This is a genomic window from Streptomyces iconiensis, from assembly GCF_028657195.3.
Taxonomy (GTDB): domain Bacteria; phylum Actinomycetota; class Actinomycetes; order Streptomycetales; family Streptomycetaceae; genus Streptomyces; species Streptomyces iconiensis.
In genome coordinates, this window is the sequence record NZ_JANCPR020000009.1 from 115,343 (window position 1) to 230,685 (window position 115,343).

Genomic DNA, 115,343 nt, shown 5'->3' on the forward strand with positions numbered 1-115,343 from the left:
AGCTGTTTCCGGGCGGGCGGGTGCCTTCCCGAAGAGCGGGAAGGGTAACGCTGCTTCATGTGTGTGGGCCACCGATTCATCTCCTCGTAACACTCCGCCGTTCATCGTCACGGCTGTGAAACACCTCACGGCATCGCTGGAAACCGGGCTTCGGAAACCTGTCGTGCATACCGCCCGCAGAACCCAGCCCGCACGGCTCGTGACTTCGAGGAGACGTTCACATTGAACGGCGCGGATACCGCTTTCGTCCTGATCAGCGCGTTCCTGGTCATGCTGATGACTCCTGGCCTCGCCTTCTTCTACGGCGGCATGGTCCGGGTGAAGAGCGCGCTCAACATGCTGATGATGTCCTTCATCTCGTTGGGGATCGTCAGCGTCCTGTGGGTCCTCTACGGATACTCACTCGCCTTCGGCCCCGATACGGGCGGAGTGATCGGAAACCTCGACTTCGTCGGCCTTCAGGGAATCTCTCCCGAATCCCTGACCGAGAAGGGCGGAATTCCGGTGATGGTCTTCGTCCTGTTCCAGATGATGTTCGCGATCCTTACGCCCGCACTGATGAGCGGTGCGCTCGCCGACCGTGTGAAGTTCAGTGCCTGGGCCGTTTTCCTCACGCTGTGGGTGACCCTTGTCTACTTCCCCGTGGCGCACTGGGTGTGGGCCGAGGGTGGCTGGCTCTACGAGCTTGAGGTCATCGACTTCGCCGGTGGCACCGCCGTCCACATCAACGCCGGGATCGGCGCCCTCGCGGCCGTCCTCGTCGTCGGAAAGCGCATCGGCTTCACGAAGGACCCGATGCGTCCGCACAGCCTGCCGCTCGTCGTGCTGGGGGCGGCGCTGCTGTGGTTCGGATGGTTCGGGTTCAACGCCGGGTCGGCGCTGGCCGCCGACGGCAGCTCCGCGACCATGGCGCTCAACACGCAGGTCGCCACCGGCGCCGCCGTCCTCGGCTGGCTCGTGCACGAGCGGATCCGGCACGGCGCCTTCACCACCCTCGGGGCCGCCTCGGGTGCCATCGCGGGGCTCGTCGCCATCACCCCCGCCGGCGCCGATGTGAACGCCATGGGAGCCCTCGCCATCGGCGTGGTCGCCGGGGGCGTGTGCTCGTGGGCGGTCAGCCTCAAGTTCAAGCTGGGCTACGACGATTCGCTGGACGTCGTCGGTGTCCATCTCGTCGGCGGTGTCATCGGCACCCTGCTGGTCGGTTTCCTCGCCGTGGACGGTGTGGGCGGCCTGGAACAGTTCGGCAAGCAGGCCGTCGGAGCCTTCTCGGTGATGGCGTTCTCCTTCGTCGTCTCCTGGATCCTCGCCAAGCTGGTGCAGGCCACGATCGGCTTCCGTGCCGGTGCGGACGAGGAGACGGCCGGTGTCGACCAGGCGTTCCACGCGGAGACCGCGTACGACCTCACCGCGGGCGGCGGCTCCTCGGTACGCACCCGGGGCGAGACGCCCGTACCCGGTGCGGCACCGACGGCTCCGGGCGCGAAGCGGCACGAGACGTACGCCGGGGCGGCGACCACCGGAACGAACGCCGAGGTGCACGCCGGGGCTGAGGACGGAACGAACGGCGGAACGAACGACGAGACGAACGACGGGGCGGAAGCCAGGGTGGACGCATGAAGCTCATCACAGCGGTCATCAAGCCGCACCGGCTGGACGAGGTGAAGGAGGCGCTGCGCGCCTTCGGAGTGCAGGGCATGACCGTCACAGAGGCCAGCGGATACGGGCGCCAGCGCGGCCACACCGAGGTCTACAGAGGCGCGGAGTACACCGTCGACCTCGTACCCAAGGTCCGTATCGAGGTGCTGGTCGAGGACGTCGACGCCGAACAGCTGACCGACGTCGTGGTCAAGGCGGCGCGAACCGGGAAGATCGGTGACGGCAAGGTGTGGATGGTGCCCGTCGAGACCGCGGTCAGGGTCCGCACAGGGGACCGGGGCCCCGACGCGCTGTGAGCGGCATGGGGCCAGGTGGCTACGCGGCGGCCCGGCTGCGCCTTCTCCAGGAGGAGACGCAGGCCGGGCCGGAGCGCCGCCGGGCGCTGGCCGAACTGACGGACGGATGGCTGGCCGCGCTCTTCGGCCAGGACGTTCCCCGGGGCGTCGCGCTGGTGGCCGTCGGCGGCTACGGACGCGGCGAACTCTCTCCACGCAGCGACCTCGACCTGCTCCTCCTCCACGACGGCCGCGCCCCGGCGCGGGAGATCGCCGCCGTCGCCGACCGCCTCTGGTACCCGGTCTGGGATCTCGGCCTCGCACTCGACCACTCCGTCCGTACGTTCACCGAGGCCGGCGAGGCCGCGGAGCAGGACCTCAAGGTGCAGCTAGGGCTGCTGGAGGCCCGGCACATCGCGGGCGACGCGGCGCTCACAGCCGGCCTTCGGACGGGGGCGCTCGCGCAGTGGCGCGCGCAGGCGCCCGCACGGCTGCCCGAACTCCACGAGATGGCCGGTGAACGGGCGCGCAGACACGGTGAGTTGAGGTTCCTGCTGGAGCCCGACCTGAAGGAGGCACGTGGTGGCCTGCGCGAGGCCACGGCGCTGCGTGCCGTCGCCGCTTCCTGGCTCGCGGACGCGCCGCGCGAGGGGCTGGAGGAGGCCCGCGCGACCCTGCTCGACGTACGGGACGCGCTGCACCTTGCCACCGGGCGCGCGACCGACAGGCTCTCGCTCCAGGACCAGGACCAGGTCGCCGCGGGCCTCGGCCTGCCGGACGCCGACGCCCTGCTCCGCACGGTGTACGAGGCGGCGGGCACCCTCGCCTACGCGAGCGAGGTCACCTGGCGTGAGGTCGACCGGGTGCTGCGTGCCCGGTCCGGCAGCGCGCGCGGGGGCCGCCGCGGGGTGCGCGGCATGCTGGGCGGCGCTCGCGGGGGAGCCTCGCGCGGTGGCGTCGGTGGCGTCGGTGGCGTCGGTGGCGTCGGTGGCGTCGCGGGCAGCGGGGGTCGGGGTGGCCGCGGTGGCCGGGGTGCGGCCGTCGCGGGGGACAGGGCGCCGCTCGCCGAGGGCGTCGTCGAACACGAGGGCGAGGCGGCGCTGGCCCTGCATGCCCGTCCCGCACACGATCCCGTACTGCCGCTGCGTGCGGCTGCCGCCGCCGCGCAGGCCGGGCTGCCCCTCGCCCTTCCCGCCGTACGGAAGATGGCGCGCTCGGTGCCGGAGATGCCGGTGCCGTGGCCACCGGAGGCGCGCGAGGAGTTCGTGACCCTGCTCGGCGCGGGAGAGGCGACCGTGCCCGTGTGGGAGGCGCTGGAGGCGAATGGCCTGGTCACACGGCTGCTGCCCGACTGGGAACGGGTCCGGTGCAGGCCGCAGCGCAACGCCGTGCACCGCTACACCGTCGACCGCCACCTGGTGGAGACCGCCGTACGGGCCTCGGCGCTCACCCGGCGGGTGCACAGGCCCGACCTGCTTCTGGTCGGGGCGCTGCTGCACGACATCGGAAAGGGCGGGCCCGGCGACCATTCGCTCGCGGGGGAGACCATCGCCCGCGACGTGGCGGCCCGTATCGGCTTCGACAGTGCGGACACCGACGTGCTCGGCACGCTGGTGCGCCACCATCTGCTGCTCGTCGAGACGGCGACCCGGCGCGACCTGGACGACCCCGCCACCATCCAGTCCGTGGCCGAAGCGGTCGGCGGGGCGGGCGCCCTCGAACTGCTGCACGCGCTGACCGAGGCCGACGCGCTCGCCACGGGTCCCGCTGTCTGGTCGGCCTGGCGCGCGGGTCTGGTGGGCGACCTGGTGAAGCGGGTCGGCGCCGTGCTCGCGGGCGAACCGGTCGAGCACAGGACCGCCGAGCCGGACGAGATGACCGCCGAGGGCGAACGGCTCGCCATGGAAGCGCTCCGCACAGGCGGCCCCGTACTGGCGCTGCGCACACGCGCGGATCTCACTGGGGACGGCGCGCGGCCGGGCACGCAGACCGGAAACATGCACCAAGGGGCGGCCGGAAACCCGGAGGAGCCGTCCATGGGGGAGCCGGTCGGTGTCGAGCTGCTAGTAGCACTCAACGACCGGCCCGGGGTGCTCCCCGCCGTCGCCGGAGTGCTCGCGCTCCACAGGCTGACCGTGCGCGCAGCCGACCTGCGGCTGGCCGAGCTGCCGCGCGGTGTGAACGAGGGGCCCACCGGGCGGGTGCTGCTGCTGACCTGGCGGGTGGCAGCCGAGTACGGCGCACTCCCGGAGGCGGCCCGGCTGCGGGCCGATCTCGTACGGGTGCTCGACGGTGCGCTCGACATCGCGGCCAAGCTGGCCGAGCGCGAGGCCGCACATCGCGGCGCCCGCCGCCGCGGGGCGCAGGCACCGCCGCCGAGAGCCACCGTCGCACCTGAAGGCTCGCGGTACGCCACCGTCATCGAGGTGCGCGCCCAGGACGCCCCAGGTCTCCTCCACCGCATCGGGCACGCCCTGGAACGCGCGGGAGCGCGGGTGCGCAGCGCGCATGTGAGCACCCTGGGCGCGAACGCGGTGGACGCCTTCTACGTCACGGACGCGCGGGGCGCCCGCCTGCCGGACGGCGAGGCGGTACGCCTCGCGGAGCGGCTGGAGGCCGAGCTGCGCTGAGGGCCGTACGGATTACGGCGGGCGAGGAAGTGCCACTGGCGGAGGCGGCTACCCTTGGCAGAGATTGACTCCGCCACCGACCCGAGGACCGACGAGCGCTGTGTTCGATACCCTTTCCGACCGTCTGAGTGCGACGTTCAAAAACCTCCGTGGCAAAGGGCGCCTCAGCGAGGCGGACATCGATGCCACCGCGCGCGAGATCCGTATCGCCCTGCTTGAGGCAGACGTCGCACTGCCAGTAGTCCGTGCCTTCATCAAGCAGGTCAAGGAACGTGCTCTGGGAGCCGAGGTCTCCCAGGCGCTGAATCCTGCCCAGCAGGTCATCAAGATCGTCAACGAGGAACTGGTCGGCATCCTCGGCGGGGAGACCCGCCGGCTGCGGTTCGCCAAGACGCCTCCGACCGTCATCATGCTCGCGGGCCTCCAGGGCGCGGGCAAGACCACCCTGGCCGGCAAGCTCGGCCGCTGGCTCCAGCAGCAGGGGCACACCCCCATGCTGGTCGCGGCCGACCTCCAGCGCCCCAACGCGGTCAACCAGCTCCAGGTCGTCGCCGAGCGCGCGGGTGTCACGGTCTTCGCTCCCGAACCGGGCAACGGAGTCGGCGACCCGATCAAGGTCGCCAAGGATTCGATCACCTACGCGCGTGACAAGCAGCACGACGTGGTCATCGTCGACACGGCTGGCCGTCTCGGCATCGACCAGGAGCTGATGCAGCAGGCGGCGGACATCCGCGACGCGGTCAGCCCCGACGAGGTGCTGTTCGTCGTCGACGCCATGATCGGCCAGGACGCGGTCACGACGGCCGAGGCGTTCCAGGACGGCGTGGGCTTCGACGGTGTCGTGCTCTCCAAGCTCGACGGCGACGCACGCGGCGGTGCGGCCCTCTCGGTCGCGAAGGTCACCGGCAAGCAGATCATGTTCGCGTCGAACGGCGAGAAGCTGGACGACTTCGACGCGTTCCACCCCGACCGGATGGCCTCCCGCATCCTCGGCATGGGCGACATGCTCACGCTGATCGAGAAGGCGGAGCAGACCTTCAGTCAGCAAGAGGCCGAGAAGATGGCGGCCAAGCTCCAGAAGGGACCCAAGGAGTTCACGCTCGACGACTTCCTGGCCCAGATGGAGCAGGTCCGCAAGATGGGCTCCATCTCCAAGCTGCTCGGCATGATGCCGGGCATGGGCCAGATGAAGGACCAGATCAACAATCTGGACGAGCGCGAGGTCGACCGCACCGCCGCCATCATCAAGTCCATGACCCCCGCCGAGCGGGCCGAGCCGACGATCATCAACGGCTCGCGTCGTGCCCGTATCGCGCGGGGTTCCGGTGTGGACGTCAGCGCGGTCAAGGGCCTGGTGGAGCGCTTCTTCGACGCGCGCAAGATGATGTCCAAGATGGCCCAGGGCGGCGGCATGCCCGGGATGCCGGGTATGCCCGGCATGCCTGGCGCCGGCGGTGGCAAGAAGAAGGGCAAGCAGCAGAAGAAGGTCAAGGGCAAGCGCCAGTCGGGCAACCCGATGAAGCGCAAGCAGGAGGAAGAGGCCGCTGCGACCCGTAAGTCCGAGGGCGGCGCGTTCGGGATCCCCGGACCGGGCCAGGACGCGGGCGACTTCGAACTCCCGCAGGAGTTCAAGGACATGCTGCCCCCGAAGTGAACCCGCCGCCGCGGAGGCGGATGATGTCGTGCATGCGCGTATACATCCGCCCTCCGCGGCCAGCGGACGAACGTCCCTACAGCGAGGCCGTCGTGCGCTCGACGGACCATCTCAGCCCGTGGAACCCGGTGGAGCCCGACGGCTTCCCCGACCTGCTGCGCCGCCAGGGACCCGCGCTCCGTACGTTCATGATCTTCAACGAGGAGGACGACGGGCTGGTCGGCCGCGTCAACGTCGCCAACATCGTGAGGGCCCGGTTCCGCAACGGCGCACTCGGCTACGACAGTTACGTGCCCTACGCGGGGACAGGGCGGATGTCCGAGGGGCTGCGGCTGGTCGTTGACCGCTGCTTCAGAAGCGGCCCCGACGGACTCGGGCTGCACCGCCTGGAGATCAACGTCCAGCCCGAGAACGAGCGCTCGCTGGCCATGGCCAAGCGCCTCGGATTCCGGCACGAGGGCTTCTCGCCCCGGATGCTCTTCATCAACAACGCCTGGCGCGACCACGAACGCTTCGCCCTCACCGTCGAGGAGTGGCCCGGGATCTGACCGCGTCCGGCGCGCGTGCCGGCCGGCGCCCGCGGAGGTCTACGCCCGCGCGACGACGTACCGGAACAGGTTCGGCATCCACACCGTGCCATCGGCCAGCAGATACGGGTGCAGCGCCTCCACCAGCTCTTTGAGCACCTGTTCCTCGTCCGTCGCCCGTACGGCCTCGTCGTACAGACCGGTCGAGAGCAGCCCGCGTACGGCGCTCTCCATCCCGGCGTAGCCGAACGGGCACGCCACTCTGCCTGACCCCTCCAGCCGCAGCCCGCAGCGGACGGCCAGCTCCTCCAGGTCGTCACGGCCGCACCACCCTGGGTGCCTCCCAGCGGGTTCCGCGAGCCGTGTGGCCACCCGCAGCGCGGGCGCTGCGGCGCACCGTTCCACCGGGCCCCAGCCGGTCAGCACCACTGGTGTGCCGCGCGGCAGCGCCGCCGTCACCAGGGAGAGTTCACCGGCTGTGGGCAGTGTGCCGAACGCGGTCACCAGCGTCGGGGGAGCGTCCGCTGTCACCGCCTCGCGGGGAGAGCCCTCGCACAGCCGCGCGGTCCAGGGGCACGCGCCGTCCTCGGGGCTCCCGGGGCCCGTCCGCAGGCGTTCAGCGGCCAGTTCCAGCAGGGCCCCGTCCCCGTCCACACCGCACACATCGGCGCCGCGCTGGGCCGCGAGCAGCAGCGCGAGCCCCGAACCGCAGCCGAGCCCGAGCACCCGCGATCCGGGTCCCGTCTCCAGCCGTTCGTACACCGCTTCGCAGAGCGGAGCCAGCATCCGTTCCTGGATCTCGGCCCAGTCGCGCGCCCGTACCGCGCCCTCGGCGGCAGGGAGCACTGTCCGGTGCTGGTGGTGTACGAGCGCGGGTGTCATCGCAACGCCCCAATCCGAAGATCCGTCGCAGTTGTCTGGGTCCCCCATGGGTGCATGCCCCCGTATCGCCAGGGAACTGCGCATCTGCCCGGGAGTCCAGAGGGTGCGCCCTGATGTCTTCCACGCCCCCCTTGTGCGCCCTGCCCGCGGTGTGCCCCGTCCGGACACGAACCCAGGCGCGGCGGTCGTAGCATGCCCGGCATGGCGAAAGCACCCGTCCTCACCCCCAGGGCCGAGGACTTCCCGCGTTGGTATCAGGAGCTGGTCAACAAGGCAGAGCTGGCAGAGAACGGCCCGGTGCGCGGCACCATGGTGATCCGGCCGTACGGGTACGCCATCTGGGAGCGGATGCAGTCGGGCATGGATGTCCGCATCAAGGAGACAGGTGCCCAGAACGCCTACTTCCCCCTCCTGATCCCGCAGTCCTACATGACGAAGGAGGCGGAGCACGTAGAGGGCTTCTCTCCGGAACTGGCCGTCGTCACCCACGGCGGCGGCAAGGAGCTGGAAGAGCCCGCCGTCGTACGGCCCACCTCTGAGACGATCATCAACGACTACTTCTCCAAGTGGGTCCAGAGCTACCGGGACCTGCCGCTGCTGATCAACCAGTGGGCGAACGTGGTCCGTTGGGAGATGCGCCCCAGACTCTTCCTGCGTACCTCGGAGTTCCTCTGGCAGGAGGGCCACACCGCGCATGCCACCCATGAGGACGCACGGAACTTCGCGGCCCGTATTCACCACCATGTGTACGCCGACTTCATGACCGAGGTCCTCGGCATCGACGTGCTGCCCGGCCGCAAGACCGCGCGTGAGCGCTTCGCCGGGGCGCTGAACACGCTCACGCTGGAAGCCATGATGGGTGATGGCAAGGCACTCCAGATGGGCACCAGCCACGAGCTGGGCCAGAACTTCGCCCGTGCCTTCGGCACCCGCTACCTCTCCCGCGAAGGCACCCGCGAATACGTCTGGCAGACCTCCTGGGGCAGCACGACCCGCATGGTCGGCGCCATGGTCATGGCGCACGGCGACGACGACGGCCTCCGGGTGCCGCCCCGCCTCGCCCCCGTACAGGTCGTCGTTCTCGCGGTGAAGGGCGAGGAGCCCGTGCTCGCGAAGGTCCATGAGACCGCCGCGGGCTTGCGCGCGGCGGGACTGCGCGTGCAGGTGGACGACAGGACGGACACCGCCTTCGGCCGCCGCGCGGTCGACTGGGAACTCAAGGGCGTGCCCGTGCGGATCGAGATCGGCCCCCGCGATCTGGAGGACGGGGGAACCGCGACGATGGTCCGGCGCGTTCCGGGAAGCAGGGAACAGGTGCGGACCGACGTGCTCGCCGGCCTGCTGCCCGGACTGCTGGAGGAGGACCAGGCGCTCCTGCTGCGGCAGTCCAGGGAGCGGCGTGAGGGGAACACGACGGACGTGCGTACGATCGGGGAAGCCACGGAAGCAGCGGTGGCCGGAGGGTGGGCCCGTATCCCGTGGTCCGCTCTGGGACCGGAGGGCGAGGACAAACTCGCCGAGCGGTCCGTAACGGTGCGCTGTCTGGTCGCCGAGGACGGATCGGTTCCGGAGACGGACGACGCACCTGGGAACGTGGCCGTTGTGGCGCGTGCCTACTGAGCTGCTCCCATGAGGAGTCGCGAGGGAAGCGGACACAGCAGAGGCACACGCCAAGTGGCGTGCCCGCGCTGAGTTGCGCGGTGTCTGTACGCCGTACTACAGCAGCGGGCCGACCCGGTGATACGTCCCGGCTTGGGCCTGGTGCGAGGCTTCTCCTCAGATCGGCGCACCCGCCCTCGTCCAGACCCATCAGCGTTAACTGACTGGTACGTGCAAATTATTTGGGATGCCCCGGAATCGGAACACCGGGGCACTCCTGCTCGTTGGGAACGACGTGAGCACGACACCACCAGTTCTCGCCGCCGAACTGGCAGCCGCCTGGGCCGACATTCAACGGCACCACTCCGAGCTGCCGGACCTGGCCGCGCCCGAATCGCTGATCGGAGAGTCGTCGTCCGCATGCGGCGCCGGCCTCTCCTTCGAAAGGCTGCTCCATGAGGCAGTCCACGGCATCGCCGCAGCACGCGGTGTCCGGGACACCTCCCGAGCCGGCCGCTATCACAACCGTCGCTTCCTGGCGATCGCCGAGGAGCTGGGTCTGGATCACCCGGAGGAGCCGCATCCCAGCAGTGGCTTCTCCCTCGTGGTCCTCACCCCCGAGACCAGACGGCGCTATCGCCCCACCATCGAGCGCCTTCAGCGCGCGCTGAAGGCGTACAGCGTCGCGACCGAGACCGATACAGGCCGCAGTTTCCGTGGGCCTGCCGCGCGGCACGGCTCCTCCGGGGGCGGCGTCCGCGTCAAGGCGGTCTGCGACTGCGGGCGGAACGTCCGGGTCGTCCCGTCGGTGCTGGCCCAGGCCCCCATCATGTGCGGGGCCTGCGGAAAGCAGTTCCGTATCCCGGTGGAGTCGCAGGCCGGGCCCGCCTCGGTGCCCGAGCCGGTGGCGGTGGTCGGCTGACGCACAGGCGCGGCACGGGACGCGGGCCCCGACGGGGCACGCGTCCTGGGGTCCGGCCGAGCCAGGAGCGGGGGCGGGTTTCAGCCGAACCTCCTGGGTGTGGCATCATGGTCGGCTGTACTCGACAGCCGCACAGGACCCCTCTCTCCTCCGGCTGACGCGTCCATTCGGACACACCGGCACCACAACCCCACGTGGAAGTCCGTCGTGTCCACCCACGTCAAGACCAGGAGACACCACTCCAGTGGCAGTCAAGATCAAGCTGAAGCGTCTGGGCAAGATCCGCGCGCCTCACTACCGCATCATCGTCGCCGACTCCCGTACCCGCCGTGACGGCCGGGCCATCGAAGAGGTCGGCCTGTACCACCCGGTGCAGAACCCCTCGCGCATCGAGGTCAACTCGGAGCGTGTGCAGTACTGGCTCAGCGTCGGTGCGCAGCCGACCGAGCCCGTCGCGGCCATCCTCAAGGTCACCGGCGACTGGCAGCAGTTCAAGGGCCTGCCGGCCCCGGAGCCGATGAAGGTCGCCGAGCCGAAGACCGACAAGAAGGTCCTCTTCGAGGCTGCGGCCAAGGAGTCGGGCAGCGAGCCCAAGGGCGAGGCCATCACTCCCAAGGCGAAGAAGGCCGACAAGAAGGCGGACGAGGCCGACAAGGCTGATTCGTCGGCGTCCGCCACCGAGTCGACCGAGGCCTGAGGATGCTCGAGGAGGCCCTCGAGCACCTGGTGAAGGGCATTGTCGACCACCCCGACGAGGTGCAGATCGCCTCGCGCAATCTGCGCCGTGGAAGCGTGCTGGAGGTCCGGGTACACCCCGAGGACCTCGGCAAGGTGATCGGCCGTAACGGCCGCACCGCGCGCGCTCTCCGCACCGTCGTGGGTGCACTCGGCGGACGAGGGGTTCGCGTCGATCTCGTCGACGTGGACCAGGTCCGCTGAACCGCAGCATGCAGCACCGGCACGGGCCGGGGACGGCGACACAGCCGCCCCCGGCCCGTTGTCACGGGCAGGCACAGACCGAGCACGGAGAAGCACAGTGCAGCTAGTCGTCGCGCGCATCGGCCGCGCCCATGGGATCAAGGGCGAGGTCACGGTGGAGGTCAGGACGGACGAGCCCGAACTGCGGCTCGGACCTGGCGCCGTCCTCGCCACGGAGCCCGCCTCGGTGGGCCCCCTCACCATCCAGCACGGCCGCGTGCACAGCGGAAGGCTGTTGCTGCACTTCGAGGGCGTGAGCGACCGTACGGGCGCCGAGGCGCTGCGCAATACACTCCTCATCGCCGAGGTGGACCCGGAGGACCGCCCCGAGGACCCCGAGGAGTTCTACGACCACCAGCTCGCCGACCTCGATGTGGTCACGCGGGACGGCACGTTCGTGGGACGTATCGAGAGCGTCGCGCACCTGCCGTCGCAGGACCTGCTCATCGTGCGCCGCGAGGACGGCGGCGAGGTACTGGTGCCGTTCGTGAACGAGATCGTTCCCGAGATCGACCTGGAGGAGCAGCGAGCCGTCATCGACCCGCCGCCCGGGCTGCTCGGCGAGGCGGGCGGCGCCGAAGAGGCGGGTCCCCCGGAGGACAGCGAGACATGAGGCTCGATGTCGTCACGATCTTCCCCGAGTACCTGGAGCCCCTGAACGTCTCCCTGGTCGGCAAGGCACGCGCGCGCGGCGTGCTCGACGTACGGGTGCACGATCTGCGCTCCTGGACCCACGACAGGCACCACACCGTCGACGACACCCCCTACGGCGGCGGCCCCGGCATGGTGATGAAGCCCGAGCCGTGGGGCGAGGCACTGGACGAGATCCTGGGCGGGGCCGACGGGGCTGCCGAGAGCGGGGAACAGCCCGTGATCGTCGTCCCCACCCCGAGCGGAAAGCCCTTCACCCAGGAACTCGCCGTCGAACTCGCGGCGCGGCCCTGGCTGGTGTTCACGCCGGCGCGCTACGAGGGCATCGACCGCCGCGTCATCGAGGAGTACGCGGGCCGTGTCGAGGTGCGCGAAGTCTCCATCGGCGACTATGTGCTGGCCGGGGGAGAAGCGCCCGTGCTGGTCATGGTCGAGGCCATCGCCCGGCTGCTGCCAGGCGTGCTCGGCAACGCCGAGTCACACCGTGACGACTCCTTCGCCCCGGGAGCCATGGCGGACCTCCTGGAGGGCCCCGTCTACACCAAGCCCCCCGAGTGGCGTGGTCGCGGCATCCCCGAGGTGCTGCTCAGCGGCCATCACGGCAAGATCGCCCGCTGGCGCAGGGACGAGGCGTTCGCGCGCACGGCGGCCAACCGACCCGATCTCCTGGAGCGCTGCGACCCCGCGGCGCTCGACAAGTACGACCGCGCGACCCTGCAAGCCCTGGGCTGGTGGCAGGGAACGGACGGCCGATTTTGGCCGAGCGGGCAGACCGTGGAAGAATAGGCCGCTGCCTCACGTCCGGCGCGCGACCCTGCCACAGGGGGACCAACGCCCGCACGGAGTGGCGGCTCCCCATTCAGCATCACGATCATTCCGCTGATGACCTGTGGCATCAGCGAGGAAAGCAGACGGACATGTCTCATCTTCTCGACAGCGTCGACGCCGCTTCGCTGCGCACCGACGTACCGGCCTTCCGCCCCGGTGACACGGTCAACGTCCATGTGCGCGTCATCGAGGGCAACCGCTCGCGTGTGCAGCAGTTCAAGGGTGTGTGCATCCGCCGCCAGGGCGCCGGCGTCCGCGAGACCTTCACGGTCCGCAAGGTCAGCTTCAGCGTCGGCGTCGAGCGCACCTTCCCGGTGCACACCCCGATCGTCGAGAAGATCGAGGTCGTGTCCCGCGGTGACGTCCGCCGCGCCAAGCTGTACTACCTCCGTGACCTGCGCGGCAAGGCCGCCAAGATCAAGGAGAAGCGCGACAACTGATCTCGCGTCCTCGGTGTCCTCACGGCCGGTTAGGCTTCGGCTCGATGGACACCGACGCACAGTTGAACGAACCGGAGCGCGACCGTTCTTCCGGCCCCGAAGGGGGCAAGAAGAACTGGTCGCGCTCCGTTCGTTTCGGGGCCTGGGTGCTGGTACCGCTGGGGGTCCTCTTGCTGACCAGCGCCTTCGTGATGCAGCCTTTCCTGATCCCGAGTTCCTCGATGGAGCCGACGCTGCGGGTCGGTGACCGGGTGCTGGTGAACAAGCTGGCCTACCGGTTCGGCAACCATCCGGAGCGTGGGGACGTTGTGGTGTTTGACGGTACGGACTCCTTCGCGGGAGAGGCGGGCTCCGAGGGGAGCCCGGTGACCACTCTGCTGCGTAAGGCCGGAGCTTCGGTCGGCCTGGTCCGGCCCGCCGAGACCGACTACGTGAAGCGTGTGATCGGTGTCGGCGGGGACCTGGTGAGCTGCTGCGACAAGCGGGGGAGGATCGAGGTGAACGGTGAGCCGGTGGACGAGCGCTACCTCCACCCCGGAGACGCACCCTCGGTCGTCCCCTTCGAGACAAGGGTGCCGGAGGGGCGGCTGTGGGTGATGGGCGACCACCGCTCCCGGTCCAGCGACTCCCGTGACCATCTCGGTGAGCCCGGCGGCGGCACGGTGCCCGTTGAGCGCGTGATCGGGCGGGCCGAGTGGATCGGCTGGCCCGTCGGCCGCCTGGGTTCGGTGCGCGGAGGCGCGACCGCCGGCGGCGGTCATGGCTGATCGTCACGGCCCGTACCACGGCGGGGACGGAACCCCCGAGCCGCCGCGCCCCCGCCCCCGCAGCAGGTACGCGTACGGCGTTCCCAACGAGGCGGACGACTACTACGACGACGAAAACGGCGTCCAGGACCCTCCGGGAGACCCGAACGGGCACCACGTCCGGAACGGCCGCCCCGGTCCGTACGGCCCGGGCCTACGGCCCGGACAGGGGCCGCCGGTACCCGGACCGGCGCCCGGACCAGGACCAGCACCTGGACCGGCGCCAGGGCCGGGACCCGGCGGCCACGGGTACGGTGGTGAGGCGCCGCCCGCGGGCCGGATGCCCCCGGGCCCTCCCCCCGCCAACGGACATGCACCGTCGGGCGATTCGGCGTACTACGGGCGCTACGAATACACCGAGCCCTTCGACTACTCCGGCCTCCCCCCGAACGCCGCCCAACCGGGACCGCACACGGCCCCGCATCCGGGTCAGTGGCCGGATGCCACGCGCGAGACCATGGCGCTGCGCGGCCCTTTCGACGGACCACGGGTGCAGGAGCCCCCTCCTTCCTTTCCGGAGGAGAGCGGGCCCCTCCCGGACGACGACGAGAGTGACGAGGCCCGGCGCGCGCTGCGCCGCCCAGGGCAGGGGAGGGCCGACCGCAGACGCGCGGCCAAGCGCATCAAGCGCCGCAGGCGGCTTTCGGCGACCAAGGAGATACCGATCCTCATCGGGGTCGCGCTGTTGATCGCTCTCGTGCTGAAGACGTTCCTGGTCCAGGCGTTCGTCATTCCCTCGGGGTCGATGGAGCAGACGATCAAGATCGGTGACCGTGTGCTCGTCGACAAGCTCACTCCCTGGTTCGGCTCGAAACCGGAGCGTGGGGACGTGGTCGTTTTCCGGGATCCGGGGGGCTGGCTCGAACATGAGAAGGCCAAGAAGAAGGACGATCCGATCGGGATCAAACAGGGCAAGGAGTTCCTGACCTTCATCGGGCTTCTTCCCTCGGACGACGAACAGGACTTGATCAAACGCGTCGTCGGTGTCGGCGGTGACACGGTGCGCTGTTGCGACAAGCAGGACCGCATCACGGTGAACGGCACCCCTCTGGACGAGCCGTATCTCCATCCGGGCAACAAGCCCTCGTCGATCAAGTTCAAAGTGACGGTGCCCGTGGGACGCGTCTTCGTGATGGGCGACCACCGGTCCAACTCAGCAGATTCCCGGTACCACTTGAAGGAACCGGACAAGGGGATGATTCCGGAGGATTTGGTCCTGGGGAAAGCGGTTGTCATCGCCTGGCCGTTCGACCACTGGCGACGGCTTGAGGAACCGGAGACATATGCTTCGGTACCTGACGCGCGTGGCGCAACGGCCGCGTCGTCCGCGGCCGGTGACAATCGAGTCGTGCAACTCCCGTTCTCTGCGGAACTCCCGCTCGTTATGGGAGTGGTGGGCCTGTACCGGCTCTCGGACAGGCGGCAGAGCGGTGTGAGGAGTGGATGTGGGGGACTTGGCGGTCGGCGCACGGTCTGGTTCCGGCGATCCGGAAGACAAGAGGCCCGGAGAACGGGGCAGGACGGGCGACGGAGAACCACCGGCCGTGGAGAGAGACAGTGACAGCGTGACCCCCGAAGGCAACGGTTCGGGCCCTGGAGGCCCGCGGGACGGACAGGAAGGGCCGGGAGACATCCCCCAAGGACGTTCAGGAAACAGCAAGAAGCAGCGTGCGTTCTGGAAAGAACTGCCGATGCTCATCGGTATCGCGCTCGTTCTCGCGCTGGTCATCAAGACCTTCCTGGTGCAGGCGTTCTCCATCCCCTCCGACTCGATGCAGGACACGCTCCAGCGCGGAGACCGCGTGCTGGTGGACAAGCTCACGCCGTGGTTCGGTTCGACCCCGGACCGGGGCGAGGTCATCGTGTTCCACGACCCGGGCGGCTGGCTGCCCGAGGCGACGGTCGAGGAGAACTTCGTTCAGAAGGGCCTCAGTTTCATCGGGCTGATGCCGTCGGCCAACGAGAAGGACCTCATCAAGCGGGTCATCGCGGTCGGCGGCGACACGGTGGAGTGCAAGGAGGGCGGCAAGGTCCGGGTCAACGGCTCGACGCTGAACGAGAACTCCTACCTCTTCCCCGGCAACACCCCTTGTGACGACAAGCCGTTCGGGCCCGTCAAGGTGCCCAAGGGCAAGCTGTGGGTGATGGGCGACCACCGCCAGGACTCCCTCGACTCCCGTTACCACCAGAACCAGCCCGGCGGGGGCTTCGTACCGGAGAACCAGGTCGTCGGCCGCGCGATCGTCAAGGCGTGGCCCATCAACCGCTGGGACACGCTCCCCATTCCCGACACCTACGACCAGCGGTCGCTCCAGGCGGCAGCGGTCACCGCACCGGCAGCGCTGGGCGTCGCGGGAGCGCTGCCGCTCGTGCTGTGGCGGCGCAGGCGACTGATCAACAAGGCGCCGCCCAAGGGCTGACGCCCTGACGTACCCCCGGGTAGGGTGCGCGCAGATCTTCGAGGCTGCGGCGGACCGGGAGTGCGGAAGTGGGCGAGGCACGACGTACCGACGAGGGCCGCGGCCGTCTGGGCAACATATTGTCCGGGCTCGCCGTGGCCCTCGGCTGTGTGCTGTTCCTGGGGGGCTTCGGCTGGGGCGCCGTCCTCTACCAGCCGTACACCGTGCCCACCGACTCGATGCACCCCACCGTCAAATCCGGGGACCGTGTGCTGGCCGAGCGCGTGGACGGCGGCTCCGTGCGGCGCGGCGACGTCGTGGTCTTCCAGGACTCGGTGTGGGGCCAGGTGCCCATGGTCAAACGGGTGGTCGGAGTCGGCGGGGACAAGGTCGCCTGCTGCGACAGCGCCGGGAAGCTCACGGTCAACGGGAAGCCCGTCGACGAGCCCTACCTGCGCTCGCACGGCGACGACTCCCAGAGCGGTTTCGAACGTACGGATGTCCCCCGGGGCAAGCTCTTCCTGCTCGGTGACAACAGGCTGGAGTCGCTGGACTCCCGGACCCACCTGGAGGACGCGGGACGGGGAGCCGTACCGCGCGGTGCCGTGAAGGCCCGTGTCGACGCCGTTGCCTGGCCCATGGGGGACCTCGGGATGCTGCCTGAGGCGGCGGGATTCGCCGCCATGCCCGGGGGCACCTCACCTTCGGGACCACTGCCTCTGCTGGTCACCGCGATCGTGGCGGGTGCGGCTCTGGTGCTCGGAGGGGCCGCGTACGGGCCGATCGCGCGGCGGATGTCATCTTCGGCACGTGGCGGCCCGGGGTGACGCACAATGGGGGGACGCACGGCTGAAGGGGAACATGCCATGAGCGCCGAGGACCTCGAAAAGTACGAGACCGAGATGGAGCTGAAGCTCTACAGGGAGTACAGGGATGTCGTCGGACTGTTCAAGTACGTGATCGAGACCGACCGGCGCTTCTATCTCACGAACGACTACGAGATGCAGGTGCACTCCGTCCAGGGAGAGGTCTTCTTCGAGGTGTCGATGGCGGATGCGTGGGTGTGGGACATGTACAGACCAGCCCGCTTCGTGAAGCAGGTACGGGTCCTCACCTTCAAGGACGTGAACATCGAAGAGCTGAACAAGAGCGAACTCGATCTGCCCGAGGACTCCGGCTTCAAGGGCTGACCCCCGTTCCCTCTCCGCCCGTACGCTTCGGGCGGTCCCTTCGCCACCTCTGACGTGCGATGTCACTCGCAGGGGTGGCGAAGTTATGCACAGACGCCGGGTCGTCCACAGAAAACGACCAAGATCCCTCAGCCGCTTCCGCCCCCGTCACAGTCGGTGTCCGGAGGTGGTGGCGATGAGCGCCAGGAACGTACGGAACGCGGCGGGAAGCCGGAGCGGGCCCGGGAAGGCGAAGAGGCGGCGGAGCGCGACGGCAAGCGCGGGGAGGGACCGAGACGGGGCCCGCGAGGGCAGTGGGACCGCGAACGTGAACGGCGGCGGGGCCAGGAAGGCGGAGGGCAACGGAAGCCGGGCCGCTGAGCGGGATGGGCACCGGCGCACGGTGAGCGCGGGAAGTGCTCGCGGCGCGCTCGGCCGGTACGGCGAGGACCTCGCGGAGCGGAGGCTGCGGGAGGCCGGCATGGTGGTGCTGGAGCGCAACTGGAGGTGCTCCGAGGGTGAGATCGACCTGATCGCGCGGGACAGGGAAGCGCTGGTCATCTGCGAGGTCAAGACCCGCAGGGCCATCCCCTTCCAGCACCCCATGGAGGCGCTCTCCCCCGCCAAGACCGCCCGGTTGCGGCGCCTCGCGGCGCGCTGGCTGAGCGAGTGCTGGGTACCCCGCAACGGCCGCCTGCCGCACGGCGGCGTCCGCATCGACCTGGTCGGCGTCGTGCTGCCGGGAAGGGGTGCGCCGGTGGTGCACCACGTGCGGGGGGTGGGCTGATGGCATTCGCCCGTACCTGCGCCGTGGCGCTTGTGGGAGTCGAAGGCGTGCTGGTCGAGGTCCAGGCCGATCTGGAGCCCGGCGTCGCCGCCTTCACCCTCGTAGGACTGCCCGACAAGAGCCTGACCGAGAGTCGCGACCGGGTCCGCGCCGCCATCGTCAACTCTGGCGTGGCCTGGCCGCAGAAGAAGCTCACCGTCGGCCTCAGCCCCGCCGCGGTACCGAAAGGGGGCAGCGGTTTCGATGTGGCCGTAGCCTGCGCCGTTCTCGCGGCGGCAGAGCGCATCGACCCCCGGGGCATCGCCGGGCTGATGATGGTCGGCGAGCTGGGCCTGGACGGCCGCGTACTGCCTGTGCGGGGTGTTCTGCCGGCGGTGCTGGCGGCGGCCGAGGCGGGATACCGGCAGGTGGTGGTGCCCGAACAGACGGTCGCCGAGGCGTCCTTGGTGCCCGATGTGTCCGTTGTCGGGGTACGCAGCCTGCGGCAGCTCATCGCCGTGCTCGGTGACGAGCCCGTTCCCGAGGAGCCGGGCCAGCTGGACGAGGGCCTGCCGGACGTCTCGCTGGCCGCGCTCGCCGGACTGCCGGCCGCCGCTCCCGGGCTGACCGGCGTCCTGGGGGAGGAGCGCCCCGTCGACCTCGCCGACGTGGTGGGCCAGGGACGTGCCCGCCGGGCGCTGGAGATCGCGGCTGCCGGGCGGCACCACATCTACTTCAAGGGCCCACCGGGTGCGGGCAAGACGATGCTGGCCGAACGCCTTCCCGGCCTGCTGCCGCCGCTCACCCGCAGAGAGTCACTCGAAGTGACGGCCGTGCACTCCGTGGCGGGCGCGCTGCCACCGGGGCAACCTCTCGTCAGCAGGCCGCCTTACTGCGCTCCCCACCACTCGGCCACCATGGCCGCCCTGGTCGGTGGCGGCTCGGGGTTCCCCAGGCCCGGTGCGGTGTCGCTGGCTCACAACGGGGTGCTGTTCCTGGACGAGGCCGCCGAATGCGGGCCTCGAGTCCTCGACGCCATGCGGCAGCCGCTGGAGTCCGGGTACGTCATCGTGGCGCGGGCCGCGGGGATGATGCGGATGCCGGCGCGCTTTCTGCTGGCCCTCGCGGCGAACCCCTGCCCGTGCGGCCGGCACGGGATCCCCGGCGGGGAGTGCGAGTGCCGCCCCGCCTCCGTCAGGCGCTACCGCGCACGCCTGTCCGGCCCTCTCCTCGACCGCGTCGATCTGCGCATCTCCGTCGAACCGCTGGCGCGTTCCGAGCTGGGAGCCGGCACCGGCGGGGCCGAGCCCACGGCCATTGTGGCCGCCAGGGTGCTGGAGGCCCGGGAGCGGGCAGCGGCGCGCTATGAGGGAACGCCGTGGAAGACGAACAGCGAGGTGCCGGGGCACGAGCTGCGCACCCGTCACCCCGTGGTGCCCGGCGCGCTGGGGGAGGCCGAAGGGGACCTGGAACGCGGCATGCTCACCGCGCGGGGCCTGGACCGCGTGCTGCGCGTGGCGTGGACGGTGGCCGATCTGGCACGGCACGAGAGGCCCACCCGCGCGGACGTCAACTTCGCGCTCGAACTGCGCACGGGAATCCGGCGCGGCGCCCTTCTCCAGGGAGGCTCCGCATGACGGGGAGGGCCGGCAGGCGGGGCGGGGGAAGCGAGCCGGCGGCTGGCGGGGGAGGGCCCGTTTCGGGCGAGCGTGCTTCCGAGGAACGCGTCCCGATCGAGCGCAGCGAGGAGGAGCGCACTGCGGGTAAGCGAACGGCGGGGGATCGGACCGGGGGTGAGCGCACCGCGGGTGACCGTGTCGCGAGGGCCGCGCTGACCCGGATCGCGGAACCCGGCGACGAACTCGTGGGGAGCTGGCTCGCGGCCTACGGCGCCGAGGAGGTGGTCGCCGCACTCAGCGGCGACGGCCCGCCACTGGACGGCGCGAGTGAGCGCCGCTGGGCCGGACTGCGGCTACGGGCCGAAGGCGCGCGGGGCGAGAAGGACCTGGCCGCCATCGCCTCGCTCGGAGGCCGCTTCATCTGCCCCGGAGAGACGGAGTGGCCGCACCAGCTCGACGACCTGGGAGTGGCCAGACCCTTCGGACTATGGGTGCGGGGCACACCCTCGCTGCGCTTCTGGGCGCTGCGTTCCGTCGCGGTGGTCGGCTCGCGGGCCTGTACGGAGTACGGCGCTCACTGTGCCTCGGTGCTGGCGTCCGGGCTGGCCGAGCGCGGCTGGAGCGTGGTCTCGGGGGCCGCCTATGGCATCGACGGCGCGGCGCACCGTGGCGCGATGGCGGTGCGGGGGCCGACCATCGGTGTGCTGGCCTGTGGGGTCGACATGACGTATCCGGCGGGGCACGGGGAGCTGATCCGGCTCCTCGCCGAACGCGGCTTGCTGGTCGCCGAGTTGCCGCCGGGCGACCATCCGACGAGGAGCAGGTTCGTGCTCCGCAACCGCGTGATCGCGGCGCTCTCACGGGGCACGGTCGTCATCGAGGCGGCGCTGCGCAGCGGTGCGCTGGTCACGGCGCGGCGTGCGCTGCTGCTGGGCCGTCACCTCATGGGTGTGCCGGGGCCCGTCACCTCCGGGCTTTCGGCGGGGGTGCACGAACTGCTGCGCGGAGAAGGGACGGTGATCACCGATGCGGCTGAGGTGATCGAACTGGTCGGCCTGATGGGCGAGCTGGCGCCCGAACGCCGGGGCCCCGCGGTGCCGCGCGACACGTTGAACCCCACCGCGGCGCGCGTGCTGGACGCGATGCCCGGACACGGAACCACCGAGCCCGCGCGGCTCGCGCGCGCCGCCGGAGTACCCGCGGGACTCACCCTCGCGCGGCTCCATGAGCTGCGGGCTCTCGGATTTGTCGAACGAAGCGGCGATCACTGGTACTTGGTCCGGACACGGAATGGGCACTCCATCGGGTGATGAGGCGGTCCTTGACCTGGGGCTATCGGGTGAAAGGCTGAGCCGCGTGCGCCCGCGCGACCCCGCGCCGCCCCACGAGGCGCCGGACTCCCGCCCTGCGCGTGGCCACCCGCACCGCGCAGGAAGGCGGCCCCAGCGGACCGGACGAAAGGAGTACCTCCGCGTACGCGCGAACCGACACCTTGTCGCACACAGCGACGCCTCGGTCACGTTACGCTCACACCATCTCTCAATGAGACGCACGACTCCGCACACCAACAGACCACCACCATCCAGCAGAACGGCTCAAGGGACGCATGCCTCAGCACATCTCCGGGCCCGACCGCACCGCTACCGCGGCCACCGCCGCGGCACCGACCGTCGTCGACGACGACGTGCCCAGGGCCGTGCCCGGCACGCTGGATGAGCTCTGGCGTTCGTACAAGGCCACGGGTGACAGCAGGCTTCGGGAGCAACTGATCCTGCACTACTCGCCGCTGGTCAAATATGTCGCGGGCCGGGTGAGCGTGGGCCTGCCCGCCAACGTTGAGCAGGCCGACTTCGTCTCCTCCGGGGTCTTCGGACTCATCGACGCGATCGAGAAGTTCGACCCCGAGCGCTCGATCAAGTTCGAGACCTACGCCATCACCCGTATCCGGGGCGCGATGATCGACGAACTCCGGGCCCTGGACTGGATCCCGCGCTCCGTACGCCAGAAGGCGCGCGCCGTGGAACGCGCCTACGCCACGTTGGAGGCCAAGCTCCGCCGCAGCCCCTCCGAGGCGGAGGTCGCCTCGGAGATGGACATCCCCGTCGAGGAACTGCACGGCGTTTTCAGCCAGTTGTCGCTCGCCAACGTGGTCGCACTCGAAGAGCTGCTGCACGTCGGCGGCGACGGTGGCGACCGGCTCAGCCTGATGGACACGCTGGAGGACACGGCTGCCGACAACCCGGTGGAGGTCGCCGAGGACCGCGAACTGCGCCGGTTGCTGGCACGCGCCATCAACACGCTTCCCGACAGGGAGAAGACCGTCGTCACCCTCTACTACTACGAGGGCCTGACACTCGCCGAGATCGGACAGGTGCTGGGCGTCACCGAGAGCCGGGTCAGCCAGATCCACACCAAGTCCGTCCTCCAACTGCGGGCCAAGCTCGCCGACGCCGGCCACTGAGCCGCCACGCTCTCTTCCGCCGGGTCATCGCGGGGCCGCTCCCGGACCTTTGCGGGGCCTGCCCGTGTGAGGTTCGACCGTACGTCCGTAAGCTAGAAGCGTGCCCAGGATTCGAGCGGCCTCCGTGGCCGAGCACCGGACCATGCAGCGCGCTGCCCTGCTCGACGCGGCAAGGTCGCTGCTGTCGGAAGGCGGTACGGAGGCCCTGACCTTCCCCGCCCTCGCGCAGCACACGGGCCTTGCGCGCTCCTCCGTCTACGAGTACTTCCGCTCGCGAGCCGCGGTCGTCGAGGAGCTGTGTGCCGTCGACTTCCCCGTCTGGGCGGCCGAGGTCGAGTCCGCCATGGCGGACGCCGGGACGCCCGAGGGCAAGGTCGAAGCGTATGTGCGCAGGCAGCTTGCCCTGGTCGGCGACCGGCGGCACCGCGCCGTCGTCGCGATCTCCGCCGGCGAGCTGGACGCCGGAGCAAGGGAGCGTATCCGCGCAGCGCACGGCGGCCTGATCGCGATGGTCGTCGAAGCGCTCTCCGATCTGGGGCACGAGCAGCCCCGGCTCGCCGCGATGCTGCTGCAGGGCGTCGTGGACGCGAGCGTCCGCCGTATCGAACTGGGCGCGGCGGAGGATCCCTCGCAGATCGCGGAAGCGGCCGTGTCCATGGCCCTCCATGGAGTCCGGGGCGGCTGATCGCCCTGCCCCATCCCCCCGGCACCGCGCCGGCCCTCCTGTGTGCCGGGGACCGCAGGGTGAACGCCGACAGTCCGGGGTCATGGCGTTGCGGGTGTTCAGGCGCCCGTGTGTCCATAGGGCAACCGGGATCAGGGCCAGGGCCACGAGGGTGCTCCAGTCCCACGAGGTGAGGCTGGGACCCGGGCTGTCCGGAGCGCTGAGCCTCGCGGTTGGCCGAGGCGGGGTGCCGGGGCTTCCCTCCCCGCCGGGTCTCTTCCCGCCGGGCTCGTCTTCGCTGGGTCCGTCCTCGCCGGGTCCGTCTCCGCTGGGCAGCGGGATCCCGAACACCGGGAGCAGGCGGGTGTGACCGTCGCCGAGCAGACCGGGCGGCAGCAGGGAGAGCGGGTCAAGGTAGCGGTCGCGGCGCAGCAGCCCCCAGTGGAGGCAGCTCTCGGGACAGTGCGGGCCGCGGTCGAGTGTGCCGATCCGCTCGCCCGCCCGGACGCGGTCGCCCACGTGGGCGGTCGGCCGTACGGGCTCGTAGGTCGTGCGCAGCGGCGGCTTTCCCGTACCGGCCAGCTCGATGGACACCACCCCTCTTCCCGCGACCTTCCCGGCGAAGGACACCCGTCCTGGAGCCGCGGCCCGCACCGGCTGTCCCGGCCTTGCCGCGAGATCCACACCCCGGTGGCCGGCGGCCCAGGGTGAGGGTGGCGGGTCCCAGGGGCGTGCCACGGCCGGGCGGCGTGCGCCCTGTGCGCCCGCGACGGGCCAGGCCCGGGCGCCGCCGCGGTCACGGCCCGAAGTGGCGGAGTCCCCCGGTGGGACCCCGCCGGCTCCCGCACCCGGGGGCGTGGGACGGAAACCGGATGCGGGAGCGCTTGTGGGGGAGACGGTGGCGGCCGGCGGCGTTGTTCCGCGCGCGAGCGGCCATTCCGGCGCTGGCGCCGGTACGTGGAGGAGTGCCGGTGCGACGGCGAGCGCCGCCCCGTACGCCAGTGCCGCCTCGGAGCACATGAGCGCCATGGCACACGCGAGTGCCCTCCATGACGGCCCCGTGGCCTGCCGTTTCCCGCCGGTGTTCCGGTTCATGGCACGACGGTGACGCACATTCCAGGCCGATAGGGATCATGCTCTTGTTCTGTGGGTAACTGCTGAGTTGTGGATAAAGCCGTCACCCGTGAGAGGGGACGACCAGGACTGGGGCCCGGTCCCGCGTGGTGCGCTCCGCACCCGCCGGGCGCGGGTGCCTTTCCGGGTCCCGTACACTTCTGTTGCGGCCCGGGTGACCGGGTCGACTTCGCACGTCCCGCCACCCTCACCCGGTGGCCGCGCATCTCGGTCCCAGGAACGGTCCGCCAGTCGGCGTTCCAGGGCGGCGCGTCAGGGACGTCAGGCAAGCGGAGGCCGATCCGGCCTTCGCTGATGACAACCGAGTAACTCAAGGAGAACGGCTATGGCCGTCGTCACGATGCGGGAGCTGCTGGAAAGCGGCGTCCACTTCGGGCACCAGACCCGCCGCTGGAACCCGAAGATGAAGCGCTTCATCTTCACCGAGCGCAACGGCATTTACATCATCGACCTGCTCCAGTCGCTGTCGTACATCGACCGCGCCTACGAGTTCGTCAAGGAGACCGTCGCGCACGGCGGCTCCATCATGTTCGTCGGCACCAAGAAGCAGGCCCAGGAGGCCATTGCCGAGCAGGCCACTCGCGTGGGCATGCCCTACGTGAACCAGCGCTGGCTCGGCGGCATGCTGACCAACTTCTCGACCGTCTACAAGCGGCTCCAGCGCCTCAAGGAGCTTGAGCAGATCGACTTCGACGATGTGGCCGCCTCCGGCCTCACCAAGAAGGAGCTGCTCGTCCTCTCCCGCGAGAAGGCCAAGCTGGAGAAGACCCTCGGCGGTATCCGCGAGATGCAGAAGGTGCCCAGCGCCGTCTGGATCGTGGACACCAAGAAGGAGCACATCGCCGTCGGTGAGGCGCGCAAGCTCAACATCCCGGTGGTCGCGATCCTCGACACCAACTGCGACCCCGACGAGGTCGACTACAAGATCCCGGGTAACGACGACGCGATCCGCTCCGTCACCCTCCTCACCCGTGTGATCGCCGACGCCGTCGCCGAGGGCCTCATCGCCCGTTCGTCGGGTGGTTCCGGCGAGGGCAAGGGCGAGAAGGCCGCCGGTGAGCCGCTCGCCGAGTGGGAGCGCGAGCTCCTGGAGGGCGAGAAGGTCGAAGGCGCCAAGGCTGAGAAGCCGGCCGACGCCGAGAAGCCCGCCGAGACCGAGGAGTCCGCCGAGGCTGAGAAGCCCGCCGAGACCCCCGAGGTCAAGGACGAGGCCGTGGCCGAGGTCCCCGCGCCCGAGGCCGAGAAGCCCGCCGAGGCCGTCGAGGCCACGGTGTCCGCCGAAGAGCCGGCCTCCGAGCAGGGCTGACCCACCGGCCGCGTGGAGCACGTGGACCACGCTGGTTTCGCGGTAGTACGGCGGGGGCTGGGAGCCCCCGCCGTACAGCCGTGACGTGGTGTCCCGCTCCGCCGCAGGCCGTTCCATCCTCATCGACTTTCCGAGAAGAGATTCACAGACCATGGCGAACTACTCCGCCGCCGACGTCAAGAAGCTCCGGGAGCTCACCGGCGCCGGCATGATGGACTGCAAGAAGGCGCTGGACGAGGCCGAGGGCAACGTCGACAAGGCAGTAGAGATCCTGCGCGTCAAGGGCCAGAAGGGCGTCGCCAAGCGCGAGAGCCGTACGGCCGAGAACGGCGCCGTCATCGCCCGTATCGCCGACGACAGCTCGGCGGGCGTCATCGTCGAGCTCAAGTGCGAGACGGACTTCGTCGCCAAGAGCCCGCAGTTCCTGGCTGTCATCGAGGCCATCGCCACGCACATCGAGGCGACCTCTCCGGCCGACATCGAGGCGCTGCTCGCCTCGGAGATCGAGTCCGGCAAGACCGTCCAGGCGTACGTCGACGAGGCGAACGCCAGCCTCGGCGAGAAGATCGTGCTGGACCGCTTCGCGCAGTTCTCCGGCGCCTACGTCGGCTCCTACCTGCACCGCACCAGCCCGGACCTGCCCCCGCAGGTCGGCGTGCTGGTCGAGCTGGACAAGGCCGACGCTGACATCGCCAAGGACGTCGCGCAGCACATCGCCGCTTTCGCGCCGCAGTTCCTCACCCGCGACGAGATCCCGGAGGAGACGGTCGCCAACGAGCGCCGTATCGCCGAGGAGACCGCGAAGGAGGAGGGCAAGCCCGAGGCCGCCCTGCCGAAGATCGTCGAGGGTCGCGTCAACGGCTTCTTCAAGGAGAACACTCTTCTTGACCAGCCCTTCGCCAAGGACAACAAGAAGACCGTCCAGAAGGTTCTGGACGAGGCCGGTGTCACGCTGAAGCGCTTCGCGCGTTTCCGCGTCGGTGCCTGAAGGCCACACCCTGACGTAACCCGAAGGCCGGTTTCCGACGCCCGGACGGGGAGCAGACCCCGTAAGGCGCACGGAACCGGCACGGGCCCGATAAGGTCGGGCACAGGGCAGTTGTGACGAGGAGGCCATTGCCGCACAGGGAACCGCGAGGATCCGACGGCAGTGGCCTCTTTCGTATGCGCACGAGGAGATCTCCATGAGCAATGACACCGACAAAGACAGCGATCATCACCGGCGCTTTCTGCTGAAGCTCTCCGGCGAGGCATTCGCCGGGGGAGGTGGACTCGGTGTCGATCCCGACGTGGTGCACAAGGTGGCGCGGGAGATCGCCTCGGTCGTCCGTGACGGTGCCGAGATCGCCATCGTCATCGGCGGCGGAAACTTCTTCCGCGGGGCCGAGTTGCAGCAGCGCGGTATGGACAGGGCACGCTCCGACTACATGGGCATGCTCGGAACGGTCATGAACTGCCTTGCGCTCCAGGACTTCCTGGAGAAGGAAGGCATCGACTCACGCGTCCAGACCGCCATCACCATGGGGCAGGTGGCCGAGCCCTATATCCCGCTGCGGGCTGTGCGCCACTTGGAAAAGGGCCGCGTCGTCATTTTCGGCGCCGGAATGGGCATGCCGTACTTCTCTACCGACACCACGGCGGCACAGCGCGCGTTGGAGATCAACGCGGAGCTGATGCTGATGGGCAAGAACGGCGTGGACGGCGTCTACGACTCCGACCCGGCACACAACCCCGAGGCCGTGAAGTTCGACGCGCTGGAGTACAGCGAGGTCATCACGCGCGACCTCAAGGTCGCCGACATGACCGCGATCACGCTGTGCCGCGACAACAAGCTGCCGCTTCTCGTCTTCGAGCTGCTGGCCGAAGGCAACATCGCGCGCGCGGTCAAGGGTGAGAAGATCGGCACGCTGGTGAGCAACCAGGGCACCCGGGACTGACGGGTCCATGGACCGGAGCCCGGGCCGGTCCCGGCCGTGGCGTCCGTACGGCGTCTGTACGGCCGGGGCGGAGCCGGGAAGCCGGCGTCGCCGGCAACACCGTGGCGTGTGAACGGCACGGTACGGGGATGGACAACAGCCTGCCGGTCGGACACCGTGCAGGAATCAGGGCACTGCGGGTACCGGGGCGGTCCGCCGGGCGGCTGTCCGGCCCCGCCGCCCCGGATGAAGCAGTCAGGCTCATTCATCGAACCAGGAGCACGTGGTGATCGAAGAGACCCTCCTCGAAGCCGAGGAAAAGATGGAGAAGGCGGTCGTCGTCGCCAAGGAGGACTTCGCCGCGATTCGCACCGGACGTGCGCACCCGGCGATGTTCAACAAGATCGTGGCGGAGTACTACGGCACGATGACGCCCATCAACCAGCTCGCGTCGTTCTCGGTGCCGGAGCCACGGATGGCCGTGGTGACTCCGTTCGACAAGAGCTCGCTGCGCAACGTCGAACAGGCCATCCGTGACTCGGACCTGGGCGTGAACCCGTCCAACGACGGCAACATCATCCGGGTGTCGTTCCCCGAACTGACCGAGGAGCGCCGCCGGGAGTACATCAAGGTGGCCAAGACCAAGGGCGAGGACGCCAAGATCTCCATCCGCAGCATTCGCCGTAAGGCGAAGGAGACCCTGGACAAGGCCATCAAGGACGGCGACGTCGGCGAGGACGAGGGCCGCCGTGGCGAGAAGGAGCTGGACGACACCACGTCGAAGTACGTGGCGCAGGTGGACGAGCTGCTCAGGCACAAGGAGTCCGAGCTCCTCGAAGTCTGAGGTTCACCGTCCGAGGTCCAAGGTCGAAGGCTGCTATCTGTGAACGACTCATCCTGGGGAGTACCGCAACCGGGCGCGGGATACTGGAGCCCGCCCGGCGCTTCCGGCCAGGGTCAAGTGGTGCCCGGGGCAGTGCCCCGGGCGGGCGACGGTGAGCTGTCCGCTTACGACGTGACCGCCCCAGCGCACGACGTGGGCGGAGATGCGTCGCAGACTCGGCGTATGCCCACTGTGTCCGACCCAGGTGACGCGGGTGGCGACCACGAAGGTCGCCTCCCCGACGGCCGTGGCCCCCAGGGCCAGGCCCGGCGTGAGCAGGAACCTGCGCACGCCCCTTCACCCGCCCCTGCCCCCGCGCCCTCGGCGGGGAAGGGCAAGAAGCGCGCCGGCCGTGACCTGCGCGCGGCCATAGGGGTGGGCCTCGGTCTGGGTGTGGTCGTCGTGGCCTCCCTCTTCCTCTACAAGCCCGTCTTCGTCGGCGTCATCGTCGTCGCGGTCGTGGTCGGCCTGTGGGAGCTGACCTCCAGGCTGAACGAGCGCAAGGGCATCCGTGCGCCGCTGGTCCCCCTGGCCGTGGGCGGCGCGGCCATGGTCGTGGCCGGCTATGTGCGCGGGGCCGAGGGCGCGTGGGTGGCCATGGCCCTCACGGCTCTGGCGGTGCTGGTGTGGCGGATGACCGATTCGCCCGCTGAGTATCTACGGGATGTGACGGCCGGGATCTTCGCGGCCTTCTACGTTCCTTTCCTCGCCACGTTCGTGGCGCTCATGCTCGCCGCCGACGACGGTCCCTGGCGGGTACTGACGTTTGTGATCCTGGCGGTCGTCAGCGACACCGGTGCCTATGCGGTGGGCTGGCGCTTCGGCAAGCACAAGCTCGCCCCCCGGATCAGCCCCGGCAAGACCCGTGAGGGCCTGATCGGGGCCGTGGCCTTCGCGATGGGCGCCGGGGCGCTGTGCTCGCAGTTCCTGATCGACGGCGGGGTCTGGTGGCAGGGCCTGCTGCTCGGCCTGGCCGTGGCGACCAGCGCCACCCTGGGCGACCTGGGCGAGTCGATGATGAAGCGGGACCTGGGCATCAAGGACATGGGCACTCTGCTGCCGGGCCACGGCGGCATCATGGACCGCCTCGACTCACTGCTGCCCACGGCTCCGGTCGTCTGGCTGCTGCTGGTGGTCTTCGTCGGCGCCGGCTGACCGCGTTCCCCCGGGGACCCTGTACGACCGGCCGCTCACAGGCGGTGCGTCCTGGGTGGGTACCGCGGGGATCTGCGCCGGTTCGGCGGCGATCCGCGGCAGGCCGGGGCCTGTCGTCGGCCGGTCCGGGGGTGCCCGCCGGTCTGCGACACTGGTGAGGTTATGCCTGGACCCGGAGAACTCACTTTCGTCGCGCCGCGCGGAGCCAAGAAGCCGCCGCGGCACCTGGCCGATCTCAGCCCCGAGGAGCGGCGGGAGGCCGTCGCCGCCATCGGCGAGAAGCCGTTCCGCGCCAAGCAGCTCTCGCAGCACTACTTCTCGCGGCTGTCGCACAGCCCCGAGCAGTGGACGGACATTCCCGCGTCAGCGCGGGAGAAGCTGGCCTCGGAGCTGCTGCCGGACCTGATGAGTGTCGTGCGGCACATCAGCTGCGACGAGGACACGACCCGCAAGACGCTGTGGCGGCTGCACGACGGGACGCTCGTCGAGTCCGTGCTGATGCGCTATCCGGAGCGGGTGACCATGTGCATCAGCTCGCAGGCGGGCTGCGGCATGAACTGCCCGTTCTGCGCGACCGGGCAGGCCGGACTCGACCGCAACCTGTCGACGGCCGAGATCGTCCACCAGATCGTCGACGGAATCCGCGCGCTGCGCGACGGCGAGGTGCCCGGAGGTCCCGCGCGGCTGTCGAACATCGTCTTCATGGGGATGGGCGAGCCGCTCGCCAACTACAAGCGCGTCGTCGGCGCCATCAGGCGGCTGACCGACCCCGAGCCGGACGGGCTCGGACTGTCGCAGCGCGGCATCACGGTCTCCACGGTCGGCCTCGTGCCGGCGATGCGGCGGTTCACCGAGGAAGGCTTCAAGTGCCGCCTGGCCGTCTCGCTGCACGCGCCCGACGACGAGCTGCGTGACACCCTCGTGCCGGTCAACACCCGGTGGAAGGTGCGCGAGGTGCTGGACGCGGCGTGGGAGTACGCCGAGCGGTCCGGCCGCCGTGTCTCCATCGAGTACGCGCTGATCAAGGACATCAACGACCAGGCATGGCGGGCCGATCTGCTCGGCCGTCTCCTCAAGGGCAAGCGGGTGCACGTCAACCTCATCCCGCTCAACCCCACACCCGGCTCCAAGTGGACCGCCTCCCGTCCTGAGGACGAGGCGGAGTTCGTGCGCACGCTGGAGTCGCACGGTGTACCCGTGACCGTACGGGACACCCGGGGCCAGGAGATCGACGGCGCCTGCGGTCAACTCGCGGCCACGGAGCGCTGAGCGGGTCCGGCGCCGGTTGCCAGGCCCGGTACAGGGCCTGGCTGGTACTGTTCGAACAGGCCGCCGTGCGCGGCCTGACAACCGAACAGCCGACAGGGGAGCGCTTCAGAGCGCTGAGAGTGCGGCCGTGCACACGTACGGTGCCGCAGACCCTCGAACCTCGCCCGGGTCATGCCGGGTAGGAAGTCGATGCACACATGAACAAGCACGCGCAGCGCGCCGCTGCCGCCACCACGGCCGTCCTGGCCCTCGCACTGGTCGCCACCGCCTGCGGCGGCTCCGGAGGCGACGGGGACCCCAAGACGGTCACGCTCGTCACCCACGACTCCTTCGCCGCCTCCAAGCCGGTGCTGAAGGACTTCACCGAACGCACCGGCTACAAGGTGAAGGTGCTGCGCGGCGGCGACGCCGGCGCGACCGTCAACCAGGCCGTCCTCAACAAGGGCAACCCGCAGGGAGACGTCCTCTTCGGCGTCGACAACACGCTGCTCTCGCGCCCCTTGGAAGAGGGCGTCTTCGCGCCCTACGAGGCGAAGGGGCTCTCGGCGGTGCCCAAGGGTCTTCAGGCCGACCCGGACAAGCACAGGGTCACACCTGTCGACACGGGCGATGTCTGCGTGAACTATGACCGCAAGTGGTTCGCCGACAAGAAGCTCGCCCCGCCGCGCTCGCTGGCGGACCTCGTCAAGCCCCGGTACAAGAACCTTCTGGTCACGCAGAACGCCGCCAACTCCTCGCCGGGCCTCAGCTTCCTCCTGGCCACCGTCGGTACCTACGGCGAGAAGGGCTGGCAGGGCTACTGGAAGAAGCTCAGGGCCAACGGCGTCGAGGTCGTGGACAGTTGGGAGCAGGCGTACAACGATCGCTTCAGCGGCTCCCGCGGCGGCAAGGGCAAGGGCGACCGGCCCCTCGTCGTCTCGTACGCCTCCAGCCCCCCGGTGGAGGTCATGGGCGCCAAGCCGGAGCCGGAGCAGGCGCCCACAGGGATCGCCAAGGAGACCTGCTTCCGGCAGACCGAGTACGCGGGGCTCCTCGACGGCGCGAAGAACACCAAGGGCGGCAAGGCACTGCTGGACTTCCTGCTCAGCAAGAAGTTCCAGGAGGACCTGCCCCTCCAGATGTTCGTGAATCCCGCGCGCGAGGACGCCGAGTTGCCGAAGCTGTTCACCAAGTACGGCGAGACCATCGACGACCCGGCCACCGTGGCGCCCCAGAAGATCGCCAAGAACCGTGAGCAGTGGATCAAGACGTGGACCTCGCTCACCGTGAAGTAGCCCCCCGGAAGCGGTCGGTTCACCGCGGCACATGGGGGCGGCTCGGCCTGATGGCCGTTCCCGCGGCTTTCTTCGTCCTGTTCTTCGGCTACCCGGTCGCGGCCATCGTCGGCCGCGGGCTGCGCCAGGGCGGGCACTGGAACCTGGACATCGTCGGGCGGGTGCTGAGCGATCCCGACATCCTCCAGGTGCTGTGGTTCACCGTGTGGCAGGCCGCCGCTTCCACCGCGCTGACACTCGCGCTGGCACTGCCGGGTGCCTACGTCTTCGCCCGGCTCCGGTTCCCCGGCAAAGGGCTGCTCCGCGCGGTCGTCACCGTGCCGTTCGTGCTGCCGACGGTGGTCGCGGGCTCCGCCTTTCTGGCGCTCGGGGGGCGCGGAGGAGCGCTCGACGAGTGGTTCGGTCTCCGCCTGGACACCAGTGTGTGGGCCGTCCTACTGGCGCACGTTTTCTTCAACTACGCGGTCGTCGTACGAACGGTGGGCGGTTTCTGGGCCCAGCTCGACCCGCGCCAGGAGGAGGCGGCGCGCGTACTGGGTGCCGGACGCCTGGCCGCGTGGCGGCGCGTCACCCTGCCCGCACTGGCACCGTCGCTCGGCGCCGCCGCACTGATCGTCTTCCTGTTCACCTTCACCAGCTTCGGCGTCATCCAGGTGCTCGGCGGGCCACGGTTCGCGACTCTGGAGGTGGAGATCTACCGGCAGACCGCCACCTTGCTGGAGCTGCCCACGGCAGCCGTGCTCACCCTCACCCAGTTCGCCGCCGTGGCCGCGCTGCTCGCCGTGCACGCCTGGTCCGTACGCAAGCGCGAGTCGGCGCTCAGCCTCGTTCCGGCCGAACGCACCGCGCGGCGCCCGGAGGGACCCGCGCAGTGGGCGGTCCTGTGGTCCGTGCTCGCCGTGATCGCGCTGCTGATCGTGCTGCCCCTGGCTGTGCTGGTCGAGCGGGCCTTCAACGGTCCCGACGGCTACGGCCTCGCGTTCTTCCGGGCACTGGGCTCGCAGTCGGAGAGCGGTACGTTCGTCGTCGCGCCCGCTGCCGCCATCGGCAACTCCCTCGCCTACGCGGCGGCGGCGACGCTCATCGCTCTCGTGGTGGGCGGGCTGGCCGCCGCTGCGCTGACGAGGCGCGCCGGCAGACTCGTGCGCGGGTTCGACGCCCTGTTGATGCTGCCCCTCGGTACCTCGGCCGTCACGGTCGGCTTCGGATTCCTGATCGCACTGGACGAGCCCCCACTGGATCTGCGTTCCTCATGGTTCCTCGTTCCGCTCGCACAGGCACTGGTAGGCGTGCCCTTCGTCATCCGCACCCTGCTACCCGTGCTGCGCTCGGTCGACGTACGGCTGCGCGAGGCCGCAGCGGTGCTCGGCGCCTCCCCGCTGCGCGCCTGGCGAGAGGTGGAACTTCCGCTGGTGGGGCGGGCCTTGCTGGTCTCGGCCGGGTTCGCCTTCGCCGTCTCACTCGGGGAGTTCGGCGCGACCGTGTTCATCGCGCGGCCCGACGCGCCCACCCTTCCCGTCGCGGTCGCCCGGATGCTCGGCCGCGCCGGGGAGATGAACTACGGGCAGGCGATGGCACTGAGCACCATCCTGATGCTCGTCTGCGCGGGCGTGCTGCTCGCGCTGGAGCGCGTACGTACCCACAGCCCGGGAGAGTTCTGATGCTGCGATTGGAAGGCGTGACCGTACGCTTCGGCGAACGGGCCGCGCTGGACGCCGTCGGCCTGGAAGTGCGCGCACACGAAACGGTGTGTGTGCTCGGCCCCAGCGGCAGCGGCAAGTCCACCCTGCTGCGCGTCGTCGCGGGGCTCCAACGGGCCGATACGGGCCGGGTGCTGCTGTCAGGGCAGGACCAGGCGGGGGTGCCGGCGCACAAGAGGGGCGTCGGCCTGATGTTCCAGGACCACCAGCTCTTCCCCCAGCGTGACGTCGGCGCGAACGTCGCCTTCGGGCTGCGGATGCACCGTACGGGCAAGGAGGAGACCGGGCGTCAGGTCGCCGAACTCCTGGACATGGTCGGCCTTCCCGATGCGCGCCGTCGCGCCGTCGCCTCCCTCTCCGGGGGCGAGCAGCAGCGCGTGGCACTCGCGCGCGCCCTGGCTCCGCGCCCCAAGCTGCTGATGCTCGACGAGCCGCTGGGCCAGCTCGACCGGGGACTGCGGGAGCGGCTGGTGGTCGAACTGCGCGGGCTCTTCCAGCGGCTGGGCACCACGGTGCTGGCCGTCACGCACGACCACGGGGAGGCGTTCGCGCTGGCCGACCGCGTCGTCGTCATGGAGAACGGCAGGATCGCTCAGACGGGCACCCCGCTGGAGGTGTGGCAGCGGCCTGCCTCCGAGTTCGTCGCACGCTTCCTCGGCTTCGACAACGTCGTCAGCGCGACCGTACGCGGCGGTACGGCCGACACGCCCTGGGGCGCGATGCCCGTTCCCGACGGCACGCCACCGGGTCCCGCACGGCTCCTCGTACGCCCCAACGGGGTGCTGCTGCGGCGGCCCGAGGACGGGGTGCGCTGCGTGGTCGAGGCGCGCACCTTCCGTGGCGGCGACGGGTCAACGGTCACGGTGCTGCTGCGCCCTGAGGACGGGCCGCAGTTGGAGGCGGCGTGCACTCTGCGCGACGCTCCCGAGGAGGGCGCGAAGGTGGGCGTCGCCTTCGACGCGCGCGAGGTCGTGGTGCTTGAGGGGCACGAGCACGGCGGCTCACAGCAGTCCGCGTGACCACATGAGCACCCGCTCCAGCAGCCGCGTCTCCTCGCCCAGGCGGGCCAGCCACTCGGCGCCGTAGTCCTGCACGGTGCGGGGCATCCTGAGCAGCTCGGGCCGCCCGTTCACATGTTCCAACAGGCCCTGTCCGACCAGCCCGTTCACGGCCGAGGCGACGGTGGCGCGTGACAACTGCGCGTCCTGGCACACCTTTTCGGCCGCGGTACGGGTGAAAGTGCCTCCGAAGGCACTCAACCGGGCCCACAGCAGCCGCTCCTGCGCGATGCACTGCTCGTGGCTCCATCCATGGCAGTGCCGGAGGGTGCGGTGCCTGCAGGGCACATCGGGGCCGAGGCCGGCGAGATCGAGCGAGCCGCCCGTCTCCGACAGCTGCACCAGCAGCTCCCGCGGGCTCAGGTCGGGCAGCCGGCCGGCGGCGAGGCCCAGCGCGAGCGGCAGGCAGTCAAGGCGCAGACAGATGCGCCCGGCCGTCACCCTGTCCTCCTCGTCGTCCGCCAGGGGCACGCCCAACTGGTGTGCGCGCAGCGCCAGTAGTCGTACGGCGTCGCCGAGCCGCATCGGCGCCAGCGGCAGCACCTGCTCGCCCGCCGTGCCGAGCCTGCGCCGCGCGGTGACCAGGACGCGCAGCCCGGGGAAGCTCGCCAGTAGCTGGCCCACCGCTGCGGCGGCGGGTGCGAGGAGGTGGTCGCAGTTGTCGACGACCAGTAGCTGCTCCTGGTCGGCCGCCGTGCGGCCGATGGCCTGGAACACCTGCTCGGTACCGCTCAGGACCGCTATGTCCACGGCCATCACCGTGGTGCCGGTCCGGGCCACGCGCTCGGCGGCCTCGGCCACCAGCGCGCTCTTGCCGACGCCGCCCAGCCCGACCACCGTCACGAGTCGGGACCGCTGGAACACCACCGCCAGTTGCGCGGATTCCCGGCTCCGGCCGATCAATTCGGGGCACTTATGGTGAGCGCACCCCTCCTCGCGGTCGAAGATGCCCGCCATGACCATTACGCCTCCGCACCCAGATGTGTGTTCGTGTGCACCAGAGTGCTCGCGCGCGCGGTGGCCGGTCATCGGTCACCGCACACCTAGGTATACGGAAAACGCGCATCCTGTAGGAGCGCGTTTAGGTACGGCGCGCGTCCGGCTCCGTCCGGGGAGATGCCGGGCCCGTGGCCTCCTTGCCGAGCAGGGCCGTGATCTGGGCCCGGGAGGAGAAGCCGAGCTTGGCGAGGATGTGCTCGATGTGCGCGTCGGCCGTCCTCTTGGAGACCACGAGCCGTTCGGCGATCTCGCGGTTGGAGAGCCCTTCGGCCACCAGCTCCGCGACCTCACGCTCGCGCCGGGTGAGCGCCCCCGTGCCCTCGCCGTGCTCGGCCGCAGCGCTTCCTTTGCTGCTGTCACCGGGCTGCCGGGGCAGGGTGGACAGGCTGTCGGCGTCGCCCACGGCGAACAGAACGGCCTGCTCCAGCGAGAGTTGACCTCCCTGGCGAAAGGCGCGGTCGTAGCGCTCCTGGCCGAGCGCGCCGCACACGTCGGAGGAGACGGCCTCGCTGAGGAACTGGAGCGAGGTGATGCCGCCGTACGAGGAGTCGCCGCTGATCCGCCACTGCTCGGTTGTGGCGCCCAGAAGCACCGCCGCGCGGCGGTGGCGGCCCTGGGCCGAGGCGACCCAGGCGAGCAGGCTGAGACAGTAGGCGACGCCGATGACGTCTCCGAGGTCTCCTTTGAGGCGGACGGCACGCAGCGCGGCTGCCGCACACTCCTCGCGTTCGCCGCGCAGGATGTGCGCGAAACCCTTCACCAAGTAGAGGTAGCCCTGGTTCCAGCGCTCCTCGCTTGAGGTGCCGAGCAGCCGCAGCCCTTCTTCGCAGGCGGTCACCGCCTCGTCGGGGCGCCCGGCGAGCGCGTAGGCGAACCCTTTCGCGTAGCACGCCATCAGGAACGTGAGCTGGTCCCCTGTGGAACGCATGATGGCCACCGCGTCGTCGGTCATCGCGAGTGCCCGTTCGTGCTCGCCCCTGTAGTTGAGCGCCGAGCCCTCGAAGCCGACCGCCCAGGCGGTCAGCAGCGGGTCGCCGAGGCGCCGGGCGATGGCGTGCGCTTCCCGTAGCGGTTCCAGAGAGGTCTCGTGCGAGCCCGCCATGATGCAGAACAGGCCGTACCAGGTCAGGGTCTTGGCGCGGTCCGTCGCCGAACCGGGGGAGGAGGGCGAGGGCGCGGCGATCGCTTTGTCCATCCAGTAGCGCGCCTCAGCGAGAAGGCCGCCGCACGCCCAGTAGGTCCACATGGAGGCGGTGAGAGCCAGTGGGGGCGAGGTGTGCTGGTAGGGGTCGGCGGGCAGCGCGGTTCCGGGCCCGCCGTCGTGCGTGCCGCGGGAGACGGGGGCGGGCAGCGCGCGGGAGGCCGCCTCCTCCAGCGCGTACTCCACGGCGGCGCGGAGGTTGTCGCGGTCGGCGGCCAGCGCGCGGAAGAGGGGCAACTGCTCGTCCGTGGCGAAGTGTTCCTCGAAGTGGCGCAGCCGGTTGTGGCAGTGCTCGATCAGCCGCCGCCTGCACGCCGCCGTCCCACCGATCGACTTCAGCCACTCGGCGCCGTACTCGCGGATGGTGTCCAGCAGCCGGTACCGGGCACCGCCCTCCTCGTTCTCGACACGGAGCACAACCGATTTGTCGACAAGCCCGATCAGGAGTCGCACCACCTCACCCGCGGGGAGCCGGTCGTCCGTGCAGACCCTTTCGGCCGCCGCCAGGTCGAACGTCCCGGAGAAGACCGACAGCCGTGCCCACAGCAGCCGTTCGGAGGCCGTGCACAGTTCGTGGCTCCAGCCGATCGTGGTGCGCAGGGTCTGATGCCGGCTCAGCGTGGTCAGACGCCCGCCGGCGAGCAGCGCGAACGTGTCGCCCAGACGCTGCACCAGCTCCTCCAGAGGCAGCGCCCGCAGCCGTACGGTGGCCAGCTCGATCGCGAGGGGGATCCCGTCCAGGCGGCGGCAGAGCGTGAGTGCGGGCCCGCGGTTGGCGGGAGTGAGGGTGAACCCGGGGACAACGGCGGCGGCCCGGTCGGCGAACAGCGCCAGCGCGTCACCGCCCGCCGTGGCGCCCTCCTGGCCCCCGGCTGCGTCCTCCTCGGGTGGCAGGGGCAGCGGCGGTACGGACAGGACGTGCTCGCCCGGCACATCGAGCGGCTGTCTGCTGGTGGCCATCAGGGTCAGCCCGGGGGCTTCGGGCAGCAGCAGATCGGCGAGGAGCGCGCACGCGTCCAGTACGTGCTCACAGGTGTCCAGGATCAGCAGAAGCTCGCGCCGGGCGAGGTACTCGACGACCGCGTCGATCTGGGGGCGGGTGTTCTGCTCGGGCAGCTCCAGCGCCGAGGCGAGGGTGTGGGGCAGCAGTTCGGGGTCCTTCAGCCCGGACAGCTCCACCAGGCGCACGCCGTCCGCGAACCCCTCACCCGCCGTACGTGCGGAGTGGAGCGCCAGGCGGGTCTTGCCGACACCCCCGGGGCCTGTGAGGGTCACCAGCCGGGACTGCTCCAGTGTGCGGAGCACGTCGGCGAGTTCGGATTCCCGCCCGACGAAACTGGTGACCTCTCCGGGAAGTTGTCCGCTCGGCCGTCCGCTGAACCCGAATGCCATGCCGTCCTCCTGGCCCGACCCACGGTGTTCTGTCACAGCGTACGCGTTTCGATACAGATGGTGAGCTGCCTTCGGTGGGTGACGGAAGTGCTCTGGCGTTCGGAGCGGCGCGTGGTGTATGGGGACGTCTCAGAGCAGTGGCAGCGCTGCCAGCTGCCCCGTCACGACCACGGGCGGAACGAGCACGGCGGACAGCGCGGCGGCGCGTACGAAGGCCGTGATCCGCCGCAGCCGGTGGGGGGCTCCCAGCCGGACCAGGATCTCCTGGGCCGGCTCCCGCGTGCGGCGCGCGCGGGCGAGAGCCGCCAGTGCGGCGCCGGCCACACCGCACACCACGAGGGCAACCGCCGTGGCCACCAGTGGTCCGGGCAGCGGCGCGGCGTCCCCGGTGCTCCGTACTCGCGTGAACGCCAGTAGTGCGGCCCCCACCGCGCACAGGGCGCCCAACGGCCGCCCCACACAGTGCGCTTCACGCTGGATCCCCCGCCCCGACAGCAACCTGACCGGCCCCGGGCGCCCCCCGGCCAGCAGCCGGCCGCACAGATGCGCGAGGCCGGGTCCTGCGAGCACCATGCCTGCCGCGGCCATCAGCCAGCCCACCGGCAGCGGCGAGGCGACGAGCGCGTCGGCCCGTACGGTGTCCTGGCCCCCATGGGGCAGTGCGCGCGCTCCGTACGAGGCGACCGCGAGCCCGCACATGACCAGCGCACCGCCCCACGCCGGCACGGACCGGGGGGCGTGCCTCTCCGGCCTGGGCTCCCCGTGTGTGTGGTTCCGCGCCTCCTCCCGCGATGCCCGGGCGGTGGCGACGGCGGCGGCGCAAGCGGCCACCAGGGGCACGGTGCTCAGCAGGGTGAAGGTCGCGGGGAGGGGCAAGGGCCGCCCCGGCAGAGGGAGTTCGGCCTGCACGCCGGGCAGTGCCAGCACGCCGGCGTCGTCCAGCCCGGCGAAGGTCAGGAACACCAGCGCGCTGCCGAGCAGGCACGGCATACCGGCCGCGAAAGCCGCGAGCCACCGCAGCCGTACGGGGCCCACACCGGCCGAGACCAGCCCCTGACGAGCCTCGTGCGGCACCGTACGCGCGAGCGCCGCCGCGACCTGGGCCGCGACGGCGAGCGGAACGAGGCACCACAGGAGCCGCACCGTGGAATCGACGGGCCGTGCGGGCCGGTCGAGGGCGTGCGCGAGCGTCGCGAGAAGCAGCAGCCCGATGCCCGCCGAGGCGCACAGCAGCAGGAGGCGGAGCAGGAGCGTGAGCGGCCGAGCCGTGAAGGTCAAGCGGAGAGCGAGCACGCTGCCGTGCCTTCCGGGTCCGGCGGTACGGTCGCTGCTCCGGTCCCGGCGGGAGAGCGTACGCACCGTCCGTCGGCGAGGGGCATGGTGCGGTCGGCGAGCACGGCGCCCGTCACGTCCTCTGTCCGCGCGGCCTGGGTCAGGGCGAGGTCGTGGGTGGCGAGTACGACCGTGATGCCGTGCGAGCGGGCCGCTGCGGCGAGCGTACGCAGGACCTGTGCGCGGTCGGACTGGTGCAGAGGGGCCGTCGGCTCGTCGGCGAAGAGTACGGCGGGGGAGTGGACCAACGCGCGGGCCACGGCGACGCGCTGGCGCTGTGCCTGACGCAGCGCCACGGGACGCTTTCCGGCGCAGCCGCCGACGTCGAGCCGCTCCAGCCACTCCTGGGCGCTCCTGCGGGCGCTCCTGTGGCTCGTGCCGTGCAGGAGCAGGGGGAGCGCGACGTTCTCCCAGACGGTCAGTTCGGGGACGAGGCGCGGGCTGCTGTCGATCCACCCGAAGCGGCTCAGGCGCAGCCGTTCGCGGGCCGCTTCGCTGAGGGTGTGCACGGGAGAGCTGTTGAACCAGACCTCACCTTGTTCCGGCAGCGTCTGCCCGGACAGGCAGCGCAGCAGTGTGGTCTTCCCGCTGCCCCGTGCTCCTGTGACGGCGACGATCTCGCCGACCCGGATGCCGAGCGAGATGCCCTGAAGAGCGGGCGATCCGTCATAGGCGTAATGCAGTCCTCGTGCCCAGAGCACGTCGTTGTCCGGCGGGGCAGCCATGGGGCACCTCCACTCACCTCTGCGCCGCTCAATCCCTCTGAAGAGTGAAACGAGAGGCGGGGGTATCGGTCACTGGAACCGATACCCCCGCCTCGATCGTCCTGGGGACGGGCCGGGAGTGGCTTACGGTGCCGCGGTCACTGCAGGCGCGCAGTTCGCGGCCTGTGGACGCGCGGTGTGGCTACAGCTTGGTCCACGCTTCGGTGAGGACGGAACGCAGGATCTGCTCGGCCTCGTCGAAGACCTCCTGGCCGGAGATCAGCGGCGGTGCGAGCTGGATGACCGGGTCGCCCCTGTCGTCCGCGCGGCAGTAGAGGCCCGCCTCGAAGAGCGCCTTGGAGAGGAACCCGTAGAGCACGCGCTCGGACTCCTCGTCGGTGAAGGTCTCCTTGGTGGCCTTGTCCTTGACCAGCTCGATCCCGTAGAAGAAGCCGTTTCCCCGCACGTCTCCCACGATCGGCAGGTCGTGCAGCTTCTTCAGGGTGGCGAAGAACGCCGCCTCATGGTCGAGCACGTGCTGGTTGAGCCCCTCGCGCTCGAAGATGTCGAGGTTGGCGAGCGCCACGGCAGCGGAGACCGGGTGGCCTCCGAAGGTGTAGCCGTGCAGGAAGGTGTTGTCGGCGTTCCAGAACGGTTCCGCGAGCCGGTCGGAGATGATCGCCGCGCCTATGGGTGAGTACCCGGACGTCATGCCCTTGGCGCAGGTGATGATGTCGGGCACGTAGTCGAACTTGTCGCAGGCGAACATCGTGCCGAGCCGTCCGAAGGCGCAGATGACCTCGTCGGAGACCAGGAGTACGCCGTACCGGTCGCAGATCTCGCGGACGCGCTGGAAGTACCCCGGGGGCGGCGGGAAGCAGCCGCCGGCGTTCTGCACGGGTTCGAGGAAGACGGCGGCGATCGTCTCGGGGCCCTCGAACAGGATCTCCTGTTCGATCTGGTCGGCGGCCCAGCGGCCGAACGCCTCCGGGTCGTCGCCGTACAGGGGGGCGCGGTAGATGTTGGTGTTCGGCACCTTGTGCGCTCCGGGGACCAGCGGCTCGAACGGCGCCTTGAGCGCGGGCAGTCCGGTGATGGACAGGGCTCCCTGCGGGGTGCCGTGGTAGGCGACGGCCCGTGAGATGACCTTGTACTTGCCGGGGTTGCCCGTGAGCTTGTGGTACTGCTTGGCGAGCTTCCACGCGGTCTCGACGGCTTCGCCGCCGCCCGTGGTGAAGAAGACCTTGTTCAGGTCGCCCGGCGCGTGCTGTGCCAGCCGCTCGGCCAGTTCGACGGCCTTGGGGTGCGCGTAGGACCAGATGGGGAAGAACGCGAGCTCCTGGGCCTGCTTGCTGGCGGCCTCGGCCAGTTCCACGCGGCCGTGGCCGGCCTGCACGACGAACAGTCCGGACAGGCCGTCGAGATAGCGCTTGCCCTCGGTGTCGTAGATGTGGGTGCCCTCGCCGCGGGCGATGATCGGGACGGGCTCCTTCTCGTACGACGACATGCGGGTGAAGTGCATCCACAAGTGGTCGTGAGCAGTACGGGAGAGATCCTGGCTGCCTTGGCTGGCGTGACTGTCCTTGCTCACTGTTATCGCGTTCCCCATGTGTAGGTCTGCTTGCGCAGTTTGAGGTAGACGAAGCTCTCGGTGGAGCGCACGCCGGGGAGGGACCGGATGCGCTTGTTGATCAGTTCGAGAAGGTGCTCGTCGTCCTGGCACACGATCTCGACGAGAAGGTCGAACGAGCCCGCCGCGATGACGACGTAGTCCACCTCGTCGATCTCGGCGAGCGCGTCGGCCACCGGTTCGACGTCTCCGTCCACCGTGACACCGAGCATCGCCTGCCGCATGAAGCCGACGGTGAGCGGATCTGTCACGGCCACGATCTGCATGACGCCCTGGTCCTGGAGCTTCTGTACGCGCTGCCGTACGGCCGCCTCCGACAGGCCGACGGCCTTGCCGATCGCGGCGTACGGGCGCCTTCCGTCCTCCTGGAGCTGTTCGATGATCGCCAGGGACACGGCGTCCAGGGACGCGGAGCCGTTTGTCTTCTTCGAGTCGCGAGCCACGTATGTCACTGTGCATGAGACATCCGCTGTTCCGCAACCCGTGAGCGATGTAATCCGCAGCCAAACAAGTGTCTTTAAACTGATTCCGTTGTTCTTGGGGGTCAGGTGTATCGAATGCGTTGCGCGGCCGGATAGGGTGGCGGTCTCACCCATTGGACAACGGAGCAGGAGGGGTGCGAAGTGACCACCGAGCTGCGTCGGCTGCGCAACTACATCGACGGGGAGTTCAGGGACGCCGCTGACGGCCGGACCACAGAGGTGGTCAACCCGGCGACGGGCGAGGCGTACGCGACCGCACCGCTGTCCGGCAGCGCGGACGTCGACGCCGCCATGGCCGCGGCCGAGGCGGCCTTCCCCGTCTGGCGCGACGCCACCCCCGGCACCCGTCAGAAGGCCATCCTCAAGATCGCGGACGTGCTGGAGGCGCGGGCTGACGATCTGCTCGCCGCCGAGTGCGAGAACTGCGGCAAGCCCCTGGAGCTGACCCGGCAGGAAGAGCTGCCGATGATGCTCGACCAGATCCGCTTCTTCGCCGGCGCGGCGCGCATGCTGGACGGCAAGTCGGCCGGTGAGTACATGGAGGGCCTCACCTCCTTCGTACGGCGCGAGCCCATCGGTGTGTGCGCGCAGGTCGCGCCGTGGAACTACCCCGCCATGATGGCGGTCTGGAAGTTCGCGCCCGCGCTGGCGGCCGGCAACACAGTGGTGATCAAGCCCTCCGACACCACCCCCGCCTCCGCGGTCCTGATCGCCGAGATCATCGGTGGCGTCTTCGAGGAGATGGGCCTCCCCAAGGGCATCTTCAATGTCGTCTGCGGTGACCGCGACACCGGGCGCCTCATGGTCGAGCACAAGACGCCCGCCATGGCCTCGATCACCGGCTCGGTGCGCGCGGGCATGGAGGTCGCGGGCGGCGCCGCCAAGGACCTCAAGCGGGTCCATCTGGAGCTGGGCGGCAAGGCGCCCTGCGTGGTCTTCGACGACGCGGACATCGCCGGCGCCGTCGAGGGCATCAGGGACGGCGGGTTCTTCAACGCCGGACAGGACTGTACGGCGGCGACACGCGTACTCGTCCAGGAGGGCGTCTACGAGGAGTTCGTGACCGCGCTCGCCAAGGCGGCGGCCGAGGTCAAGACCGGCGACCTGAACGACCCCGACTGCTTCTACGGGGCACTCAACAACCCCACCCACCTGGAGAAGGTCGCGGGCTTCATCGACCGCCTCCCCGCGCACGCCAAGGTGGAGGCGGGTGGTGAACGGGTCGGCGAGAAGGGCTACTTCTACGCACCGACCGTCGTCTCCGGACTGAAGCAGGACGACGAGATCATCCAGAACGAGGTCTTCGGCCCCGTCATCACCGTCCAGAAGTTCACCGACGAGGCGCAGGCCGTGGGATGGGCGAACGACGTCGAGTACGCACTCGCCTCCTCGGTGTGGACCACCGACCACGGCACGGCGATGCGGCTGTCCAAGTCGCTGGACTTCGGCTGCGTATGGATCAACACCCACATCCCGCTCGTCGCCGAGATGCCGCACGGTGGCTTCAAGAAGTCCGGTTACGGCAAGGACCTGTCGATGTACGGGCTGGAGGACTACACGCGCGTCAAGCACGTGATGACCGCACTGTGACAGCCGCGGTGCCGCGCGTACGGAGCGCATGCAGCGCACGGGGCGCGTGAGGTGGCGCGCACGAGCGTGTGAAGGTGGAGGGGCCCGTACTCACCGCGTGTGAGTACGGGCCCCTCGGCGCGCGCTTCCGGTTGTTTCGGGCCCCGGTGCTTCAGCCTCTGATCCTGCGGCCTCTGACCCTTCGGCTGTGGCTCTCCGGCCTCGGGTCGGCTCAGGAATTCCCGCGCTCAGGACTGGTACGGGTTCTGCGGCTGCTGCCCGCCCGCGAAGGGGTTCCCGCTCTGCGGGCCCTGCTGCTGCGGTATGCCCTGTTGGGGCATGCCCTGCTGCGGTGCGGGGGCGCCGGGCGCGGTGCCCTGGGCCAGCATCTGTTCGGCGTTCTCCTTGGTCAGCTGGCTCTCAGCGCCGCAGAACGTGCACTGCATCGAGTACTTCGCAGGTGCGACGGGGAAGAGCGGGATGAAGAAGAGCGTGAACTTGGTGACGCGCTTACGCAGACCGTGCGCGGACGGGTTACCACAGAAACCGCAGAGCAGATTCAGCATCGCGAGCTGGATCAGCTTGCTGCTGGTGCCGAAGATGATCACGGCGGGCTCCATTCACGAGTGTGTATGTGTTGCCTCGAAGCCAACCACCGTGCCGGTGTGCCGCGTAACCGGAAACGTGTAACAGACCTGCCCCAACGGCCCTCCGTGTGCGGGCGGTTGCCGCGTGGGACCCGTGAGCCTCGCGCGGTGCCGTGGAGGGTGACGCCGTGGGTGGATGTCGTGCTGTGACGCCGTGGGGCGACGTGGTGCGGTGATGCCTGGCCTGACGTCATGCCGTGACGGCGACGGGCTCCCGGCTGTGGTGTGACCGTCCGGGTGCCCGCCGCCGGGGCGGGCTACGCCGGAGGGTTCCGCCGCCGCGCCCGCTCCAGAACACCGACCAGGCGGGCGATGTGGTTCGTCGTGATCGAGTCGGTGCCCATCGAGGCGAGCCTGCGCATGGTGCGCGGACGGTCGGCGGTCCAGGCCGACACCAGGCGCCCGTCCGCGTGCGCACGCTCGACCAGCGCCGGAGTGAGCAGCCCGAAGCGGTAGTTGAGCCAGTGCGGGCGCAGGTCGTCCAGCAGGGTGGCGCGTACGGGCGCCGCGCGGTGCCAGGTGAGGGCCAGCTCGGCGCCTGGCTCCGCGGCGCGTACACGGCGCAGCGAGTCGGGGCCGCCGCAGTAGTAGACCCGCGCCGACGCGTCCGCCTCCCGTACGGCGCTGACTGCCGCTGCTGCCGCCGCGGGATCCGGCAGGTCGATCATCGTGCGGACCTCATGGGTGACCGCCAGTGCCTCGGCGAGCGTGGGGACGCCGTCCGTCAGGGAGTTGAGCCCCTTGTAGGTGAGTGCCGACAACGGGGTCTCGTGCCCCCACAGCCGCTCCAGCGTTCTGTCGTGGAGCACTACAGGCACCCGGTCGCGCGTCAGCCTCACGTCCAGTTCGACGGCGTCGGCACCCGCCGCGACGGCGGCACGGAAGGAGGCAAGGGTGTTCTCGCGCACTACAGAGGGAGCACCTCGGTGTGCGACCGTCGCCGGCACTGCCGTCGGGGCAGCTGTGGCTGCCGTGGTCGCCTGAACTGCGGTTGGGCCGGGAGCTGTCCCCTTCCGTACCGCCGCGCTCATCCTTCCCGCTGCCAAGCCGCCAAGTGGCTGTCGATCTCTTCGGACAGGCGCGCTTTGCCGGCGTCGTCCATGTAGGAGGCACGTACGGCATTGCGTGCGAGTGCGGCGATGCCGGGCGCGTCCAGGCCCAGGAGCCTGGCGGCGATGGCGTATTCGGTGTTGAGGTCGGTGCCGAACATCGGGGGGTCGTCACTGTTGATGGTGACCAGGACGCCCGCCTTGACCATTTCCCCGATCGGGTGGCTTTCCAGCGACTCCACGGCGCGGGTGGCGATGTTCGAGGTCGGGCAGACCTCCAGCGGAATGTTCCGCTCCGCGAGATGCTCCAGGAGCCGTGGGTCCTGGGCCGCACTGGTCCCATGGCCGATGCGCTCGGCGCGCAGGGACGTGAGCGCGTCCCACACGGTGCCGGGCCCCGTGGTCTCGCCCGCGTGCGGGACGCTGTGCAGCCCCGTGGCGATGGCCCGGTCGAAGTACGGCTTGAACTGCGGGCGCGGGACGCCGATCTCGGGGCCGCCCAGGCCGAAGGACACGAGTCCCTCGGGCGCCATCTCGGTGGCGATCCGGGTGGTCTCCTCGGCCGCAGCCAGACCGGCCTCGCCGGGGATGTCGAACGTCCAGCGCAGTACGACGCCCAGTTCGCGCTCGGCGGAGACCCGCGCGTCCTCGATGGCCTCCAGGAACGCGCCATCCGGGATGCCCCTCTTCGTGGAGCTGTACGGCGTGACGGTCAGCTCGGCGTAGCGGATCGACTGGTGCGCCATGTCCCGCGCGATCTCGTACGTGAGCAACCGCACGTCTTCCGCGTTCCGGATCAGATCGACGACCGAGAGGTAGATCTGTACGAAGTGCGCGAAGTCGGTGAACGTGAAGTACCGCGCGAGTTCCTCGGGGTCGCTGGGAACCCCCGCGGCGGGGTGCCGTGCGGCGAGTTCGGCGACGATGCGAGGCGAGGCGGAGCCGACGTGGTGCACATGCAGCTCGGCCTTGGGCAGCCCTGCAATGAAGGCCGTGAGATCGGGCGAATCGGACAAGAGGTGCCTCCGGCTCCTTGGGGACCGGATCATCGTAGGCCGCACGGCCGGAGGTGGTGTCAGGGGCGGCGAATAGCATGGTGGGGCGAGTCAATGGGAGGGGACGAGAGGGGACAGGATGGACGACGGGGCCGGACATCCCCCGCCCTCCGGGACACCGGGGCGTGCGGGTGACCAGCAGGGGAATCCGTGGGCCGCACCACAGGCCGACGGCGCCGGCGGAGCGGGTACCGAGGGGCCACCGCCGATCCCGCCCGCACCCGAGGGGCCGCGGCAGACCTACGGGCAGCAGGGGGGATACGGATACGGACAGGCGCCCGGTGCGGCGCCGGGTGCCTACGGAGCCCAGGCGGGATACGCGGCGTACGGCGGTGGTGCCTACGGGCCGTACGGGTACGGCTGGCAGGGCCCGCCCCTGCCCGCCGGGCTGTCGATCGCGGCGATGGTGCTGGGCATTGTCAGCGTGGTGCTGGTCGCCACCTGTTGGGGGAGCTTCCTCAGCGTCATCACCTCGATCGTCGCGCTCTGCCTCGCCGTCAGCGCGCGGCGCAAGGTGGCCAGGGGCGAGCTGGGCGGTCGAGGCCAGGCGACGGCGGGGTTCGTCCTCGGGATCGTGGGACTCGTGGGCTCGGTGGTCATCAGCACGTTGCTGGTGCTGGGGCTGACCGTGTGGTCGGACTCTGGAGGGCGTGACTCCGGGGGAGTCAGGGACTCCTACGACGCGAACGGTGCTGTGGCCGCGCTGCGCCTCGACGCGTAGGCGCGCGGACTGCCGCTGCGCGGGGACGGCGGGTGCCTGCGCACGGCGGGCGCGCGTAGGCCCGTGCCTGCGCACGGTGGGTGCCGCGCACGGTGGGTGCCGCGCACGGTAGGTGTGCGGGTGGGCGGTCGTGCGGTTGGGCGGTTGGGCGGCGCGAACGGGCAGGTGCGTGCCGGCAGGGGCAGGTGTGTGCGGATGGGTAGGCGTACGGAGGGGTGGAGTATAGATTCCGTGGCGTAACCAAATGGCAACGACGGAATCCCTTGTTGGCTGCCCGGCCCCCTGTCAGGATCGGCTGCCAGCAGCGGGAAATGCCACGGTGCGTTGTCACAGTGCGCGCCCGTGGCATCCCCGTGGCACGGAGTACGCCGCAGAGGCAGGAGTCCCGATGGTTCAGCGCTTCGACGTGTCAGCCCGGTTCGCCGCGGGTGCCCAGTACGTTGCCGGAAGACTCGGACCCGGCAGCTCGGGGAGTTCGCACTCGGTGGTGGACCCCGCGACCGGGGAAGGTGTGCACACCTATGAACTCGCGGGCGCGGCCGATGTGGACGCCGCCGTCGGCGCCGCACGGCGGGCCTTTCCCGAGTGGGCGGGCGCGACACCGGGCGAGCGGTCGGACGCCATGCACCGCTGGGCGGCGCGTCTCACGGAGCTGACCGGGGAATTCGTCTACGCGGAGTCGCTCCAGTGCGGGAAACCGCTCAAGTTGTCCGCGGAGTTCGACGTTCCGGGCTCGTTCGACAACGTCGCCTTCTTCGCCGGCGCCGCCCGCCAGCTCACCGGGGTCGCGGCGGCCGAGTACAGCGGGGAACACACCTCGTACGTACGGCGCGAGCCGCTTGGCGTCATCGGCTCCATCGCCCCCTGGAACTACCCGCTCCAGATGGCGGCCTGGAAGATCCTTCCGGCCGTCGCCGCAGGCAACACCATCGTGTTGAAGCCCTCCGAACTCACCCCGCTCACCTCGTTGATGTTCGCCGAGGCCGCGCGGGAGGCGGGCATCCCGGACGGAGTGATCAACATTGTCACCGGCGCGGGTGCCGAGGCGGGCGAGGCGCTGGTGGGGCATCCCGATGTCGCCATGACCTCGTTCACCGGTTCGACGGCCGTGGGCAGGCGCGTTGCGGAGATCGCCTCGGCCAGTCCTACGGCCGCCAAGCGCCTCCACCTCGAACTGGGAGGCAAGGCGCCCTTCGTGGTCTTCGACGACGCCGACGTGGAGGCCGCCGCGCACGGTGCCGTCGCGGGCGCGCTGATCAACACCGGCCAGGACTGTACGGCCGCGACCCGCGCGTATGTACAGCGCCCCCTTTACGAGGAGTTCGTCGGCGCGGTGGCCGACCTGATGAGCGGCGTACGCGTCGGCGACCCGTTCGCGCAGGACACCGACTTGGGCCCGCTCATCTCCCATGCGCAGCGCGACCGCGTCGCGGGTTTCGTGGACCGCGCACGCGGCTACGCCACCGTCGTCACCGGCGGTGAGGCGCCCGGCGGCGATCTGGCCAGGGGCGCGTACTACCGACCCACGCTCGTCCGGGATGCGCCGCAGGACAGCGAGATCGTCCAGCGGGAGGTCTTCGGACCCGTACTCGCCGTGCTGCCGTTCGACAGTGACGACGAGGGCATCGCGCTCGCCAATGACACCCCGTACGGACTCGCGGCCTCCGCGTGGAGCCGCGACGTGTTCAGGACGGGGCGCTGCGCACGTGAGATCCAGGCCGGGTGCGTGTGGATCAACGACCACATCCCGATCATCAGCGAGATGCCGCACGGCGGATACAAGGCATCCGGATACGGCAAGGACATGTCCGCCTACTCCTTCGAGGAGTACACCCAGATCAAGCACGTGATGTCCGAGAACACCGGGGTCGCCAGGAAGGACTGGCACCGCACCGTCTTCGGCGACCGCTGAGCTTTCCCGGGACCGGTTCGTCCACGTGCCGGCCGGTCCTCCGCTCCCACCAGCGCTTTCCCCTCCAGCCCTTCCTCTCCGTAAGCCCTTCCCTGTCCCCATCCCCAGGAAGGCGGTCCTCATGGACCCGTACGAAGGCATGCCTGAGCCCGTCGCCAGGGCCTGGGAACGCGGCCTGACCAGCGGTCGCGCCGCGATGTCGCGGCGCAGACTGCTGCGCGCCGCCTCTCTCGCAGCGGGCGGCACGGCCCTCGCCGCCTGTGGGATTCCCCCCGCAGCCGGCAGCAAGGGCGGCAACGGGCCCGACGACACCCCGGACCACTCCCGCAAGGAGAAGGTCCTCAACTTCGCCAACTGGCCGCTCTACATCGACGTCGACGAGAAGGACAAGAAGAGGCGCCCGACCCTCGACCGGTTCGAGCGCGAGAGCGGTATCAGGGTCAAATACGTCGAGGACGTCAACGACAACAACGAGTTCTACGGAAAGATCAAACCGCAGCTCGCCGCAGGCCAGGACACCGGACGGGACCTGGTCTGCCTCTCCGACTGGATGGCCGGACGCATGATCCGGCAGGGCTGGGCGCAGCGCCTCGACCCCGCGAGGCTGCCGCACGCTGTGACCAACCTGGAGGACCGCTTCCGCACCGCGGCGCAGGACCCCGGGCGGCAGTTCAGCTATCCGTGGGCCGGCACGGCCTGCATCGTCGCGTACAACAAGAAGGCCACGAAGGGTAAGAGGGTCACCAGCGTCAGCCAGCTGCTGGAGGACGAGTCCCTCAAGGGCCGGATCTCGATGCTGACGGAGATGACCGACACCATTGGTCTGACGATGCTCGACATGGGCGTCAATTCCGAGAGGTTCACGGACGACGACTTCGACGCGGCCATCGCTCGTATACAGAAAGCCGTCGACCGCAAACAGATCCGCCGTTTCACCGGCAACGACTACATGGACGAATTGAATTCGGGCGACATCGCCGCCTGTCTGGCCTGGGCGGGGGATGTGGTGCAGCTCAAACTCGACAACCCCGACGTGGAGTTCGCCGTTCCCGAACGCGGTTACCTCTTCGGTACGGACGACCTGCTCGTGCCCGCCAAGGCCCGTCATCAGAGCAACGCCGAGGCACTGATCGACTTCTACTACCAGCCCAAGGAAGCAGCGGAACTTGCCGCCTGGGTCAATTACATCTGCCCCGTCTCCGGCGCACAGGCCGAGATGGAGAAGATCGACAAGGAACTCGCTGCCGACCCGCTTGTCTTTCCCGACGCGAGCATGATCGCGAAGGGTAAGAACTTCCGGCCGATGAGTGCCAAGGAAGAAGCGAAGTACGAGGAGAAGTTCTCCAAGCTCATCGGGGCCTAGACCCGCCCGTCGGGGCGGGACCCGTGAGTTGGGTGCTCGTCGGCGCTCGGCGTTCGACGTTCGGTGCCGGGGCTCTTTTCGGCGCTGGACGTTCGGTGCTGGGGCAGCTGGCCTTGTGCTTGGCCTTCTGTGTTTGGCACTTGGCGATCGGCTGCTGGCGTTCGGCGTTCGGCGATTGACGCTGTGGGCCCGGCGCTTGGCGCTTGGCGTTGTGCATGTGGCACGCCGCGTGTGGCGCCCAACTTGTGGCGTTCAGTGTGCGGCGTTCACTGTGTGGCGCTCGTGCTCGGCGTCCGGCACCGTCGGCCGTCGGAGCGCTTCTCCACCGGGGTGTCGCCCCCTCCGTTTCGCTGGGGCCACTCGGCCGTCGGGACGCCCTTCCCGCGGTTCCAGCCCCCTCACTCCCGAGGACCGGCCATGACCATCACTCTTTCCGGTGTCAGTAAGACTTTCGGCGACTTCACCGCCGTCCATCCGCTCGATCTCACCATCCCCGAGGGCTCGTTCTTCGCGCTCTTGGGGGCTTCAGGCTGCGGCAAGACCACCACCCTGCGCATGATCGCGGGGCTGGAGGAGCCCACGTCCGGCAGCATTCTGCTCGGCGAGGAGGACATCACCCGCCTCCCGCCGCACGAGAGGCCCGTCAACACGGTCTTCCAGAATTACGCGCTCTTTCCCCATCTGGACGTCAAGGAGAACGTCGCCTTCGGACTTCGACGCCGCGGAGTGAAGTCCGTCAGCAAGCAGGTCGCGGAGATCCTCGATCTCGTTCAGCTCGGCGAACTCTCCCGCCGCAAACCGCTTCAGCTCTCCGGCGGCCAGCAGCAGCGCGTGGCGCTCGCCCGCGCGCTGATCAACCGCCCGCGCGTGCTGCTCCTGGACGAACCGCTGGGTGCGCTCGACCTCAAGCTGCGGCGTCAGATGCAGCTCGAACTCAAGCGTATTCAGGTGGAGGTGGGCATCACCTTCGTGCATGTCACCCACGACCAGGAAGAGGCCATGACCATGGCCGACCGCGTTGCGGTGATGTACGGAGGCAAAGTGGAGCAACTCGGTCCGCCTGCCGAGCTGTACGAGCATCCGCGCTCCACCTTCGTCGCCAACTTCCTCGGCACCTCCAACCTCTTCGAGGCGGAGATCGTCTTTCGCGAGGCGGGCAGGAGAGAAGGAGCCTCCGGCGCGGGGGCAGGCAATGGCGAGGGGACGGGTAGCGGCCGGGCGAAGGGCAGCGGCGAGGGGACGGTCGTCGCCGGGGCGAAGGGCACCGGCAAGGGGAAGGGCGTCGGCGAGGCGAAGGGCATCGCCGAAGGGAAGGACGTAGGCGAGGGCGAAGCCGAGGCGTCGGCAGCGGCAGCGGGGCGCGCTTCCGGCGAGGTCTCCCATGCGGGGCAAGATTCCAGCAGTGGGGCGTCGGTCGGTGGGGAGTTGCAGGTCAAGGTGCCGGGAGGTGACGATCTGCTGCGGCTGCCTCTCGACCGTTGCGCCGCAGGGGAAACCGAGGCAGGCGGAAAGGTGTTGATCGGGGTGCGCCCCGAGAAGATCACCCTCGCGCACACGGACGACGCGGGTTCCGTACCCGAGGGCCGGAACCGCCTCACGGGGCGCATCACGGACGCGAGTTACCTCGGCGTCTCCCTCCAGTACGTCGTCGAGACCTCCGCCTGCCCCGAACTCACCGTGTACGAGCAGAACATCGAACGGGACACCCGCCTCGTCCCCGGTGAACAGGTCGTACTGCACTGGCGGCCCGCACACACCTTCGCTCTCGACGCGGCGCAGGATGTCGCTGCGGGGGAGGAGGCGCTATGACCGCCGTGGCACCCGTCACCCCCTCGGCGCCGCCGCCCCCACCCTCGAACACCCTGCCGGGGGACGGGGAGGGGGTGCGCGGCAGGCGTGCGCGCCGTCGGCTGACCCCGTACTGGCTGCTGCTGCCCGCCGGGCTCTGGCTCGCCGTCTTCTTCGTCGCGCCACTCGTCTATCAGGCGTCCACCTCGGTCCAGAGCGGATCGCTGGAGGAAGGCTTCCGTGTCACCTGGCAGTTCTCCCACTACACGGACGCGCTGAGTACGTACGGGGAACACTTCCTGCGCTCGTTCGCCTACGCGGCATCCGCCACGGTGCTGTGCCTGGTGATCGGCTACCCGCTCGCCTACATGATCGCCTTCAGGGCCGGACGCTGGCGCAACCTGCTGCTCGTCATGGTCATCGCACCCTTCTTCACCAGCTTTCTCATCCGCACCCTCGCCTGGAAGACGATCCTGTCCGACGGTGGACCCGTTGTCGGCGCGCTCAGCGCCCTGCACGTCCTCGACGTGACGAGCTGGCTCGGCCTCACCGGAAGCGAACGGGTGCTGGCCACGCCCCTCGCCGTCGTCTGCGGACTGACGTACAACTTCCTGCCGTTCATGATCCTGCCGCTCTACAGCTCGCTCGAACGGATCGACACCGCGCTGCACGAGGCGGCACGCGACCTGTACGCGAAGCCTGTGACGACCTTCCGCAAGGTGACCTTTCCGCTCTCGTTGCCGGGAGTCGTGGCCGGCACGCTGCTCACCTTCATCCCCGCCTCCGGCGACTACATCAACGCGCAACTACTGGGTTCGCCCAACGAGCAGATGGTCGGCAACGCGATCCAGAAGCAGTTCCTCAACGTCCTCGACTATCCGACGGCGGCGGCCATGTCCTTCCTTCTGATGGCGCTCATTCTGATCATGGTCAGCGTGTACATGCGCAAGGCAGGAACGGAGGAACTCGTCTGATGTCCACCGCCCCCGCCTCCCGCGCGTCCTCCGCATCCCCCGCTGCCTCGGGAACCACTGCCACGGGCGCACCCGCCGCTTCTCACCCGTCCGGCCACGCCCCCGCACCAGCTCCCGCCTTCGTGCGCGCTGCCTTCGGGCCGGTGCGCTGGTTGCGCCGGCACGCCGTCGTGCTCGCGGGCTGCGCCGCGCTGGCGTATCTGCTGCTGCCGAACCTCGTCGTGCTGCTCTTCTCGTTCAACAAGCCGGCGGGGCGCTTCAACTACGCCTGGCGTGACTTCTCCACAGACGCCTGGACCGATCCCTGCGGGGTCGCCGACATGTGCGGTTCACTGGGCCTCAGCCTGCGGATAGCGATTCTGGCCACGCTCATCGCGACGGCCTTCGGGACCTTCGCCGCGTTCGCGCTCGCCCGCTACCGCTTCCGGGGCAAGAGCACCACCAACGCGTTGATCTTCTTGCCGATGGCGATGCCCGAGGTCGTGATGGCCGCTTCGCTCGGCACACTCTTCCTCAATATGCGCGTTGACTTCGGCTTTCTGACGATCCTGATCGCCCATGTCATGTTCTGCCTGAGCTTTGTCGTGGTCGCGGTCAAGGCGCGCGTGATGAGCATGGACCCGCGGTTGGAGGAGGCCGCACGTGATCTCTACGCCGGGCCGTTCCAGACCTTCTGGCGTGTCACCCTGCCGCTGGCCGCACCCGGCATCGCTGCGGGCGCCATGCTCAGTTTCGCCCTGTCGTTCGACGACTTCATCATCACGCAGTTCAACGCGGGTCCCTCGACCGTGACCTTCCCCATGTTCGTCTGGGGCGCCGCACAGCGCGGCGTCCCCGTACAGGTGAACGTGATCGGATCAGCGATGTTCGTCATCGCCGTCGCGATCGTGCTGGGCGGCCAGATCGCGGCCAACCGCCGCAAGAAGGGGTAGGCGGCTGTCGCCTTGCCGCCTCGTCGCCCCGCCGCCCTGGCTGCCGGGCCTGTCTTCCGCCGCTTCGGCGCCCAGCCGTCGGGTCGCGCGTCCCCTCCTGGGGGCGGTGCCCCGGTCTCCGCTGGAACACCAAGTTGTCGGACGCCACCGGCACCGTAACCCTCGAAATGCCAACGGCGCCGACCAGTGGGCGCCGGGCGGAAAAGAGCAGGTCGGACGGCACCATGTCGGACGGCACCACATCAGGCGGCACCCAGCCCGTCGGCACTGCGCCGACGGCACAACTCAGGCGGTTCTACGTCCGTCGGCCATACGTCGGTTGGCACCGGGAATCCCCAGACGGCACCAGGAACCAGATGGCACCAGGAACAAGGAGTCGATACCCGTGAGCGAGACAGCCGACGTCAACGTCAACGCCAACGTCAACGGCGACGACAGCAGGACTGCCCTGCGCGCACTCGCCGATGCTCAGCCCCTCCCCTTCTGGCTGGACGACCCCGGCAACCGTCCCGAGCCCCACGCCGCACTCATCGGTGACGAACGCTGTGACCTGCTCGTCGTGGGTGGCGGCTACAGCGGCCTGTGGACGGCGCTGCTCGCCAAGGAACGCGACCCCGGGCGCGATGTCGTGCTCGTGGAGGGCGAGGAGGTCGGCTGGGCCGCCTCCGGCCGCAACGGTGGCTTCTGCGCCGCCTCCCTCACCCACGGCTTCGGCAACGGTTTCGCCCGTTGGCCCTCCGAGATCACGGCACTGGAGCAACTCGGGCTGCGCAACCTCGACGCCATCGAAGCGGCCGTCGAACGCTACGCAATCGACTGCGACTTCGAGCGCACCGGCGAGATCGCCATCGCCACCAAACCCCACCAGGTCGCCGAACTGGAAGAGGCCGCTGAACAGGCCCGCGTCCTCGGCCTCGACGACGGGCTGACCTACCTCGACCGTGATGCGGTACGCGCTGAGGCCGACTCGCCCACCTTCCTCGCAGGGCTCTGGGAGCGCACGGGTGTTGCCATGGTCAACCCCGCACGTCTTGCCTGGGGCCTCAAGCGTGCCTGCGAGAACGCGGGCGTACGCATCTACGAACACACCCCAGCGACCCGCATCGGAGCACGCGGCGCCGAGGTCGCCGCCGGCACCCCCTACGGGCGGGTCCGTGCACGGCACATCGCCCTTGGTACCAACGCCTTCCCCTCTCTGCTACGCCGCGTACGCCCGTACGTCGTCCCCGTCTACGACTACGCGCTGATGACGGAACCGCTCACCGACGAGCAGCTCGCCGCGCTCGGCTGGCGCAACCGTCAGGGCCTCAGCGACACCGCCAACCATTTCCACTACTTCCGCCTGAGCGCCGACAACCGCATCCTGTGGGGCGGCTACGACGTGCTCTACCACTACGGCAGCCGGATCTCCCGCGACTACCACCAGCGCCCCGAAACGTTCCGCAAGCTCGCCCTCCACTTCTTCCGCTGCTTCCCGCAACTCGCAGGAATCCGCTTCACCCACCGCTGGGGCGGGGTCATCGACACCTGCTCCCGCTTCTCGGCCTTCTTCGGCACGGCCATGGACGGACGTGTCAGCTACGCCGCCGGCTACACCGGGCTCGGCGTGGGCGCCACGCGCTTCGGCGCCGAGGTGATGCTCGACCTGTTGGCAGGCGACAGGACCGAGCGCACGGCACTGGAGATGGTGCGCAAGAAGCCGTTGCCCTTCCCGCCCGAACCTGTTCGCTGGGCCGGCATCGGCCTCACCCAACGGGCCCTCGCCCGCTCCGACGCCAGAGGCGGCGAACGTAATCTGTGGCTACGGGCCATGGACCGCATGGGCATGGGCTTCGACAGCTGATCTGGGCGGATCCGGAGTTGGTTGACCGGGACCCGAGGCCGGGACCCGGGACTGGGACCCGATACTGGGACCCAGACCGGCCTCGCTCCCGGGAGCGAGCCCGACCTCGACCTCGACCGACGGTCTGGCCCCGTGACCTGGATGCCCCGGGAAGGACCGCCAACCGCTCGGGGCGGGAGGTGGGGAACCACCGGAGAAAAACTTCGCCGAACCCGTGTAAGGAAAGGCCACTGAGCCGCTCTCCCCCTGTGACCGCGTACACGAATCATGAGGGAAGGCAGAGACATGAGCGGCACAGCGGGGGCCAGGAGCGCCGTCGAGTGGTTGGCAGCCGCATCCCCGGACCCGGAGTCATGCCGAGGTGAGTGGGAACGCAATCCGCTGGGCGTCACCCTGCTGCCCGCAGGGCGCCTGTGGGATGTATTGATCGTCAGTGCTGAACTGGGGCATCCGGCGCTGGACGTGCTCACACGCTGCCTCGACCAACCCGGGCCCGTACTGGCCGACTTCGGCGACTCTCGTATCGGCTTCTTCGTCCCACCGGGTACGGCCACCCGCTGGCTCGGCACCGGCGTACGGTGCGCGGGCCACGGCACCTGGGTCGTCGTGCCCTACCCCGGCCGGATCACCGGAGGCACGCGCTGGATCGTGCCCCCGGACGGCCGCGGAACCCTCAACGACCCCCTCGTCGTCGAACTCGCCCTGCACGAAGCCGCCGCTCAGATCGCTGGTCACAGCGAGGTTGGTGGGGTTGGTGGGGTTGGTGGGGACGGCGAAGCTGGCCGGCACGGCGTGCCGGGCAGGGACGTACGTGAATACGGGTACGGGTACGGGAGTGAGGGTGGGGGCGGAGACAGGGGTACGGGCAGGGACACGGGTCGGGACACGGGCCGGGGCGCTGGATGGGACTAGGCAGGGGGTTGGCGAGACGAGGGGGTCAGCGCCGGATGAGACCACGACTGGTCGCGACGGCCACGGCCGCCGTGCGTGAGTCCACCTCCAACTTCGCGTAGATATGCACCAGATGAGACTTCACCGTGGCCTGGCTGAGGTGTAGCTGACGGCTGATCTCCAGATTGGTCAGCCCGTCGGCCACCAGGCCCAACACCTCCGTCTCACGGCTGCTGAGGGACAACGCTGGCGCCCGCATACGGTCCATCAGGCGGTCGGCGACGGCTGGGGCAAGCGCTGAACGGCCGGCCGCCGCCGCCCGCACCGCCGCCGCCAGTTCCTCGGGAGGCGCGTCCTTGAGCAGGTAACCGGTCGCTCCCGCCTCGATGGCGGGCACGGTGTCAGCGTCGGAACCGTAGGTCGTCACCACCAGCACCCTGGGCGGATCAGCAAGCGCGGTGATGGCGGCGGTTGCCTGCGAACCGTTCATGCCTGAGCCGAACTGCAAATCCATCAGCACCACATCCACCCCGCCCTGCGCGGCCAGGTCCACTGCCTGCTCCGCCGTGGGTGCCTCCGCGACGATACGGAAATCCCGCTCGCCCTCCAGCACCGCCCGCAAACCCGCCCGCACCACCGGGTGATCGTCCGCGATCAACAGGCGAACAGGCTCCTCTCCAGGGCTGGTTGAGAGAGAACTGTCGGCCGACGGCATGACATCGGCGGATGGCGTGCGAGGGGACGAGGAAGCACAAGGGGAGTCGGCAGGGTCGGCAGGGGATGCGCCATCGGCAGGGATGGGGGCACTGCCAGGAGGCGGTCCACCGGCGTCCGCGAGCGTCGGCCCTGTCTCTTTCTCCGTGGCGGGTTCTCTCCTTGTCTCCGGCTCTGTCTCTTGGGTGAAGGCATGGGGATCGGGAGTGGTCATGGTCGGTATCCCAGGCTTGCGGGGAACTTCAACGCGTCCGCGTAGGAGACAGGGAGTTGGAGAGCGATGGCCGTGCCGTGGCCCGGTGTCGACTCCACGCTGAGACTGCCGCCCAGCGCGCGGGCCCGGGCTCTCATCGCCGCCAGGCCGAAACCGCCTTCTCCCGGCTCCGGCGGCGGCAGCGTAGCCGGATCGAAGCCGGCACCGTTGTCCACGACATCGAGAGCCAGGTCCCTGTCCATATAGCTGAGCGTGACCTCGATGGAACTCGCCTCGGCGTGCGCGACGGCGTTGGCGAGCGCCGACTGTGCGACACGCAGCACCGCGACCTCGTAGGGAGTCGGCAGCGGTGACGGGGTCCCGGACAGATGAAAGTGCACCGGAACGCCGTGTCGCACGGTCGTCGTGTCACTCAACTGCTCCAGCGCGACATGAAGCGAGGCGTCCACTCCTTCCAGATCGGGGGGCACGAGCGCATGCACGAAGCGGCGGGCCTCCGCGAGATTGTCCTGAGCGGCCTTGCGCGCCTGGGCGACATAGCGGGCCGCCGTGACCGTGTCTGCGTCACCTTCTGCCGCGGAGAGCGATTCCGATGTACGGGTCGGGGGAGCGGGGGACGAAGCGGCGCCGGCAGCGGGAGTCCCCTTGGAGGGAGCGGTGGTCGCGGGAGTTGTCGTGGAGGAAGAAGAGGTGGGTGGAGTGCCTTTCGGTTCCGCCGTGCTCGTGTTCGCCCCTGGCCCCGAGGGCTTCGGGCCCTGGCTCTCGCCTTGTCCTCCAGCCGTGCCGAGCGACCGTTCGGCCGCGCTCAGGAGAAGTTGGATGCTGGAGAGCCCTTGCGCGAGGGTGTCGTGGATCTCTCGGGCCAGCCGCTCCCGTTCAGCCATCATGCCTGCCTCTCTTCCGACGGATTCCAGGTTCGCCCGCGCGGTTGTGAGCTGTTGGATCAGCCGTCGGCGCTCTTCGCTCTCCCGGTACAGCGCCTGATAGCCGAAGACCGTCGCCACCGCGAAGGCAGCACCCAGCACGGGGCCGAGGAAGACGGCCACGCTGAAGGAGTCCTGATGGGCCGTGTATCCCGTCGCCCCCGCGAGCGCTGTGACGACGACGGATATAAGCCCCGCGCGAGGCGGCAGCAGGTGCAGCATCAGGAAGTAGAGGGGGAAGGCCAGCCAGAGGCCGTCTGGCGTCTGCGCCAGCAGCACCAGCCACGCGGCGCCGACCGTCAGTAGCCATACGGCCGCTGCGGGCAGCCGGCGCCCGATCGAGGGGATCAGGGGACCAGCTGCATACACGGCGCCGAGCGCCACGGCGCTCGCGACGATGGCAGCCGGATGAGGTGCACCGTCGACCAGCGCGCGGCCTACGGCCAGAGCCAGAAGCCCGGCCATCAGCAGGTGCAGGCCCCACTTGAGGACACGCAGGACAGGGACGAGTGAGAGGTGGTTCACGATCACTCCAGCCTAGGCCGAGGCCGCCTGACCGGCATCAATCAAAAGTTTGAAGAGTGACCCCACCCTTCGGCGCCGCAGAAGCGATCCCCCGCTCGATGCGGCAGGCGGGGCTCTGAGCGGAGTCTGGACAGCGATCGGTTCGGCGGCCTGAGGCCCGTCCGCACCGGCGATAGAAGGCCGTGCGTACGCCGGCATTCGCCACAAAGGGAAGGCTCTGGTCACACACCATGTTCGTCGCCTGGAGAGACCTGCGGTTCGCTAAGGGGCGCTTCGTCCTGATGGGGACGGTGATCGTGCTGATCACCGTCCTGGTGGGACTGCTGTCCGGACTGACCGCCGGACTGGGCCAGCAGAACATATCGGCCATCACCGGTCTCCGGGCTGACAAGATCGCGTTCGGCGCTCCGGCGGACGGTCAGGAGCGCTCGTTCTCGGATTCGTCCGTCAGCGAGCGGCAGTGGCGCCAGTGGGCTCGGACTCCAGGCGTGAAGCAGGCCGAACCGCTCGGCATCACGACGACCCGGGCCGAGTCAGGTAAGCGCAGCGCCGCTATATCCGCTTTCGGGATCCGGTCCGGTTCCGGCCTGGGGCCGGAGGACACACGTGTGGCCGCCGGCAGCGTGGTCCTCTCCCAGACTGCTGCGGAGGAGCTGGGGGACGCTAAGTCCGGCAGCCGTGTCACCATCGCCGGTCGGCACCTGTCCGTCGCTGCCGTGGCGGGCGACGCCTTCTACAGCCACACTCCCGTCATCTGGACCAGCCTCGCCGACTGGCAGCAGCTCGGCGGGGGCGGCGGCGCCGGTCAGGGCCCTTCCACCGGCGATGGGGAGCGGGCGGGCGGCGATCGCGCCACCGTGATCGCTCTCAGTACCGGCTCCGGAAGCGCTGGGACAGCGGAGGTGTCAGGTACCGACACCGAGCTGGGCACCGAAACCGTCTCCCGGGACGACGCTCTCTCCGCGATCGGTTCGTACACCTCCGAGAACGGCTCGCTGCAGCTGATGCGTGGCTTCCTGTTCGTCATCTCGGCGCTGGTCATAGGGGCGTTCTTCACTGTCTGGACCATCCAGCGCAGCGCCGATGTCGCGGTGCTCAAGGCACTGGGCGCCTCCACCCCCTACCTGCTGCGGGACGCACTCGGCCAGGCCGTCGTGCTGCTCACGCTCGGCACGGCGACAGGCACCGGTATCGCGTCCGGTGTCGGGGCGTTGGTCTCGGGCACGGTGCCGTTCGTACTGGACGCCGGGACGGTGCTTCTCCCCGCTGCCGTGCTGATCGTCCTCGGGGCCGCGGGAGCAGCACTGGCCATTCGCCGCATCACCGCAGTCGACCCTCTGACAGCTCTCGGGAGCGCACGATGAACCTTCCCACCGTGGTCTCCACCACGACCACGCCCTCTTCCAAGCCGCTCCAGCTCTCGGACGTCACCCTCACCTATCCGGACGGAGACACCCGGCTCACCGCGCTCGACAGCGTCAGTCTGGAGGTGCCCAAGGGCACCGTCACCGCTCTCGTCGGCCCCTCGGGTTCCGGCAAGTCGAGCCTGTTGGCAGTCGCGGCGACCTTGATCAGCCCCGAACGCGGGACGGTCGTCATCGACGGCAGGGACACCACGGGGCTGAGCCGCCGCGAGCTGACCGAGGTGCGCCGGCACAAGGTCGGCATGGTCTTCCAGCAGCCCAACTTGCTCCCCTCGCTGACCGCCTTGGAACAGCTTCAGGTCATGGCGCACCTCGACGGACGGAGTGCGAAGGCGGCCAAGGGGCGGGCGGAAGAGCTTCTCGATGCGGTGGGGCTGTCGGAACAGGCGCGGCGCCGCCCTCACCAGTTGTCGGGAGGCCAGCGTCAACGCATCAACATAGCCAGGGCATTGATGAACGAACCCACTGTGCTCCTGGTCGACGAGCCGACCAGTGCGCTCGATCACGAGCGGGGCGCGGCGGTGGTTGCCCTGTTGACGGAGCTGACGCACAAGCGAGCCACGGCGACGCTGCTGGTCACCCACGACCGGGCGCAGTTGACCGCCGTCGACCAGATAGCGGAGGTGTATGACGGGAGGCTACGGCGGCCGACGACAGCAACAGCACGCTGAGGCACCAACTCGCCAGCACGTCCAGCGGCCAGTGGTAACCGCGCCACACCAGGCCCAACCCGTTGCCCACCGTGAGCAGGGCCACGGCAGACCAAAGGAACAGTGCGGCGTTGCGGGACAGATGCCGGGTGACCAGCAGGGCGGCGGCACCGAAGGCGACCGTGACCGTGGCCGCGTGGCCCGAGGGGTAGAAGCCTGTGCCGCCGAAAGGGCCGGGCCGACCCACCCACGCCTTCAGAACCGAGACGGCCGCTGCCATGGCGCCCATGGTGACGGCACAGCAGAGAGCAGGCCACCAGGTGCGTGCGCCGATGCGGACGAACGCCAAGGCCATGGCGGCGGCGAGCAGGGGGAGCGCGACCTCCATGTTGCCGAGATCCGCGAGGAGTTCGGCGAGGCGCGTCGGTGGGGCGGCCCTGTGCAGGGTGTCACCGAGTCGTTCGTCGGCGTCGCGAAGCGGCCCGTCCGCGAGCACCTGCCAGGTACTCAGGGCGAGTACGGCGCAGCACAGAAAACAGACCAGCAGTACGGGAACACGTGAGAGAGGGGGAGGGGCAGCGTCGTCGGCCGAACGCGAGGTCGGCCGCCCAGGAACCGGGGGGACAGTTCCGGGGCGGCCGAATCGACCGGCCTTCCGCGGGCCCCGGGGGGTATGGGACAAGCGGTCATCCGATCGGTGAGGAGCGTGCGCGAGGGCACGACCGGGCCTGTCTTGGGGAGAGACTGGCTCGGGCCGGGACTCCGAAGGTGGCCCTCCGTGCTTCCCAGCAACTGGAGAAACCGTACGGCAGGAGGGCGGAACCGGACAGGTGGATCACGTTCCGGACATTGGCCCCGCACACATTCTTCACGGGGACCTTTCCCATGCCGGTGTCCGTGCGCACGGGGCGCGCTCCGCCCCGTGCGGGACAGGGCACGCCCGGCGTGCGTTTCACCAGCGCTGTCACAGACCGGAGAGGGCGTCCTCCAGGACGTCGAGGCCCTCGTTGAGGAGTTCCTCGCCGATCACCAGCGGGGGCAGGAAACGTACGACGTTGCTGTAGGTGCCGGTGGTCAGGACGAGGAGTCCCTTCTGGTGGCACGCCTTGGCGAGCGCGGCGGTGGCCTCCGGGTTGGGCTCCTTGCCGCCGCCCGGCTTGACCAGTTCGATCGCGAGCATCGCGCCCCGGCCGCGCACGTCCCCGATGATGTCCGACTGGGCCGCCATCTTCTCCAGACGCGGCTTCATGACCTCTTCGATGCGACGGGCCTTGGCGGGCAGATCCAGCTCGCGCATGGTCTCGATGGCGCCGAGCGCGGCGGCGCAGGCCACAGGGTTGCCCCCGTAGGTGCCGCCCAGGCCGCCGGAGTGCGCGGCGTCCATGATGTCGGCGCGGCCGGTGACGGCGGCGAGCGGCAGGCCGCCCGCGATGCCCTTCGCCGTAGTGATCAGGTCCGGCACGATGCCCTCGTCCTCGCAGGCGAACCACTGGCCCGTGCGGCAGAAGCCGGACTGGATCTCGTCGGCGACGAAAACGATGCCGTTCTCGCGGGCGAACTCCTGGATGCGGGGCAGGAAGCCGCGTGCCGGGACGATGAAACCGCCCTCACCCAGGACCGGTTCGATGACGATGGCGGCGACGTTGTCGGGGCCGATCTGCTTGGTGATCTGGTCGATGGCCTGGGCCGCGGCCTCTTCGGCGCAGTTGTCGGGGCCGGTCAGCCAGCGGTAGGGGTAGGCCACCGGGACGCGGTACACCTCGGGCGCGAACGGGCCGAAGCTGTGCTTGTACGGCATGTTCTTGGAGGTGAGGGCCATCGTCAGGTTCGTACGTCCGTGGTAGCCGTGGTCGAAGACGACGACGGCCTGGCGGCCGGTGTGCGCACGCGCGACCTTGACGGCGTTCTCCACCGCCTCAGCCCCGGAGTTGAACAGTGCGCTCTTCTTGGCGTGGTCGCCCGGGGTGACCTTGGCCAGTTCTTCGCAGACCTCTACGTAGGGCTCGTAGGGAGTGACCATCACACAGGTGTGCGTGAAGTCGTTGAGCTGCTGTGTCGCGCGGCGGACCACGGCCTCGGCGCTGTTGCCCACGGAGGTCACGGCGATGCCGGAGCCGAAGTCGATGAACGAGTTCCCGTCCACGTCCTCCAGCACCCCGCCGCCGGCGCGGCGTGCGAAGACCGGCATCACGGTGCCGATGCCGCTCGCGACGGTCGCCTGCTTGCGGGCCATCAGCTCCTGCGACTTGGGCCCGGGGATGGCGGTGACGACGCGCCGCTCCTGGGGGAGGGTGGGGCCTCCGGAGAGTTCAGTCATTGCGGTCATAGCGCACTCCTCGGGAGAAAGGGGGGTCTGCTCGCCCTTCGCAGGCTAGGGGCAGCCGTGGGCACCACACATGCACCGCTCCGGAGAAGTGTGGCGAGCGTGTTGGCCGTCACGGACATAGGCGCGAACGACGCGGGTGCGAGCGGCCATGGCTTCCGGGCTCTGCCGCCGCCTGCAGGGCTGGATCCTCAACAGCCGTCGGTGGACGAGCCGGTGCGGCGTGTGGCACCCCGCGCGGACCTGGGTGCGCGGCCGTGGTCCAACTGTCATGGTCGGCCGCTAGATTGGGGACAGGAGAGTGTCGGCACAGGCCGGCCGACGCGTCGGGGCATCAGGGAGCAGAGGCAGCACATGGACATGGGGCTTCCCCACAGGAAGCAGGGTACGGGCGGCGCGTACGACCCTCATGGCACGGGCCGGGGCTCCGTGCCGGGGCCCCGTGAGGACGCGGCCCCCTCAGGCTCGCCGCACCCCTCTGACCCCACACCCCCGCCGCACCAGCCTCCGCCCGGCCCGCCCGCCCCGGACGCCCGGCCCACTCCGGCGGCCCCATCGGTCCCCCCCAACACGGCGATCCCCTCAAACCCAGCGATCCCTCCGACCATAGCGACCCCGCCCGCACCGGCAACCCCGCCGAGCTGGATGGCCCAGCCGGACCGGGACACACCCGGCCAGGACCCGGCACCCCGCACACACCCCGCAACCCCTCCCGTCACACCTCCCCCCGCCGCACCGACGCCCGTGACACCCCTGCCCGCCGCCACGCCCCCGCCACCTGTGCCTCCACCAGCGATGCCGCCGTCCCATGGCCACCCCGCACCCGGCGTGGAGGCGGTGCCTCCGCCCATGCCTTCCGGAGCTCCCGAGTCCGGGCCGCCTCTGGCCGACTGGTTGCGGCTGCCGCGCCCGGAGGCCCTGCCCGGGGTGTGGCGTTGCGCGCACGAACCCCGTTCGCCAGAGGACCCCGAACGCATTCCCGCACGCCAGCTCATCAGCGGTGCGGTCGTTTCCTTCCTCATCGGCTGGCTGCTGTGGTCCCTGCTGTGGAACGGATACCTGGGCAGCTTCTGGCTCTGGCCGCTCTTCGCCATGACCCCCGACGCGGTCGGCACGGGAGCCCGCACCTTCATTTCGTACGGGTACTACACGCTGGTCGGAGTGGTGCTGATCGTGCTCTTCGGGCGGATCGGCCGCTGGGACGAGTTGGGCCGCCGGATCCTTGGGCGCCTGCGCGGCGGCAAGCGCAAGAGGGGCAGCGGCGAAGCGGATGTGAGCGCCCCGCACCGCCCAGCGAAGCCCGTGCCGCAGCCTCCGCCGCACCTCGACCCTGTGGAGTGGCCCGAACTGCGCAGCGGTGGCGCGGCCGAGGCGGCCGACAGGCTTGCCGCCGAGCTGCGCTCCGGCCGGATGACCGACGTCGACCACGCCCGTATCGAACGGGCCTGGAAGTCCGTGCGGACGCGCCCGCAGCGACTGGCCTCGTTCATCGAGAGCGTGCGCGCCAAGGGGGCCGCAGCCTGCGGACACCCCTCGGGCGCCCGCGACCTGCCGCTTCGCGCGGCCCGGCACGATCTCTCCCTGCGCCAGGTCCGTATCGGCACGGCGGCCGACGCCGAGCGCAATCCTCATGAGTACCGCGGCGCCGGGATCGCGCTCGACCCCTCCCTGCTGGGCACGTCGGCGCTCGCCGTGGGACCGCCGGGTACGGGGAAGAGCAGCAGGCTCGCGCGCCCCGTTGTCGAGTCGCTGTGCCTTCAGGCGCTCGCGGGCCAGGCGTCGGTGCTCGCGGTCAGCCCTTCCGGGGCACGGTTCGTGCCCGATGAGTCCTTCGATGTCGTGATCCGGCTCGGCCATCCCGACTCCACCCACGACCTCGACCTGTACGGCGGCACCAGCGACCCCGACGAGGCGGCCGGGATGCTGGCCGAGGCCCTTGTCGGAGACCTCGCAGCGAACCTGCCCGGGGGCGACAGCCGCCGTGCCGCGACCTGCCTGGCGCAGCTCATCGGCCCGTTCGCGGCCGTGCATGGCTGCTTCCCCGCCGTTCCGGAGCTGAGGGAGCTGCTGGACGGCACTCCGGCAGCGTTCGACCAGCTGAGGGAGAAGCTCCAGGAGGCGGGCCAGGGGGCGCAGCTGCGCGAACTGGACGCCTACGAACGCCAGTCGGGCCGCACCGGCGACATAGCGGCGCTGCTCGGCGACCGGCTCGCGTTGCTGGACCGCCCCGCCTTCGCCGACTTCTTCCAGCCCGAGGGCGGCCCGGCACGCGCGGGGGCCCGTCGGGCGTTCTCACCCCGTGCGATGGAGCATCCGGTGCGGGTGCGTATCGACCTGCCCGAGAGAGCGCACGCTGAGGCGTCCCGGATCCTCGCGCGCCTCATACTCGCGCAGTTCACGGAGTGCGCCGCCGGCCGTGGTGATCAGTCGCTGTTCGCCTGTCTGGTCCTGGACGACGCCGCACAGACGATCACGCCCCAGGCGCTACGGGGCCTCCAGCGGCTGCGCTCGGCGCACGCCGGGGTGCTGCTCACGCTGCGTGCTCTGGACGATGTGCCCGAGCCGCTCAGAGGGCCGCTGCTGGGCGCCGTCGGCTGTCGCATGGTGTGTGCGGGTGTCACGCCCTGGGACGCGGAACGGTTCGCTGAGGTGTGGGGGACAGAGTGGGTGCAGACGCGTACGGTCACCAACCGGCAGCTCGTCTCGGACGAGCCCGTCACCCGCATCCTGCACGCCGTACGGCGCCTGGCCACCGGGAAATACGTCACGGCCGAATCGGTCACTGTCCGTAGCGAGCAGCGGGAGCGCTGGTCGGCCTCCGACCTGGCCAACGAGCTGCAGCCCGAACACGCGGTGCTCTCTCTGACCACCGTGCGAGGGGAGCGCACACCCCCGATCCTGACGAAGCTGGGGACAGACTAGGAGAATGACCGATTTCGGGTGGACGCCTGTACGGTGAGGTGCGTTATGCCACCGACTCTTGCCGCGCTTGTTCAGCACTCCGCACTCCGGCTCTCTGTGCTCGCGGGGCACGACCGGTTGGACGCGCCCGTCCGCTGGGCGCACTCCAGCGAGCTGGCGGACCCCACGCCGTACATGGACGGTGGTGAGCTGATCCTCTTCACCGCGCTCAAGCTGGACGCGCAGGACCCCGAGGCCATGCGCGCCTACGTGGACAAGCTGGTGGAGAAGGACGTCGTCGGGCTCGGTTTCGCGGCCGGGGTCAACTACGACGGGGTCCCCGAAGCGCTGGTGGAGGCGTGCAAGAGCGCCCGGCTGCCCCTTCTGGAGGTGCCACGGCGCACCCCCTTCATCGCGATCAGCAAGGCGGTCTCCGCCGCCATCGCCGCGGAGCAGTACCGCGCGGTGACGGCCGGGTTCGACGCGCAGCGCGAGATGACCCGCGCCGCGCTCTCCCGCGAGGGCCCCGCCGCGCTGCTCGCGCGGCTGGCCTCCCAGGTGGACGGCTGGGCGGCGCTGTACGACGTCTCCGGTGCCGTCGTCGCCACGGCGCCGACCTGGGCGGTACGCAGGGCCTCGCGCTTCATCGGCGACGCCGAGAGGCTGCGGGACAGACAGGCGCCGGCCAGTGCCGTCGTGAGCGAGTCGGACAGTGGCGACGACCGCGTCGAGCTGCAGTCGATCGGGAGCGGCAGACGCGCCAAGGCGATCCTCGCTGTCGGCACGGCAGCGCCCCTGGGCACGGCCGAGCGGTACGCCGTGCATTCGGCCATCGCGCTGCTGACCCTCACCATGGAGCGTTCGCGCGCGCTTCAGGAGGCCGAACAGCGGCTGGGCGCAGCCGTGTTGAAGATGCTGCTCGTCGGAGAGGGCGACCACGCACGCGCGGTGGCCGGTCAGCTCTACGGCGGGCTGCTGGACGCGCCGATGCGGGTGATCGCCGCGGAACCGGCGTCGGGCACGGTCGCCCGGCTCGCCCAGGCAGGCGCCGCCGGCACCGCGGGGCCCGGAGTCGCACACCTGAGCCCCACCCTGGGCACGACTGGCATGCCCGGGAGCGGAGCGGGAGCGGGCGCCGGGAGCGGCACCCGGGGCGCGAGCAGAGGCAAGGGCAGGAGCGGAGCCGGAAGCAGGAACGGAACGCGGGCATCCGCCGCCAAGGGCACCGGTTCAGCCGGGGCACAGGGCAGTACTGAGCCCACAGTGGAAGCCAGCGACATGAGCACGGCCGGGATCGTGGTCGGCTCGGGCAGCGGCCCGCAGGCCGACCCCGCCGATGCCGCGGCGCTCGGCCAGATCGTATGGCCACTCGAAGAGCTGTCCGACGCTGTGGAGACGGCCGCGGCCCGCAACGGCGAGGCGGTGCTCGTGGTGCCCGACGGCGCGCGGCTCATCGTGCTCGCTTCGGACGGCGGTGCGGCGGTGGCGGCGTGCGCGGAGTTCGCCGCGACGGCGACGGCGGCGCAGCCGGGACAGCGGGGCACCGGAGCGGCGGACGAAGGGCTCGCCATCGGCATCTCGGCGCCCGCGGGGCTCCCCGCGGCTGCGATCGCCTACAAGCAGGCCGACCAGGCGCTGTCCGTCGCCAGGCGACGCGGGGTGCCGCTCGTGGAGCACGAGGACGTGGCGGCGGGTTCCGTGCTCCCGCTGCTGGCGGACGACGCCGTACGTGCTTTCGCCGACGGACTGCTGCGGGCTCTGCATGAGCACGATGCGAACGGGCGTGGCGACCTCGTGGCCTCGTTGCGTGCCTGGCTGTCCCGGCACGGCCAGTGGGACGCCGCCGCGGCCGAACTGGGCGTGCACCGGCACACGTTGCGGTACCGCATGCGCCGGGTCGAGGAGATTCTGGGCCGTTCCCTGGACGACCCCGATGTCCGTATGGAGCTGTGGCTGGCGCTCAAGGCCACGAGCTGAGGCACGACGGCCTCCAACCGGTCCCAGGGCCAAGGCGGACCGACTGAGCGTGGACACCCGGAAGAGCCAGCGCCTGCGCGCTACGCAGGGGGACACAGCAAGCTCTGCGCAAAGGGACAATCCGTAGCGCAGCCTTCGGTGACTGCTACGTCGCGGACAAGAAGCGCGCGGGTCGCAACGCCCTACGGTGGACGCAGACTCTCGAACCGAGTGAACCTCCCCGCTTCCGGAAGGGCGATCCGCGTTGACGACAGCGACTTCCCCTCACGCATTCTGGCTCGCCGGCCGTCAGGCCACGGGCGACACCACGCTCGATGTCACCTCGCCCTGGGACGGCAGGCACGTCGGCAGCGTCAGCATTCCCACGGCCGAGCAGGTCGAGGAGGCCGTGGCAGCCGCTGCGGCGGTCACCGACGCGTTCTCGGCGGCGCCCGCGCATGTACGGGCCGCGGCGCTCGACCATGTGGTCACCCGCCTCGGTGAGCGTACGGAGGAGATCGCCGAGCTGATCTCGGCCGAGAACGGCAAGCCCATGAAGTGGGCGCGTGGCGAGGTCGGCCGCTGTGTCTCGGTCTTCCGCTGGGCGGCCGAGGAGGCCCGCAGGTTCAACGGCGGTGAGGCGCAGCGCCTGGACTCGGACGCGGGCGGCACGGGCCGTCTCGCCTACACCCGCCGCTTCCCCTATGGCCCGGTGCTCGGGATCGCGCCGTTCAACTTCCCGCTCAACCTGTGCGCGCACAAGGTCGCTCCGGCCATCGCCGTCGGCACTCCGATCATTCTGAAGCCGGCGCCCGCGACGCCGCTGTCGGCGCTGCTGCTGGGTGAGCTGCTGGCGGAGACGGACCTTCCGGCCGGTTCCTGGTCGGTGCTCCCGGTCCCCAACGACCAGATGCCGTCGCTGGTCCAGGACAAGCGGCTGCCGATCATCTCCTTCACCGGTTCGGCGCCGGTCGGCTGGTCGATCCTGGACTCCGTCCCGCGCAAGCGGGTCACCCTGGAGCTGGGCGGCAACGGTGCGGCCGTCGTGCTGGCCGACTACTCCTCCGAGGCGGACCTCGACTGGGCGGCCCAGCGCATCGCCACCTTCTCCAACTACCAGGCGGGGCAGTCCTGCATCTCGGTGCAGCGCGTCGTCGCTGACGCGTCCGTCTACGACCGGCTGGTGCCCAAGATCGTCGCCGCCGTCGAGTCGTTGGCGACGGGTGACCCGTCCGACGAGGCCACCGACGTCGGTCCGCTGGTGAGCGAGGACGCGGCACGCCGCGTCGAGTCCTGGGTGGAGGAGGCTGTCTCACGCGGCGCGAAGCTGCTCACGGGCGGCAAGCGCGAGGGCGCGACGTACGCGCCGACCGTGCTGGAGGCCGTGCCGGCCGATACCCAGATCGGCTGCGAAGAGGTCTTCGGCCCCGTCATGTCGTTGGTGAAGGTGGAGGGGGAGGAGGCCGCGTTCGCCGCGGTCAACGACTCCAAGTACGGCCTCCAGGCGGGGCTGTTCACGCACGACGTGCAGACGGCGTTCCGCGCGCACCGTTCGCTGGAGGTGGGCGGCGTCGTGGTCGGCGACGTTCCCTCCTACCGTGCCGACCAGATGCCCTACGGCGGCATCAAGGACTCCGGCGTGGGCCGCGAGGGCGTGCGGTTCGCGATGGAGGACTACACGTACGAGCGCGTCATGGTCCTCACGGGACTGGCCCTCTGATCTCTTCCGGTCGCGGAGGACCGGAGTTGTGATGTTTTCCGGTCCCGGGGGCGAGAGTTCTGGTCTCTTCCGGTCGCAGAGGACGGGACCTCTGTCCTCCTCCGGTCCCGGTGGACGGTGCCGCTGGCCTCTTCCGGCGATCCGGGGAACGAGTTCCGGCGGTCCAGGGGGGATCAGGGGGACGGAAATGTGAGGCCCTGTAGTACCGCGTCACGCCCATAGCGGCGCACAACACGCAAGTAGTACCGCACCACTAGTACCGCACCACACGCAGCACCCACTGCCGGGCGTCCTCATGGGCGTCCGGCAGTGCCGCGTTCCGTGTGGGCGTGCGGGCTTGCGGGTGTGTGCGGGACAGAAACGGGTTCACCGCTGTACCTACTGCTAAGTACTGTGACGGCCATGAGCAGCAGTGGCGGAGACACGGCCGAGAGGCTGGTAGAGGCCACGCGTGAACCCCTGTGGGAGCGCGGTCGCGTGGGCACCAGCTCGCGCGCCATTCCGCAGCGCACCCAGGCGGGGCAGGGCAGCATGTACCACCACTTCGGTGGCAAGCCCGCACTCGCGCGGGCAGCCGTGCGCCGCAGTGCCGAGCGCGTGCGGGCCCGCGCCTCCGGTGACCCCGGAGCCTTCCAGCAGGCGGCGGAGGGCCTGTTGGGCCTCCTTGGCGCGGCGCCCGTGCGGGGCGCCACCGGCGGCCCACCGGGCCCCGGCGCGGCGGCGGGCACAGCCGTCCCTGTCGCCGTGGGCACGCCCGCCTCAGCGGCAACTGCCGCCGCCGCACACGGCGTTCCCGGATGAGCCCCGCCTCTGGAGCCGACCGTGCCGTCCGCACGGTCGAGGGCGACATACCGGGGCAGGCGCTGGGTGTGTGTGATGCCCACGACCACCTGTTCCTCCGGACGCCGCAACTGCCTGGGCAGGAGCTGGCCGACGAGAGAGCGGCCGAACGCGACCTGAGCGGGTTCGCCGCGCACGGGGGAGGGGCACTCGTGCAGTGGACGCCCTACGGGATGGGGCGCCGCTCGGGCGCGCTGGTCGAACTGGCCCGCCGCACGGGCGTACGGCTGGTCGCGGCGACGGGGCTGCACCAGGCAGCGCACTACGCCACGGAGCCGCCCGGTGACCTCGCCGGGCTCTTCGTGGAGGAACTGATGGAGGGCGTACGGGGCGCCGTCTGTGGCGAGGCGCCACGTGCGGGACTCATCAAGGTCGCGGGTGACTTCCACGGTCTGGGCCCGTACGCGCGGCGCACCATGCGCGCCGCCGCCGAGGCGCACCATGCGACCGGTGCCCCCGTAGCCGTCCATCTGGAGCTGGGAACGGGAGCGTCCGATGTCCTCACGTTGCTGTGCGAGGAGCTGGAAGTGCCGCCCAGTAGCGTGCTGCTCGGGCACCTCGGCAGGTTCCCCGACGCGCGGGCGCACCAGGAGGCGGCCCGTTCCGGTGCCTGGCTGGTCTTCGACGGTCCCTCGCGTACGCATCACGCCACCGACTGGCGCCTGTCGGACAGCCTCGCGGAACTGGCCGCGGCCGGGTACGCCGGCCAGCTGCTCATCGGAGGCGACACCACGACCGCCGCTGCCCGCGCCGAGGCGGGCGCCGCCTTCGTGGCACGCGTCCTGCGGCCCCGTATCGCCCGCGAGCTGGGGGAGGAGCTGGCACGGGCCCTCTTCCTGGACAACCCGGCACGCGCCTTCGCCGCCCACTGGAAGAAATGAGCACCGCACCCATGCCGCCCACTCACAGTCCACGTACACCAGTAGCCGCGCGCTCGACACGTACGGAGACGACGCACCAGTAGTCGCCCGCACAACGCGCGCGAGGCGCCATGGTCCACACACCACGTGCGCACAGGCGCGCACACCCGGAAGTACGCGCCGGAAGCGCACCCATGAAGACACCCGTGAAGCACGCCCCAGAAGTACGCACCTGAGGCACAACCCCAGAAGTACGCGTCATCAACAGACGCACACGCAGCACAAGAAGCGGCTCACCGACAGCCACCGACAGCCAACGACAAGCAATGTCAAGCTACGACAAGCGAGGACCACGAATGTTCGCCTTCGCGCACCTCAGCGACATACATCTCGGTCAGGACCGGGGAGACGGCGGTGCCCGCGCCCGTGAGCGCGCCGAGCGCGTGCTCGCCCATCTCGCCGGGCTACCGGGCGAGCTGGACGCGGTGGTGCTGACCGGTGACATCGCCGACCACGGCGACGAGGCCGAATACGCGCTCGCCGCGAAGCTCTTCGCCGACCACGGTGTACTGCCGTTGATCTGCCCGGGCAACCACGACGCGCGCGGTCGCTACCGCGCGGGACTCCTCGGCGGCGACGCGCGCGACACCTCGCCGGTCAACCAGACGCACAAGCTCCTGGGCGCGACGTTCCTCATGTGCGACTCCAGCGTCCCCGGTGAAGGGCACGGGTACCTGGACGACGCCACGCTCTCCTGGCTCGATCAGGCACTGGCCGGCGCCCCGCGCAACAGCCCCGCCTTCGTCTGCTTCCACCACCCTCCCGTGCCGCTGCACGGCCAGTACGTGGACCCCATCCGGCAGTTCGGCGAGGAGCGGCTCGCGCAGGTCGTCGAGCGGCACCCGCACGTGGCGGCGCTGCTGTGCGGGCACTCGCACACCCCCGCCGTCACCAGCTTCGCCGGACGGCCGCTCATCGCGGCGCCCGGCGTCGTCTCCACCCTGCGGATGCCGTGGGAGGGCGAGGCCGACGGACCGCTCGACTACGGGCTGCCGCCGATGCTCGCCTTCCATGTCCACGACGACGAGGGACGGCTGACCACGCACTTCCGCGCGGTGCCGTAACGCCCGGCTCCCGCCCGCCCGTTCACGCCTTACGGCGGTGCGGTACGGCGGCTGGCCCGTTCCTGGCCCTCGGCGAGATAGTCCTGCAGCCGGTCCAGGCGGCGGCTCTCCCAGGACGACTCCCGGTCACCGAGCCAGCGTTCGGCCTGGGCGAGCACGCTGGGCACCAGCCGGCAGGAGCACTCCGTGCCGCTCCGCTCCCAGCGCACCAGTCCACTGACGACGAGCACATGCAGCTGCTCGGCCACGATCTGCGGAGGCAGCGCGAGCGGGCCCGCCAGCTCGCCGAGGGTGGCGGAGCCCCGGCTGAGCCGCTCCACCATCTTCCGGCGGACGGGGTGCGCGAGCGCCTCGAAGATGAGATCGAGCGGCCGTCTCTCGTTCTCGTTCACCACAAGTGGCAGCATCCTTACGCCCCGTTGTGCGCGTCAACCCTTACGGCACCGTCCTCCTGGCAACGGGCCCGGCGAGCAGGAAGGAGACGTATGCGAATACGCGAGCAATGGCGGCGATACCGTCTGGGAAGAGCGCTCACCGTGGTGACGGCGGCCCTTGCGCTGCTGCTCCTGATCCTCTTCCTCGTTCTGGTGCTGCGCGGACAGACCACCCCGACCGGCCCCCGTTCCGGCCTGTCCCCCGTGGCGAACAGCGCCACGTCCTGAGGCTGTTTCCCCAGAACCCGTCTCCCCCGAACCGGGCCTTTCCCCCGTGCCCCGGACGTGGCGCTCTTCCGGCCTCCGAAGTTACGCGGACGGCTCAGCGGGGTCGTCAGCACACGGGTTGAAGTGGAAGCTGTCCTTCTGCGGTACAAGAGACCACGCGTCATACCCACGCGGTAGCCGGCAGCGGCCACGGACGGCGCGTGCGGTGGATGTTGGCGGCCAGGTCTGCTCGCTACGCTGCGACGATGGGGAGCGCACAGGTGTGGAGCGAGCTGCGCCGGGGCGCTGAGCAGGTGCCCAGCTGGGCGTACGACACCGCCATCGCGCTCGCCATCACCGTTGTCAGCCTGCTACTGGGCAACGACCGTGCCCCACAGGGCTGGCAGGGCCTCGACACCTGGGGCGTGCTGCTGACCTGCGCCGTCAACCTGCCCCTGGCCGCGCGCCGCCGTGCGCCCGTCGTCCTCTGTCTGATCGCGCTGGGCACATGGGCGGTCTACATCACGCTCGACTACTGGCCCGTCGTCAACACGCTCGGGCCTCTGCTCGCGCTGTACACCGTCGCCTCCCTGCGCTCCCTGCGCGTGGCCTCCGGCTGTGGGCTGCTGCTGGCCGCCCTGTGGAACTACGCGGGAACGACGGGCCACGAGAGCTCCTGGGCCACGGTGCTCGGCCAGAGCCTCGTCTACGCGAGCGTCATCTGCGGCTTCGGCCACCTGGCACGCAAGGCGGCACACCGTAACGTCGAACTCGCCGACCTGGCCGAACAGCTGCGCCGCGAGAGGGCGGGAGCCGAGCGCCGCGCGGTGGCCGAGGAGCGTGTCCGTATCGCGCGTGAGCTGCACGACGTGGTGGCGCACCACATGTCGGTGATCTCCGTGCAAGTAGGGCTCGCGGGATACGTCTTCGAGTCCGACCCCGCGACGGCGCGCGCCGCGCTCGGCACCATCTCCGACACCTCGGGCGAGGCGCTGACCGAACTCCGCAGGCTCCTCGCCGTGCTGCGCGTCGAGGACGGCGACCGGCTCGAAGGGGGCAACCAGCTGGCCGAAGGGCCGGGCGGCGAGGACGACTTCGGCCCCGCTCCCGGTCTCGACCAGCTCCCCGGACTGGTCGAGCGGGTGCGCGCCGCGGGCGTCCCCGTGCGGTTCGCGGTCACCGGCGAACACCGCACGCTCCAGCCGGGCGCCGAACAGTGCGCCTACAGAGTCGTCCAGGAGGCCCTCACCAACGTCCTCAAGCACGCACACACCGCCGAGGCGCAGGTCACCGTCGGCTACGAGCCGCAGCGCCTCACCGTCACGGTCACCGACGACGGGCGGGGCACGGAGCAACCCGTACCACCGGTCGGGCACGGGTTGATTGGGATGCGCGAGCGCGCAAGGATCTACGGGGGCCGGCTGCACGCCGGTCCACGGGCCAGCGGTGGATTCGAGGTACGACTGATCCTCCCGGCCTGACAGTGCAGGGGAGATCACACGGTGACGACCAGAGTGCTTGTCGTGGACGACCAGGTACTCATCCGGGCAGGAGTCGCAGCGCTGCTCCGCGCCGCACCCGGTATGGAGGTCGTCGGCGAGGCGTCCGACGGGGACGAGGCGGTGCGGCTGGCCGCGCTGCACAGGCCCGACGTCATCCTCATGGACATCCGGATGCCGGGTACCAGCGGCATCGTCGCCACCGAGCGCATCCTGGAAGCCGTCACCGAACCCCGTCCGCACATCCTCGTCCTCACGACCTTCGACCTGGACGAGTACGTGTACGCGGCGCTGCGCGCCGGTGCCTGCGGCTTCCTGCTCAAGGACACGGGGCCACAGCGCCTGCTGGCCGCCATCGCCGCCGTCGCCGAGGGCGACACGCTCTTCTCGCCGAGCGTCACCCGCCGCCTGATCGAGGCGTACGCGACCCGCTCGGACCCCGGGACATGCCCTCCCGAGACCCTCGACGTGCTCACCAGCCGCGAGGTGGACGTGCTGCGGCTGGTCGCGGGCGGCCTGTCCAACCCGGAGATCGCCGAAGCGCTCGTCATCAGCGAATCGACCGTCAAGACCCATCTGAACCGCACCATGGCCAAGCTCGACCTCGGCAGCCGCGCCCAGGCGGTCGTCCTCGCGTACGAATCCGGCCTGGTGGTCCCCGGCAAGCCGCCCCCGGGCAGCTGAAGCGCGGCGCCTGGCGTACGGCGTCCGTACGCGTGGCCGGACGTACGAAGCCCGTACGCGCGGTGCCGTACGGGGGGTGACGGCACGCGTCCGAGGGCGCGCAGGCGGTCGGCCCGGGACCTGGCTGACCGGCCCGCTCCCGGGCAGGCGCCGAGCGGTGAGGGCAGGCGCGCGTGCGGAGGCAACGCGCCTTTCTCGTGCGCGGCGTCTGGTACGCACGGGATGAATCGGGTACATACGATCGAGTAGCACTCGTCGGTAGGCAAGCGAACGTCCCTCCCACACCGTCCCGAGGTGAGCGAGATGACCGTCTCCGAGCGCGAAGCACGAGCAGTCGCCGAGGCAGCCCGAGAACAGGACTGGCGCAAGCCCAGCTTCGCCAAGGAACTCTTCCTGGGCCGCTTCCGCCTCGACCTCATCCACCCGCATCCCGAACCGGAAGCCGCCGATGTGACCCGCGGTGAGGAGTTCCTCGCCACGCTGCGGGAGTTCGTCGAGACGAAGATCGACGGCGCGCTCATCGAGCGCGAGGCCCGCATCCCGGACGAGGTGCTCCGAGGGCTCAAGGACCTCGGCGCGCTCGGTATGAAGGTCGGTACCGAATACGGCGGTCTGGGTCTCACGCAGGTGTACTACAACAAGGCGCTCGCGCTGGTCAGTTCGGCCAGCCCCGCCGTCGGCGCGCTCCTGTCCGCGCACCAGTCCATCGGGGTGCCGCAGCCCGTGAAGATGTTCGGCAGCCAGGAGCAGAAGGACGCCTTCCTGCCGCGCTGCGCGCGTAGCGCCATCTCCGCCTTTCTGCTCACCGAACCCGATGTCGGCTCCGACCCCGCGCGCCTCGCCACCACCGCCGTACCGGAGGGCGACGACTACGTGCTCGACGGTGTGAAGCTGTGGACCACCAATGGCGTGGTCGCCGACCTCCTCGTGGTCATGGCCCGCGTGCCCAAGAGCGACGAGCGCAAGGCGGCAGGCCACAGGGGTGGCATCACGGCCTTCGTCGTCGAGGGGGACTCGCCGGGCATCACCGTGGAGAACCGGAACGCCTTCATGGGCCTGCGCGGCCTGGAGAACGGTGTCACCCGCTTCCACCAGGTGCGCGTCCCCGCCGCGAACCGTATCGGCCCGGAGGGCGCCGGCCTCAAGATCGCCCTGACCACTCTCAACACAGGGCGTCTCTCCTTGCCCGCCACCTGCGTCGGCGCCGGCAAGTGGTGCCTGAAGATCGCGCGCGAGTGGTCCCAGGAGCGCGTCCAGTGGGGCAGGCCGGTGGCCAGGCACGAGGCCGTCGGCAGCAAGATCTCCTTCATCGCCGCGACCACCTTCGCACTCGAAGCGGTGCTCGACCTCTCCTCGCAGATGGCCGACGAGGACCGTAACGACATCCGTATCGAGGCCGCTCTCGCGAAGCTCTACGGCAGCGAGATGGCCTGGCAGATGGCGGACGAACTGGTCCAGATCCGCGGCGGGCGCGGCTTCGAGACCGCGGAGTCCCTCGCCGCGCGCGGCGAGCGCGGCGTCCCCGCCGAGCAGATGCTGCGGGATCTGCGCATCAACCGCATCTTCGAGGGCTCGACGGAGATCATGCATCTGCTGATCGCCCGCGAGGCCGTGGACGCGCACCTGTCCGTCGCCGGGGACCTCATCGACCCGGACAAGACCCTCGCTGACAAGCGCAGGGCCGCCGTGGCCGCCGGCACGTTCTATGCCAAGTGGCTGCCCAAATTGGTCGCCGGTCCTGGGCAGCTGCCGCGTACGTTCGCCGAGTTCGGCACTCTGGCTCCCCACCTGCGCTACGTCGAGCGCACGGCACGCAAGCTGGCGCGCTCCACCTTCTACGCCATGTCGCGCTGGCAGGGCCGCATGGAGACCAAGCAGGGCTTCCTCGGCCGGATCGTGGACATCGGCGCCGAACTGTTCGCCATGAGCGCCGCCTGCGTACGGGCCGAGAAGCTGCGTGCCGAGGGAGCGGACGGTCAGGCGGCCCACCAGCTCGCCGACGCCTTCTGCCGTCAGTCCAGGATCCGTGTCGAGGAACTCTTCGGGCGCCTGTGGAGCAACACCGACGACCTCGACCATAAGGTCGTACGCGAGGTACTGGACAGCTCCTACACGTGGCTGGAGGCGGGCGTCGTCGACCCCTCGACCGACGGGCCCTGGATCGCGGACGCGGCCCCCGGCCCTTCGAAGAAGGACAACGTGCACCGCCGTATCAGCTGAGGTCGGCCCTGCCCATACGGGCACGCGCGCCCTAGAGTTGGGCCGTGACCGAGAACACGCGGAACACCGTGGACGGACAGGTCGGGGCCGGTGCGATCGTCCAGGCGGGCAGCATCGGGGCCGTGCACCACCACACCCATGCGGCGCCCGCCGCACCCGCCGGCGCGCTGCTCCAACTGCCCGTCGAGGCCGCGTACTTCGAGGATCGCGACAGGGAGCGCGCACGTGTCGAGCGTGCGCTCGGCCTGCGCGAGGGCCGGACCGGCGTGGTGCGGCCCCTGGTCGTCGCGGTCAGCGGGGTGGGCGGCATCGGCAAGAGCGCCCTCGGTCTGCGCCTCGCACACGACGCGCACAGGGAGCGCGGATGCGGCGCCCTGTACGTCGACCTGGACGATCTGCGGCGGGACGGCGCGGTCTCGCCCGCCGATGTCCTCGCGGTGCTGCTGCGCGCCCTCGGTGTCCATGAGCCCTGGATGGAGAGCGATCTCGTGGGCCGCGCACGGCAGTACGCCGCGCGTACTGCGGAGCGCGTACTCGTCCTCGTGCTCGACAACGTCGCCTACGGCAGCGAGGTCGAGCCGCTGCTGCCGGTCTCGGCCGACAGCGTCGCGATCGTCATCAGCCGTGCACGCCTGGAGGACCTGCCGGGCGCACTCGAAGTACCCCTCGGGCCCCTGCCGGGCGCGGCGGCGGAAGAGCTGCTGCACGCGGTACTGGAGGGCGCACGACCGGCGGGCGGCCCCGGAACCGTCTCGGAGGTCGCCCGGCTGTGCGGGGGCCTGCCGGCGGCACTGCACGTGGCGGGCAGGTACCTGCGCAAGCACCGCCGCAGACCACCGGAGCGGCTCATCGCCGCGCTGCGTACCGAACTCGACGAGGAGGGTGTCCCGGTGGTCGAAGCGGTCTGGAACGCCGCCTACGACGAGCTGAGTGCGCCCGCGGCGCGGCTCTACCGGCTCCTCGCCGTGCATCCGGGCCCCTCCTTCACCCCGGCCTCGGCCGCGGCGCTGCTGGGCGCTGAGGACCCGGACACCGCCTACGACGCACTGGGCGAACTGGAAGCCGCCCGCCTGGTCGCGGTATGGGAGCGGGACACCGCGGAAGCCGCCCCCGCGGACACCGGCTCCGGCGCGGCCGGCCCCGGCGGGACGGACCCCGAGGTGACCCGCTCCGGCGGAACGGACTCCCAGGTGGCCGACGACGGGGACGGCGCAGGTGAACGCCTTCGGATGCACGACCTGTTGCGGGCCCACGCGCAGCGCCGCGCCAGGCGTGAGGGGGAGCCGGGAGAGGCGGTCGAGGCCCGTCGCCGTGTCGTGCGCTGGTACCGCAGGCAGGCCGAACGCGCGGACGAGACGATCGCGGGCAGCCGGATGCGCTTCGCCACTCCCGTGCCCGCACTCCCGTACGCACCCGATGTCCCCTTCGGCAGCAGGGGAGAGGCCGCCTACTGGATGAGCGCCGAACGAGGAGCGCTCTACGAGTGCGTACGGCTCGCCCATGAGGCGGCCGGGCCCGAGGACGACGCCGACGCGTGGGGACTGTGCGAGCCACTGTGGACGCACTTCATGGACCACCGGCACTACGCGGACGCGCTCGACGCGTTCGCGACCGGAGTGGCGGCGGCCCAGCGCACCGAACACCTGCCCGCGCAGGCCCGGATGCGCTGCCAGCTCGCGCGGCCTCTGTGGGAACAGGGCCGCATCGAAGAGGCCAGGGCCCAGGTGGACCGCGCGGTGCACGTGGCGCGCTCGCTGGAGAACGAGCCCAAGCTGCGTGCCTCCACGCTGGAATTCCGGGGCCTTCTGCGTTCGGCCGAGGGCGACTGGGCGGGCGCAGCCGAGGAGTTCGCCGCCTCGCGCCGCATCCATGAGGAGATCGGCAACACCTACGGCGTCCTCCTCCAGAGCTACCTGCTCGGCAAGGCCCTCATCGAGCAGGGCGAGCCGGAAAGCGCGGCGGAACTGCTCGCCTCCGCGCACGGGATGGCCGTCGAGCGGGACCGCCTGAGCGGGGCGCGCGGCCCCGGGCGCATGACGGGGCGTACCGCCTGCGAACTGGCCCGCGCGGTACGCGTCTCCGGCCGCAGTGACCCCGCTCGGCTCGCGGCGCTGTACGACCTCGCGCTGGCCGCCGCACGGGCACGGGGCGCCGACCGGGAGGAGGCGACGACGCTGCGCGCGCTGGCTGACCTGGCCGACGAGACAGGTGACCCGACGGCCGCGGGGGCACACCGCGCCCGTGCCCACGCGATCGAGTCCCGCGCGGGCTCACTCGGTGGTCCTGAACCACGCGGTTGATTCCCGCGCGCGCTCACCCGGCCCTGAGCCCACACCGGTACCGGCACCGACACCGGCACTGGTACCGGCTCGTCTCGTCCGGCCTCACCCGCGCGCTGAGGCGTCCGTCCCCGGTGTGAGGACCGCCGTCACCGACTGCCCGCCCACCCGGCAGCGCACCCGTGTCCGCGATCCGTTCCCCGCCCCGCCGGACTTCACGAGCCAGGCGTGCACCCCGCACAGCACGGCCACCGGATCGAGGCCCGTACCGGGTGGCTCGATCCGGAGAGTCAGCGGTTCGCCGCCGCGTACTCGTAGGACGCACAGATCAGCGTCCAGTACGGCGGCGACCGTGCGGCAGGCCGGATACGCGGCGAGGACGCCCGCGCTCCAGTCGGCGACCCGCAAGGGCTCGGACCCGTCGGCGTGCCGGTACAGCAGGCCCGCGCTCTGTACGTGCCGCATACCGGCCCAGTCCTCTTCGGCCGCCAAGTACTGACCAAAACGGTCGGACGCGGGGCGACGTACTACCTGCACGGTGTTCCCGTCGACCTCCGCGTCCACGGCGAAGGCAGCGGGCGCCGGGCAGCGCGTCGCCACCTCACGGGGCGACGGCAGGGGCTCGGGTTCGGCGGGCACTCCTGGAGGAGCGAGACCCAGTAGTGCGTAGAAATGCCGGCGCAGTTCCTGTAGTGCGTCGCCGCGCCGTGCGAAGACGTCCTCGGTGAGCGCACGCGAGGTCTCGGCCCTGTGCGCGGTCAGCGCCCGCGCGAGCTGGGGTTCGTAGGGCAGCCGGTCGTCCAGGCGTGGTGCGGCGCCGAGCAGCCGCGCCATGGGCGTGCCGGGGAGGAGTTCGGTGCCGCCGTCGTAGGCGCTGAGCACGGGCCGGCCGAGTGCGGCGGCGTACAGGGCCGTCGAGCCGTGGTCGGAGACGACGCAGTCGGCGGCGACCAGGAGCGCGGCCCACTCCTCGTAGGGGCGGGGCAGCAGCATGCCCGCTCTCCGCTCGGGCGTCAGGTCCTGGGCCAGCCCGAACCCCCGCTTGCTCGCGTGTTCGTTCGGATGCACCACCAGTGCCGTTTGGTACGTGTCGTACGGCAGTTCCGTCGCCAGCCGCAGCGGCAGCCCGGGACGCCGTTCCAGCAGCGATTCCCCGCCCCAGGTAGAGACCGCCACGACAAGCCGTCTTCGGCCGGTACCCAGCGCGCGGCGGTAGCGGTCCCTGCGCGGCACCGACTCCAGCAGCCGGTCGAGCGTGGGATCGCCGACGACGGCCGCGCGGGAAGCGGCCAGGGGGGAGGCCACCGTCAGCCGGCCGAGCTGACTGGGGTGGGCGAGCGCGTGAACGCTCGCGAGCGGGGTGCCGTCGGGGCGCAGCAGCTGTTCGGGATGCAGTCCGTTCGCAGCGCCGTTCGCCGGCCCCTGGGAGCTGCGCTTGCTGAAGCCGGCGCCGTGCGGCAGCAGCGCCAACGGTCCTGAGAGCTGATGCAGTTCGCCCTTGGCCGAGGCCGCCAGTACGAGCCCGAACGAGCGGGCCTTCGCCTCTTCCCAGGGCACCTGGACGGCTCCCAGCCCGTCGAGCGCCGCGAAAGCGTCGGCGCTGAAGTCCGAGCCGGGCACGAGCGTGAAGTAGGGACGTATGCGCCGGTCACCCGCGAGCGCGGGCCCGATGTCGAGCAGCCTGTGCAACGTGGTGGCGGTCCGCACCACGAACAGCACACTCCCGGCCTCCACGTTCACGGCTTCCGGGCTTCCGGGCTTCCGGGCTTCCGGGCTTCCGGGCTTCCGGGCTTCCGGGCTTCCGGGCTTCCGGGCTTCCGGGCTTCCGGGCTTCCGGCAACTGTCCAGCCTAGTACGCGCGGGGCGAGGGGATATGCCGTTCTCGCCAAGGGGCGAAGGGCTGTTCTGATCGCTCGGCGGCATGGCGGCGATCGTACTCGCCGGAGCCCGTGCGTACCCCGGTGCGGCGGTGGTCCCGGTGGCCTGGGATACGCCGGGCGACGGCACGTGGCACGTGCCGTACGACCGGCCACGTCCGTGCGCGGTCGGTGCGCTGTCCGGGCCCGAGAGGGAAGCGGCCACAATGGGGGGATGACCGACTCCCTCGCTGACCCGCACCTGCGCTACTCCGGCACGGCACCGGAAGCGGGAGCGCCGCGCGACATCGTGATCCTCGGCTCCACCGGCTCGATCGGTACCCAGGCCGTTGATGTCGTGCTGAAGAACCCGGACCGATTCCGTGTCACCGCGCTGTCCGCCGCGGGTGGCCGCGTGGAGCTGCTGGCGGAGCAGGCGCACCAACTCGGCGTGCGCACCGTCGCGGTGGCCCGTGAGGACAAGGCACGGGAACTGAAGGAGGCACTGAGGACGGCGTACGGCCCGGGGGAGAGGCCGCCCGAGGTGCTGGCGGGTTCCGAGGCCGCCACCGAACTGGCGGCGTCTCCCTGCCACACCGTGCTCAACGGCATCACGGGCTCCATCGGCCTCGCCCCCACGCTCGCCGCGCTCCAGGCAGGCCATGTGCTGGCACTCGCCAACAAGGAGTCGCTGATCGTCGGCGGCCCGCTGGTCAGAGAGCTGGCGGCGCCCGGCCAGATCGTCCCCGTCGACTCGGAGCACTCCGCGCTCTTCCAGGCGCTCATGGGCGGTACCCGCGCCGAGGTGCGCAAGCTCCTCGTCACCGCCTCAGGCGGCCCCTTCCGCGGCCGTACGCGGGCCGAGCTGGCGGGAGTCACCCCGAAGGAGGCGCTGGCCCACCCCACCTGGGAGATGGGCCCGGTCATCACCATCAACTCGGCCACGCTCGTCAACAAGGGCCTGGAGGTCATCGAGGCCCACCTGCTCTACGACATCCCGTTCGACCGCATCGAGGTCGTGGTCCATCCGCAGTCGGCCGTGCACTCCATGGTGGAGTTCACCGACGGCTCCACCCTCGCCCAGTGCGGACCGCCCGACATGCGGCTGCCGATCGCGCTCGGCATCGGCTGGCCCGAGCGGGTTCCTGACGCGGGTCCCGTCTTCTCCTGGACGCAGCAGGCGATGTCCTGGGACTTCTACCCGCTGGACGAAGAGGCGTTCCCCTCGGTGCCGCTGGCCTGCCACGTCGGAGCCCTGGGCGGAACGGCGCCCGCCGTCTTCAACGCCGCGAACGAGGAGTGTGTCGAGGCGTTCATGGCCGGAAGGCTGCCGTTCACAGGCATCGTGGATACGGTTGCGGCTGTGGTCGGGGAGCACGGCACACCGGAAGGAACCGGTCTGACCCTGTCCGATGTCCTCGATGCCGAGACGTGGGCGCGCGAACGCGCCCGTGAGCTCGCGGCACTGTCGACCGAAGCAGCAGCGGAGGCCCGCGCATGACGACGTTCATGACCATCCTCGGCATAGTCGTCTTCGTCGTCGGCCTGCTGTTCTCGATCGCCTGGCACGAGCTGGGGCACTTCTCCACCGCCAAGATGTTCGGCGTCCGCGTTCCCCAGTTCATGGTCGGCTTCGGCCCCACCATCTGGTCCAAGCGCAAGGGCGAGACCGAGTACGGCATCAAGGCCGTGCCGCTCGGCGGGTACATCCGCATGATCGGGATGTTCCCGCCCGGCGACGACGGCGCGGTCAGGCAGCGCTCCACCTCGCCGTTCCGCGGCATGATCGAGGACGCGCGGGCCGCGGCGTACGAGGAACTGAAGCCGGGCGACGAACACCGGATGCTCTACACGCGCAAGCCGTGGAAGCGCGTCATCGTGATGTTCGCCGGCCCCTGCATGAACCTGATCCTGGCCGTGGCGATCTTCCTGACGGTGCTGATGACCTTCGGCATCAACACTCAGACGACCACGGTCTCCTCGGTCTCCAAGTGTGTGATCCCCGCCTCGGCCCAGAGCGACAAGTGCCCTTCGGGCGCCAAGGACTCGCCCGCCAAGGCAGCGGGACTCAAGCCCGGCGACAAGATCGTCGCCTTCGACGGCCGCAAGGTCGAGGACTGGGGCGCCCTGCAGCAGCACATCCGCGACACCACGGGTCCCGCCACCATCACCATCGACAGGGACGGCGCCCGGCGCACGCTGCACGCCGACCTCATCGAGAACAAGGTCGCCAAGTCCGACGGCGACGGCAGCTACGTCCCCGACGAGTACGTCTCCGCCGGCTTCCTGGGCTTCACCCCGGCCAGCGGCATCGTCCAGCAGTCCTTCCCGCAGGCCGTCGACCGGATGGGCGGCATGATGGTGCACGGCGTCGAGGCGCTGGTCGCGCTGCCTGGCAAGGTCCCCGACCTCTGGAACGCGGCGTTCGACGGAGGGGAGCGCAAGCAGGACTCCCCGATGGGCGTCGTGGGCGCCGCCAGGGTCGGCGGTGAGGTCTTCTCGCTCGACATCCCGCCCACTCAGCGCGTGGCGACCATGCTCTTCCTGGTCGCGGGCTTCAACCTCAGCCTCTTCCTGTTCAACATGCTGCCCCTGCTCCCGCTGGACGGCGGGCACATCGCCGGGGCGCTGTGGGAGTCCGTACGCAGGATGTTCGCGAAGGTCTTCCGGCGGCCCGACCCCGGCCCCTTCGACGTCGCCAAGCTGATGCCCATCGCGTACGTCGTCGCGGGGGTCTTCCTCTGCTTCACCCTGCTCGTGCTCGTCGCCGACGTGGTGAACCCCGTGAGACTTGCGGGATAAGCCCCGCTCGTCCGGATAAGCCGCTGCTCACCCGGATAAGCGTAAAGAAGCTCAAGAAAATGACGCCCGTACGTTTCATGTGCGGGCGTCATACTTTGCGCTGATTCCCAGGGAGCGATGTGCCGCGTGCAAGGTCGGTGCCGTAATCTCGGGTTCTTGGAGCCCGTCGAAGCTCGGGACTTGAACGACACCGTTGGGGTTGCACGCTGATGACAGCGATTTCGCTCGGAATGCCGGACGTACCGGTGAAGCTAGCCGACCGCCGGGTCAGCCGGAAGATCCAGGTCGGACCGGTGGCGGTGGGCGGAGACGCGCCCGTCTCCGTGCAGTCCATGACCACGACGCGCACGTCGGACATCGGCCCGACGCTGCAGCAGATCGCCGAACTGACCGCCTCCGGCTGTCAGATCGTGCGTGTGGCGTGCCCCACACAGGACGACGCCGACGCGCTGCCGACGATTGCCAGGAAGTCCCAGATCCCGGTCATCGCGGACATTCACTTCCAGCCGAAGTACGTCTTCGCCGCGATCGACGCCGGCTGCGCCGCCGTGCGTGTGAACCCGGGCAACATCAAGCAGTTCGACGACAAGGTCAAGGAGATCGCCAAGGCCGCCTCGGCGTCCGGGACCCCGATCCGCATCGGTGTCAACGCCGGCTCCCTCGACAAGCGCCTGCTCCAGAAGTACGGCAAGGCCACGCCCGAGGCGCTCGCCGAGTCCGCGCTGTGGGAGTGCTCGCTCTTCGAGGAGCACGGCTTCCGTGACATCAAGATCTCGGTCAAGCACAACGACCCCGTCGTGATGGTCAACGCCTACCGCCTGCTCGCTGCCCAGTGCGACTACCCCCTGCACCTCGGCGTCACCGAGGCAGGCCCCGCCTTCCAGGGCACCATCAAGTCAGCCGTCGCCTTCGGCGCCCTGCTCAGCGAGGGCATCGGCGACACCATCCGCGTCTCCCTCTCCGCGCCGCCCGTCGAAGAGGTCAAGGTCGGCACCCAGATCCTGGAGTCGCTCGGGCTGCGCCAGCGCGGCCTGGAGATCGTCTCCTGCCCCTCCTGCGGCCGTGCCCAGGTCGACGTCTACAAGCTGGCCGACGAGGTCACAGCCGGACTTGAGGGCATGGACGTCCCGCTGCGCGTCGCCGTCATGGGCTGCGTCGTCAACGGCCCCGGCGAGGCCCGCGAGGCCGACCTCGGTGTCGCCTCGGGCAACGGCAAGGGCCAGATCTTCGTAAAGGGCGAGGTCATCAAGACCGTCCCGGAGTCCAAGATCGTGGAGACGCTCATCGACGAGGCCATGAAGATCGCCGAGCAGATGGAGAAGGACGGCGTCACCTCAGGCGAACCTGTGGTCACCGCGGGGGGCTGACCGTACGGCGCGCTCACCCGGGCGCGCGAGGCCATGGGCAGAGGTACAGTGCGAGAGATCGTTCCCTCTCGCCCACGGGCCGCACGGTGAGGCACCGAGACGTTGTTGACCACCACTTCCACCCGAGTCGTCGCACCGGCGGAACTCGATGACGTGCTCGCCGTTCTGCGCAGAGAACCGGTCAACAACGCCTTCGTCACGGCCCGTGTCCAGGCCGCGGGACTCGACCCCTGGCGCCTCGGCGGCGAGATGTGGGGCTGGTACCCCGAAGGCCGTCTCGAAGCGCTCTGTTACGCCGGTGCCAACCTCGTCCCCCTGTGCGCGGGCCCCGAGGCCGTACGCGCGTTCGCGGAGCGGGCCCGCCGCCAGGGCAGGCGCTGCTCCTCCGTCGTCGGGCCCGCAGGGCCGACAGCGGCCCTGTGGTCCCACCTCGAACCGCACTGGGGCCCGGCGCGCGAGGTCCGCCGCAACCAGCCCCTCATGATCACGGGCTCCCTGCCTGAGGACATCGAGCCCGACCCCCTCGTGCGCCGTATCGGCAAGCACGAGATGGACGTCGTGCTGCCCGCCTGCGTCGCGATGTTCACCGAAGAGGTCGGCATCTCGCCGCTCGCGGGCGACGGCGGGCTCGTCTACCAGGCCCGCGTGGCCGAACTCGTCGGCGCGGGGCGCTCGTTCGCACGCGTCGAGGACGGCCGGGTCGTCTTCAAGGCCGAGATCGGCGCAGCAACCCCGTACGCCTGCCAGATCCAGGGGGTCTGGGTCGCCCCTGAACGCCGCGGTGAAGGGCTCTCGGAGACCGGTATGGCCGCCGTCATCGGCTACGCGCTCCGGGACGTCGCACCCCTGGTGAGCCTCTACGTGAACGACTACAACACCCCCGCGCGCTCCGCCTACCGCCGCGTCGGCTTCCGCGAGGTGGGCGCTTTCATGAGTGTCCTGTTCTGACCCCTCGGCGCAGGCCCTTCGCGCGCCCGGCCGCACGACTCCGGACGTGTGCCCAGGCGCCGCCACGCCGCCCCTTCGCCAGGACATGGCCGAGGAAGTAGCCTCCCCGCCATGCTGCATACATCCGGGGGGCCGCCCCCGGACCCCCGGAGAGTGGTCGTCGGCCCCCTTGACCTCGCCGCCCGCGTCGACGAAGCGCTCGCCGTCCAGGCGTTGGCGTTCGGCCTCACCGACGACGAGATCGGGGTACGAAGGCACATCGTGCTGCGCCACATGGCCACCCCGGGTGCCAGGTCGCTGGGTGCCACGACCGAAGAAGACCGGCTCGTCGGCTTCGTCTACGGGATGCCCAACGACCGCACCCAGTGGTGGTCGACCGTCGTGCACCCGTATCTGCGCCAGGAGGGCCTCGACAACTGGCTGAGCGACTCGTTCGTCATCACCGAACTGCACGTACACCCGGCCTTCCAGAACCGGCGCGTCGGCCGCGCCCTGATCACGACCCTGACCGACAGCGCCGACGAGCCCCGCTCGCTGCTGTCCGCGCTCGACACCGACAGTCCTGCGCGCGCCCTCTACCGCAGCCTCGGCTACCGCGACCTCGCGCGCCGCGTCCAGTTCCCCAGCGCCTCCCACCCGTACGCCGTCATGGGAGCCCCGCTGCCGCTGCTGCGGTGAGGGGGAGCGGACGCCGGGACGGGCGGGCCGGCACCGGGCGGTGGAGCGGTGCCGGGCAGGTGGGGGCCTGTGACGGGCTCATGACCGGCTGAGCGGGGACATCTCGTTTCCGTGCTGTCGGTCGGGCCGGATAGGCTCCGCCCCAGTCGCCTCGCGCGAATCGCTTGTCCAGCCCGAGCAGGAGTACCCCATGGCAGCCCGTGTCCAGCGTTTGTCCCGGTCGATGCTGAAGACGCTGCGTGACGACCCGGCCGACGCCGAGACGCTCAGCCACAAGCTGCTGGTCCGCGCCGGTTACGTACGTCGCACAGCCGCCGGAATCTGGACCTGGCTCCCGCTCGGCAAGCAGGTGCTGGAGAACGTCACGCGCGTCGTGCGCGAGGAGATGGACGCCATCGGCGGCCAAGAGGTCCTCCTCCCCGCGCTCCTCCCCAAGGAGCCCTACGAGGTCTCGGGGCGGTACGAGGAGTACGGCGACCTGCTCTTCCGCCTCAAGGACCGCAAGGGCGGCGAGTACCTGCTCGGTCCCACGCACGAGGAGATCTTCGCCCAGGTCGTCAAGGACCAGTGCACGTCCTACAAGGACATGCCGGTCATGATCTACCAGATCCAGACCAAGTACCGCGACGAGGCCCGCCCCCGCTCCGGCATCCTGCGAGGCCGTGAGTTCACCATGAAGGACTCGTACAGCTTCGACGTCACCGACGAGGGCCTCGCCGCGTCGTACGCGCTGCACCGCAAGGCGTACCAGCGCATCTTCGAACGCCTCGGCCTGGACTACCGCATCGTCTCCGCGGTCTCCGGCGCCATGGGCGGCTCGGCCTCCGAGGAGTTCCTCGCACCGGCTGTGGCGGGCGAGGACACCTACGCGCAGTGTCCTTCCTGCGGGTACGCGGCCAACACCGAGGCGGTCAGCGTGACCGTGCCGCCCTCCCCGACCGAGGGCCACCCCGCCGTCGAGAAGCTCGACACCCCTGACACCCCCACCATCGAGACCCTCGCCGCACACCTGGGCGTGCCGGCCTCCGCCACCCTGAAGAACCTCCTGGTGAAGATCGACGGCGAGATCACCGCCGTCGGCGTCCCCGGGGACCGCGAGGTGGACCTGGGCAAGCTCGGCGAGCAGCTCGCGCCTGCCGTTGTCGAGCTGGTCACGGCGGAGGACTTCGAGGGCCGCGACGACCTCGTGCGCGGCTACGTCGGCCCCCAGGGCGGCATGGCGGGCAAGGCGTTCCGCTACCTCGCCGACCCCCGTGTCGCACCCGGCACCACCTGGGTCACCGGTGCGAACGAGGACGGCAAGCACGCGCGGAACGTGGTCTGCGGGCGTGACTTCGACGTCGACCAGTACCTCGACGTCGTCGTGGTCGAGCCCGGCGACCCCTGCCCCGTCTGCGGCGAGGGCATCGAGCTGGACCGCGCCATCGAGATCGGCCACATCTTCCAGCTCGGCCGCAAGTACGCCGACGCCTTCGAGCTGGACGTACTCGGACAGGACGGCAAGCCCGCACGCCTCACCATGGGTTCCTACGGCATCGGCGTCTCCCGCGCCGTCGCCGCGCTCGCCGAGCAGACGGCAGACGACCAGGGCCTGTGCTGGCCCCGTGAGATCGCGCCCGCCGAGGTGCACGTCGTCGCGGCAGGCAAGGCCCAGCAGACCGAGGCCGCACTCGACATCGCCGAACGGCTCGGCGCTGCGGGCGTCCGCGTCATCGTCGACGACCGGCCCGGTGTCTCGCCCGGCGTGAAGTTCACCGACGCCGAGCTGCTGGGCGTGCCGACGATCCTCGTCGCCGGGCGCGGCATCAAGGACGGCGTCGTGGAGATCAAGGACCGCCGCAGCGGTGAGCGCCAGGAGATGGCCATCGACGCCGCCCTCGCGCACCTGGCGGAGCGGGCTTCCGCGCCCTCCGCCGGCTGAGACCCTGCCCCCTGGCCCTGACCGACCGCACCGGGCGGCGCCTTCGCGCGCTGCCTGGTGCGACGCGTGGGCGCGCAGCGGGTGGCAGGGAGTTGGCCCCTCAGCCGGGGCGCGGGGCGCAGACGCAGAGCCGGTCAGAGCCAGGAGGCGAATTCGAGGAGCATCTCCGCGTCGGCCCGGTTGCCGCCCGCCGACTGGCGGACCGCTGACTCGACCGCGCGGTAGAGCGCCCACAGCCGCACCCGCTCGCGCGGCACGTCCAGCGAGTCGGCGAGCTTGTTGACGCGGCGCCGGGTCGCGGCTGCGGCACCTGTCGAGGCCATCAGATCGTGGAGCCGGTCGCGCACGAGCCGCGCCAGCTCGTAGGCGGGCTCGCCGACGAGCGGATCGGGGCCGACAGTCAGCCAGGGGGCGCGTTCGGCCGCCGCGGCGGCGCCGAGCACGGCGCCCTGCCGGAAGTCGCCGTGCAGCAGCACGGAGTCCTCGCCCGGCGGAGGGTCGGCGAGCAGTGTGTCCCGCGCCTCCAGCGCCGCTTCCACCAGGGGCAGCGCCTCGTCGGGCGCGGCACCGCGCATCAGCGCGGCCTCGCTCCGGGTGTGCTCGGCGACGGTCTCGAACACGGTGCTGTCCCCGGCGGGCACCCACAGGCGCCGCACCACGGAGACGGCCTCCAGCGTGGCCTTCGCCTCGGGCAGCGACCGCAGCGAGACCTCGCCCCGCAGCCGCTCCAGAAGCAGCGCGCCCTCCTCGGGCGCCGCCCGCAGCACGCGTACGGCCCCGAGCCCGTGCCAGCGCGTCAGCGCCTCGTACTCGCGTGCGGCCCGTACCGGCGCGGGAGCCCCGTCGGGCGCCACCAGCTTCAGCGCGGCGGGGAGGCCGTCGGACTGCCGTACGAGAACCACCAGGCTGCTGCGTCCGCCGGGGGAGACGACGCGCTCGGCCGTCAGCTCCCACTCCTCCAACTGCCGTTCCAGCAGCGCCGGCAGGTCGCCCAGCCAGTTCTGTGCCCTCGTGACCGCCTCGGAGCCGGGCTGCGAGGCCAGGGCGCGCACCAGCCGCTGCGGGGGTTCGAGGGGCAGTACGGAAGGCATTCCTGGACTGGCCTTTCAGAGCGGTGCGCGTACGGGAAGCGCACAGAGGCAGGGTCAGAACTCGCCGGGAGCGCCGGACCCGCTCGGCGAGCCCGAGGGGGTCGCGGGCGCGTCAGCTGAGCCGAGTTCGGTGAGACCTGGGAAGGCTACGCCGCTTCCCTTCCAGCGCGCCGACCGGATGGCCGCCTCACGGAGCGCCCCCGCCGCCTCCCGCCGCCGCGCTCCCTCGCTTGCCCGTACGAGGTCCGCGTACACCCCCGCGACCCGGTCCTCCAGCTCGGCGGCGAGCCGGACGGCGGCTGCGCTGTCGGGCACGGCGAACGGCAGCGCGTAGGCCGCTGCGGCGGGCGCTGGCTTGCCGTCCAGGCCGCGCACGGTCCTGCGCAGCGCGTCCCGGCGTGCCCTGTGTGCGTCGTAGGCGGCGCGTGCCTCGTTCTTGCGTTCCTCCGTGATGCGCCCGCCGACGACGCCGTACCCGTAGACGGCGGCGTGTTCGGCGCGCAACGCGGCCTGGGCGGCGGCGAGTTCCGTCATCTGCCGGCTCCGCTCTGTTCGAGGAGGTACACATGGGCCCCGCCGGAGGCGGCGACCGAGGCCAGCAGCCGGGCCAGTTCCGGGGGTGCGTCGGCGAGCGCACCTGTGCGCGCGTCCGCCAGCCGCCGTTCGGCGCCCGCCAGCGCGCTGAGCGCTTCCCTCTCGTCGTGCGGTACGGCCGCCCTGTCGGGCGAGTGCCGCGGCTCAGGGGCCGAGGGCCCCGGCTGCCCGTTCGGCGGCGCACCCGTCGTCCCGGACCGGGACGGTGCGGGGGAGGCGCCGGGAGAGGCGGACGAGCCGGAGGGTGAGGGCGAGGCGGTGGCGGCTCCGCTCACGTCGCGCAGCACCCGCATGTGCCGCGCCACCTCCTCGCGCAGCGGGCGCAGCCGCTCGGCGAGCGCGGGATGCACGGCCAGGGTGCCGTCGTAACGGGCCAGCAGGGTCTCGCTCTCGCGTGCCGTACGCGCCCGCAGGCGCCTTGCCTCGTCCGACCGTTCGGCGTCCACGGTGGCGGCCGAGGTCCCCTCGCCCGAGCATCCGGTCAGGAGCCCGGCGCCCGCTCCTGCCGTGCCGACGGCACCCAGCGCGCCGGCCAGCACCGACCTCCTGCGTGGTCCCGCTGCGGCCTGTGGCGGCGTGAGCGACATGGTGCACTCCCTGAACATGGGCATCGCCCGGCATCTGAGCATCACGTGGCGGTGATCACCGCCACGTGAGGGTACCCGTGGACGTTCCCGCCGGTCCTACGGGCCACCCCCGCCGTGCGCGGCCCGTACCCGGACGTCCCACAGTTCCCCTTTCCCTCAGCGGGTCCTTCAACGGGTCGGCGGGGCCCGCCACAGACGATAGGCTTGGCAGCGACACGCCCCCCGTCACAAGGCCCCCTACAACAGCACACGCGGCCGAGGAGTCACCCGGATGAGCACCACCCAGAGCGAGAGGCTGCGCGGACTGCTGGAACCGCTTGTCAGCAAGAGGGGGTTGGATCTCGAAGAGATCGACGTGACCCCGGCCGGAAAGCGGCGCGTTCTGCGCGTCGTCGTGGACGCTGACGGTGGAGTTCAGCTCGACACCTGCGCGGAGCTGAGCCGCGAGCTGTCCGAGGTGCTGGACGAGAGCGACGCCATGGGTGGGCCGCCGTATGTGCTGGAGGTCACCTCTCCCGGTGCCGACCGTCCCCTGACCGAGCAGCGGCACTACCGCCGCGCCGTCGGGAGGCTCATCAGAGCCCAGCTCACGGAGGAGGCCGGCGGCGGCGAGCTGACGGCCCGTATCACCGACGTGGACGACGAGGGCCTCGACGTCGAGGTCCCGGGCGTCAAAGGACGTAAGCCCACGCGGCGCCGCCTCGCCTACGGCGAGATCGCCAAGGCGCGCGTGGAGATCGAGTTCAACCGCAAGGCCGCCGAAAAAGCGCAGCAGAAGTCCGCGGCCAACGACACCGAGAGCAAGGAGGAGGCGTAGCCGTGGACATCGACATGAGTGCCCTTCGAGGGCTGGTCAGGGAGAAGGAGATCTCCCTCGACCTGCTGGTCGAGGCGATCGAGTCGGCCCTCCTCATCGCGTACCACCGCACCGAGGGCAGCAGGCGCGACGCACGCGTCGAGCTGAGCCAGAAGACCGGGCATGTGACGGTATGGGCCAAGGAGAGCGCCGACGACCTCGAAGAGGGCGCCGAGCCCCGGGAGTTCGACGACACCCCCACAGGGTTCGGCCGTATCGCCGCCACAACGGCGAAGCAGGTCATCCTGCAGCGGCTGCGTGACGCCGAGGAGGAAGTCACCTTCGGCGAGTACGCGGGCCGCGAGGGCGATGTCGTCGCGGGCATGGTGCAGCAGGGCAAGGACCCCAAGAGCGTGCTGGTGGACATCGGCAAGCTGGAGGCCATCCTGCCCCCGCAGGAGCAGGTCCCGGGCGAGGACTACTCGCACGGCACCCGCCTGCGTACCTATGTGGTCCGCGTGGCCAAGGGCGTACGCGGCCCCTCCGTGACGCTGTCGCGTACCCACCCCAACCTCGTCAAGAAGCTCTTCGAGCTGGAGGTGCCCGAGATCGCCGACGGCTCCGTCGAGATCTCCGCCATCGCCCGTGAGGCCGGACACCGCACCAAGATCGCGGTGCGCTCGACACGTTCGGGACTGAACGCCAAGGGCGCCTGCATCGGCCCCATGGGCGGCCGTGTGCGCAATGTCATGGCGGAGCTGCACGGCGAGAAGATCGACATCGTCGACTGGTCCGACGACCCCGCCGACCTGGTGGCCAACGCGCTCTCGCCGGCCCGGGTGAGCAAGGTGGAGATCGTCGACCTGGCCGCCCGCTCGGCCCGTGTGACCGTGCCCGACTACCAGCTTTCGCTGGCCATCGGCAAGGAAGGCCAGAACGCCCGCCTCGCAGCGAGGCTCACGGGCTGGCGCATCGACATCCGTCCTGACACCGCGGACGCAGGCGCCGAGAGCCCCGAGAGGGCCCCGGACCGGACGGTGGACCAGGGCTGACAGCCGGGAGCGGCCCGCCGGTGCTGCTCCTGAGTAACGGCGCCCTTACCCCCCAAGGGGTTCAAGGGCTTCGGGGAGGTAGACTTAAATAGTGTCTGGCCGAATGCGTGACCGGGCATGCCCTCAGCGAACCTGCGTGGGCTGCCGGGAGCGCTCGGACAAGAGGCGTCTGCTGCGTGTAGTGCTGATCGGGGGAAGCCTGATTCCCGATCTTCGCGGTAGGCTGCCCGGCCGGGGTGCTTACGTTCACCCCGTTCCGGCCTGCCTTGAGCAGGCCGTCCGGCGCCGGGCGTTCAACAGGGCCTTCCGGGGTCCGGGTCCGTTCGATCTCCAGGAACTGCGGGAGACCGTCGAGCGGGCGGCAACGACAGCACAGGCAACACCGTAAGACAGCCCGTACGGAACCTCCGTGCGGAGAGGTACCTCGCGAGTTGGAAGTAGGTCGAGATTGCGATGAGCACTCGATGAGTACGCGATGAGTACGCCCATGCATAAGTAGCGAAGGTCCGGCGGACGATCCCCCGGGCCGTAAGGAGCGAAGTGGCTAAGGTCCGGGTATACGAGCTCGCCAAGGAGCTTGGAGTCGAGAGCAAGGTCGTCATGGCCAAGCTCCAAGAACTTGGAGAATTCGTCCGTTCGGCGTCCTCGACCATCGAGGCGCCGGTAGTTCGCAAACTGACTGACGCATTCGACGCGGGCAGTGGCGCCAACGGCGCCAAGAAGTCCGCAGCGAAGCCCGCGGCGCCGAAGAAGGCAGCCGCCAAGCCCGCCGCACCCAAGCCGGGTACGAGCGAGGCCCCCAAGCCGGGCGCACCGAAGCCCGGTACTCCCAAGCCGGCCCCCGAGGCCGACGAGACTCCCCAGGCTCCGGCAGCCCCCGAGACTCCCGCCCCGAGCCCCGCTCAGGACGAGACCGGTGACACGGCCGAGGCCCCCAGCCCCGGCACGCCCAAGCCCGGTGCCCCGAGGCCGGGTCCGGCGCAGCCCGTGACCCCCTCCAGGCCCGAGTTCCAGGCCCCGCCCGAGGCGCCCGGTACGCCGAAGCCCGGCGGTCCCAAGCCCGGCCAGACCCCGAAGCCCAGCCAGGCGCCCCGTCCCGGTCAGGGTCAGGGCGGCCAGGGCGGCCAGGGTCAGGGCGGTCAGGGCCAGGGCGGTCAGGGTGGCCGCGGTCAGGGCCAGGGCGCCAAGCCGGGCCAGGGCCAGGGTTCCCCGAAGCCGGGTGCGCGTCCCTCCGGGCCGCGTCCGGGCAACAACCCCTTCACCTCCGGTGGTTCGACCGGCATGGCACGCCCGCAGGCGCCCCGTTCCGGTGGTGCCCCCAAGCCCGGCCAGGGTCCGAAGCCCGGCGGTCCGCCCAAGCCCGGTCAGGGTGGGCAGGGCGGCCAGGGTGGCGGCCCCCGCCCGCAGGCTCCCGGTGGCGGTCGCGCGACGCCCGGCAACATGCCGCGTCCGCAGGCCCCCCAGGGCGGCCCGCGTCCCGGTGGTCCGGCAGGCAACCGTCCGAACCCGGGCATGATGCCGCAGCGTCCCGCTGCCGGCCCGCGTCCCGGCCCCGGCCGTAGCGGTCCCGGTGCGGGCGGCGGCGGTCGTCCGGGTGCTGGTGGCGGCGCAGGCCGTCCCGGTGGCGGCGGCGGTTTCGCCGGTCGTCCCGGTGGCGGTGGCGGTGCTGGTCGTCCGGGCGGTGGCGGCGGCGGTTTCGCCGGTCGTCCCGGTGGCGGCGGCCGTCCCGGTTTCGCCGGCCGGCCCGGCGGTCCCGGTGCCCGCGGTGGCACACAGGGCGCGTTCGGCCGTCCCGGCGGGCCCGCCCGCCGTGGGCGCAAGTCGAAGCGGCAGAGGCGCCAGGAGTACGAGCAGATGCAGGCGCCGTCGGTCGGCGGCGTGATGCTGCCTCGCGGCAAGGGCGAGACCGTCCGGCTGTCGCGTGGTGCCTCGCTCACGGACTTCGCGGAGAAGATCAACGCCAACCCGGCGTCGCTGGTCCAGGTGATGTTCAACCTGGGCGAGATGGTCACCGCGACCCAGTCCGTCTCCGACGAGACGCTGAACCTTCTCGGCGACGAGATGAACTACACCGTTCAGATCGTCAGCCCGGAGGAGGAGGACCGCGAGCTTCTTGAGTCCTTCGACATCGAGTTCGGCGAGGACGAGGGCGGCGAGCAGGCGCTCATGCCGCGCCCGCCGGTCGTGACCGTCATGGGTCACGTCGACCACGGTAAGACGAGGCTTCTGGACGCGATCCGGAAGACCAACGTCATCGAGGGCGAGGCAGGTGGCATCACCCAGCACATCGGTGCCTACCAGGCGGCGACCGAGGTGAACGGTGAAGAGCGCAAGATCACCTTCATCGACACTCCTGGCCACGAGGCGTTCACCGCCATGCGTGCCCGCGGTGCCAAGTCGACGGACATCGCGATCCTGGTGGTCGCGGCGAACGACGGCGTGATGCCGCAGACCGTCGAGGCGCTCAACCACGCCAAGGCGGCCGAGGTCCCGATCGTCGTCGCGGTCAACAAGATCGACGTCGAGGGTGCCGACCCGACCAAGGTGCGCGGTCAGCTCACCGAGTACGGGCTGGTGGCCGAGGAGTACGGCGGCGAGACCATGTTCGTCGACATTTCGGCCCGTGAGGGTCTGAATATCGAGGAACTGCTGGAGGCCGTGGTCCTCACCGCGGACGCCTCGCTCGACCTGCGGGCCAACCCCGACCAGGACGCGCAGGGCATCGCGATCGAGGCCCACCTGGACCGTGGCCGCGGCGCCGTCGCGACCGTGCTGGTCCAGCGCGGCACCCTGACGGTCGGCGAGACGATGGTCGTCGGTGACGCCTACGGCCGCGTCCGCGCGATGCTCGACGACAAGGGCAACAACATCAAGGAAGCGGGTCCCTCGACCCCCGTCCTGGTGCTCGGTCTCACCAACGTTCCTGGTGCGGGCGACAACTTCCTGGTGGTCGACGAGGACCGTACGGCCCGTCAGATCGCCGAGAAGCGTGCGGCCCGTGAGCGCAACGCGGCCTTCGCCAAGCGGACCCGCCGCGTCTCGCTGGAGGACCTGGACAAGGTGCTCAAGGCGGGCGAGGTGCAGCAGCTCAACCTCATCATCAAGGGCGACGCTTCCGGTTCGGTCGAGGCCCTTGAGTCCTCGCTGCTCCAGCTCGACGTCGGCGAAGAGGTCGACCTGCGCATCCTGCACCGCGGTGTGGGTGCGGTCACCGAGACCGACATCGACCTGGCGACCGGCTCCGACGCGATCGTGATCGGCTTCAACGTCCGCGCCGAGGGGCGTGCCACGCAGCTGGCCGAGCGCGAGGGTGTCGACGTCCGGTACTACTCGGTGATCTACCAGGTCATCGAGGAGATCGAGGCGGCCCTGAAGGGCATGCTGAAGCCGGAGTACGAAGAGGTCGAGCTGGGCACGGCGGAGATCCGCGAGGTCTTCCGCTCGTCCAAGCTGGGCAACATCGCGGGTGTTCTCATCCGCTCCGGCGAGGTCAAGCGCAACACCAAGGCCCGTGTGCTCCGCGACAGCAAGGTCGTGGCGGAGAACCTCAACATCGTGGGCCTGCGCCGCTTCAAGGACGACGTCACCGAGATCCGTGAAGGCTTCGAGGGCGGTATCAACCTCGGCAGCTACAACGACATCAAGGTCGACGACGTCATCGCGACGTACGAGATGCGGGAGAAGCCCCGCGGCTGAGTCCCGTCCGGCTCCGGCCGGGAAGAACCCAGCGCGTTTCCGGGGCCGGTCGGCGGAAGGAATTCCGTCGATCGGCCCCGGCCGTTGCGTGTACGGTTCCAGTGACCCGTACGCCCCCGGCCACCGCCGGGGGGTGCACCCAAGGCCCCACGGGTGGCTCAACCCGCACTGTATGTACGTAGGGACACTGTCCTTCGATCTGCTCCTCGGCGACGTACGGTCGCTGAAGGAGAAGCGCTCCATCGTCCGTCCGATCGTCGCCGAGCTGCACCGTAAGTACGCGGTCAGCGTGGCGGAGACCAGCGACCAGGACCTCTACCGAAGGGCCCACATCGGCCTCGCGGCGGTCTCGGGCGAAGCGGGGCACCTCACCGATGTGCTGGACCGCTGCGAGCGGCTTGTCGCCGCGCGGCCAGAGGTGGAACTGCTGTCCGTACGGCGGCGGATCCACGGCGATGATGACGACTGAGCGCATGAGCAAGGAGACGGACCAGTGGCCGACAATGCACGGGCGAAGAGGCTGGCGGACCTCATCCGTGAGGTGGTCGCGGAGAAGCTGCACCGCGGGATCAAGGACCCCCGGCTCGGCACCCACGTGACCGTCACGGACACCCGGGTCACCGGTGACCTGCGGGAGGCGACGGTCTTCTACACCGTCTTCGGTGACGAGGAGGACCGCAAGGCCGCCGAGGCGGGCCTGGAGAGCGCCAAGGGCGTGCTCCGCTCGGCCGTCGGCGCGGCGGCGGGCATCAAGCACACGCCGAGTCTCACGTTCGTGGCGGACGCCGTGCCCGAGACCGCCAAGACGATCGACGAGGCGCTCGCGAGGGCGCGCGCCGCCGACGAGGAGGTCCGCAAGGCGTCGTCGGGCGCCTCCTACGCAGGAGAGGCCGACCCGTACCGCAAGCCGGGCGAGGCGGACGAATCCGACGAGGCCGACGAGGAAGAGACCGACGAGCCGGACGCGGCCGGCGAAGCCGCCACGGGCGCTCCCGCACGCCGTGAGCGCGGCGAGGACGAGAGCGCCTGAGACTGTGGCACGCAGGAGAGACAACGGCCCCGGCGGGCTCATCGTCGTCGACAAGCCCGCCGGGTTCACCTCGCACGATGTCGTGGCCAAGCTGCGCGGCATGGCCCGTACGCGGCGGGTGGGACACGCGGGGACGCTCGATCCGATGGCGACGGGGGTACTCGTACTCGGCACCGAGAAGGCGACCCGGCTGCTCGGCCATCTCGCGCTGACCGAGAAGGAATACGTCGCCACGGTCCGGCTCGGACAGGACACCGTCACCGAGGACGCCGAGGGCGAGTTGACCGCCTCCGCGGGCGCCTCCGGGCTGTCCCGCGAGGCCGTGGAAGCCGCCGTCGCCAAGCTCACGGGCGACATCCTCCAGGTGCCCTCCACGGTCAGCGCCGTGAAGATAGACGGTCAGCGCGCCTACAAACGGGTACGGCAGGGCGAGGACGTCGAGTTGGCCGCGCGGCCGGTGACGGTCTCCTCGTTCGCCGTGCACGACCTGCACGAGGAGACGGCCGAGGACGGCACCCCGGTCACCGATCTCCTGGTCTCCGTGGCGTGTTCGTCGGGCACATACGTGCGCGCGCTCGCCCGGGACGTTGGCGCCGCGCTCGGTACGGGAGGCCATCTCACGGCCCTGCGGCGCACCCGCGTGGGCCCTTACGGCCTGGACGGGGCGCACACGCTGGAGAAGCTCCAGGAGTACGTGGACGCCGAAGAGCCGCTGCCCTCCCTGCCGTTGGGCCAGGCGGCTGCCGCGTACTTCCCGCGCTGGGACGTCAGCGAGGAGCAGGCCCGGCTGATCGGGAACGGTGCGCAGCTGCGGATGCCCGTCTCGTTCGCCGAGGCGGAAGGGCCCGTCGCCGTCTTCGGGCCGGCTGACAGCTTTGTCGCGCTCGTGGAGGAGAAGGACGGCAAGGCACGCAGCCTGGCCGTCTTCGCCTGACCGCTCCTCGCCGGAGCACTCTTGAACCCTCACCGTGCGGCGGGCGCCGGGCCGCTCGTACGCGTGCCCCGCGCGGACGGGCGTCCTGGCACGGCGCCCGCCCCACGATCCCCCTCCTGCTCCCCGAAGTCTCTATATCCCGTCGGAGACGGCGATTCACCCCAACGGGCAGGCGCTCGGGGTGAATCCTGGGCGCGGACGGGGGCGCGTTCGGCTCGCGCCCTGTGCCGCTGATCATCTTCGCTCTACGGTCGTCCGAGCGGGGCGGGCCAGCGTGGAGGTTCGGGCGATGTCGGCGGTGCGTGGGGAAACCACGCTGGTAAGGATCTGTGACCTGGCAGGCCGGGCACGGGGCTCCGGCTTCCTCGCCGACTCGCTCGGCACCCTCGTGACCAGCCACGAAGCCGTGGACGGGCTCAGCAGGGCCGTCGTGCACGCGCCGGGGGACCGCACGTTCCTCGCCGAGAGCGGCGACATCACGCCCCTGCCCGAATGGGACCTCGCGCTCCTGCGTACGGAAGGGCTCGGCCTCACGCCCCTGGTCATCGGGGCCGAACGCCCGCACCTGGGTGGCACGGCCGTGGTCATCGCGGGGGAGGAGCCCATCCCGGCCACGGTCAGCGGAACCGTTGCCGCGACCTACACCTCGACGGACCGCTACCACCCTCTGGAACAGGTACTGGAGTTGGCGCTGCCCGAGGCCGCCAGCGTCCAACTGCGGCTCAGCAGGCGGGTGTCGGGCGCACCCGTCCTGGACGTCGCCACCGGTTCCGTTCTCGGCGTCCTCGGCACGGCGCTCCATACGCCGGGACGCGCCTGCGGATACGCCGTACCGCTGTACGCGGCCGGCGTGCTGGCACCCGAAGGGCCGCTCGGCGTGCTGCTGCGGCGCAACGGCGCGAGCGTCCCCGGGTTCGGCGCCGACCTGAACCTGGCCGGCGCGCTGCAACTGACCGCCACCTCCGTCGGATCCGCGGTCGAACGGTGCGCGCGTGCCGTCGCGCGGCCCCAAGTAGCCGGGGAACTGGGCGCCTTCGCCGCCGGCCCCGCGTCCGTCGTCGGCCTGGTGGGGCCGCCGGGCACCGGCCGTACGACGGAACTCGCCGCGCTCGCGGCACGCCGGGCGCGGGGTGCGGCGCCGGCGCCGACCGTCTGGCTGCGCGGAGCCGACCTGCGGGCTGACGACGGGAGCGTACGGGAGGCCGTGGCGCGTGCCCTGGCAGCGGCCGGGCGGATCGTCACCGCTTCATGGGAGGCCGCGCGCACGGAGCAGACCGTGGGCGACCCGGGGGACGCCAACCCGGACGTCGTCGCGCGCCTCGCCCGCACGGCGGGCCGCCCCCTCCTCGTCCTCCTGGACGCGCCCGAGGAGATGCCGCCCCAACTCGCGTACAGGCTGCGCCAGTGGACCATCGGCACCGCCAGCTGGCTGCGGGCCTCCGGCGCCCGGATGGCGGTGGCGTGCGGTCCCGAGTACTGGGAGCAGGCCGTAGCGCCCTTCCCGGGAGACATGCTCCACACGCCGGGCAGCGGCGCGGCGGCTGCGCTGACCAGCGGCGATCCCTCGACGCCGGCCGGACAGGACCCGGCACGGGGTCCCGGGCCCGCCCGTGCGCCGCGGGGCGACGACGGAGCCCCGCTGCCCGGTTGCGTACGGCTGGGCGACCTGCCGCAGCGGCTGGCGGCCCGGGCACGCGCCGCCTACGGCCTGCCCGACGGGGCGCTCGCGCCCGCCGACGCCGGCCACCCCCTGGCGATGCGGATGCTGTCCGAGGTACGGGCCGCGCAGACAGGGCAGGGGCACGCGCGTCCCTCGCGTGCGCAGATCTTCTCGGCCCATCTGGACCTGGTCTGCCTGCGCGTCGCTCTGCGCCTCGTGGCGGGAGAGCGGCCCACGGGGCGGTACGGCAGCGCGATGCGCCGCCTGGCCGCACGTGTCTCGGGTCGGCTGCACGAGGCGGCACGGCGCTGTCTGGGGCCTGGACAGGGGGAGTTGAGCCGCGCGGCGTTCGAGGAACTCTTCCCCTGGGGCGGCGGCTGGGCGCCCGCCGTGCTCGCCGAGGGCGTGCTCGGGCCGGCGGGAGACGGGTACCGGTTCGCCGACGAGGAGTTCGCCGACTGGCTGCAGGGCCGGCACCTGGAGCTGGACAGCGCACTGGACGCGCTCGTCCACCGCAGGAGCGACAGCGCTGCGGTACCCGTGCCCCGCCACCGGCTCGGACCTGTCGTACAGGCACTGCTGCTGCGCGGGCGCAGGGCGGGGCCCGAGGCGCTGGCACAGCGACTGCTGCGCCTGGTCGGCGAGTTGGGGCCGCCCCGCGCGGACGCGCGCGCCGAACTCGCGGACGACGCCGTCTGGTGGGCGTCACACCTGCTGTCCGCGACCCTGCTGCGGGTCCAGGACGCGCGCCCGTACACGCGCGTGCTCCGGGCCCTCGCGGAGCGGGTCGCAGCGGCGGCCGTGGACGCGGCGGTAGGCGCGGCCGGTGCCGGGATGGGGGCCGGGGCCGGGAATGCGGATGCGGTGTCGGGTGGGAGCGAGAGGGACGCGGCGGGCGGGGGCGGGAGCGAGGAGTGGCGGCGTGCCCTGTGGGAGGGTTTCGGGCCGTGGTTCTGGCGGCGGCTGCCGCTGCGTACCGCCGAGAAGGCCGAACTGCTCCGGCTGCTGCTGCCCGCCGACCCGCCCTACGTGCCCGAAGCGTGGTCCGAGGAGGACGCGTCCCGGGGCGACCGCCGGCCCAGGTATCTCGATGTGCTCGGTGACCTGCTCCAGGCCGAGCCGAGGGCCGTGCAGCGGCTGCTGTGCGAGTGGTTCAGCGACCTGCGCCCCCTGCGGCAGCGCGGCGATGCCGGCCCCGAACTGGCGCCCACCGTGGCCACGGCGGCCCAGGCGCTGCTCCACACGTTCCGCCACCGTGCCGTCGACGACCTCGTCGAGGCCCTTGTGGACGCCGCGCATCCCCGCGCCGACGAACTCCTCGCCGAACTGGTCCACGACGAGCCGTCCGCCGTGTGCCGCGCTGTCGAGGGCTGGGCCCACGACACCCGTGCCGAACGCCGGGTGGCCGCTGCCACCTACGGGGTACGCGCCGCGCGCCGCATCCGTACGGAGAGCGACAGGGAACCCCTGCGCCGCGCCGCCGCCGCCCTGCTGGACCGGCCTGGCGACCGCACGCTGCACCATGCAGCGCTGGCGCTCCTCGTACGGGATCCGGGCAGCCGTTCCCGGTACCTCGGGGCCGGGCTGGAGCGCTTCGCCGCCACCGGGGACGCGGAACTGGCGAGCGCGCTGGGTGCCGCGCTCTCCACGCATCCCGAGCCCGTGTTCGCGGCGTTCCACGCTCTCCTGACGGAGGCGGGCGGGACGGGGCCTGGCCTGCCGGAGGCGGGTGTGACGGAGCCAGGCGTGATGCGGCCGGGACTCACGGAGCCTGGTCGCTCGGTGGCGCCCGCCCAGGCCCAGGTGCTGCGCGCGCTGGCTGAGGTGCGTACGCCCGCTCTGGCCCGTCGCGCCGCACTACTGGTGCGCGAATACGCCGCGCGGAGCCCTACTTGTGCCCAGGATGCGGTGGCCGCCTTCGTACGGCGCCGGCTGGGCCACGGTCCCGCAGCTCGCGCGGTGATGCGACCACTGGTGGACGAGTTGCTGCGTACACAGGGAGCTTCCTTCCGCGCGGGGCTCGCCAGGGCGCTCGGTTCGGGGGAGGGGGCGCTGAGGGACGAACTACTGGATGTGCTTCTCGTCGCCGAGCGGGAGCTTCCCGTACTGGAGGCCGCACTGGACGCGGTCGTCCGGCACGGGCTGGGACGGCGAGCTGAGGACGGACAAGCTGCCGACCTGGGTGCCGCCGGGCAGCACCGGGCGGGGCAGAGCCCGGCCGGGCAGTGGCCGGAGGGAGAGTTGGTGCGGCGCATCGGTCTGCGGATGGCGAGGACGCCGCAGGGAGCGGCCTCCTTCGACCGAGGGCTGGTCGGACTGGCCCGCGAGCTGCCCGGGTTCGCCGGGGCCGTAAGGGAGTGGGTGGCCGGGTCCCCCGGGGCGTGGACAGCGGTGGTGGGGCCCAGCGCACGCCGTATGTGCGACTCCCTGGACGACCGGTCCCGGCCGCAGGACGGCGAGGGCCGACCGGGACGGTACGGGGGACAGGCGGGACAGGGACGGCAGCCGTGACCGTACGGGGGAGAGCGCGCGGAACGGTCCGACTGGCGTCGCCCTGCAAGACGGGCGCCGCCGCGGAAGACGGGCGCCCGTTCCCCGTATCGGGCGGGGGCCGGTATCGGGTGGGGGCGTATCCCAGGACCGGGCGGGGGCGTACGGGGCGCGGAGGTGGGTCCCTGCGGGGCACCGTCGCGCGGCATGGCACCCTTGGACCGGCGAGAACCATCGTCATCACCATCGGCTCAGGCACTGGCTAACTAGGTATCGGCGAGGAGCAGGACGTGCAGCGCTGGCGTGGCTTGGAGGACATCCCCGAGGGCTGGGGGCGCAGCGTCGTCACCATCGGCTCGTACGACGGGGTGCACCGTGGGCACCAGCTGATCATCGGCAGGACGGTGGACCGGGCCAGGGAACTGGGCGTACCCGCCGTCGTCGTCACCTTCGACCCGCACCCGAGCGAGGTCGTACGGCCCGGCAGCCACCCCCCGCTGCTGGCGCCGCACCACAGGCGTGCCGAACTGATGGCTGACCTGGGTGTCGACGCGGTATTGGTGCTGCCCTTCACCTCCGACTTCTCGAAGCTGTCACCCGCTGACTTCGTGGTGAAGGTCCTGGTCGACAAGCTCCACGCGCGCAGCGTCGTGGAGGGCCCGAGCTTCCGCTTCGGCCACAAGGCGGCGGGCAATGTCGACTCGCTCGCCGAGCTGGGGGAGACCTACGACTACGACGTGATCGTCGTCGACCTCTTCGAACGTGCCGAGAGCGGTGAGCCGTTCTCCTCCACGCTGACCCGCCGGCTCGTCGCCGAGGGCGACGTGCGGGGCGCGGCGGAGGTTCTGGGCAGGCCGCACCGCGTCGAGGGCATCGTCGTACGCGGCGCGCAGCGCGGACGCGAGCTGGGCTACCCGACGGCGAACGTCGAGACGCTCCCGCACACCGCCGTCCCGTCGGACGGTGTGTACGCGGGCTGGCTGACCGTGGAGGGCGAGGCCATGCCCGCCGCGATCTCCGTGGGGACGAACCCGCAGTTCGAGGGGACGGAACGCACCGTCGAGGCATACGCCATCGACCGTGTCGACCTGGACCTGTACGGGCTGCACGTGGCCGTTGACTTCCTGGAGTACATCCGTGGCCAGGAGAAGTTCGAGACGCTGGACGCGCTGAAGGCGCGCATGGCCGAGGACGTCAGGGAGGCCCGCCACCTCGTCTCCGGCTGAGGTTGAGGCTGGGCCTGGCGACGGCGGCGACGACGACAGCGGCGGAAAGGCCGACAGCGGAGGAAAAGCCGACAGCGACGGAAAAGGGGCCGAACGGAGTGTTCCGTTCGGCCCCTTCGCCGTGTGCGGCTCGGCTGCGCCGGCGTGGCTCTACTGCTGCCAGCCGCTGCCCGGTTGGGGCTGCTGGGGGTAGGGCGGGGAGTACGGCTGCTGGGCCTGGTGCGGGCCGGGCGGCGGGCCCGGGGCCTGGCCCTGCTGTGGCTGGCCCGGGACCTGGCCCTGGCCCGGCATGGGCGGGGCGAGCTGGGGTGGCGGGTTGCCGCCGTCCGCCATCCAGAGGCCCTGCTCGCGCTGTGCGCGTGCGAAGTCCTCGGCGACCAGTGCGGACAGGTTGAAGTACGCCTCGCGCGTCTTGGGCCGCATCAGGCTCAGGTCCAGTTCGGCACCGGCGGAGAGATGCTCGTCGAACGGGATCGTCACCACGCCTCTGCACCGCGTCTCGAAGTGCGCGACGATGTCCTCAACCTTGATCATCTTGCCGGTCTCACGGACCCCGGAGATCACCGTGATGCTCCGCTGCACCAGGTCCGAATACCCGTGCGCTGCCAGCCAGTCCAGCGTCGTACTGGCACTGGACGCGCCGTCGACCGACGGGGTGGAGATGATGATCAACTGGTCGGCGAGATCCAGCACTCCGCGCATCGCGGAGTAGAGCAGGCCCGTTCCCGAGTCCGTCAGGATGATCGGGTACTGCTTGCCGAGCACGTCGATGACGCGTCGGTAGTCGTCGTCGTTGAACGTTGTCGAGATCGCCGGGTCGACGTCGTTCGCCAGGATCTCCAAGCCGGACGCCGCCTGCGAGGTGAACCTGCGGATGTCCATGTAGCTGTTGAGATACGGGATCGCGCCGACCAGGTCCCGGATGGTGGCCCCGGTCTCGCGGCGCACCCTGCGGCCCAGGGTGCCCGCGTCCGGGTTGGCGTCGATCGCGATGACCTTGTCCTGGCGCTCCGTGGCGAGCGTGGAGCCCAGCGCCGTGGTGGTCGTGGTCTTGCCGACGCCGCCCTTGAGGCTGATGACCGCTATCCGGTAGCAGGACAGTACGGGCGTACGGATCAGCTCCAGCTTGCGCTGCCGCTCCGCCTCCTCCTTCTTGGCACCGAAGCGGAACCGGCTGGCCTTGTGGGGAGTCTGGGGGCGCGGCTTCTTCTTGCTGTTGATCAGCCGGTCCGAGGACAGCTCGACGGCGGCCGTGTAGCCGAGCGGTGAACCGGACTGGTCCAGCCGACGCGGGTCCACGGCACCGGGGTGGGGCTGGAGCGGTGAGTGCGCCTGCGCGGGGTTTCCGGGCTGGCCCTGTCCGGGCTGCTGCTGGCCGTGTTGGCCTTGGGCGGGCTGTGCCTGTCCGGGGTGAGGCTGTCCGGGTTGAGGCTGGGGCAGCTGGCCTTGCGGGTTCTGCTGACCGCCCTGCGTCGGCTGCCGTACGGGTTGGCCCTGCTCGTTGTGCCGGCCGCCCTGCGAGCCCTGCTGGCCCTGCTGGGGCAGCGGCTGGTGGCCGGGCCCGCCCGGTTGGAAGGCGCCGGGGGACTGCGGCTGTGCGCCCTGCGGCCGGCCGGGCTGTGCCTGCCCCTGCTGCTGTGGCGGGTAGCCGTAACCGGCCTGCGGCGGCTGGCCCTGTGCCGGGACGTGGGGCGCCTGTTGGGGCTGCTGAGGCGCGTACGCCGGAGGCAGTGCGGGCGTACCGGGCTGCTGGCCTGGCTGCCCGTGCTGTGCGGGCGGCACAGGGGGCGTACCACCGGGCGGTACGGGCATGCCCTGCGCGCCCTGGCCCGGCTGCGGCTGCGGCTGGTGCTGTCCTGGCTGAGGCTGGCCCGGCTGCGGATACCCGTACCCGCCCTGGGCGGCGTGCGGGAGCGCGCCCGGAGCCTGCGACTGCGGGGGCTGGTGCGGCTGTTGGGGGTGTTGGGGGTGGTTCGCTTGCTGCGGCGAGGGCGGGGAAGGCGGCTGCTGGGGCGGCGGGGCCTGCCCCTGCGCGGGGGGCTGCTGGGAGCGCCCCGACGTGTCCGGCATTTTCGGCCACGGTGAACCCGCGGGAGGCGGCGTCGCGGCTGCGGGCTGGAAGTCAGGCGGCAGCGGCGGGAGTCCGGGCGCACCTCCGCCGGTGCCGCCACCGCTGTCGGCCGGTGCAGGGGCCCACGGTGCGGCTTCCTGCGGAGCTGCGGGCGTGAGCGGGTGCGGGGGCACGGCGTCCTGGGGCTCGGCGTCGCTGGGTTCGGCGGGCGGGGGAGCGGGCGGTGCGTCCGCGATCCGGCGCTCGCTCGACGGCGCCTCCAGTGCGAAGTCGTAGGAGGCGGGAATCGAGTCCTGCGGCCCCGAGTGCGCGTCGGGGCCCGAGCCGGAGGGCGCGTCGGCGGCGGCCGTGGCCGGGTCTTGCGGCGCGTTGCCGTCGGAAGCAGGGGCGCTGCCCTCAACCGGAGCCGGTGGCAGGGGGCTTGAGGCGCTCCCGGATGGCGTGTCGTTCACCGCGCCTGACGTCTCGTTCACCGCCCCGTTCTTCCGGGCGGTGCCGTCCTGGGGGCCCTCGGGTGTGGCCCCGTTCTCTTCCTGCTCCTGCTCGCGCTCCTTGGTGGCGTACGCGGCGAACTCGCGACGCAGCGCCGCGGCGGAGAAGCGCACGGTGGCGCCGTCTTCGATGTCGCCCGTGTGCTCGGGGGACTCGCCTTCCTCGTCGGCTACGGGGCCACCGACTACGGGGTCACCGGCGGCGGGCTCGTCCGAATCGGGCTCGTCCGCAGTGGGTTCACCCGTACCGGGTTCGTCGGCGACTGCGGCGCCCTCGCCGGCCCAGCCGTCCTCCGCGCCCTCACCCTCACCGTGCTCCGGCACGAGCTGGGCGTCGTCCGCGTGTGCGTCACTCTCCGGCGCCGAGGTCCGGTTCTCCGCTACGGGCGTCGCCTGGGGCGGGTTCGGGGGCGGAGGAGGGAACGACGTAGCGCCGGCGGGCGCGTACCCGGGCTCCTCGGCGAACGCGCCGCGAGCAGCCTCCGTGCCACCTGTAGCTGGGCCACTCGTAGCTGTCTCACCCGTAGCCGTTCCACCCGTAGCTGCCGAGTGGGAAGCGGCGTCACTCGAAGTGGTGTCGTCCCCAGCCGTCTCGCCCGCACCCATGGCCTCGGATGAGGACCCGGAGGGCCGCTCCCTGGCGAACTCTCCGGCGTTGCTGTCGAACTCGCCAGCCTCCGCGGCGCTCTCTTGTCCGGCACCTCCGGGCCACCCGGACTCCGGCTCCCGCGCGTTCTCCCGCTCCCCGAAGGGGACCGGCGAAGGCGAGGCGGACGGTTCGGGTGCGGGGTCGGGGGCGAGCGCTGCGGGCTCGTTCGCGGATGCCTCGGTGGGATCGGGCCCTGGCGTGCTCGCCGGAGGCGGACCGCCCGCGTCCTGCGTATACCAGGCAGGAGGGGTGTAGTCGATGGTGAACTGGCCTGTCGACTCGGTCTCGTGCTCGGCATCGTCCGCATCGAGCCGATCGGAGCCGGGCATGGTCCCGCCGACGCGGATCTCGTCCCGATCGCTGCTCACAATGCCTCCTGCTGTGGTCATTCACCCCGGTTTTGCCGCACGCCAGCCCACGCGCGTCAGTCCAGCCTAATCATCGCAACTCCCGTTACGGCAGGGCGGCCCCGCAGCCTGTGGAGGAAGGAAGTGTGCCCCCTGGACGAACCTTCCAACTCCACCCGTGGGCGGCACAACCGGATGCACGTCCCGAACTTCGGACGTACCCCTCAGCCGTTTCCCCAGCCGCCCCATCAGCCGCTTCCCGGCCCAACCGCCAACCGCCGGTCAGCAGCTGCCATCCGCAACCCGCCGCCCGTGTTCCGCCGCGGATGTCCGCTACGGGACCGGTTCAGTCCAGCCGGCGCGGCGTCCCCAGCAGTCCGGACTCCGCGTCCGTCGGCTGCGTCAGCGCGTACTGCCGGTCGCGTCGCGTGCACCACAGTGTCACGCCGTCGCCCAGTGTGGACAGCGCCTCCACTTCCTGACGCGGCAGCTGCATGAGACGGCCGATCTGCTGGGCCTCGTCAGGAGAGACCCGCTGGACGCCCACGAGGTCCGCGCTGCGCAGCAACCTGGGTGCCACGGGGCTCAGATACGGCAGCAGCGTCAGCACCGACTGCCACGGCATGGCGGCCACACGCCCGCGCGGGGGCCGCATACCGCAGTCCCGTATGACGAGAACGGGACTGCTGACCGTCGGCCCCATGGGAGGCACGCGGCCGACGTCGAAGAGGGAGATGCACTCCTGCCCCGCACCCGCCGCCTGCACCAGGTTCGTCCACACGTGCGCCCTGCCGGTCTCCACCGCCACCCTGGCGCCCGTTCCGGCCAGGCGCAGCGCGAGGACCTGGGCCGTCCAGAGGCCGCCGATCAGCACGGCGTTGTACGCGGAGGGATGGTGGAAGCCCACCACCTGCGGGCGGCCCTCCGCGTCGTTGCCGACCACCACCCCGTCGTCGCCTATGGGCAGCGACAGTGCGGCCAAGTGGTCACCCGGTACGGCGTGTTCCGTACGGCGCGGGCCCGTGATCGCCCGGCCCAGCCTGCTCGCGGTACCCATCAGCGGACACCTCCCAGTGGCAGTGTGGCGAGGGCGCCGGGGAGTTGCTCACGGTCGAGCCGTATGAGCCCCAGCTTGGCCGAACGGGCCGCCCGCTCCAGATGCTTGCGCGCCGCCACCAACTCGTTGTCCGAACGGCCGGTCAGCCGCACATGGCCGCTGACCGTCACAGCGCCGCGCCGCGCTGAGCGGCCGAGCGTCAGGCTGAAGGTGCTGGTGAGCGTGGGAACGGATGTCAGCAGCGCCACCAGCCTCGGCAGCGGGGTCGCCGCGCGGCCCAACTCGGGCCAGCGGCCGACCCCGTACGACGTGTGCCAGCGGTCGTCGCACCGCCAGGCGCGCGCCGACTCGGCCGTACGCCGCGCGGGAGCCGCGTCCGGCCTGCTCGCCCGCGCGGTGGCGGCCGGGCTCACACAGGCCGAGGTCGCCACGGCTGATATCAGCTCTTCCTCGTTGAGCACCGTCGAAACGAACCCGGCGCCCGTCACCCGGCTCGCCAGATGGTCCGCCGCACGCACCAGGCAGCGCTGCGCTCCCTGAAGGCCGCCACCACGTGCCTCGACGGCCTCGGGGCACAGCTCCGGGTCCAGCTTCAGCGCCACCCACGTCAGCCGCAGCGCGGGCGAGCCGGTCTGCTCCTGGAGCGGGCCATAACTGCGCCTCGCCACCGACTGGTCCGGCAGATGCGGCGCAGGAGCGGGCTGTACGTGCTGCACGACCTGGACCGACTCCAGCGCGATGCCGTCCACGTCGAGCGCGTCCTGTACGAGCGCCAGGGGCAGCGCGCGCGAACCGAACGCGGGCCGCAGCGCACTGGGCCCGGCCTCGATACGCACCACGGCGGTCAGGAACGAGCCGTCACCGAGCATCCCTATGGTGCGGCGCTTCTTGTCCAGGTAGGCGTACGTCCTCAGTCCCGGCGCGCACTCCACGAGAGGCAGGAAGCTGGCATCGACCCGCTCCCCCTCGCTGTCCAGCACCATCGCAGGCGTCAGCGGCTCGGCCGCCCCGCGCCTGCGGGCCCGCAGGGCGAGCAGCGTCCCGCCCCAGTCCCGCACGGAGCGCTGGTGCCGGCGCATCAGCGCCAGCACCACGAGCAGCGCGGCGACCACCACGGCCGGCACCAGCATCAGCCGGCCGGCGGCGGCTGCGACCAGCAGGACGGCGCCCGCCAGCTCCAGCAGCACGAGTTGTTGCAGCTGGAACGGGCCGAGCCTGCTCGTCCGCGACTCGGATCGCAGCGTCGTGGAGGCCGGGACCTGCGGGCGCGGTGCGCGTGCCGCGGGTGTGGCGGCTCCCGGGCGCCGGGCCGGGTCGGGCCCAGGGCGCCTCGGGGTGCTCGCGGCACCCCGCGCCCGCGTCGCAGATCCCATCCCTGCTGGCCCCCTCTTTGTCCGAATTCGCCCCATCCGTCTGGGGAGTTGAGCGGGCGATCACGATACCGGAGCGGCGCGACACAATCCCCAACCGGCATAGTAGGTGCCCGGTCCGACAACCGGCAGCGTCTCGCGACGTTCCGAAGCCCGGTGGACGGGGCGCGTTCCGGCAGTGGCACCCGCCGGAAGCTACAGGGGACAGCAGGGACTTCAGGGGAGCGTCTTTCACTCATGGCATCACGGCGCGACGAGCTCAACGCCTATACATTCGCGAAGAAGCGGATGGTCGCGGCATTTCTCCAGCCTTCGCCCACCGGTACCGAAGAGGGCGCTCCCCGGCCCCTGCGCGGCATTCTTCCGGGAATCATCATCGGTGTGGTGATCCTTGCGGGCTTCGGAGCCTGGGGCATGTTCAAACCCAAGGCACCCGACGGATGGGACAAGCCGAAGGAGAAGGTCATCATCGGCTCCGACTCCACCACCCGCTACGTCGTCCTGCGGACCGACGGCAAGACACAGCTCCACCCGGTGCTCAACCTCGCCTCCGCCAAGCTGATCCTCGACCCCGGCAAGTCCGGCGACATCGTCGAGGTTGACGAGAAGGTCCTCGACAGCGGCAAGCTCCCGCACGGACCGACCATCGGCATTCCCTATGCCCCCGACCGGCTGCCCGAGCCGGACGAAGCGGGCAGGAAGAAGCGCTGGGCCGTGTGCGAGCGCCCCAGCGAGGGCCAACGGGCGGTCCAGAAGGGCGCGTTCGTCCTGGGAGACCGCGACCGGAACAAGGTCGAGGGCAAGAACCGGCTGCACGGCGGCGAACTCCTCTTCGTACAAGGCCCCGACGACCGGCTCTACGTGGTGGACAGGAAAGGTCGGCGCTACGCACTCCCTGACGACGAAACACTGCTCCGCATCCTGACGGGCAACCGCAAGCCCCAGCGTGTGTCCCGCCAGTGGCTCGCGACGCTCCACCAGGGCGACAACCTCTCCTTCCCGCAGGTCCCCGGCCGGGTCGGCAGCCCCGCGAACGTGCCAGGTCTCGACACGGAGACCAACAAGATCGGCACCGTGATTCGGGCGCCCGAAGGCAACCACAGGCAGCAGTACCTCGTGCTGAACCGGAGAGTCATGCCGGTCAGCGACTTCGTCGGCCAACTCCTGCTCAGCTCCAAGCAGCTGCTCAGCCTCCAGCAGAGCAAGCCCTATGACGTGAATGCCAGCGCCTTCTCGCCCACCGGCGAGTTCCCGGGAAACCTCAGGTGGCCCGAGGACAAGAGCCATGCCGTCAACTCGGCCAGTACCAAGCCGGGCAGCCGAAACGTCGCCTGCAACGTCCTGCGCAAGGTGAACGGCAAGAACCGGACCACCCTCAGCACCTGGTCGGGCGACGACTTCCCCGAGCAGATCCCGGCCGGCTCCACCAGCGCGTACGTCACCCCTGGCACCGGCCAGCTCTTCCGCCAGGTACAGGGCCGCAGCACCGGCGTGGGCGGCATCTTCCTCGTCACCGACACCGGCCTGCGGTACGCGATGCAGTCCAACAGCGACAGCGAGCGGGACGAGTCGGGCATCGGCGAGGACGGCAAGCGCAAGACCAAGGCGCAGGTGGAACAGGAACAGCAGGAGGGCCAGCTCGCCCAGCGGCGGCTCGGGTACGAAAAGGTCAAGGTCGCTCCCATCCCCGTCGAATGGTCGACCTTCCTGCCCACGGGACCCCGTCTCTCTACGGGCAGCGCGCTGCAGCCGCAGGGCTCCTGAGGGCGGGGGACGACGACATGCAGCGCAACCACCCCCGAGGCCCCGGCGCCACCACACGGCCCCGCACAAGCCGCCTCGCGGCGCTCGCAGCCGCGACCGCCGTCACCGCCTCCACCCTGACGGTCACGACGGCGACGCCGGCCGCCGCGGACGTCAGTACCCAGTGCAGCTTCCCCTCCAAGGCGTACAAGGGCCGCCCCTGGTCCCTCCAGCGCGTACTGCTGAACGAGCTGTGGCGCGACACCGATCAGGGTGAGGGCGTCCGAGTCGCCGTCATCGACACGGGCGTGAGCACGGAGCACAAGCAGCTGAAGGACGCCGTCGACACCAAGTCGGGCAAGAACCTGCTGCCGAAGAAGCGCAAGAAGGACGAGTCCGGCCGCGTACAGCCCCGTGGCAAGGCCAACGGAACGACCGACAGCGTCGGCCACGGTACGAAGGTCGCCGGTATCATCGCCGCGCGCCCGGCCGACGACACCGGGTTCGTCGGCCTCGCGCCCAAGGCGACGATCATCCCGATCCAGCAGAACGACGCCAACGGAAGCGGCACGGCCGACACCCTCGCGGCGGCCATCGACCACGCCGTGAGGGTGCGCGCCGACGTCATTAACATCTCCCAGGACACCGCGCAGGCCCTCAGCCCGAAGTCCTCGCTCGAACGCGCCGTCAACCGCGCCCTGCGCGCCAACGTCGTCGTCGTGGCCTCCGCCGGCAACGACGGCCTAGGCGGCAACGTCAAGGAGACCTACCCCGCCTCGTACCCCGGCGTCCTCGCCGTCGCCTCCTCGGACCGCAACAACGAAAGGGCGCCCTTCTCGCAGTCCGGCGAGTTCGTGGACGTGGCAGCTCCCGGAGTCGACATGATCTCCACCGTCCCCAAGGGCGGCCACTGCGCCGACAACGGCACCAGCTTCTCCGCACCCTACGTAGCGGGCGTTGCTGCCCTTCTACGTGCAAAGCACAACGACGGGGCAAATAAGTGGACACAGAAGAACATCGTCGCCCAGATCGAGCAGACAGCCGAACGCTCCGTCTCAGGCCATGACCGACTGGTCGGCTGGGGCGTCATCGACCCCGTGCGCGCCCTCACCGAGGACGAACACCGCATCAACCGCCCGACAGCGAAGGAAGGCATGGAAAAGGGGCGCAAACCGACGCCCGCCAAACTCCAGTTGGGCGAAACCGAACAGGAGCGGAACGAGAGGCTGGGGACCTACGTCCTTGTAGGCGGCGGCACCCTCCTCGCGGTGGTCATCGGCAGCTCCCTCGTCTACCGCGACTGGCGCCGCCGCCGACAGACCGGTGACAGTGGCGCCTGATAGAAAAGTGTTTGATGCCACAGACATGCACCAATCAACTGCCCCGCGCTGATTTGCAGTTGGGACAGTCGTATGCTGTGGCTACAGTGACTGTGGGCGCACGACGCGCTACGGGCACGGCAACGGGTGGACGGGGAGGTCCTTGTGGGTTGGTCGGTGGAGAAGAACGGCGAGGCCCCGACGAAGAGCGACCTGAAGCGCGGCGCGGGTGAGCTCCAGAAGTTCAAGACCAAGGTCGACGGCATCCTCAGGAACCTTGAGGGCAGCGTCGCGGGCAAGACGGGCGTAGCTGGCCAGACGATCTCCGAGGGCGCCCTCAGCAGCACGGGCTACGAGTTCGCCGAGGCACAGGATCTGTTCAGCACGTACAGGACGGTGCACGCCGAGCTGGAGAGGCTGTCCCAGACGATCGGGGATCAGCTCGAATGCATCGGAATCGCGGTCCATGGCGCGGATGTCGGTTTTGACAACCTTGAAGTGGAACAGCAGCGACGGTTCTGGAAGCTCCAGAGCCGGGTGCGTGACAGGTACGAGGACACGGTCACGGGTGACAAGGGTCGTTCGGACATCAACGACAACAACTACTGACCGCTACAGCATCGAAGGGAGGCGCAGCTATGGGAGGCACGACAGGCGGGTACTGGACGCCAGGGCCTGTAGGGGGCGTTACTGATTCCAAAACGGGCCAGCCGGATGGATCGGGCTACACCCCGCAGGAAATGGACAAGATGGGGGAGCCCAATGTCGCTCCCCAGCTGACGCGTACAGGCGCTCCGTTCGACCAGTACGGCGGAAAGCCGCCTCTGGTTCTGAGCCCGGAGTTCCTGCCGCCGCTCCCCACGACGGACTTCGACACATACCGGCTCAACGACATGGTCGACATGGTCGAGGGCGCCATGCCCCAGCAGTTGGAAGACGTGGGCGACGCACTCTGGACGGCGG

General features: G+C 70.6%; 94 protein-coding genes and 1 pseudogene. 72 read left to right on the top strand and 23 right to left on the bottom strand.

Annotation, left to right across the window (positions count from 1 at the left end; translation table 11 throughout):
• The first annotated feature begins 222 nt into the window (after window positions 1-222).
• The 5 genes from NMN56_RS11410 (at window position 223) to NMN56_RS11430 (ending at window position 6,766) form a co-directional block, all read left to right on the top strand.
• Window positions 223-1,620, top strand: a complete 1,398-nt coding sequence (locus tag NMN56_RS11410; RefSeq protein WP_274044104.1) for an ammonium transporter — start codon at window positions 223-225, stop codon at window positions 1,618-1,620.
• Entirely contained in the window at window positions 1,617-1,955 is a 339-nt protein-coding gene (locus NMN56_RS11415) for a P-II family nitrogen regulator (RefSeq protein ID WP_274044103.1), read from the top strand. The genes NMN56_RS11410 and NMN56_RS11415 overlap by 4 nt, the downstream gene beginning before the upstream one ends.
• Window positions 1,956-1,960: 5 nt before the next feature.
• Window positions 1,961-4,564, top strand: coding sequence for a [protein-PII] uridylyltransferase (locus NMN56_RS11420; RefSeq protein WP_274044255.1), 2,604 nt, complete (start codon window positions 1,961-1,963; stop codon window positions 4,562-4,564).
• Window positions 4,565-4,664: 100 nt separating this feature from the next.
• A complete protein-coding gene (gene ffh, locus NMN56_RS11425) occupies window positions 4,665-6,218 on the top strand; it encodes a signal recognition particle protein (RefSeq protein WP_274044102.1) in 1,554 nt (517 codons plus the stop codon).
• A gap of 32 nt (window positions 6,219-6,250) precedes the next feature.
• Window positions 6,251-6,766 (top strand): GNAT family N-acetyltransferase, encoded by a 516-nt coding sequence (locus NMN56_RS11430; protein ID WP_274044101.1) that lies wholly within the window; start codon window positions 6,251-6,253, stop codon window positions 6,764-6,766.
• Window positions 6,767-6,805: 39 nt separating this feature from the next.
• On the opposite strand, the gene NMN56_RS11435 is transcribed toward NMN56_RS11430, so the two are convergent.
• Complete coding sequence (locus NMN56_RS11435) at window positions 6,806-7,627, bottom strand: SAM-dependent methyltransferase (protein ID WP_274044100.1); 822 nt, start codon at window positions 7,625-7,627, stop codon at window positions 6,806-6,808.
• Window positions 7,628-7,828: 201 nt separating this feature from the next.
• Between NMN56_RS11435 and proS the strand changes: the two genes are divergently transcribed.
• The 17 genes from proS to NMN56_RS11520 all read left to right on the top strand — a co-directional run bounded on the left by proS (window position 7,829) and on the right by NMN56_RS11520 (window position 22,950).
• Window positions 7,829-9,247, top strand: a complete 1,419-nt coding sequence (gene proS, locus NMN56_RS11440; RefSeq protein WP_274044099.1) for a proline--tRNA ligase — start codon at window positions 7,829-7,831, stop codon at window positions 9,245-9,247.
• Between the two features lie 226 nt (window positions 9,248-9,473).
• Window positions 9,474-10,148 (top strand): hypothetical protein, encoded by a 675-nt coding sequence (locus NMN56_RS11445; protein WP_274044098.1) that lies wholly within the window; start codon window positions 9,474-9,476, stop codon window positions 10,146-10,148.
• A gap of 244 nt (window positions 10,149-10,392) precedes the next feature.
• A complete protein-coding gene (rpsP, locus tag NMN56_RS11450) occupies window positions 10,393-10,845 on the top strand; it encodes a 30S ribosomal protein S16 (protein WP_274044097.1) in 453 nt (150 codons plus the stop codon).
• Window positions 10,846-10,847: 2 nt separating this feature from the next.
• The gene (locus NMN56_RS11455) at window positions 10,848-11,087 is read left to right on the top strand and encodes an RNA-binding protein (RefSeq protein WP_274044096.1); all 240 of its coding nucleotides are present in this window, start codon (window positions 10,848-10,850) and stop codon (window positions 11,085-11,087) included.
• 97 nt (window positions 11,088-11,184) lie between these two features.
• On the top strand, window positions 11,185-11,739 hold the full coding sequence (rimM, locus tag NMN56_RS11460; protein ID WP_274044095.1) for a ribosome maturation factor RimM: 555 nt from the start codon (window positions 11,185-11,187) through the stop codon (window positions 11,737-11,739).
• Entirely contained in the window at window positions 11,736-12,563 is an 828-nt protein-coding gene (gene trmD, locus NMN56_RS11465) for a tRNA (guanosine(37)-N1)-methyltransferase TrmD (RefSeq protein WP_274044094.1), read from the top strand. Before rimM ends, trmD begins: the two co-directional genes overlap by 4 nt.
• Before the next feature lie 131 nt (window positions 12,564-12,694).
• Window positions 12,695-13,045 carry a 50S ribosomal protein L19 gene (gene rplS, locus NMN56_RS11470; protein WP_274044093.1) on the top strand — a complete coding sequence of 117 codons (351 nt, stop codon included), beginning with the start codon at window positions 12,695-12,697 and terminating at the stop codon, window positions 13,043-13,045.
• Between the two features lie 44 nt (window positions 13,046-13,089).
• Window positions 13,090-13,812: a signal peptidase I gene (gene lepB, locus NMN56_RS11475; protein ID WP_274044092.1), complete on the top strand. Its 723-nt coding sequence runs from the start codon at window positions 13,090-13,092 to the stop codon at window positions 13,810-13,812.
• Window positions 13,813-14,341: 529 nt separating this feature from the next.
• The gene (lepB, locus tag NMN56_RS11480) at window positions 14,342-15,412 is read left to right on the top strand and encodes a signal peptidase I (protein ID WP_430542530.1); all 1,071 of its coding nucleotides are present in this window, start codon (window positions 14,342-14,344) and stop codon (window positions 15,410-15,412) included.
• Entirely contained in the window at window positions 15,306-16,271 is a 966-nt protein-coding gene (gene lepB, locus NMN56_RS11485) for a signal peptidase I (protein ID WP_274044253.1), read from the top strand. The genes lepB (NMN56_RS11480) and lepB (NMN56_RS11485) overlap by 107 nt, the downstream gene beginning before the upstream one ends.
• Window positions 16,272-16,339: 68 nt before the next feature.
• Window positions 16,340-17,077 carry a signal peptidase I gene (lepB, locus tag NMN56_RS11490; RefSeq protein ID WP_274044091.1) on the top strand — a complete coding sequence of 246 codons (738 nt, stop codon included), beginning with the start codon at window positions 16,340-16,342 and terminating at the stop codon, window positions 17,075-17,077.
• 39 nt (window positions 17,078-17,116) lie between these two features.
• Window positions 17,117-17,440, top strand: coding sequence for a DUF2469 domain-containing protein (locus NMN56_RS11495; RefSeq protein ID WP_027735391.1), 324 nt, complete (start codon window positions 17,117-17,119; stop codon window positions 17,438-17,440).
• Window positions 17,441-17,822: 382 nt separating this feature from the next.
• Entirely contained in the window at window positions 17,823-18,206 is a 384-nt protein-coding gene (locus tag NMN56_RS11500) for a YraN family protein (RefSeq protein WP_274044252.1), read from the top strand.
• Window positions 18,206-19,822 (top strand): YifB family Mg chelatase-like AAA ATPase, encoded by a 1,617-nt coding sequence (locus tag NMN56_RS11505; RefSeq protein ID WP_274044090.1) that lies wholly within the window; start codon window positions 18,206-18,208, stop codon window positions 19,820-19,822. Before NMN56_RS11500 ends, NMN56_RS11505 begins: the two co-directional genes overlap by 1 nt.
• Window positions 19,819-21,114, top strand: coding sequence for a DNA-processing protein DprA (dprA, locus tag NMN56_RS11510; protein ID WP_274044089.1), 1,296 nt, complete (start codon window positions 19,819-19,821; stop codon window positions 21,112-21,114). The genes NMN56_RS11505 and dprA overlap by 4 nt, the downstream gene beginning before the upstream one ends.
• Before the next feature lie 296 nt (window positions 21,115-21,410).
• On the top strand, window positions 21,411-22,265 hold the full coding sequence (whiG, locus tag NMN56_RS11515; protein ID WP_274044088.1) for an RNA polymerase sigma factor WhiG: 855 nt from the start codon (window positions 21,411-21,413) through the stop codon (window positions 22,263-22,265).
• 124 nt (window positions 22,266-22,389) lie between these two features.
• Complete coding sequence (locus NMN56_RS11520; RefSeq protein ID WP_274044251.1) at window positions 22,390-22,950, top strand: TetR/AcrR family transcriptional regulator; 561 nt, start codon at window positions 22,390-22,392, stop codon at window positions 22,948-22,950.
• Window positions 22,951-23,394: 444 nt separating this feature from the next.
• On the opposite strand, the pseudogene NMN56_RS43240 reads toward NMN56_RS11520, so the two are convergent.
• A pseudogene (locus tag NMN56_RS43240) lies at window positions 23,395-24,024 on the bottom strand (peptidoglycan DD-metalloendopeptidase family protein); the annotation flags it as partial.
• Window positions 24,025-24,388: 364 nt separating this feature from the next.
• On the opposite strand from NMN56_RS43240, the gene rpsB reads away from it, so the two are divergent.
• The 9 genes from rpsB (at window position 24,389) to NMN56_RS11570 (ending at window position 34,585) form a co-directional block, all read left to right on the top strand.
• A complete protein-coding gene (gene rpsB, locus NMN56_RS11530; protein WP_274044087.1) occupies window positions 24,389-25,369 on the top strand; it encodes a 30S ribosomal protein S2 in 981 nt (326 codons plus the stop codon).
• Window positions 25,370-25,520: 151 nt separating this feature from the next.
• Complete coding sequence (tsf, locus tag NMN56_RS11535) at window positions 25,521-26,357, top strand: translation elongation factor Ts (protein ID WP_274044086.1); 837 nt, start codon at window positions 25,521-25,523, stop codon at window positions 26,355-26,357.
• A gap of 196 nt (window positions 26,358-26,553) precedes the next feature.
• Complete coding sequence (pyrH, locus tag NMN56_RS11540) at window positions 26,554-27,306, top strand: UMP kinase (RefSeq protein WP_274044084.1); 753 nt, start codon at window positions 26,554-26,556, stop codon at window positions 27,304-27,306.
• A 265-nt stretch (window positions 27,307-27,571) separates the two neighbouring features.
• Complete coding sequence (gene frr / locus NMN56_RS11545) at window positions 27,572-28,129, top strand: ribosome recycling factor (RefSeq protein ID WP_274044083.1); 558 nt, start codon at window positions 27,572-27,574, stop codon at window positions 28,127-28,129.
• Window positions 28,130-28,168: 39 nt separating this feature from the next.
• Window positions 28,169-29,323, top strand: a complete 1,155-nt coding sequence (locus tag NMN56_RS11550) for a phosphatidate cytidylyltransferase (protein ID WP_274044082.1) — start codon at window positions 28,169-28,171, stop codon at window positions 29,321-29,323.
• 162 nt (window positions 29,324-29,485) lie between these two features.
• Window positions 29,486-30,592 carry a dual-specificity RNA methyltransferase RlmN gene (gene rlmN, locus NMN56_RS11555; RefSeq protein ID WP_274044081.1) on the top strand — a complete coding sequence of 369 codons (1,107 nt, stop codon included), beginning with the start codon at window positions 29,486-29,488 and terminating at the stop codon, window positions 30,590-30,592.
• A gap of 197 nt (window positions 30,593-30,789) precedes the next feature.
• Complete coding sequence (locus NMN56_RS11560; RefSeq protein ID WP_274044080.1) at window positions 30,790-31,866, top strand: thiamine ABC transporter substrate-binding protein; 1,077 nt, start codon at window positions 30,790-30,792, stop codon at window positions 31,864-31,866.
• Between the two features lie 50 nt (window positions 31,867-31,916).
• Window positions 31,917-33,527: an ABC transporter permease gene (locus NMN56_RS11565; RefSeq protein WP_274044079.1), complete on the top strand. Its 1,611-nt coding sequence runs from the start codon at window positions 31,917-31,919 to the stop codon at window positions 33,525-33,527.
• Window positions 33,527-34,585, top strand: a complete 1,059-nt coding sequence (locus NMN56_RS11570) for an ABC transporter ATP-binding protein (protein WP_274044077.1) — start codon at window positions 33,527-33,529, stop codon at window positions 34,583-34,585. Before NMN56_RS11565 ends, NMN56_RS11570 begins: the two co-directional genes overlap by 1 nt.
• On the opposite strand, the gene NMN56_RS11575 is transcribed toward NMN56_RS11570, so the two are convergent.
• The 6 genes from NMN56_RS11575 to NMN56_RS11600 form a co-directional block, all read right to left on the bottom strand.
• The gene (locus NMN56_RS11575; RefSeq protein ID WP_280842788.1) at window positions 34,568-35,581 is read right to left on the bottom strand and encodes a hypothetical protein; all 1,014 of its coding nucleotides are present in this window, start codon (window positions 35,579-35,581) and stop codon (window positions 34,568-34,570) included. The two genes, NMN56_RS11570 and NMN56_RS11575, sit on opposite strands and share 18 nt — an antisense overlap.
• Window positions 35,582-35,705: 124 nt before the next feature.
• Window positions 35,706-38,216: an ATP-binding protein gene (locus NMN56_RS11580; RefSeq protein ID WP_274044075.1), complete on the bottom strand. Its 2,511-nt coding sequence runs from the start codon at window positions 38,214-38,216 to the stop codon at window positions 35,706-35,708.
• 129 nt (window positions 38,217-38,345) lie between these two features.
• Window positions 38,346-39,494, bottom strand: a complete 1,149-nt coding sequence (locus NMN56_RS11585) for a hypothetical protein (RefSeq protein WP_274044074.1) — start codon at window positions 39,492-39,494, stop codon at window positions 38,346-38,348.
• Window positions 39,491-40,273, bottom strand: coding sequence for an ABC transporter ATP-binding protein (locus tag NMN56_RS11590; protein ID WP_274044073.1), 783 nt, complete (start codon window positions 40,271-40,273; stop codon window positions 39,491-39,493). The genes NMN56_RS11585 and NMN56_RS11590 overlap by 4 nt, the downstream gene beginning before the upstream one ends.
• Before the next feature lie 181 nt (window positions 40,274-40,454).
• Window positions 40,455-41,861, bottom strand: a complete 1,407-nt coding sequence (locus tag NMN56_RS11595; RefSeq protein ID WP_274044072.1) for an aspartate aminotransferase family protein — start codon at window positions 41,859-41,861, stop codon at window positions 40,455-40,457.
• Window positions 41,846-42,334, bottom strand: a complete 489-nt coding sequence (locus tag NMN56_RS11600; protein WP_274044071.1) for an Lrp/AsnC family transcriptional regulator — start codon at window positions 42,332-42,334, stop codon at window positions 41,846-41,848. The genes NMN56_RS11595 and NMN56_RS11600 overlap by 16 nt, the downstream gene beginning before the upstream one ends.
• A 171-nt stretch (window positions 42,335-42,505) precedes the next feature.
• Here NMN56_RS11600 and NMN56_RS11605 point away from each other — a divergent pair, with 171 nt between their 5' ends.
• Window positions 42,506-43,954 (top strand): gamma-aminobutyraldehyde dehydrogenase, encoded by a 1,449-nt coding sequence (locus NMN56_RS11605; protein ID WP_274044070.1) that lies wholly within the window; start codon window positions 42,506-42,508, stop codon window positions 43,952-43,954.
• 227 nt (window positions 43,955-44,181) lie between these two features.
• On the opposite strand, the gene NMN56_RS11610 is transcribed toward NMN56_RS11605, so the two are convergent.
• The 3 genes from NMN56_RS11610 to NMN56_RS11620 form a co-directional block, all read right to left on the bottom strand.
• Complete coding sequence (locus tag NMN56_RS11610; RefSeq protein ID WP_274044250.1) at window positions 44,182-44,541, bottom strand: zinc ribbon domain-containing protein; 360 nt, start codon at window positions 44,539-44,541, stop codon at window positions 44,182-44,184.
• A 296-nt stretch (window positions 44,542-44,837) separates the two neighbouring features.
• Window positions 44,838-45,611 (bottom strand): glycerophosphodiester phosphodiesterase, encoded by a 774-nt coding sequence (locus NMN56_RS11615; protein ID WP_430542533.1) that lies wholly within the window; start codon window positions 45,609-45,611, stop codon window positions 44,838-44,840.
• Complete coding sequence (locus tag NMN56_RS11620; RefSeq protein ID WP_274044068.1) at window positions 45,608-46,678, bottom strand: adenosine deaminase; 1,071 nt, start codon at window positions 46,676-46,678, stop codon at window positions 45,608-45,610. Before NMN56_RS11620 ends, NMN56_RS11615 begins: the two co-directional genes overlap by 4 nt.
• Window positions 46,679-46,763: 85 nt before the next feature.
• Between NMN56_RS11620 and NMN56_RS11625 the strand changes: the two genes are divergently transcribed.
• From NMN56_RS11625 to NMN56_RS11660, 8 genes are all read left to right on the top strand, one after another.
• On the top strand, window positions 46,764-47,405 hold the full coding sequence (locus NMN56_RS11625) for a DUF4190 domain-containing protein (protein ID WP_274044067.1): 642 nt from the start codon (window positions 46,764-46,766) through the stop codon (window positions 47,403-47,405).
• Between the two features lie 388 nt (window positions 47,406-47,793).
• Window positions 47,794-49,317, top strand: a complete 1,524-nt coding sequence (locus NMN56_RS11630) for a gamma-aminobutyraldehyde dehydrogenase (protein ID WP_274044066.1) — start codon at window positions 47,794-47,796, stop codon at window positions 49,315-49,317.
• Window positions 49,318-49,438: 121 nt separating this feature from the next.
• A complete protein-coding gene (locus NMN56_RS11635) occupies window positions 49,439-50,680 on the top strand; it encodes a polyamine ABC transporter substrate-binding protein (protein ID WP_274044065.1) in 1,242 nt (413 codons plus the stop codon).
• Window positions 50,681-51,097: 417 nt separating this feature from the next.
• Complete coding sequence (locus NMN56_RS11640; protein WP_274044064.1) at window positions 51,098-52,489, top strand: ABC transporter ATP-binding protein; 1,392 nt, start codon at window positions 51,098-51,100, stop codon at window positions 52,487-52,489.
• On the top strand, window positions 52,486-53,442 hold the full coding sequence (locus NMN56_RS11645) for an ABC transporter permease (RefSeq protein ID WP_274044063.1): 957 nt from the start codon (window positions 52,486-52,488) through the stop codon (window positions 53,440-53,442). The genes NMN56_RS11640 and NMN56_RS11645 overlap by 4 nt, the downstream gene beginning before the upstream one ends.
• Before the next feature lie 143 nt (window positions 53,443-53,585).
• Entirely contained in the window at window positions 53,586-54,374 is a 789-nt protein-coding gene (locus tag NMN56_RS11650) for an ABC transporter permease (protein ID WP_274044249.1), read from the top strand.
• A gap of 448 nt (window positions 54,375-54,822) precedes the next feature.
• A complete protein-coding gene (locus NMN56_RS11655) occupies window positions 54,823-56,217 on the top strand; it encodes an NAD(P)/FAD-dependent oxidoreductase (RefSeq protein ID WP_430542548.1) in 1,395 nt (464 codons plus the stop codon).
• A 285-nt stretch (window positions 56,218-56,502) separates the two neighbouring features.
• Window positions 56,503-57,129, top strand: coding sequence for a bifunctional DNA primase/polymerase (locus NMN56_RS11660; protein WP_274044061.1), 627 nt, complete (start codon window positions 56,503-56,505; stop codon window positions 57,127-57,129).
• A gap of 25 nt (window positions 57,130-57,154) precedes the next feature.
• Here NMN56_RS11660 and NMN56_RS11665 read toward each other — a convergent pair whose 3' ends face one another.
• A complete protein-coding gene (locus NMN56_RS11665; protein ID WP_274044060.1) occupies window positions 57,155-57,823 on the bottom strand; it encodes a response regulator in 669 nt (222 codons plus the stop codon).
• Window positions 57,824-58,032: 209 nt separating this feature from the next.
• Entirely contained in the window at window positions 58,033-59,424 is a 1,392-nt protein-coding gene (locus NMN56_RS11670; RefSeq protein WP_430542549.1) for a sensor histidine kinase, read from the bottom strand.
• Between the two features lie 290 nt (window positions 59,425-59,714).
• Between NMN56_RS11670 and NMN56_RS11675 the strand changes: the two genes are divergently transcribed.
• Together NMN56_RS11675 and NMN56_RS11680 are read left to right on the top strand one after the other, a co-directional pair.
• Entirely contained in the window at window positions 59,715-60,848 is a 1,134-nt protein-coding gene (locus NMN56_RS11675; RefSeq protein ID WP_274044058.1) for an ABC transporter permease, read from the top strand.
• Entirely contained in the window at window positions 60,845-61,579 is a 735-nt protein-coding gene (locus NMN56_RS11680) for an ABC transporter ATP-binding protein (protein WP_274044057.1), read from the top strand. The genes NMN56_RS11675 and NMN56_RS11680 overlap by 4 nt, the downstream gene beginning before the upstream one ends.
• Here the strand turns inward: NMN56_RS11680 and NMN56_RS11685 are convergent.
• Entirely contained in the window at window positions 61,485-61,847 is a 363-nt protein-coding gene (locus tag NMN56_RS11685; protein ID WP_347178588.1) for a phosphatase PAP2 family protein, read from the bottom strand. The two genes, NMN56_RS11680 and NMN56_RS11685, sit on opposite strands and share 95 nt — an antisense overlap.
• Here NMN56_RS11685 and NMN56_RS11690 point away from each other — a divergent pair.
• Entirely contained in the window at window positions 61,755-62,120 is a 366-nt protein-coding gene (locus NMN56_RS11690) for a hypothetical protein (RefSeq protein WP_283742484.1), read from the top strand. The two genes, NMN56_RS11685 and NMN56_RS11690, sit on opposite strands and share 93 nt — an antisense overlap.
• A 402-nt stretch (window positions 62,121-62,522) precedes the next feature.
• Here the strand turns inward: NMN56_RS11690 and gabT are convergent, their stop codons facing one another.
• Entirely contained in the window at window positions 62,523-63,875 is a 1,353-nt protein-coding gene (gene gabT, locus NMN56_RS11695; protein WP_274044248.1) for a 4-aminobutyrate--2-oxoglutarate transaminase, read from the bottom strand.
• A gap of 855 nt (window positions 63,876-64,730) precedes the next feature.
• On the opposite strand from gabT, the gene NMN56_RS11700 reads away from it, so the two are divergent.
• From NMN56_RS11700 to NMN56_RS11725, 6 genes are all read left to right on the top strand, one after another.
• The gene (locus NMN56_RS11700) at window positions 64,731-66,803 is read left to right on the top strand and encodes a type IV secretory system conjugative DNA transfer family protein (protein WP_430542534.1); all 2,073 of its coding nucleotides are present in this window, start codon (window positions 64,731-64,733) and stop codon (window positions 66,801-66,803) included.
• Window positions 66,804-66,848: 45 nt separating this feature from the next.
• Window positions 66,849-68,759, top strand: a complete 1,911-nt coding sequence (locus NMN56_RS11705) for a PucR family transcriptional regulator ligand-binding domain-containing protein (protein WP_274044054.1) — start codon at window positions 66,849-66,851, stop codon at window positions 68,757-68,759.
• A gap of 244 nt (window positions 68,760-69,003) precedes the next feature.
• Window positions 69,004-70,458 carry an aldehyde dehydrogenase family protein gene (locus NMN56_RS11710; RefSeq protein WP_274044053.1) on the top strand — a complete coding sequence of 485 codons (1,455 nt, stop codon included), beginning with the start codon at window positions 69,004-69,006 and terminating at the stop codon, window positions 70,456-70,458.
• A gap of 402 nt (window positions 70,459-70,860) precedes the next feature.
• A complete protein-coding gene (locus NMN56_RS43245; RefSeq protein ID WP_430542536.1) occupies window positions 70,861-71,259 on the top strand; it encodes a TetR/AcrR family transcriptional regulator in 399 nt (132 codons plus the stop codon).
• Window positions 71,256-72,179, top strand: a complete 924-nt coding sequence (locus tag NMN56_RS11720; RefSeq protein WP_274044052.1) for a phosphotriesterase family protein — start codon at window positions 71,256-71,258, stop codon at window positions 72,177-72,179. Before NMN56_RS43245 ends, NMN56_RS11720 begins: the two co-directional genes overlap by 4 nt.
• Window positions 72,180-72,514: 335 nt before the next feature.
• Window positions 72,515-73,282: a phosphodiesterase gene (locus tag NMN56_RS11725; protein ID WP_274044051.1), complete on the top strand. Its 768-nt coding sequence runs from the start codon at window positions 72,515-72,517 to the stop codon at window positions 73,280-73,282.
• A gap of 29 nt (window positions 73,283-73,311) precedes the next feature.
• On the opposite strand, the gene NMN56_RS11730 is transcribed toward NMN56_RS11725, so the two are convergent.
• Complete coding sequence (locus NMN56_RS11730; protein ID WP_274044050.1) at window positions 73,312-73,674, bottom strand: ArsR/SmtB family transcription factor; 363 nt, start codon at window positions 73,672-73,674, stop codon at window positions 73,312-73,314.
• A gap of 93 nt (window positions 73,675-73,767) precedes the next feature.
• Here NMN56_RS11730 and NMN56_RS11735 point away from each other — a divergent pair, with 93 nt between their 5' ends.
• From NMN56_RS11735 to NMN56_RS11755, 5 genes are all read left to right on the top strand, one after another.
• On the top strand, window positions 73,768-73,944 hold the full coding sequence (locus NMN56_RS11735) for a hypothetical protein (RefSeq protein WP_274044049.1): 177 nt from the start codon (window positions 73,768-73,770) through the stop codon (window positions 73,942-73,944).
• 245 nt (window positions 73,945-74,189) lie between these two features.
• On the top strand, window positions 74,190-75,404 hold the full coding sequence (locus tag NMN56_RS11740; protein ID WP_274044048.1) for a sensor histidine kinase: 1,215 nt from the start codon (window positions 74,190-74,192) through the stop codon (window positions 75,402-75,404).
• A 21-nt stretch (window positions 75,405-75,425) separates the two neighbouring features.
• Complete coding sequence (locus NMN56_RS11745) at window positions 75,426-76,106, top strand: response regulator (RefSeq protein ID WP_274044047.1); 681 nt, start codon at window positions 75,426-75,428, stop codon at window positions 76,104-76,106.
• A 303-nt stretch (window positions 76,107-76,409) separates the two neighbouring features.
• The gene (locus NMN56_RS11750; protein ID WP_274044247.1) at window positions 76,410-78,326 is read left to right on the top strand and encodes an acyl-CoA dehydrogenase family protein; all 1,917 of its coding nucleotides are present in this window, start codon (window positions 76,410-76,412) and stop codon (window positions 78,324-78,326) included.
• Window positions 78,327-78,370: 44 nt separating this feature from the next.
• Window positions 78,371-80,626 carry an ATP-binding protein gene (locus NMN56_RS11755; protein WP_274044046.1) on the top strand — a complete coding sequence of 752 codons (2,256 nt, stop codon included), beginning with the start codon at window positions 78,371-78,373 and terminating at the stop codon, window positions 80,624-80,626.
• An 84-nt stretch (window positions 80,627-80,710) separates the two neighbouring features.
• Here the strand turns inward: NMN56_RS11755 and NMN56_RS11760 are convergent, their stop codons facing one another.
• On the bottom strand, window positions 80,711-82,345 hold the full coding sequence (locus NMN56_RS11760) for a translation initiation factor 2 (RefSeq protein ID WP_274044044.1): 1,635 nt from the start codon (window positions 82,343-82,345) through the stop codon (window positions 80,711-80,713).
• 351 nt (window positions 82,346-82,696) lie between these two features.
• Here NMN56_RS11760 and dxr point away from each other — a divergent pair, with 351 nt between their 5' ends.
• The 6 genes from dxr to NMN56_RS11790 all read left to right on the top strand — a co-directional run bounded on the left by dxr (window position 82,697) and on the right by NMN56_RS11790 (window position 90,177).
• Window positions 82,697-83,962 carry a 1-deoxy-D-xylulose-5-phosphate reductoisomerase gene (gene dxr / locus NMN56_RS11765; RefSeq protein WP_274044043.1) on the top strand — a complete coding sequence of 422 codons (1,266 nt, stop codon included), beginning with the start codon at window positions 82,697-82,699 and terminating at the stop codon, window positions 83,960-83,962.
• Complete coding sequence (locus NMN56_RS11770; protein WP_274044042.1) at window positions 83,959-85,263, top strand: M50 family metallopeptidase; 1,305 nt, start codon at window positions 83,959-83,961, stop codon at window positions 85,261-85,263. The genes dxr and NMN56_RS11770 overlap by 4 nt, the downstream gene beginning before the upstream one ends.
• 209 nt (window positions 85,264-85,472) lie before the next feature.
• Window positions 85,473-86,630 carry a flavodoxin-dependent (E)-4-hydroxy-3-methylbut-2-enyl-diphosphate synthase gene (gene ispG / locus NMN56_RS11775; protein ID WP_274044041.1) on the top strand — a complete coding sequence of 386 codons (1,158 nt, stop codon included), beginning with the start codon at window positions 85,473-85,475 and terminating at the stop codon, window positions 86,628-86,630.
• Between the two features lie 102 nt (window positions 86,631-86,732).
• Window positions 86,733-87,578: a GNAT family N-acetyltransferase gene (locus NMN56_RS11780; RefSeq protein ID WP_274044040.1), complete on the top strand. Its 846-nt coding sequence runs from the start codon at window positions 86,733-86,735 to the stop codon at window positions 87,576-87,578.
• A 111-nt stretch (window positions 87,579-87,689) separates the two neighbouring features.
• The gene (locus NMN56_RS11785; protein WP_274044039.1) at window positions 87,690-88,256 is read left to right on the top strand and encodes a GNAT family N-acetyltransferase; all 567 of its coding nucleotides are present in this window, start codon (window positions 87,690-87,692) and stop codon (window positions 88,254-88,256) included.
• A 190-nt stretch (window positions 88,257-88,446) separates the two neighbouring features.
• A complete protein-coding gene (locus tag NMN56_RS11790; protein WP_274044038.1) occupies window positions 88,447-90,177 on the top strand; it encodes a proline--tRNA ligase in 1,731 nt (576 codons plus the stop codon).
• A gap of 134 nt (window positions 90,178-90,311) precedes the next feature.
• On the opposite strand, the gene NMN56_RS11795 is transcribed toward NMN56_RS11790, so the two are convergent.
• Genes NMN56_RS11795 through NMN56_RS11805 form a run of 3 tightly spaced genes read right to left on the bottom strand, consistent with a single transcriptional unit; the run spans window position 90,312 to window position 92,449 of the window.
• Window positions 90,312-91,268 carry an aminoglycoside phosphotransferase family protein gene (locus tag NMN56_RS11795; RefSeq protein WP_274044037.1) on the bottom strand — a complete coding sequence of 319 codons (957 nt, stop codon included), beginning with the start codon at window positions 91,266-91,268 and terminating at the stop codon, window positions 90,312-90,314.
• Window positions 91,269-91,322: 54 nt separating this feature from the next.
• The gene (locus NMN56_RS11800) at window positions 91,323-91,802 is read right to left on the bottom strand and encodes a ferritin-like domain-containing protein (protein ID WP_274044035.1); all 480 of its coding nucleotides are present in this window, start codon (window positions 91,800-91,802) and stop codon (window positions 91,323-91,325) included.
• Entirely contained in the window at window positions 91,799-92,449 is a 651-nt protein-coding gene (locus NMN56_RS11805) for a hypothetical protein (protein ID WP_274044034.1), read from the bottom strand. Before NMN56_RS11805 ends, NMN56_RS11800 begins: the two co-directional genes overlap by 4 nt.
• Before the next feature lie 271 nt (window positions 92,450-92,720).
• Here NMN56_RS11805 and rimP point away from each other — a divergent pair, with 271 nt between their 5' ends.
• The 9 genes from rimP to NMN56_RS11850 all read left to right on the top strand — a co-directional run bounded on the left by rimP (window position 92,721) and on the right by NMN56_RS11850 (window position 105,333).
• Window positions 92,721-93,266, top strand: a complete 546-nt coding sequence (gene rimP / locus NMN56_RS11810) for a ribosome maturation factor RimP (protein ID WP_274044033.1) — start codon at window positions 92,721-92,723, stop codon at window positions 93,264-93,266.
• A gap of 2 nt (window positions 93,267-93,268) precedes the next feature.
• Window positions 93,269-94,297, top strand: coding sequence for a transcription termination factor NusA (gene nusA, locus NMN56_RS11815; RefSeq protein ID WP_274044032.1), 1,029 nt, complete (start codon window positions 93,269-93,271; stop codon window positions 94,295-94,297).
• Between the two features lie 91 nt (window positions 94,298-94,388).
• On the top strand, window positions 94,389-94,685 hold the full coding sequence (locus NMN56_RS11820; RefSeq protein WP_274044031.1) for a YlxR family protein: 297 nt from the start codon (window positions 94,389-94,391) through the stop codon (window positions 94,683-94,685).
• 152 nt (window positions 94,686-94,837) lie between these two features.
• Window positions 94,838-97,993 (top strand): translation initiation factor IF-2, encoded by a 3,156-nt coding sequence (gene infB / locus NMN56_RS11825; RefSeq protein ID WP_274044030.1) that lies wholly within the window; start codon window positions 94,838-94,840, stop codon window positions 97,991-97,993.
• Window positions 97,994-98,165: 172 nt separating this feature from the next.
• The gene (locus tag NMN56_RS11830; protein ID WP_274044029.1) at window positions 98,166-98,462 is read left to right on the top strand and encodes a DUF503 domain-containing protein; all 297 of its coding nucleotides are present in this window, start codon (window positions 98,166-98,168) and stop codon (window positions 98,460-98,462) included.
• Between the two features lie 24 nt (window positions 98,463-98,486).
• Entirely contained in the window at window positions 98,487-99,023 is a 537-nt protein-coding gene (gene rbfA, locus NMN56_RS11835; RefSeq protein ID WP_274044028.1) for a 30S ribosome-binding factor RbfA, read from the top strand.
• Between the two features lie 4 nt (window positions 99,024-99,027).
• Window positions 99,028-99,957: a tRNA pseudouridine(55) synthase TruB gene (gene truB, locus NMN56_RS11840; RefSeq protein ID WP_274044027.1), complete on the top strand. Its 930-nt coding sequence runs from the start codon at window positions 99,028-99,030 to the stop codon at window positions 99,955-99,957.
• Window positions 99,958-100,246: 289 nt separating this feature from the next.
• Complete coding sequence (locus tag NMN56_RS11845) at window positions 100,247-104,128, top strand: trypsin-like peptidase domain-containing protein (RefSeq protein WP_274044026.1); 3,882 nt, start codon at window positions 100,247-100,249, stop codon at window positions 104,126-104,128.
• A gap of 269 nt (window positions 104,129-104,397) precedes the next feature.
• Complete coding sequence (locus tag NMN56_RS11850; protein ID WP_274044025.1) at window positions 104,398-105,333, top strand: bifunctional riboflavin kinase/FAD synthetase; 936 nt, start codon at window positions 104,398-104,400, stop codon at window positions 105,331-105,333.
• 150 nt (window positions 105,334-105,483) lie between these two features.
• Here NMN56_RS11850 and NMN56_RS11855 read toward each other — a convergent pair whose 3' ends face one another.
• From NMN56_RS11855 to eccE, 3 genes are all read right to left on the bottom strand, one after another.
• Window positions 105,484-108,912, bottom strand: coding sequence for an SCO5717 family growth-regulating ATPase (locus tag NMN56_RS11855; RefSeq protein ID WP_274044024.1), 3,429 nt, complete (start codon window positions 108,910-108,912; stop codon window positions 105,484-105,486).
• Window positions 108,913-109,237: 325 nt separating this feature from the next.
• A complete protein-coding gene (locus NMN56_RS11860) occupies window positions 109,238-109,948 on the bottom strand; it encodes a hypothetical protein (protein WP_274044023.1) in 711 nt (236 codons plus the stop codon).
• Window positions 109,948-111,321: a type VII secretion protein EccE gene (gene eccE, locus NMN56_RS11865; RefSeq protein WP_274044022.1), complete on the bottom strand. Its 1,374-nt coding sequence runs from the start codon at window positions 111,319-111,321 to the stop codon at window positions 109,948-109,950. Before eccE ends, NMN56_RS11860 begins: the two co-directional genes overlap by 1 nt.
• Before the next feature lie 234 nt (window positions 111,322-111,555).
• Here eccE and eccB point away from each other — a divergent pair, with 234 nt between their 5' ends.
• From eccB to NMN56_RS11880, 3 genes are all read left to right on the top strand, one after another.
• Window positions 111,556-113,082 (top strand): type VII secretion protein EccB, encoded by a 1,527-nt coding sequence (eccB, locus tag NMN56_RS11870; RefSeq protein ID WP_274044021.1) that lies wholly within the window; start codon window positions 111,556-111,558, stop codon window positions 113,080-113,082.
• Window positions 113,083-113,099: 17 nt separating this feature from the next.
• Window positions 113,100-114,401, top strand: coding sequence for a type VII secretion-associated serine protease mycosin (mycP, locus tag NMN56_RS11875; protein WP_274044020.1), 1,302 nt, complete (start codon window positions 113,100-113,102; stop codon window positions 114,399-114,401).
• A 144-nt stretch (window positions 114,402-114,545) separates the two neighbouring features.
• Entirely contained in the window at window positions 114,546-114,989 is a 444-nt protein-coding gene (locus tag NMN56_RS11880) for a DUF2563 family protein (protein WP_274044019.1), read from the top strand.
• Window positions 114,990-115,343 lie beyond the last annotated feature (354 nt).

Coding starts and splice junctions, on each gene's coding strand:
- NMN56_RS11495 (WP_027735391.1), top strand. CDS start 17,117: ATGAGCGCCGAGGACCTCGAAAAGTACGAGACCGAGATGGAGCTGAAG.
- NMN56_RS11630 (WP_274044066.1), top strand. CDS start 47,794: ATGGTTCAGCGCTTCGACGTGTCAGCCCGGTTCGCCGCGGGTGCCCAG.
- NMN56_RS11575 (WP_280842788.1), bottom strand. CDS start 35,581: ATGGCGGGCATCTTCGACCGCGAGGAGGGGTGCGCTCACCATAAGTGC.
- tsf (WP_274044086.1), top strand. CDS start 25,521: ATGGCGAACTACTCCGCCGCCGACGTCAAGAAGCTCCGGGAGCTCACC.
- NMN56_RS11720 (WP_274044052.1), top strand. CDS start 71,256: ATGAGCCCCGCCTCTGGAGCCGACCGTGCCGTCCGCACGGTCGAGGGC.
- proS (WP_274044099.1), top strand. CDS start 7,829: ATGGCGAAAGCACCCGTCCTCACCCCCAGGGCCGAGGACTTCCCGCGT.
- mycP (WP_274044020.1), top strand. CDS start 113,100: ATGCAGCGCAACCACCCCCGAGGCCCCGGCGCCACCACACGGCCCCGC.
- NMN56_RS11660 (WP_274044061.1), top strand. CDS start 56,503: ATGAGCGGCACAGCGGGGGCCAGGAGCGCCGTCGAGTGGTTGGCAGCC.
- eccE (WP_274044022.1), bottom strand. CDS start 111,321: ATGGGATCTGCGACGCGGGCGCGGGGTGCCGCGAGCACCCCGAGGCGC.
- NMN56_RS11615 (WP_430542533.1), bottom strand. CDS start 45,611: ATGAGCGCGGCGGTACGGAAGGGGACAGCTCCCGGCCCAACCGCAGTT.
- lepB (WP_274044092.1), top strand. CDS start 13,090: ATGGACACCGACGCACAGTTGAACGAACCGGAGCGCGACCGTTCTTCC.
- NMN56_RS11570 (WP_274044077.1), top strand. CDS start 33,527: ATGCTGCGATTGGAAGGCGTGACCGTACGCTTCGGCGAACGGGCCGCG.
- NMN56_RS11785 (WP_274044039.1), top strand. CDS start 87,690: ATGCTGCATACATCCGGGGGGCCGCCCCCGGACCCCCGGAGAGTGGTC.
- rplS (WP_274044093.1), top strand. CDS start 12,695: ATGTCTCATCTTCTCGACAGCGTCGACGCCGCTTCGCTGCGCACCGAC.
- NMN56_RS11595 (WP_274044072.1), bottom strand. CDS start 41,861: ATGGGGAACGCGATAACAGTGAGCAAGGACAGTCACGCCAGCCAAGGC.
- NMN56_RS11800 (WP_274044035.1), bottom strand. CDS start 91,802: ATGACGGAACTCGCCGCCGCCCAGGCCGCGTTGCGCGCCGAACACGCC.
- NMN56_RS11725 (WP_274044051.1), top strand. CDS start 72,515: ATGTTCGCCTTCGCGCACCTCAGCGACATACATCTCGGTCAGGACCGG.
- NMN56_RS11415 (WP_274044103.1), top strand. CDS start 1,617: ATGAAGCTCATCACAGCGGTCATCAAGCCGCACCGGCTGGACGAGGTG.
- dprA (WP_274044089.1), top strand. CDS start 19,819: ATGACGGGGAGGGCCGGCAGGCGGGGCGGGGGAAGCGAGCCGGCGGCT.
- NMN56_RS11580 (WP_274044075.1), bottom strand. CDS start 38,216: ATGGCATTCGGGTTCAGCGGACGGCCGAGCGGACAACTTCCCGGAGAG.
- NMN56_RS11625 (WP_274044067.1), top strand. CDS start 46,764: ATGGACGACGGGGCCGGACATCCCCCGCCCTCCGGGACACCGGGGCGT.
- trmD (WP_274044094.1), top strand. CDS start 11,736: ATGAGGCTCGATGTCGTCACGATCTTCCCCGAGTACCTGGAGCCCCTG.
- NMN56_RS11735 (WP_274044049.1), top strand. CDS start 73,768: ATGCGAATACGCGAGCAATGGCGGCGATACCGTCTGGGAAGAGCGCTC.
- pyrH (WP_274044084.1), top strand. CDS start 26,554: ATGAGCAATGACACCGACAAAGACAGCGATCATCACCGGCGCTTTCTG.
- NMN56_RS11430 (WP_274044101.1), top strand. CDS start 6,251: ATGCGCGTATACATCCGCCCTCCGCGGCCAGCGGACGAACGTCCCTAC.
- NMN56_RS11565 (WP_274044079.1), top strand. CDS start 31,917: ATGGCCGTTCCCGCGGCTTTCTTCGTCCTGTTCTTCGGCTACCCGGTC.
- NMN56_RS11830 (WP_274044029.1), top strand. CDS start 98,166: ATGTACGTAGGGACACTGTCCTTCGATCTGCTCCTCGGCGACGTACGG.
- NMN56_RS11620 (WP_274044068.1), bottom strand. CDS start 46,678: ATGATCCGGTCCCCAAGGAGCCGGAGGCACCTCTTGTCCGATTCGCCC.
- rpsB (WP_274044087.1), top strand. CDS start 24,389: ATGGCCGTCGTCACGATGCGGGAGCTGCTGGAAAGCGGCGTCCACTTC.
- NMN56_RS11795 (WP_274044037.1), bottom strand. CDS start 91,268: ATGCCTTCCGTACTGCCCCTCGAACCCCCGCAGCGGCTGGTGCGCGCC.
- NMN56_RS11420 (WP_274044255.1), top strand. CDS start 1,961: ATGGGGCCAGGTGGCTACGCGGCGGCCCGGCTGCGCCTTCTCCAGGAG.
- rimP (WP_274044033.1), top strand. CDS start 92,721: ATGAGCACCACCCAGAGCGAGAGGCTGCGCGGACTGCTGGAACCGCTT.
- NMN56_RS11685 (WP_347178588.1), bottom strand. CDS start 61,847: ATGGGCGCCATGGCAGCGGCCGTCTCGGTTCTGAAGGCGTGGGTGGGT.
- NMN56_RS11790 (WP_274044038.1), top strand. CDS start 88,447: ATGGCAGCCCGTGTCCAGCGTTTGTCCCGGTCGATGCTGAAGACGCTG.
- NMN56_RS11805 (WP_274044034.1), bottom strand. CDS start 92,449: ATGTCGCTCACGCCGCCACAGGCCGCAGCGGGACCACGCAGGAGGTCG.
- NMN56_RS11845 (WP_274044026.1), top strand. CDS start 100,247: ATGTCGGCGGTGCGTGGGGAAACCACGCTGGTAAGGATCTGTGACCTG.
- NMN56_RS11635 (WP_274044065.1), top strand. CDS start 49,439: ATGGACCCGTACGAAGGCATGCCTGAGCCCGTCGCCAGGGCCTGGGAA.
- NMN56_RS11675 (WP_274044058.1), top strand. CDS start 59,715: ATGTTCGTCGCCTGGAGAGACCTGCGGTTCGCTAAGGGGCGCTTCGTC.
- whiG (WP_274044088.1), top strand. CDS start 21,411: ATGCCTCAGCACATCTCCGGGCCCGACCGCACCGCTACCGCGGCCACC.
- dxr (WP_274044043.1), top strand. CDS start 82,697: ATGACCGACTCCCTCGCTGACCCGCACCTGCGCTACTCCGGCACGGCA.
- NMN56_RS11505 (WP_274044090.1), top strand. CDS start 18,206: ATGGCATTCGCCCGTACCTGCGCCGTGGCGCTTGTGGGAGTCGAAGGC.
- NMN56_RS11740 (WP_274044048.1), top strand. CDS start 74,190: ATGGGGAGCGCACAGGTGTGGAGCGAGCTGCGCCGGGGCGCTGAGCAG.
- NMN56_RS11590 (WP_274044073.1), bottom strand. CDS start 40,273: ATGGCTGCCCCGCCGGACAACGACGTGCTCTGGGCACGAGGACTGCAT.
- ispG (WP_274044041.1), top strand. CDS start 85,473: ATGACAGCGATTTCGCTCGGAATGCCGGACGTACCGGTGAAGCTAGCC.
- NMN56_RS11705 (WP_274044054.1), top strand. CDS start 66,849: ATGCCACCGACTCTTGCCGCGCTTGTTCAGCACTCCGCACTCCGGCTC.
- NMN56_RS11680 (WP_274044057.1), top strand. CDS start 60,845: ATGAACCTTCCCACCGTGGTCTCCACCACGACCACGCCCTCTTCCAAG.
- NMN56_RS11560 (WP_274044080.1), top strand. CDS start 30,790: ATGAACAAGCACGCGCAGCGCGCCGCTGCCGCCACCACGGCCGTCCTG.
- NMN56_RS11700 (WP_430542534.1), top strand. CDS start 64,731: ATGCCTTCCGGAGCTCCCGAGTCCGGGCCGCCTCTGGCCGACTGGTTG.
- NMN56_RS11435 (WP_274044100.1), bottom strand. CDS start 7,627: ATGACACCCGCGCTCGTACACCACCAGCACCGGACAGTGCTCCCTGCC.
- NMN56_RS11455 (WP_274044096.1), top strand. CDS start 10,848: ATGCTCGAGGAGGCCCTCGAGCACCTGGTGAAGGGCATTGTCGACCAC.
- NMN56_RS11640 (WP_274044064.1), top strand. CDS start 51,098: ATGACCATCACTCTTTCCGGTGTCAGTAAGACTTTCGGCGACTTCACC.
- NMN56_RS11665 (WP_274044060.1), bottom strand. CDS start 57,823: ATGCCGTCGGCCGACAGTTCTCTCTCAACCAGCCCTGGAGAGGAGCCT.
- rlmN (WP_274044081.1), top strand. CDS start 29,486: ATGCCTGGACCCGGAGAACTCACTTTCGTCGCGCCGCGCGGAGCCAAG.
- NMN56_RS11645 (WP_274044063.1), top strand. CDS start 52,486: ATGACCGCCGTGGCACCCGTCACCCCCTCGGCGCCGCCGCCCCCACCC.
- NMN56_RS11860 (WP_274044023.1), bottom strand. CDS start 109,948: ATGGGTACCGCGAGCAGGCTGGGCCGGGCGATCACGGGCCCGCGCCGT.
- NMN56_RS11445 (WP_274044098.1), top strand. CDS start 9,474: ATGCCCCGGAATCGGAACACCGGGGCACTCCTGCTCGTTGGGAACGAC.
- NMN56_RS43245 (WP_430542536.1), top strand. CDS start 70,861: ATGAGCAGCAGTGGCGGAGACACGGCCGAGAGGCTGGTAGAGGCCACG.
- eccB (WP_274044021.1), top strand. CDS start 111,556: ATGGCATCACGGCGCGACGAGCTCAACGCCTATACATTCGCGAAGAAG.
- gabT (WP_274044248.1), bottom strand. CDS start 63,875: ATGACTGAACTCTCCGGAGGCCCCACCCTCCCCCAGGAGCGGCGCGTC.
- NMN56_RS11750 (WP_274044247.1), top strand. CDS start 76,410: ATGACCGTCTCCGAGCGCGAAGCACGAGCAGTCGCCGAGGCAGCCCGA.
- NMN56_RS11770 (WP_274044042.1), top strand. CDS start 83,959: ATGACGACGTTCATGACCATCCTCGGCATAGTCGTCTTCGTCGTCGGC.
- NMN56_RS11670 (WP_430542549.1), bottom strand. CDS start 59,424: ATGGCCGGGCTTCTGGCTCTGGCCGTAGGCCGCGCGCTGGTCGACGGT.